Origin of the sequence: Nocardia otitidiscaviarum (assembly GCF_007362295.1) — a bacterium.
In the GTDB taxonomy this organism is placed as follows: domain Bacteria; phylum Actinomycetota; class Actinomycetes; order Mycobacteriales; family Mycobacteriaceae; genus Nocardia; species Nocardia otitidiscaviarum.
This window is the reverse complement of the sequence record NZ_CP041695.1, coordinates 3,382,653-3,497,995: the sequence shown is the minus strand read 5'-3', so window position 1 is coordinate 3,497,995 and position 115,343 is coordinate 3,382,653. Positions and strand designations below refer to the sequence as shown.

Annotated in this window: 96 protein-coding genes, 3 pseudogenes and 2 riboswitches (2 of these 101 cut by a window edge); of the genes and pseudogenes, 58 read left to right on the top strand and 41 right to left on the bottom strand. The window is 69.3% G+C overall.

What is annotated here, in order from left to right; translation table 11 throughout:
- From FOH10_RS15430 to FOH10_RS15400, 7 genes are all read left to right on the top strand, one after another.
- Nucleotides 1-736, top strand: the 3' portion of a protein-coding gene (locus FOH10_RS15430; protein ID WP_143981235.1) for an asparaginase domain-containing protein. It extends 293 nt beyond the left edge of the window; the window shows 736 of its 1,029 coding nt (coding positions 294-1,029); the start codon falls outside the window, past its left edge; it ends in the stop codon at nucleotides 734-736.
- Nucleotides 737-754: 18 nt separating this feature from the next.
- Nucleotides 755-2,176, top strand: a complete 1,422-nt coding sequence (locus FOH10_RS15425; protein WP_143981234.1) for an aspartate ammonia-lyase — start codon at nucleotides 755-757, stop codon at nucleotides 2,174-2,176.
- Nucleotides 2,177-2,360: 184 nt separating this feature from the next.
- Entirely contained in the window at nucleotides 2,361-3,512 is a 1,152-nt protein-coding gene (locus FOH10_RS15420; protein ID WP_425326145.1) for a lipase family protein, read from the top strand.
- Between the two features lie 100 nt (nucleotides 3,513-3,612).
- Nucleotides 3,613-4,974, top strand: coding sequence for a cytochrome P450 (locus FOH10_RS15415; protein WP_143981233.1), 1,362 nt, complete (start codon nucleotides 3,613-3,615; stop codon nucleotides 4,972-4,974).
- Nucleotides 4,975-5,059: 85 nt separating this feature from the next.
- On the top strand, nucleotides 5,060-6,529 hold the full coding sequence (locus tag FOH10_RS15410) for a flavin-containing monooxygenase (RefSeq protein ID WP_143981232.1): 1,470 nt from the start codon (nucleotides 5,060-5,062) through the stop codon (nucleotides 6,527-6,529).
- A gap of 5 nt (nucleotides 6,530-6,534) precedes the next feature.
- Entirely contained in the window at nucleotides 6,535-7,164 is a 630-nt protein-coding gene (locus tag FOH10_RS15405) for a TetR/AcrR family transcriptional regulator (protein ID WP_244961996.1), read from the top strand.
- Between the two features lie 58 nt (nucleotides 7,165-7,222).
- Nucleotides 7,223-8,236 carry an LLM class flavin-dependent oxidoreductase gene (locus FOH10_RS15400; protein ID WP_143981231.1) on the top strand — a complete coding sequence of 338 codons (1,014 nt, stop codon included), beginning with the start codon at nucleotides 7,223-7,225 and terminating at the stop codon, nucleotides 8,234-8,236.
- 6 nt (nucleotides 8,237-8,242) lie between these two features.
- Here FOH10_RS15400 and FOH10_RS15395 read toward each other — a convergent pair whose 3' ends face one another.
- Nucleotides 8,243-8,704: a hypothetical protein gene (locus FOH10_RS15395; protein ID WP_143981230.1), complete on the bottom strand. Its 462-nt coding sequence runs from the start codon at nucleotides 8,702-8,704 to the stop codon at nucleotides 8,243-8,245.
- 15 nt (nucleotides 8,705-8,719) lie between these two features.
- Nucleotides 8,720-10,384 carry a PucR family transcriptional regulator gene (locus FOH10_RS15390; RefSeq protein WP_143981229.1) on the bottom strand — a complete coding sequence of 555 codons (1,665 nt, stop codon included), beginning with the start codon at nucleotides 10,382-10,384 and terminating at the stop codon, nucleotides 8,720-8,722.
- Nucleotides 10,385-10,494: 110 nt separating this feature from the next.
- Between FOH10_RS15390 and pruA the strand changes: the two genes are divergently transcribed.
- From pruA to FOH10_RS15365, 5 genes are all read left to right on the top strand, one after another.
- On the top strand, nucleotides 10,495-12,150 hold the full coding sequence (gene pruA, locus FOH10_RS15385) for an L-glutamate gamma-semialdehyde dehydrogenase (RefSeq protein WP_143981228.1): 1,656 nt from the start codon (nucleotides 10,495-10,497) through the stop codon (nucleotides 12,148-12,150).
- A complete protein-coding gene (locus FOH10_RS15380; RefSeq protein WP_143981227.1) occupies nucleotides 12,147-13,115 on the top strand; it encodes a proline dehydrogenase family protein in 969 nt (322 codons plus the stop codon). Before pruA ends, FOH10_RS15380 begins: the two co-directional genes overlap by 4 nt.
- Nucleotides 13,116-13,254: 139 nt before the next feature.
- Nucleotides 13,255-13,342: riboswitch (glycine riboswitch) on the top strand.
- Nucleotides 13,343-13,436, top strand: a riboswitch (glycine riboswitch). It begins immediately after the preceding riboswitch.
- 41 nt (nucleotides 13,437-13,477) lie between these two features.
- Complete coding sequence (gene gcvT, locus FOH10_RS15375; RefSeq protein WP_143981226.1) at nucleotides 13,478-14,596, top strand: glycine cleavage system aminomethyltransferase GcvT; 1,119 nt, start codon at nucleotides 13,478-13,480, stop codon at nucleotides 14,594-14,596.
- A gap of 12 nt (nucleotides 14,597-14,608) precedes the next feature.
- Nucleotides 14,609-14,983: a glycine cleavage system protein GcvH gene (gene gcvH / locus FOH10_RS15370; RefSeq protein ID WP_085996403.1), complete on the top strand. Its 375-nt coding sequence runs from the start codon at nucleotides 14,609-14,611 to the stop codon at nucleotides 14,981-14,983.
- 48 nt (nucleotides 14,984-15,031) lie between these two features.
- Entirely contained in the window at nucleotides 15,032-16,270 is a 1,239-nt protein-coding gene (locus tag FOH10_RS15365) for a YhgE/Pip domain-containing protein (RefSeq protein ID WP_143981225.1), read from the top strand.
- A 4-nt stretch (nucleotides 16,271-16,274) separates the two neighbouring features.
- Here the strand turns inward: FOH10_RS15365 and FOH10_RS15360 are convergent, their stop codons facing one another.
- Nucleotides 16,275-17,210: a cutinase family protein gene (locus FOH10_RS15360; RefSeq protein WP_244961995.1), complete on the bottom strand. Its 936-nt coding sequence runs from the start codon at nucleotides 17,208-17,210 to the stop codon at nucleotides 16,275-16,277.
- 315 nt (nucleotides 17,211-17,525) lie between these two features.
- Complete coding sequence (locus FOH10_RS15355; protein ID WP_143981224.1) at nucleotides 17,526-18,329, bottom strand: VOC family protein; 804 nt, start codon at nucleotides 18,327-18,329, stop codon at nucleotides 17,526-17,528.
- A 362-nt stretch (nucleotides 18,330-18,691) separates the two neighbouring features.
- On the opposite strand from FOH10_RS15355, the gene FOH10_RS15350 reads away from it, so the two are divergent.
- Nucleotides 18,692-20,323: an ABC-F family ATP-binding cassette domain-containing protein gene (locus tag FOH10_RS15350; RefSeq protein ID WP_039813078.1), complete on the top strand. Its 1,632-nt coding sequence runs from the start codon at nucleotides 18,692-18,694 to the stop codon at nucleotides 20,321-20,323.
- Nucleotides 20,324-20,404: 81 nt separating this feature from the next.
- On the top strand, nucleotides 20,405-20,656 hold the full coding sequence (locus tag FOH10_RS15345; RefSeq protein WP_039813075.1) for a helix-turn-helix domain-containing protein: 252 nt from the start codon (nucleotides 20,405-20,407) through the stop codon (nucleotides 20,654-20,656).
- Between the two features lie 63 nt (nucleotides 20,657-20,719).
- Here the strand turns inward: FOH10_RS15345 and FOH10_RS15340 are convergent, their stop codons facing one another.
- The 4 genes from FOH10_RS15340 to FOH10_RS15325 all read right to left on the bottom strand — a co-directional run bounded on the left by FOH10_RS15340 (nucleotide 20,720) and on the right by FOH10_RS15325 (nucleotide 23,432).
- Nucleotides 20,720-21,682 (bottom strand): MvdC/MvdD family ATP grasp protein, encoded by a 963-nt coding sequence (locus FOH10_RS15340; RefSeq protein WP_143981223.1) that lies wholly within the window; start codon nucleotides 21,680-21,682, stop codon nucleotides 20,720-20,722.
- A gap of 23 nt (nucleotides 21,683-21,705) precedes the next feature.
- Entirely contained in the window at nucleotides 21,706-22,191 is a 486-nt protein-coding gene (locus tag FOH10_RS15335) for a hypothetical protein (RefSeq protein ID WP_039813070.1), read from the bottom strand.
- Nucleotides 22,192-22,362: 171 nt separating this feature from the next.
- On the bottom strand, nucleotides 22,363-22,779 hold the full coding sequence (locus FOH10_RS15330) for an acyl-CoA thioesterase (protein WP_029925001.1): 417 nt from the start codon (nucleotides 22,777-22,779) through the stop codon (nucleotides 22,363-22,365).
- Between the two features lie 155 nt (nucleotides 22,780-22,934).
- Nucleotides 22,935-23,432 carry a cupin domain-containing protein gene (locus tag FOH10_RS15325; RefSeq protein WP_143981222.1) on the bottom strand — a complete coding sequence of 166 codons (498 nt, stop codon included), beginning with the start codon at nucleotides 23,430-23,432 and terminating at the stop codon, nucleotides 22,935-22,937.
- A gap of 73 nt (nucleotides 23,433-23,505) precedes the next feature.
- Between FOH10_RS15325 and FOH10_RS15320 the strand changes: the two genes are divergently transcribed.
- Together FOH10_RS15320 and FOH10_RS15315 are read left to right on the top strand one after the other, a co-directional pair.
- Complete coding sequence (locus FOH10_RS15320; RefSeq protein WP_186000852.1) at nucleotides 23,506-24,018, top strand: MarR family winged helix-turn-helix transcriptional regulator; 513 nt, start codon at nucleotides 23,506-23,508, stop codon at nucleotides 24,016-24,018.
- Between the two features lie 54 nt (nucleotides 24,019-24,072).
- Nucleotides 24,073-24,432, top strand: a complete 360-nt coding sequence (locus FOH10_RS15315; RefSeq protein WP_039813063.1) for an MmcQ/YjbR family DNA-binding protein — start codon at nucleotides 24,073-24,075, stop codon at nucleotides 24,430-24,432.
- A 26-nt stretch (nucleotides 24,433-24,458) separates the two neighbouring features.
- Here FOH10_RS15315 and FOH10_RS15310 read toward each other — a convergent pair whose 3' ends face one another.
- Together FOH10_RS15310 and FOH10_RS15305 are read right to left on the bottom strand one after the other, a co-directional pair.
- Nucleotides 24,459-25,025: a TetR/AcrR family transcriptional regulator gene (locus FOH10_RS15310; RefSeq protein WP_029925007.1), complete on the bottom strand. Its 567-nt coding sequence runs from the start codon at nucleotides 25,023-25,025 to the stop codon at nucleotides 24,459-24,461.
- Between the two features lie 225 nt (nucleotides 25,026-25,250).
- A complete protein-coding gene (locus tag FOH10_RS15305) occupies nucleotides 25,251-28,049 on the bottom strand; it encodes an aconitate hydratase (protein WP_143981220.1) in 2,799 nt (932 codons plus the stop codon).
- A 214-nt stretch (nucleotides 28,050-28,263) separates the two neighbouring features.
- Here FOH10_RS15305 and FOH10_RS15300 point away from each other — a divergent pair, with 214 nt between their 5' ends.
- Together FOH10_RS15300 and FOH10_RS15295 are read left to right on the top strand one after the other, a co-directional pair.
- Nucleotides 28,264-28,815, top strand: coding sequence for an Rv1476 family membrane protein (locus tag FOH10_RS15300; protein ID WP_039814704.1), 552 nt, complete (start codon nucleotides 28,264-28,266; stop codon nucleotides 28,813-28,815).
- A 335-nt stretch (nucleotides 28,816-29,150) separates the two neighbouring features.
- Nucleotides 29,151-30,566 carry an NlpC/P60 family protein gene (locus tag FOH10_RS15295; RefSeq protein ID WP_143981219.1) on the top strand — a complete coding sequence of 472 codons (1,416 nt, stop codon included), beginning with the start codon at nucleotides 29,151-29,153 and terminating at the stop codon, nucleotides 30,564-30,566.
- Between the two features lie 48 nt (nucleotides 30,567-30,614).
- On the opposite strand, the gene FOH10_RS34830 is transcribed toward FOH10_RS15295, so the two are convergent.
- Nucleotides 30,615-30,773, bottom strand: coding sequence for a hypothetical protein (locus FOH10_RS34830; RefSeq protein ID WP_186000851.1), 159 nt, complete (start codon nucleotides 30,771-30,773; stop codon nucleotides 30,615-30,617).
- Nucleotides 30,774-30,872: 99 nt separating this feature from the next.
- Nucleotides 30,873-31,652 (bottom strand): patatin-like phospholipase family protein, encoded by a 780-nt coding sequence (locus tag FOH10_RS15290; protein WP_186000850.1) that lies wholly within the window; start codon nucleotides 31,650-31,652, stop codon nucleotides 30,873-30,875.
- Nucleotides 31,653-31,915: 263 nt separating this feature from the next.
- On the opposite strand from FOH10_RS15290, the pseudogene FOH10_RS15285 reads away from it, so the two are divergent.
- Nucleotides 31,916-34,252 (top strand): annotated as a pseudogene (locus tag FOH10_RS15285) ((Fe-S)-binding protein); the annotation flags it as partial.
- A 16-nt stretch (nucleotides 34,253-34,268) separates the two neighbouring features.
- Here FOH10_RS15285 and FOH10_RS15280 read toward each other — a convergent pair.
- The gene (locus FOH10_RS15280) at nucleotides 34,269-35,402 is read right to left on the bottom strand and encodes an alpha/beta hydrolase family protein (RefSeq protein ID WP_186000849.1); all 1,134 of its coding nucleotides are present in this window, start codon (nucleotides 35,400-35,402) and stop codon (nucleotides 34,269-34,271) included.
- 122 nt (nucleotides 35,403-35,524) lie between these two features.
- Entirely contained in the window at nucleotides 35,525-36,382 is an 858-nt protein-coding gene (locus tag FOH10_RS15275; protein ID WP_143981216.1) for an oxygenase MpaB family protein, read from the bottom strand.
- A 101-nt stretch (nucleotides 36,383-36,483) separates the two neighbouring features.
- Here FOH10_RS15275 and FOH10_RS15270 point away from each other — a divergent pair, with 101 nt between their 5' ends.
- The 3 genes from FOH10_RS15270 (at nucleotide 36,484) to FOH10_RS15260 (ending at nucleotide 39,199) form a co-directional block, all read left to right on the top strand.
- Nucleotides 36,484-37,074 carry a TetR/AcrR family transcriptional regulator gene (locus FOH10_RS15270; RefSeq protein WP_143981215.1) on the top strand — a complete coding sequence of 197 codons (591 nt, stop codon included), beginning with the start codon at nucleotides 36,484-36,486 and terminating at the stop codon, nucleotides 37,072-37,074.
- 9 nt (nucleotides 37,075-37,083) lie between these two features.
- Complete coding sequence (locus tag FOH10_RS15265; protein WP_143981214.1) at nucleotides 37,084-37,578, top strand: hypothetical protein; 495 nt, start codon at nucleotides 37,084-37,086, stop codon at nucleotides 37,576-37,578.
- 79 nt (nucleotides 37,579-37,657) lie between these two features.
- Nucleotides 37,658-39,199 carry an amidase gene (locus tag FOH10_RS15260; RefSeq protein ID WP_244961994.1) on the top strand — a complete coding sequence of 514 codons (1,542 nt, stop codon included), beginning with the start codon at nucleotides 37,658-37,660 and terminating at the stop codon, nucleotides 39,197-39,199.
- A 44-nt stretch (nucleotides 39,200-39,243) separates the two neighbouring features.
- Here the strand turns inward: FOH10_RS15260 and FOH10_RS15255 are convergent, their stop codons facing one another.
- Entirely contained in the window at nucleotides 39,244-40,305 is a 1,062-nt protein-coding gene (locus tag FOH10_RS15255; protein ID WP_143981213.1) for a protein kinase family protein, read from the bottom strand.
- Nucleotides 40,306-40,416: 111 nt separating this feature from the next.
- Between FOH10_RS15255 and FOH10_RS15250 the strand changes: the two genes are divergently transcribed.
- From FOH10_RS15250 to FOH10_RS15235, 4 genes are all read left to right on the top strand, one after another.
- Nucleotides 40,417-41,211 (top strand): hypothetical protein, encoded by a 795-nt coding sequence (locus tag FOH10_RS15250; protein ID WP_143981212.1) that lies wholly within the window; start codon nucleotides 40,417-40,419, stop codon nucleotides 41,209-41,211.
- 489 nt (nucleotides 41,212-41,700) lie between these two features.
- Nucleotides 41,701-43,167, top strand: coding sequence for an HNH endonuclease signature motif containing protein (locus FOH10_RS15245; RefSeq protein ID WP_143981211.1), 1,467 nt, complete (start codon nucleotides 41,701-41,703; stop codon nucleotides 43,165-43,167).
- 574 nt (nucleotides 43,168-43,741) lie between these two features.
- On the top strand, nucleotides 43,742-44,515 hold the full coding sequence (locus tag FOH10_RS15240) for a hypothetical protein (RefSeq protein WP_143981210.1): 774 nt from the start codon (nucleotides 43,742-43,744) through the stop codon (nucleotides 44,513-44,515).
- A gap of 126 nt (nucleotides 44,516-44,641) precedes the next feature.
- Nucleotides 44,642-44,986, top strand: coding sequence for a hypothetical protein (locus FOH10_RS15235; RefSeq protein ID WP_143981209.1), 345 nt, complete (start codon nucleotides 44,642-44,644; stop codon nucleotides 44,984-44,986).
- 93 nt (nucleotides 44,987-45,079) lie between these two features.
- Here the strand turns inward: FOH10_RS15235 and FOH10_RS36275 are convergent, their stop codons facing one another.
- Together FOH10_RS36275 and FOH10_RS15225 are read right to left on the bottom strand one after the other, a co-directional pair.
- Nucleotides 45,080-45,622, bottom strand: coding sequence for a fructosamine kinase family protein (locus FOH10_RS36275; protein WP_425326156.1), 543 nt, complete (start codon nucleotides 45,620-45,622; stop codon nucleotides 45,080-45,082).
- Between the two features lie 65 nt (nucleotides 45,623-45,687).
- Nucleotides 45,688-46,044 (bottom strand): hypothetical protein, encoded by a 357-nt coding sequence (locus tag FOH10_RS15225; RefSeq protein ID WP_143981207.1) that lies wholly within the window; start codon nucleotides 46,042-46,044, stop codon nucleotides 45,688-45,690.
- A gap of 125 nt (nucleotides 46,045-46,169) precedes the next feature.
- Here FOH10_RS15225 and FOH10_RS15220 point away from each other — a divergent pair, with 125 nt between their 5' ends.
- The 4 genes from FOH10_RS15220 (at nucleotide 46,170) to FOH10_RS15205 (ending at nucleotide 48,558) form a co-directional block, all read left to right on the top strand.
- Nucleotides 46,170-46,946: an alpha/beta fold hydrolase gene (locus FOH10_RS15220; protein WP_186000848.1), complete on the top strand. Its 777-nt coding sequence runs from the start codon at nucleotides 46,170-46,172 to the stop codon at nucleotides 46,944-46,946.
- Nucleotides 46,947-47,105: 159 nt separating this feature from the next.
- Nucleotides 47,106-47,564 (top strand): hypothetical protein, encoded by a 459-nt coding sequence (locus tag FOH10_RS15215; RefSeq protein ID WP_143981205.1) that lies wholly within the window; start codon nucleotides 47,106-47,108, stop codon nucleotides 47,562-47,564.
- A gap of 140 nt (nucleotides 47,565-47,704) precedes the next feature.
- The gene (locus FOH10_RS15210) at nucleotides 47,705-47,977 is read left to right on the top strand and encodes a hypothetical protein (protein WP_143981204.1); all 273 of its coding nucleotides are present in this window, start codon (nucleotides 47,705-47,707) and stop codon (nucleotides 47,975-47,977) included.
- A gap of 5 nt (nucleotides 47,978-47,982) precedes the next feature.
- Entirely contained in the window at nucleotides 47,983-48,558 is a 576-nt protein-coding gene (locus FOH10_RS15205) for a hypothetical protein (protein ID WP_143981203.1), read from the top strand.
- A 234-nt stretch (nucleotides 48,559-48,792) separates the two neighbouring features.
- Here the strand turns inward: FOH10_RS15205 and FOH10_RS15200 are convergent, their stop codons facing one another.
- From FOH10_RS15200 to FOH10_RS15170, 8 genes and pseudogenes are all read right to left on the bottom strand, one after another.
- Nucleotides 48,793-49,359, bottom strand: a complete 567-nt coding sequence (locus tag FOH10_RS15200) for a recombinase family protein (RefSeq protein WP_143981202.1) — start codon at nucleotides 49,357-49,359, stop codon at nucleotides 48,793-48,795.
- Between the two features lie 181 nt (nucleotides 49,360-49,540).
- The gene (locus tag FOH10_RS15195; protein WP_143981201.1) at nucleotides 49,541-49,846 is read right to left on the bottom strand and encodes a hypothetical protein; all 306 of its coding nucleotides are present in this window, start codon (nucleotides 49,844-49,846) and stop codon (nucleotides 49,541-49,543) included.
- Between the two features lie 36 nt (nucleotides 49,847-49,882).
- On the bottom strand, nucleotides 49,883-50,065 hold the full coding sequence (locus FOH10_RS35660; RefSeq protein WP_244961993.1) for a hypothetical protein: 183 nt from the start codon (nucleotides 50,063-50,065) through the stop codon (nucleotides 49,883-49,885).
- Between the two features lie 86 nt (nucleotides 50,066-50,151).
- Nucleotides 50,152-50,754 (bottom strand): annotated as a pseudogene (locus FOH10_RS36270) (amidase domain-containing protein); the annotation flags it as partial.
- Between the two features lie 482 nt (nucleotides 50,755-51,236).
- Entirely contained in the window at nucleotides 51,237-51,524 is a 288-nt protein-coding gene (locus FOH10_RS15185; RefSeq protein WP_143981199.1) for a hypothetical protein, read from the bottom strand.
- 68 nt (nucleotides 51,525-51,592) lie between these two features.
- On the bottom strand, nucleotides 51,593-52,144 hold the full coding sequence (locus FOH10_RS15180; RefSeq protein WP_244961992.1) for an MspA family porin: 552 nt from the start codon (nucleotides 52,142-52,144) through the stop codon (nucleotides 51,593-51,595).
- Between the two features lie 383 nt (nucleotides 52,145-52,527).
- A pseudogene (locus tag FOH10_RS15175) lies at nucleotides 52,528-53,250 on the bottom strand (Tn3 family transposase); the annotation flags it as partial.
- A 963-nt stretch (nucleotides 53,251-54,213) separates the two neighbouring features.
- Entirely contained in the window at nucleotides 54,214-55,929 is a 1,716-nt protein-coding gene (locus tag FOH10_RS15170; RefSeq protein ID WP_425326144.1) for a putative PEP-binding protein, read from the bottom strand.
- 102 nt (nucleotides 55,930-56,031) lie between these two features.
- Here FOH10_RS15170 and FOH10_RS15165 point away from each other — a divergent pair, with 102 nt between their 5' ends.
- Genes FOH10_RS15165 through FOH10_RS15150 form a run of 4 tightly spaced genes read left to right on the top strand, consistent with a single transcriptional unit; the run spans nucleotide 56,032 to nucleotide 60,168 of the window.
- On the top strand, nucleotides 56,032-56,799 hold the full coding sequence (locus tag FOH10_RS15165; protein ID WP_143981197.1) for a DeoR/GlpR family DNA-binding transcription regulator: 768 nt from the start codon (nucleotides 56,032-56,034) through the stop codon (nucleotides 56,797-56,799).
- Complete coding sequence (locus FOH10_RS15160) at nucleotides 56,796-57,746, top strand: 1-phosphofructokinase family hexose kinase (RefSeq protein ID WP_143981196.1); 951 nt, start codon at nucleotides 56,796-56,798, stop codon at nucleotides 57,744-57,746. Before FOH10_RS15165 ends, FOH10_RS15160 begins: the two co-directional genes overlap by 4 nt.
- 11 nt (nucleotides 57,747-57,757) lie before the next feature.
- A complete protein-coding gene (locus FOH10_RS15155) occupies nucleotides 57,758-59,884 on the top strand; it encodes a PTS fructose transporter subunit IIABC (protein ID WP_143981195.1) in 2,127 nt (708 codons plus the stop codon).
- Nucleotides 59,885-59,910: 26 nt separating this feature from the next.
- The gene (locus FOH10_RS15150; RefSeq protein WP_029928818.1) at nucleotides 59,911-60,168 is read left to right on the top strand and encodes an HPr family phosphocarrier protein; all 258 of its coding nucleotides are present in this window, start codon (nucleotides 59,911-59,913) and stop codon (nucleotides 60,166-60,168) included.
- A gap of 9 nt (nucleotides 60,169-60,177) precedes the next feature.
- On the opposite strand, the gene FOH10_RS15145 is transcribed toward FOH10_RS15150, so the two are convergent.
- Complete coding sequence (locus FOH10_RS15145; RefSeq protein ID WP_029928817.1) at nucleotides 60,178-60,549, bottom strand: hypothetical protein; 372 nt, start codon at nucleotides 60,547-60,549, stop codon at nucleotides 60,178-60,180.
- 341 nt (nucleotides 60,550-60,890) lie between these two features.
- Here FOH10_RS15145 and FOH10_RS15140 point away from each other — a divergent pair, with 341 nt between their 5' ends.
- The 5 genes from FOH10_RS15140 (at nucleotide 60,891) to FOH10_RS15120 (ending at nucleotide 65,308) form a co-directional block, all read left to right on the top strand.
- Nucleotides 60,891-61,823: a universal stress protein gene (locus FOH10_RS15140; protein WP_143981194.1), complete on the top strand. Its 933-nt coding sequence runs from the start codon at nucleotides 60,891-60,893 to the stop codon at nucleotides 61,821-61,823.
- Nucleotides 61,824-61,916: 93 nt separating this feature from the next.
- Nucleotides 61,917-62,663 (top strand): SDR family NAD(P)-dependent oxidoreductase, encoded by a 747-nt coding sequence (locus FOH10_RS15135; protein ID WP_143981193.1) that lies wholly within the window; start codon nucleotides 61,917-61,919, stop codon nucleotides 62,661-62,663.
- 13 nt (nucleotides 62,664-62,676) lie between these two features.
- Entirely contained in the window at nucleotides 62,677-63,684 is a 1,008-nt protein-coding gene (locus FOH10_RS15130) for an Acg family FMN-binding oxidoreductase (RefSeq protein WP_143981192.1), read from the top strand.
- A 45-nt stretch (nucleotides 63,685-63,729) separates the two neighbouring features.
- Entirely contained in the window at nucleotides 63,730-64,326 is a 597-nt protein-coding gene (locus tag FOH10_RS15125) for an Rv1733c family protein (RefSeq protein ID WP_143981191.1), read from the top strand.
- An 82-nt stretch (nucleotides 64,327-64,408) separates the two neighbouring features.
- Entirely contained in the window at nucleotides 64,409-65,308 is a 900-nt protein-coding gene (locus tag FOH10_RS15120; protein WP_143981190.1) for a universal stress protein, read from the top strand.
- A gap of 16 nt (nucleotides 65,309-65,324) precedes the next feature.
- On the opposite strand, the gene FOH10_RS15115 is transcribed toward FOH10_RS15120, so the two are convergent.
- From FOH10_RS15115 to FOH10_RS15090, 6 genes are all read right to left on the bottom strand, one after another.
- Entirely contained in the window at nucleotides 65,325-67,067 is a 1,743-nt protein-coding gene (locus tag FOH10_RS15115) for a sensor histidine kinase (protein ID WP_186000846.1), read from the bottom strand.
- 125 nt (nucleotides 67,068-67,192) lie between these two features.
- Complete coding sequence (ppsA, locus tag FOH10_RS15110; protein WP_143981189.1) at nucleotides 67,193-69,505, bottom strand: phosphoenolpyruvate synthase; 2,313 nt, start codon at nucleotides 69,503-69,505, stop codon at nucleotides 67,193-67,195.
- Between the two features lie 61 nt (nucleotides 69,506-69,566).
- Nucleotides 69,567-71,558, bottom strand: coding sequence for an erythromycin esterase family protein (locus FOH10_RS15105; protein WP_143981188.1), 1,992 nt, complete (start codon nucleotides 71,556-71,558; stop codon nucleotides 69,567-69,569).
- Entirely contained in the window at nucleotides 71,555-72,703 is a 1,149-nt protein-coding gene (locus FOH10_RS15100; protein WP_244961989.1) for a site-2 protease family protein, read from the bottom strand. The genes FOH10_RS15105 and FOH10_RS15100 overlap by 4 nt, the downstream gene beginning before the upstream one ends.
- Nucleotides 72,704-72,719: 16 nt before the next feature.
- Nucleotides 72,720-72,911 carry a hypothetical protein gene (locus tag FOH10_RS15095; protein ID WP_143981187.1) on the bottom strand — a complete coding sequence of 64 codons (192 nt, stop codon included), beginning with the start codon at nucleotides 72,909-72,911 and terminating at the stop codon, nucleotides 72,720-72,722.
- Between the two features lie 27 nt (nucleotides 72,912-72,938).
- The gene (locus tag FOH10_RS15090; protein WP_039818867.1) at nucleotides 72,939-73,493 is read right to left on the bottom strand and encodes a flavodoxin domain-containing protein; all 555 of its coding nucleotides are present in this window, start codon (nucleotides 73,491-73,493) and stop codon (nucleotides 72,939-72,941) included.
- Nucleotides 73,494-73,674: 181 nt separating this feature from the next.
- Here FOH10_RS15090 and acsA point away from each other — a divergent pair, with 181 nt between their 5' ends.
- Genes acsA through FOH10_RS15055 form a run of 5 tightly spaced genes read left to right on the top strand, consistent with a single transcriptional unit; the run spans nucleotide 73,675 to nucleotide 79,526 of the window.
- On the top strand, nucleotides 73,675-75,492 hold the full coding sequence (gene acsA / locus FOH10_RS15085; protein WP_186000845.1) for an acetate--CoA ligase: 1,818 nt from the start codon (nucleotides 73,675-73,677) through the stop codon (nucleotides 75,490-75,492).
- 59 nt (nucleotides 75,493-75,551) lie between these two features.
- Nucleotides 75,552-76,481, top strand: a complete 930-nt coding sequence (pdhA, locus tag FOH10_RS15080; protein WP_186000906.1) for a pyruvate dehydrogenase (acetyl-transferring) E1 component subunit alpha — start codon at nucleotides 75,552-75,554, stop codon at nucleotides 76,479-76,481.
- Complete coding sequence (locus tag FOH10_RS15075; RefSeq protein ID WP_221938037.1) at nucleotides 76,475-77,446, top strand: alpha-ketoacid dehydrogenase subunit beta; 972 nt, start codon at nucleotides 76,475-76,477, stop codon at nucleotides 77,444-77,446. The genes pdhA and FOH10_RS15075 overlap by 7 nt, the downstream gene beginning before the upstream one ends.
- Nucleotides 77,447-79,270: a 2-oxo acid dehydrogenase subunit E2 gene (locus tag FOH10_RS35225; protein ID WP_221937978.1), complete on the top strand. Its 1,824-nt coding sequence runs from the start codon at nucleotides 77,447-77,449 to the stop codon at nucleotides 79,268-79,270.
- 4 nt (nucleotides 79,271-79,274) lie between these two features.
- A complete protein-coding gene (locus FOH10_RS15055) occupies nucleotides 79,275-79,526 on the top strand; it encodes an acyl carrier protein (protein ID WP_143981185.1) in 252 nt (83 codons plus the stop codon).
- Here FOH10_RS15055 and FOH10_RS15050 read toward each other — a convergent pair.
- The 4 genes from FOH10_RS15050 to FOH10_RS15035 are packed head-to-tail and all read right to left on the bottom strand — an operon-like array spanning nucleotide 79,513 to nucleotide 85,963.
- Nucleotides 79,513-80,868 (bottom strand): salicylate synthase, encoded by a 1,356-nt coding sequence (locus tag FOH10_RS15050; RefSeq protein ID WP_143984106.1) that lies wholly within the window; start codon nucleotides 80,866-80,868, stop codon nucleotides 79,513-79,515. The two genes, FOH10_RS15055 and FOH10_RS15050, sit on opposite strands and share 14 nt — an antisense overlap.
- Nucleotides 80,868-82,454 carry an NAD(P)/FAD-dependent oxidoreductase gene (locus tag FOH10_RS15045; protein ID WP_143981184.1) on the bottom strand — a complete coding sequence of 529 codons (1,587 nt, stop codon included), beginning with the start codon at nucleotides 82,452-82,454 and terminating at the stop codon, nucleotides 80,868-80,870. The genes FOH10_RS15050 and FOH10_RS15045 overlap by 1 nt, the downstream gene beginning before the upstream one ends.
- 3 nt (nucleotides 82,455-82,457) lie before the next feature.
- The gene (locus FOH10_RS15040) at nucleotides 82,458-84,269 is read right to left on the bottom strand and encodes an ABC transporter ATP-binding protein (RefSeq protein ID WP_143981183.1); all 1,812 of its coding nucleotides are present in this window, start codon (nucleotides 84,267-84,269) and stop codon (nucleotides 82,458-82,460) included.
- Complete coding sequence (locus FOH10_RS15035; RefSeq protein ID WP_143981182.1) at nucleotides 84,266-85,963, bottom strand: ABC transporter ATP-binding protein; 1,698 nt, start codon at nucleotides 85,961-85,963, stop codon at nucleotides 84,266-84,268. The genes FOH10_RS15040 and FOH10_RS15035 overlap by 4 nt, the downstream gene beginning before the upstream one ends.
- A gap of 163 nt (nucleotides 85,964-86,126) precedes the next feature.
- On the opposite strand from FOH10_RS15035, the gene FOH10_RS15030 reads away from it, so the two are divergent.
- The 9 genes from FOH10_RS15030 (at nucleotide 86,127) to FOH10_RS14990 (ending at nucleotide 106,416) form a co-directional block, all read left to right on the top strand.
- On the top strand, nucleotides 86,127-93,932 hold the full coding sequence (locus tag FOH10_RS15030; protein WP_143981181.1) for a non-ribosomal peptide synthetase: 7,806 nt from the start codon (nucleotides 86,127-86,129) through the stop codon (nucleotides 93,930-93,932).
- Nucleotides 93,929-98,989 (top strand): non-ribosomal peptide synthetase, encoded by a 5,061-nt coding sequence (locus FOH10_RS15025; RefSeq protein ID WP_143981180.1) that lies wholly within the window; start codon nucleotides 93,929-93,931, stop codon nucleotides 98,987-98,989. Before FOH10_RS15030 ends, FOH10_RS15025 begins: the two co-directional genes overlap by 4 nt.
- A complete protein-coding gene (locus FOH10_RS35220; protein WP_221937977.1) occupies nucleotides 98,986-99,897 on the top strand; it encodes a hypothetical protein in 912 nt (303 codons plus the stop codon). The genes FOH10_RS15025 and FOH10_RS35220 overlap by 4 nt, the downstream gene beginning before the upstream one ends.
- A complete protein-coding gene (locus FOH10_RS15015) occupies nucleotides 99,894-100,961 on the top strand; it encodes a Gfo/Idh/MocA family oxidoreductase (RefSeq protein ID WP_221937976.1) in 1,068 nt (355 codons plus the stop codon). Before FOH10_RS35220 ends, FOH10_RS15015 begins: the two co-directional genes overlap by 4 nt.
- 1 nt (nucleotide 100,962) lies before the next feature.
- Nucleotides 100,963-102,060: a cytochrome P450 gene (locus FOH10_RS15010; protein ID WP_143981178.1), complete on the top strand. Its 1,098-nt coding sequence runs from the start codon at nucleotides 100,963-100,965 to the stop codon at nucleotides 102,058-102,060.
- Nucleotides 102,060-103,022, top strand: coding sequence for a methyltransferase (locus FOH10_RS15005; protein WP_143984105.1), 963 nt, complete (start codon nucleotides 102,060-102,062; stop codon nucleotides 103,020-103,022). Before FOH10_RS15010 ends, FOH10_RS15005 begins: the two co-directional genes overlap by 1 nt.
- The gene (locus FOH10_RS15000) at nucleotides 103,019-103,768 is read left to right on the top strand and encodes a class I SAM-dependent methyltransferase (protein ID WP_143981177.1); all 750 of its coding nucleotides are present in this window, start codon (nucleotides 103,019-103,021) and stop codon (nucleotides 103,766-103,768) included. The genes FOH10_RS15005 and FOH10_RS15000 overlap by 4 nt, the downstream gene beginning before the upstream one ends.
- Before the next feature lie 14 nt (nucleotides 103,769-103,782).
- Nucleotides 103,783-105,126, top strand: a complete 1,344-nt coding sequence (locus tag FOH10_RS14995; RefSeq protein WP_143981176.1) for a cation:proton antiporter — start codon at nucleotides 103,783-103,785, stop codon at nucleotides 105,124-105,126.
- 297 nt (nucleotides 105,127-105,423) lie between these two features.
- Nucleotides 105,424-106,416: an Acg family FMN-binding oxidoreductase gene (locus FOH10_RS14990; protein ID WP_143981175.1), complete on the top strand. Its 993-nt coding sequence runs from the start codon at nucleotides 105,424-105,426 to the stop codon at nucleotides 106,414-106,416.
- Nucleotides 106,417-106,800: 384 nt separating this feature from the next.
- Here FOH10_RS14990 and FOH10_RS14985 read toward each other — a convergent pair whose 3' ends face one another.
- The 3 genes from FOH10_RS14985 to FOH10_RS14975 all read right to left on the bottom strand — a co-directional run bounded on the left by FOH10_RS14985 (nucleotide 106,801) and on the right by FOH10_RS14975 (nucleotide 109,650).
- Nucleotides 106,801-107,388 (bottom strand): CBS domain-containing protein, encoded by a 588-nt coding sequence (locus tag FOH10_RS14985; protein WP_221937974.1) that lies wholly within the window; start codon nucleotides 107,386-107,388, stop codon nucleotides 106,801-106,803.
- Between the two features lies 1 nt (nucleotide 107,389).
- Nucleotides 107,390-107,944, bottom strand: coding sequence for a flavodoxin domain-containing protein (locus tag FOH10_RS14980; protein WP_029928764.1), 555 nt, complete (start codon nucleotides 107,942-107,944; stop codon nucleotides 107,390-107,392).
- 134 nt (nucleotides 107,945-108,078) lie between these two features.
- The gene (locus FOH10_RS14975; protein ID WP_186000844.1) at nucleotides 108,079-109,650 is read right to left on the bottom strand and encodes an ABC1 kinase family protein; all 1,572 of its coding nucleotides are present in this window, start codon (nucleotides 109,648-109,650) and stop codon (nucleotides 108,079-108,081) included.
- On the opposite strand from FOH10_RS14975, the gene FOH10_RS34820 reads away from it, so the two are divergent.
- Nucleotides 109,649-109,804, top strand: coding sequence for a hypothetical protein (locus FOH10_RS34820; protein ID WP_186000843.1), 156 nt, complete (start codon nucleotides 109,649-109,651; stop codon nucleotides 109,802-109,804). The genes FOH10_RS14975 and FOH10_RS34820 overlap by 2 nt on opposite strands.
- Before the next feature lie 60 nt (nucleotides 109,805-109,864).
- Entirely contained in the window at nucleotides 109,865-110,668 is an 804-nt protein-coding gene (locus FOH10_RS14970; protein ID WP_143981173.1) for a sigma 54 modulation/S30EA ribosomal C-terminal domain-containing protein, read from the top strand.
- A gap of 49 nt (nucleotides 110,669-110,717) precedes the next feature.
- Here the strand turns inward: FOH10_RS14970 and FOH10_RS14965 are convergent, their stop codons facing one another.
- Nucleotides 110,718-111,422 (bottom strand): CBS domain-containing protein, encoded by a 705-nt coding sequence (locus FOH10_RS14965; RefSeq protein ID WP_143981172.1) that lies wholly within the window; start codon nucleotides 111,420-111,422, stop codon nucleotides 110,718-110,720.
- A 179-nt stretch (nucleotides 111,423-111,601) separates the two neighbouring features.
- Here FOH10_RS14965 and FOH10_RS14960 point away from each other — a divergent pair, with 179 nt between their 5' ends.
- Nucleotides 111,602-112,099, top strand: a complete 498-nt coding sequence (locus FOH10_RS14960) for a hypothetical protein (protein WP_143981171.1) — start codon at nucleotides 111,602-111,604, stop codon at nucleotides 112,097-112,099.
- Nucleotides 112,100-112,151: 52 nt separating this feature from the next.
- On the opposite strand, the gene FOH10_RS14955 is transcribed toward FOH10_RS14960, so the two are convergent.
- Nucleotides 112,152-113,081, bottom strand: coding sequence for a universal stress protein (locus FOH10_RS14955; RefSeq protein WP_186000842.1), 930 nt, complete (start codon nucleotides 113,079-113,081; stop codon nucleotides 112,152-112,154).
- A gap of 168 nt (nucleotides 113,082-113,249) precedes the next feature.
- Here FOH10_RS14955 and FOH10_RS14950 point away from each other — a divergent pair, with 168 nt between their 5' ends.
- Nucleotides 113,250-114,842, top strand: coding sequence for an NADH-ubiquinone oxidoreductase-F iron-sulfur binding region domain-containing protein (locus FOH10_RS14950; RefSeq protein ID WP_143981169.1), 1,593 nt, complete (start codon nucleotides 113,250-113,252; stop codon nucleotides 114,840-114,842).
- A protein-coding gene (gene fdhF / locus FOH10_RS14945; protein WP_143981168.1) for a formate dehydrogenase subunit alpha crosses the window boundary here: on the top strand, nucleotides 114,842-115,343 show its 5' portion. The gene runs 2,192 nt beyond the window's last position; 502 of the gene's 2,694 nt are visible here — the first part of the coding sequence; its start codon is at nucleotides 114,842-114,844; the stop codon falls past the right edge of the window. The genes FOH10_RS14950 and fdhF overlap by 1 nt, the downstream gene beginning before the upstream one ends.

Here is a 115,343-nt window from a genome sequence, read left to right as displayed (position 1 = left end):
AGCGCGGATCGCGTTCGAACTGCGCGGCTGCGCGATCCCGATCCTGTTGACCGGTGCGCAGATCCCGCTCGGACAGCCCGGCAGCGATGCCCGCGACAATCTGCGCCTGGCGCTGAAATCGATTGTGGCGCGCACCGATCCGGGCACCTACCTGGCCTTCGGTGCGGGCCTGCACCCGGCGGTGCGGGCCTCCAAGCGCGCCGTCGAGGACTACGAGGGCTTCACCACCATCCGGGCGCTGACGCCGCCCCCGGTACCCGCCGTCCTGCCCGAGGCGTCGCGACCGCGGGAGGCGCGCGGGCCGGTCGGCCTGCTGACGGTATTCCCCGGTCTGCACGCCGCCCTGCTCGACGCCGCCGTCGATCACTATCGCGGCGGCCTGGTGCTGGAGTGCTACGGCTCCGGCACCGCGCCACTACACGGCACGGACATGATGGATTCGCTGCGCCGCGCCATCCTGCGCGGAACGCCGGTCGTGGTCATCACCCAATGCGACAGCGGGGGTGTGGATCTCGCTCGCTATCAGCCCGGACGCGCACTGCTGGACGCGGGCGTGATCAGCGGTGGCGACATGTCCCGGGAGGCCGCACTGGCCAAACTGTCCCATCTGGTGGACAGCGGGTTCTGCGGTGCGCGGCTGCGGCACGCCATGGAGACCAATCTGCTCGGCGAACTCTCGAATCCGCCTCCGGCGGCGCGCGATTCGAGCTTGCACCACGCCTATGCCGCGCACTGAGAGGATCTGGAGCGAACCATGACCGACGACACCCGTATCGACAGCGACTCCCTCGGCTCCCTGTCGGTGCCGCGGGACGCCTACTGGGGCGTGCACACCGCGCGCGCCCTGGAGAACTTCACCGTCACCGGCGACGCCATCGGCAACTATCCGGCGCTCATCGGCTCCCTCGCAGCCGTCAAACAGGCCGCCTGCCGGGCCAATCGGGAGTTGGGCGTGCTCGACGCGCGCCGCGCCGACGCCATCGACCGGGCCTGCGCGGAGATCCGCGACGGTCGGCTGCACGACCAGTTCCCCATCGACCCCATCCAGGGCGGTGCGGGCACCTCCACGAATATGAACGCCAACGAGGTCATCGCCAATCGGGCGCTGGAGATCCTCGGTTTCGAGCGCGGCCACTACGCCGAACTCGACCCGCTGGACCATGTGAACCTCGGGCAGTCCACCAACGACGTCTACCCGACCGCGGTGAATCTGGCCGTGGTGCAGCACATTCGGAAGCTCTCGGCGGCGCTGGCCGGGCTCGCCGACGCCTTCGACGCCAAATCGGTGGAGTTCGCCGACGTCATCAAGATGGGCCGCACCCAGCTCCAGGACGCGGTCCCCATGACCCTCGGCCAGGAGTTCGCCACCTTCGCGGTCATGGTGCGCGAGGACTGCCAGCGGCTCGACGAGGGCCGGGCGCTGCTGTGCGAGAGCAATCTCGGCGGCACCGCCATCGGGACCGGGATCAACGGCCATCCGCGGTACTCCGCGCTGGTCTGCGCGCACCTGAGTGAGATCACCGGGGAGACGGTGACACCCGCGGAGAACCTCATCGAGGCCACCCAGGACGCGGGGGCGTTCGTGCAGGTGTCCGGAATTCTGAAGCGGGTCGCGGTGAAACTGTCCAAGACCTGCAACGACCTGCGGTTGATGTCCTCCGGGCCGGCCACCGGTTTCGGGGAGATTCGGCTGCCCGCCCGGCAGGCCGGGTCGTCGATCATGCCGGGCAAGGTGAATCCGGTCATTCCGGAGTTGGTCAATCAGATCGCCTTCGAGGCCATCGGTAATGACCTGACCGTCACCATGGCCGCCGAGGCCGGGCAGTTGCAGCTCAACGCCTTCGAGCCGATCATCGCCTACAGCCTGCTGAAGACGACCACCCACCTCATCGCGGCGGCGGACGCGTTGGCCACCAGGTGCGTTCCCGGAATCACCGCCAATCGCGACCATCTGGAGACCGGGGTGCGCCGCTCGGTCGGCATCGTCACCGCGCTGGCACCCCGTATCGGCTACGCCGCCAGCGCCGCCATCGCCAAGCAGGCATTGATGACCGGGCGGTATGTGGGCGATATCGCGACCGAACTCGGCCTGCTGTCCCCGGAGGCCGTGGCCGAACTGCTCGCGCCGCACCGGTTGGCGGGGCTGGCGGCGCCGGTCGAACCCTCCTCGGCGTAGCGAGGATGCCGGGGACCGGATTCGCCGGTCCCCGAACGGGCCTCGGGCGCTGTGACATCCGATAGTGCTGACCTCGGTCTTTTGTATTCTCGACGAAAATTTGCCCGGTGATTTGGGCAAAACGCCCAATTGGAAGTAGTTTTCGCCCGTGATCAGAGCCGCGACCAAGCTGATGATCTTGGTGATGACTGTCCTGTCGATCGGCGCGTTGGCCTCGCCCTCCGGTGCCTCGCCGCTGTACCCGACGCCCGACCCGGACCCCTTCTACCACGCTCCCGACGACCTGGCCGACAAGCAGCCCGGTGACGTGGTGCGGATCCGGCGCATCGACTCCGGGCCCTACGTCGGTACCGACATGTGGCAGGTGGCCTTCCGTTCCACCAACTCCGGTGGCGACCCCATCATGGGCGTCACCACGGTCCTGCTGCCGCGCGGAGTGGCGAATCCGCCGCTGGTCTCCTACCAGGCCCTGATCAATTCCCTGGGCGCGCAGTGCAATCCGTCGCGGTCGCTGTTCAACGGTGAACTCCAGGACGCGGTGGGCGCGATGCTGCCGATCGGGCGCGGCTGGGCCATCTCCCTACCCGACTACCTGGGGCCGCATGTCGCCTACGGCGCGGCGAAACTCGGCGGCATGGTGACCCTCGACAGCGTCAAGGCCGTCCGGCAGGCCACCGAACTCGGCCTCGGTTCGGTGCCGGTGGTGCTGGCCGGATACTCCGGCGGCGGGATGGCCACGGCGTGGGCGGGCGCACTGCAACCCACCTACGCCCCGGATCTGCAGCTGGCCGCGGTCGTCGCGGGCGGGATTCCGGCCGATCTGCGGGAGATGGCCCTCGCCCTGGGATTCGACCCGCATCCCGGATTCGGCCTGGCCTTCGCGGCCGCCATGGGACTGGAGCGTGAATACCCGAAGCGCCTGCCGGTTTCGGATCAGCTCAATGAGAACGGCCTGTGGTTCCGGGATTTCACCAAGGACGCCTGCCGTCGTTTCCTGCTCTTCCACGGCGTCTCCCGCAATGCCGAACAGCTCGCCGCGTCCAAGGACATGATGAACAGCCCCGAGGCGCATGCGGTGCTGCGCGAGAACAGCCTGCGCTACCACGACGGGATTCCCACCGTGCCGACCTTCTTCTGGCAGGGCCGGTTCGACACCATGACGCATTTCGGTCCGGTGGCCGAGGTCGCCGAGCGCTACTGCGCGGCCGGGGTGCCGCTGGTGTTCCGCCCGTACGACATCGCCGAGCACCTGACCACCGCCGTCGCCGGATTCCCGGAGGCGTGGGATTACGTGGAGGCCCGATTCCGCGGCGATCCGGTGCCGACCACCTGCTGATCTCGCTCGCCCGCCGCTCCCCGGAGTGACCCTTGCCACAGCTGGTACGTAAGCGTACCGTGCGAGTGGTACATGGGAGTACCACGGGGAGAGGTGGCGTATGTCCACTCCGACACTGCCTTCCGGGCCGTCCACGCCCGGATTCGTCCACGGGATACAGATACTCGGCGGCCGCACGCGCGCCTGGCGGCGCTGGCATCGGCGATACGGTTCGGCTTTCACGGTCCAGATGCCACGCTTCGGATCGACGGTGGTGCTGTCGGATCCGGCGGAGGTGAAGGCGCTGTTCACCGCGAGCACGGATCAGGTGGACACCGTCGACGTCAATCTCGGCCAGGTGCTCGGGCCGGGCTCGCTCTTCTCGCTCGAGGGCGAGGAGCACCGGAAACAGCGCAAACTCCTGACGCCGCCCTTCCACGGGCGGCGTCTTGCCGTCTACGAGCAGCTCATCGAGGACGAGGCCGTCCGCGAGATGGCGAACTGGCCCGAAGGGGTCGAATTCGCCACCATGGATTCGATGATGCGGATCACGCTGAATGTGATCCTGCGTGCGGTCTTCGGTGCGGAGGGCTCCGAATTCGACGAATTGCGTTCCCTGCTACCGAAATTGGTGCTGGTCGGCTCGGCGCTGGCGGCGTTGCCGATACCGCGCGGCTTCCTGGGGAACTACGGCCCGTGGGCCCGCTTCGCCGCGCACCGGCGCGCCTACGACGATATCGTCGGCCGGCTCATCGACCGCGCCACCCGCGATCCCGAGCTGTCGGACCGCAACGACGTACTCGCCATGCTGGTGCAGACCCGCTACGACGACGGCTCGGCCATGAGCCGCGGCGATATCGCCGACGAACTGCTGACCCTGCTCACCGCGGGACATGAGACCACCGCCACCACCCTGGCGTGGACGGTCGAGCGACTGCGGCGCCATCCCGACATCCTGCGCCGGCTGGTCGAGGAGGCCGACGCGGGTGGTTCGGAACTGCGCGAGGCCACCCTGGTGGAGGTGCAGCGGGTACGGCCGGTGATCGACGCGACGCCGCGCCAGATCCGCACCGAATCGTTCCAGCTCGGGCGCTGGACACTGCCGCGCGGTCAGAAGGTACTGGTCAATATCCGCCTGGTGCACGACAACGAGGAACTGTTCCCCAACGCCCGCACCTTCGATCCGGACAGGTTCCTCGGCGTGCGGCCCAATACCTGGACCTGGATTCCCTTCGGCGGCGGAGCGCGCCGCTGCATCGGCGCGTCCTTCGCCAGCCTGGAACTGAATATCGTGCTGCGCACGCTGCTGCGCGACTTCACCCTCGAGACCACCGCCGCTCCCGACGAACGCCCGCACTTCCGCGGCGTGGCACTGGTGCCCGCGAAGAAGGGTCGCGCCGTGGTGCGCAGGCGCCTGCGACCGGAGCGTGAACGTGTGGTGGAACTGCCCGAACCGGCGCCGAACTCCGAGGTCACGGCATGAATGCGCGATCGGTGGCCGCCGCCGATGACGTCATCGCCGTGCTGGAGCGGCGGCTGCGGGCGCGGGGACACCGGGGGGACAGCGTATGAGCGAACACGTCGATGTCCTCATCGTCGGTGCCGGACTGTCGGGAATCGGTGCGGCGCATCACATTCAGCACGCGTTCCCGAACCGGAGCTACACCGTTCTGGAGGCGCGCGACGCGATCGGTGGCACCTGGGATCTGTTCCGGTACCCCGGCGTGCGCTCGGATTCGGATATGCACACCCTCGGGTATCGGTTCCGGCCGTGGACCGAGGCCGCCGCCATCGCCGACGGCCCGTCCATCCTGCGGTACGTGCGCGACACGGCGGCCGAGGCCGGGATCGACCGGCGAATCCGCTACGGGCACAGGGTGATCGGTGCCTCCTGGTGCAGCGACGAGGCGCGGTGGACGGTGCGCGCCGAACACGCCGGGACCATGGTGACCCTCACCTGCGGGTTCCTGTACGTGTGCGGCGGCTACTACCGTTACGACCGCGGCTACACCCCGGAATTCGAGGGCATGGACGAATTCCGCGGTCGCACCGTACATCCGCAGCACTGGCCCGAGGATCTGGACTGCACCGGCCGGCGGGTGGTGGTGATCGGCAGCGGCGCCACCGCCGTGACACTCGTTCCGGCGCTGGCGAAAACGGCCGCGCGGGTCACCATGCTGCAACGCTCGCCGACCTACATCATGTCCGTGCCCACCGAGGACGCCCTGGCCAACCGGTTGCGCTCGCTGCTCGGGCCGCGCCGCGCCTACACCGTCACGCGGTGGAAGAACGTGGCCGTCGGCACGCTCATCTACCAGTTGAGCCGGCGGCGGCCGGATCTGATGCGCGGATTCATCCGCAAACAGAATGTCGCGCAGCTGCCCGCGGACTACGCCGTGGACATCCACTTCAACCCGAGCTACGGGCCCTGGGACCAGCGGCTGTGCCTGGTGCCCGACGCGGACCTGTTCCGCGCCATCCGATCCGGGACCGCGCAGGTGGTCACCGACCGCATCGAACGCTTCACCGAGCGCGGATTGCGGCTGGCATCGGGTACCGAACTGGAGGCCGATATCGTGGTGACCGCCACCGGTCTGGACCTGCTCGCCCTCGGCGGGATCGACTTCGAGATCGACGGGCGACCCGCCGCGCTCGCGGACACCATGGCCTACAAGGGCATGATGCTCGCCGGATTCCCGAACTTCGCCTTCACCATCGGCTACACCAACGCGTCCTGGACGCTCAAGGCGGATCTGGTCGGCGAATTCGTCTGCCGCGTGCTCCGGCACATGGACGCCCACGGTTACGACCACTGTGTTCCGGAGCCCGATGGTGGCGTCGCGGCCCGGCCGCTGCTCGACTTCCAGGCCGGATACGTGCTGCGGGCGCTGGACCGCTTCCCGAAAGCCGGATCGCGGGCGCCCTGGCGGCTCGGCATGAACTACGCCCAGGACGTGCTCACCCTCCGGCACGGTCGCATCGAGGACGGCACCATGCGGTTCGCCCGATCGGCGATCCGCGGCAAACAACTACGCTGAGCCTCGTGACCCGTGCCGAGCCTGCCACCTCGAATGTCAGCGCGGCGACGCCGGAATCCGGATTCCGGCGTCGCCTCCTCGACGGCATGGTGGAGTCGGTGCGCGAACGGGGCTACAAGGACACCACGGTCGCCGATGTGGTGCGCTGCGCCCGCACCTCGCGACGCACCTTCTACGAGCACTTCACCGGTAAGGAGGACTGCTTCATCGCGGTCCTCGAGGAGTGGAACCAGCGCACCATCGCGCGGATCTACGCGGCCGTGGACGTCGCCGCCCCGTGGCGGGTGCAGATCCGGCAGGCCGTGCGAGCCTGGATCGACGCCACCGAGGAGGACCTGGCCATCAGCCTGGTCTGGATCCGGGAGTCGCCCGCACTCGGCGAGGGCGCGCACCGACAGCATCAGATCGAGGCCGAAGCCTTCATCACCCTCATCCAGAACCTCACCGCCTCACCGGAATTCCAGGCCGCCGACCTGCATCCGCCCACCCGGCAGATGGCCACCATCCTCTACGGCGGTTTCCGGGAGCTGATCGCCACCACCATCGAGGCAGGGGAGCCGGTCACCGGCGTCATCGACGTGGCGGTGGACACCGCCCTCGCCGTCATCGGCCCGCGCGTCCACCCGCCGGACTGATCGCCAGGTCACAGCGGGCGGCGAAATATCGCGGGTCCCTCGCGGCGTTGCCCCTCCTATGCCCTTCGCACTGTCGATCCTCGATCTCGCGACCATCGCGCGCGGCCAGTCGGCCCGCGACAGCTTCGACAACAGCGTCGCCCTGGCCAGGGCCGCCGAACGCAGCGGGTATCGCCGGGTCTGGTACGCCGAGCACCACAATATGAAGTCCATCGCCTCCAGCGCGACCAGTGTGCTCATCGGCCATGTGGCGTCCAAGACCGAGACCATTCGGGTCGGCGCGGGTGGCATCATGCTGCCGAACCATTCGCCGCTGGTGATCGCCGAACAGTTCGGCACCCTGGAAACCCTCTACCCGGGCCGGATCGATCTCGGACTGGGCCGGGCGCCCGGCAGTGACCAGACCACCATGCGCGCCCTGCGCCGCGACCACTCCTCCGCGGATTCCTTCCCCCAGGACGTGCTGGAACTCCAGGGCTACCTGAGCGGCGACTCCCGCATCCCCGGCGTCCAGGCGGTTCCCCGCGCCGAAGGCATTGTCCCCCTCTACATCCTGGGCTCCTCCCTTTTCGGCGCCCAATTGGCCGCCCACTTGGGCCTGCCCTACGCGTTCGCCTCCCATTTCGCCCCCGACGCCCTGCATCAGGCGGTCACCGTCTACCGCGACACCTTCCGCCCCTCCGAGCAGCAGCCCGAACCGTACGTCATGGCCGGGGTGAACGTCTTCGCGGCCGAGGACCACGACGCGGCGGTCGAGCAGAAGACCATCGCCTACCGCGCCCGCACCCGCGCGATGATCAAACGCGGCGCCGCCGGCCACGACTTCACCGACGCCGAGATCGACGCCTTTCTCACCTCCCCGAACGGCCGCCACCTCGCGGCCATGACCCGGTACACCGCCGTCGGCACCCCTGCCGAGGTGCAGTCGTACCTGGAGGAATTCGCCGCCGACATCCAGGCCGACGAACTCATCCTCGCCCACCACGCCACGGAGATCGAAGATCGTATCCGGTCGGTGGAGCTGACCGGACGGACGAATGCGGAATCGCCCGCTGCGGTGGCCTCCTCCTGAAACGGCTCACCGTCGGATCATGCGTTCGCGGGAGTGACCGGACGGCTGTGCGGCGATCCAGCGCCCGGTTGATCTCATGGCGGCCAGAAACACCGCGAGTAGCGACGGAACGCCGTATACCGCAAGTGCCATCAGGTAGTACTCGCCGATCGCCGTGACGCTGATATGGACGATCCCGACCACGGAGCTGACGATGAGGACCGCTCGACCCAGTCGAGTGCGGGCGAACAGCAGAATCGCGCCCGCCAGGTATGCGACGGCCAAGCCCCCGCACATGTAGGTCGCCTGCCGTAGTTCGCGGACCGTGTCGATGGAACTCGGCGACGTGTTTGCCGCGTCGTACATGGCAGCGCCTTCCGCCGCACTTCCCGCGGCGAGTGCCCAGCAGACGCCGCCCACAATTCCCAGCATCGCGGCCCCGAGCGCGGTGCCGCCGCCGGCGAACGTGGACTTCAATTTGACCAGCACTTCTTCAGACAGTCCTCATCGTGTCTCTCCGCGTTTCTCGCTGTCGGCGGCGAGTTGGAGTTCCAACAGGAGTCGGTCCGCCGGATCGTCGAGATCCATGTGGAGGATATGTGCGGCTCGGCGTAGGCGGTAGCGCAGGGTGTTCGGGTGGATTCGCAGCAGGCGTGCCGCGGTGCGTACATCACCGTGGCAGCGGAGATACTGTTCGACGCTGTCGCGTAGTTCGGCGGAATAGCGGGTGTCGTAGTCGATGACGGTGTCCAGGCGCGGGTCGCGCAGTTGCGGATTATTCGTTATGAGGGTGAGGATTTCGCCGAGGAGGACGGTGGTGCGGGAGCGGGCGAGGGTGGTCACCTGTTCGGTGTGGGGGAGGGCGGCGGTGCGGTCGAGAACGCGGTCCACCTCGGCACGGGCGCGGGCGACGTCGGCGAGTCCGGCGACGGGGGCGCTGATGGCGGCGCGCAGGGGCGAGCCCGATTGCTCCTCCAGGCGCAGGATGATCTGGCGGGTCCACGACTCGACGCTGTCGATCGAATGGTGTTCGGGGAACAGCACATAGGGGCGGCTGTCGATCACCGTGGTGATGCAGTCCTGTCGGAAGCTGCTGGCATGTAGACGCAGGGTGACGGCGGCGCGGCGGATGGCGGCGTCGTCGGGGCGGGCGCGATCGGCGCAGCCGAAGCCGACCACCGCGCCGCTGCCCTCGGCGGCGATGCCGAAAGTAGCCGCCACGGAGGGGATGTCGACATCGCCGCCGTGCTCGCCGAAGAGCCGCTGGATGAGCAGGGTGTCCGTGCTGGGCGCGTGCCGGGCCCGCCACAGCACCCGGGCCGCGATGGCGGCCGCCCCGCGCAGGACGTCGGCGCAGTCGGCGGGCAGCGCCTCGGCGGCCTCCTGCACCCAGATGGTGCCCAGCGGCTCCGGTCGATCGCCCGGACGTCCGTGGGCGCGGATACCGATGGCCAGGCGGCCCCGGGTCTCCCACTCGCCGTTGGCCGGCACCTCCACCACGTCGCCGGAACTGTGCAGCCGTTCGAAGACGTGCGTGCGCTGCAACCAGCGCAGGTAGCCCGGCGGCCCCTGCCTGCCGAGGACCGAGAGTCGCCGCACCGGGTCGGCGTCATCGGTGCTGTCGGCGGAATAGGCCAGCACCCGGGACTGCTCGTCCTCGATCGAGACCAGTCCACCCGTTGATTCCGCGACCGTCTGCGCGAGCCCGAAGAGATCGGTGTCGGGCGTCAGCGCGCCGGGCGCACCGGCCGAATGGGGCGTGCCGCCCGCGCGAATGATGCGGTTGACCAGCGCATGCACCATCTCCCAGCGCGCCTGCGGGTTGACGCTGACCAGTGCCACACCGGCCGCGCGGGCGGCGGCGCGCACATCGGGCAGGGTGTCGGCGTCCTTGATGAAGACCGCGCGCGGCCGCAGCTCGGCGGGGCAGCCGTCGGCGAGCAGCTCGAGCCAGCGGACGGCGTCCTCGATGCTCACGCTGACCTGGAGAAACAGGTGCGGCAGCGCACGGGCGGGTGGGGGTTCGGCGGTCAAATCGCCGGTATCCAGGAAGGCGACCGAACCGATGCCGACCGCGGTGCCCGCGGGGGCGTCCACGAGTTCGGCGACGGCATCGGTCAGCGCGGACAGCAGCTCGGCCAAGGGAATGGAACTACGCACGGCTGCCATCCAGCGATAGTCGCATGCTCATCCTCGTCATCGCATCGAACGAAATCCTCTGTCTCATTTCATCCGATCGGCCAATCACAGGGGGGCGGTTTTCGGGTTTATTGCTCGACATGGACGCGATCACCACGGTGCCCGCACCGACCAACGAACCGGTCAATCAGTACGCGCCGAGCAGCCCCGAACGGGCCCGCCTGCGCACGGCGCTCGACACACTGTCGGCCGAGCCCACCGATATTCGGCACGTCATCGACGGCGTGCATCGGACCGGAGGCGGAGAGCGCGTCGATGTGGTGCAACCCCATCGGCACGCCGCCGTACTCGGTACGCTGACCACGGCGAACGCGGCCGATGCGCGGGCCGCCGTCGAGGCGGCCACGACCGCCGCACCCGCGTGGCGGGAACTGCCCTTCGACGAACGCGCGGCGGTCTTCCTGCGCGCCGCCGACCTGCTGGCCGGTCCCTGGCGCGAAACCATCGCCGCCGCAACCATGTTGGGTCAATCCAAGACCGCATACCAGGCCGAGATCGACGCACCCTGCGAACTGGTGGACTTCTGGCGGTTCAATGTGCACTTCGCGCGACAGATCCTGGCGGAGCAGCCCGATTCCGCGCCGGGGGTGTGGAACCGGATGGACCACCGCCCCCTGGAAGGGTTCGTCTACGCCGTGACGCCGTTCAACTTCACGGCCATCGCGGGCAATCTGCCGACCGCCCCCGCGCTCATGGGCAACACCGTGGTGTGGAAGCCCTCCGTCACCCAGGCCGTGGCCGCCTACCACACCATGCGCCTGCTCGAGGCCGCCGGACTGCCGCCGGGCGTGATCAATCTCGTGCACGGGTACGGCCCCGAGGTCTCCGAGGTGACGCTGCACGATCCACGGCTCGCCGGCATCCACTTCACCGGCTCCACCAGCACCTTCCAGCACCTGTGGCGCGAGGTCGGCAGCCGCATCGAGCGCTACCACGGCTACCCGAGACTGGTCGGCGAGACCGGCGGCAAGGATTTCGTGCTCGCCCATCCCTCCGCCGACCCGGAGGCCCTGATCACCGCGCTGATCCGCGGCGCGTACGAATACCAGGGGCAGAAGTGCTCGGCCGCCTCGCGCGCCTTCGTCCCCCGTTCGCTGTGGGCACGCATGGGTGACGAGCTGATCGGCCGGATCGGTTCGCTGACCTACGGCGATATCACGGACTTCACGAATTTCGGTGGGGCCGTGATCGATCGCCGTGCCTTCGACCGCAATGCCGCCGCCATCGAGCGGGCCAAGGCCACCGCCGGACTGACCATCGCGGCGGGCGGCACCTACGACGACAGCGTCGGCTACTTCATCGCGCCGACCCTGCTGCTCGGTGACGATCCCACCGACGCGGCCTTCGCCACCGAGTACTTCGGACCGATTCTCGCCCTGCACGTCTACGACGACGGCCGCGCCGACGCCTTCGACGAGGTACTGCGGATGGTCGACTCCGGCAGCGGGTACGCGCTCACCGGGGCGATCCTCGCCCAGGACCGCCACGCCATCGACAAGGCCGGCGCGGCGTTGCGTTTCGCGGCCGGGAACTTCTACGTCAACGACAAGCCCACCGGTGCGGTGGTGGGGCAGCAGCCGTTCGGCGGCGCACGCGCGTCGGGCACCAACGACAAGGCCGGATCGCCGCTGAACCTGCTGCGCTGGACCTCGCCGCGCTCGATCAAAGAGACGTTCGTCCCCGCCCGATCGCACGAATATCCGCACCAGCGAACGGAATCCGAGGAGGGACGATGAGCATGTCGCGCAATCCGCTGCGACCGGCGCTGCTGACCGCCGCGCGTTCGGCGCGCCTCGAGCGGGCCGTCACCCGCATGCCGGTGACCCGTGGCCTCGTCGACCGCTTCGTCGCGGGCGACACCACCGCCGCCGTGCTGGCGGTGGTGCGGGCACTGCGGCAGCAGCACCGCTCGGTCACCGTCGACTATCTCGGCGAGGACATCACCCGCCCCGAACAGGCCCGGCAGGTGGTGCGTGAATACGAGACGCTGCTGCGCGCCCTGTCGGAACTCGGGTCCGATACGCCGGACGACCGTCCGCGGCCACTCGAGGTGTCGGTCAAGCTGTCGGCCCTCGGCCGGTCGCTGCCCGGTACCGGGCAGGACACCGCCCTCGCCCACGCCCGCACGATTGTCGAGGCCGCCGCCGCGCGGGACATCTGGGTGACCTTCGACGCCGAGGACCACACCACCACCGATTCCACCCTGGCCATCGTGCGCGAACTGCGCCGCGACCACCCGGACACGGTGGGTACGGTGCTCCAGGCGTATCTGCGCCGCACCGAGGCCGACTGCGAGGAGTTCGCCGACGCGGGCGCGCGCATCCGGCTGTGCAAGGGCGCCTACGACGAACCCGCGACCGTCGCCCACCGCGGCCGCCGCGACGTGGACGCGGCCTACCTGCGCTGCCTGCGCATCCTCATGGCGGGCAAGGGGTATCCCATGGTCGCCACCCACGATCCGGCCCTGATCGGGTCGGCCGGGCTGTTGGCCACCACCGCGCGGCGAGGCACCGACGACTTCGAATACCAGATGCTCTACGGCGTGCGCGCGGACGAACAGGCCCGGCTGACGGGACTGGGACAGCGGCTGCGGGTGTACGTGCCCTTCGGCGACCAGTGGTACGCCTACTTCGTGCGGCGCCTGGCCGAGCGGCCCGCCAACCTCATGTTCTTCCTGCGGGCGGCGGCACCGCGGAAGTGAACCGACCCGGCGCGGTGCCGCGTGACCCGACGCCAAGACCGCCGCACCCACCGGGATCGGCGACCGCGCGCGGGGCGAAGGATGCCTCGCGCGCGGTCTTCGCCTATGCTGACCGCCACAACCGCATATCGGGCCGCGACGAGTCGTAGCGGGAGAGTCCCCGGCAGCGGGGCGCCGAAGGAGCAAACTCCCCGGAATCTCTCAGGTACAGGTACCGCATCGACCAGGCCACTCTGGAAAGCAGGCGCACCGAGCGCCTCACCCACGGTGCAAACCGCCTGCGGCGGTGAAGCTCTCAGGTCCCATGACAGAGGGGGAGTTCCGGACACCGGGTTGCGTCCCGGTCGACTCGAGGACCTCCCATGACTGTCGCTCGCGACGGCGTGCCCACCCGCACGTCGTCACCCTTGGAAGCCGTCCACGCCGAGCACGGCGCCGTCTTCATCGACTTCGCCGGATGGCGCATGCCCGTGCGCTACGGCAGCGAACTCGCCGAGCACCGCGCGGTGCGGGAGGCCGCCGGGATCTTCGACCTCTCGCATATGGGCGAGATCGAGGTGTCCGGGCCGGAGGCCGCGCGCATGCTGGACTTCGCACTGGTCGGGCGGCTGTCGGCGGTGCCGGTCGGTCGCGCCCGCTACACCATGCTCTGCCACGACAACGGTGGCGTCCTCGACGATCTGGTGGTGTACCGGCTGGCCGAGCAGCGGTTCCTGGTGGTCGCCAATGCCGCCAATGCCGAGATCGTCTACATCCTGCTGCGTGATCGGGCGCACGGCTTCGCCGCCGAGGTGGCGAACCGTTCGACCGACTACGCCCTCATCGCGGTGCAGGGGCCGCGCTCGGCGGCGATCGTCGGCGCCGTGACCGATGTCGATCCGAGTCCGCTGAAGTACTACGCCGGCATGCCCGCCCGGATCGCCGGAGTCGATGTGCTGCTGGCACGCACCGGCTACACCGGTGAGGACGGTTTCGAGGTGTACTGCGCGCCCGAGCGGGCCGCCGACGTCTGGCGGGCGCTGAGCGCGGCCGGGGCAGCGCACGGCCTGCTGCCCGCGGGTCTGGCCTGCCGCGACACCCTGCGGTTGGAGGCGGGAATGCCGTTGTACGGCAATGAACTCCATGTCGGTGTGACGCCGTTCGAGGTCGGCCTCGGCCGGGTCGTGAAGTTCGACAAGCCGGGCACTTTCGTCGGGCGCACCGCCCTGGCCGCCCGCGAGCAGGCGGGCGGCGGCCGAACGCTGGTGGGGCTCATCGGATCCGGCCGCCGCGCCGGACGCCACGGCTACGAGATCTACGCCGACGACCGAGCGGTCGGCGTGGTCACCAGCGGTGCGCTTTCTCCCACCCTGGGCGTGCCCATCGCCATGGCCATGGTGGACAGCGACCACGCGGCCCCCGGCACCGCCTTGACCATCGACGTGCGCGGCCGTCGCGAACCGGTCGAGACCACCGCCCTGCCCTTCTACTCCCGCTCCTGAAAGAGGTCGTCCATCATGGGTTTTCCCGAACATCTGAGCTACACCGAAGAGCATGAGTGGCTGCATGTCGTCGACGGCACCGCCACCGTGGGCGTCACCGACTTCGCCGCCTCGTCGCTCGGTGACGTGGTCTTCGTGCAACTGCCCGCCGTCGGCGACCGCGTCGCGCAGGGGGAGGTCTGCGGTGAGATCGAGTCCACCAAATCCGTCAGCGACCTGTACTCGCCGGTGACGGGCGAGGTGGTGGAGATCAATGCCGCGGTCGTCGACGATCCGGATACGGTCAACTCCGACCCGTACGGTGCGGGCTGGCTGTTCCGGGTGCGGGTCGAATCCACCGGTGCGCTGCTGGACGCCACCGCCTACGCCGCCCTGACCGGCGACTGACCACCCACCACGAACGTTCGCTCCAGGTGTGCTGCTAGCGTCGGATGAGTGCCGACCGACGCGCCGAAACCGGTCCCACCCCGCCGAGAACACCAGCTCTGGGCGGTTCCACTGCTGGTCGCGATGGGGTTGCTGAGTCTGCTGGCGCTGTCGTATCTGGCCAGCATTCTCGATCCGCAGCGCAATCTGCACGACTTCCCGCTGCTGCTGGTGAACGAGGATCGGGGCGAGTACGGCGCCGCCGTGGCCGATACGGTGACCGCCGGGCTGCGGGGGGATCAGGTCAGCCTCCGGGCGACCGACGCCGCGACCGCGGAATCGGTGCTGTCGGCGGGAAAGGCGTACGCCGCCATCGTGATTCCCGCCGACTTCAGCACCCGGATGTCCGCCCTCGAACAGCCCACCGGCGTGGGCGCGGCGCCGGTGGTCGAGATCCGGACCAATCCGCGCACCGGTGCCACGGCGGTCTCGTTGGCGGCGCGGCTCGTGCATCCGGTGCTGGAGCGGGCCAACCGTGAACTCGGCGCGGACGTGCTGAACCGGGCGCGGGCGAACGGGGTGCCGCTGACCGATGCCGCCCGGATCACCCTCGCCGAACCGATCCGGGTGTCGGTCGTCGAATTCCATCCGCTGCCCGCGGGCAGCGCCAATGGCATCTCGGCCTTCTACTACACGCTGCTGGTGGTCTTCGCCGGATTCACCGGCAGCCTGCTCATCAATGGCGGCGTGGACGCGGCCGTAGCGCACGACACCGGGACCTCGCGCTGGCGGGTGCTGCTCTACAAGTGGGGGCTCGCGGCCGTGGTGGCGGTGGTGATGGCCGGTGTCTACCAGCTCATCGCCGCGGCCCTGGGCATGCCGATGGACCACCGCGCGGCGCTCTACCTGTTCAGCGCCTACGCCGCACTCGCCATCGGCATGACCGCCATGACCATTCTGACGATGGTCGCCACCGCCGCGACGGCACTGCGGCTGCCGGTGCTCAACACCCTCGGCATGCCCATCAATATGCTGCTGTTCCTGGCCCTGGGGCTGCCGTCGTCCGGCGGCATCGTGCCCATCGAGGCCACGCCGCCGGCATACGGGGTGCTGTCGCGATTCGAGCCGATGCACCAGGTCTATCTCGGCATCCGTTCGATCCTGTACTTCGACGCCCGCGCCGACGCGGGCCTGACGCGCGCGGTGGGGATGTGCACGCTCGGCGTCGCGATCGCGGTCGGGCTGGGCGTCGCGACCACCCTCGGCTACGACCGTCTGCGGGCGCGCACATCCGCCGCCGCGGGGTGACCGCTCAGTCGGCCACGGCCACGTCGGCCAGCCAGTTGTGCAGCCAGTGCGTGGCGGTCGCACCGCTCCCGTCCACCACATAGCGCGGATAGGACTGGTGCACACCGGAGACCAGGAATTCCTGCACCTGGCGCACCCACTGCTCACCGGCCGGATCCTCGGCCGGAGCGGCCAGAATGGCGGTGCCGCCCGGAATGAGCGCCTCGGCCAGAATCGATTGCAGCGTGTAGGCGTAATTGCCGACCTGCAGCGGATCCGGCGCGGACAGCTGGGTGGCGAAGCCCGCGAAGCGCCCGGCGAGGTCGTCATTGGGCACCGAACAGTACAGATCACCCTCCGCGCAGAAGGTGCGCACCTTGTCCGACAGCCAGCCGAAGCCGCCGACACGCGCCCCGCCCGCACCCGCGCCGGGCACCGGCGGGCCCACCAGCGCGTCGGCGGGGGAGCGGCGCGGATCCGACATCAGGCCGACCGCCGCGATCCGGTCCGGCGGCACCACACCGAATCCGGTGCCGATCTCGGCGGCCAGATCACCGGCCGCATCGGCGCCCTGGCTGTAGCCGATGAGCGCGAAACGCGTTGCGTCGCAACGGGCCGCGGTGGCGGAGAGCAGACCGCGCGCGGTGTCGACGGCCTCCTTCTTGGACCGCCCGTAGACCGCGCCCTCCCACGGCAGGGCGGTGGCCGGATAGGTCACGTAGTCGGTGCGCACATTGCCCGGCAAGCCCTGGGTGACCTGGGCCAGCATGCCCTGGCCCGGGTCCTCCCGGGATGTCTCCCAGGTGCCGGGCACGGCGATCACATTGAGGTCGGGGCAGGCGTTCGGCGCGGCGGCGGCCGGTGGCGCGTCCGCGGTGTACAGCGCCGCGGACGCGGCCAGCACGGCGGCCGCGGCCAGGCCCCACGCTGTCGAGGACGATCGGGTAGTTCGAAAAGACAAGGCGCACACTCCTTGTTCGGAACGTTCGGACTGACTCCTCCAGATCGCGCGACAGCGCCGCGATATCCACGCCCCGAGCTCCAAGCCCGGTGGACGGCGGCGCTCCGGGCAGAAGATACCAAGAACCGGGTGGTCCGGTTGTTGTTTGATCGCAAGTGTCGGCGACCGATCGGCAAACCGTCCGAAACGGGTGGATCACCACGGGCCGTCCAGCACCGCGCGGACGGTGGATCGGTCGCGCCGAGGTGCGGACGGTCGGGCCGAGGTGCCGATCGGGCACCGGGTCGTTCGCGGCCCGGTGCTCCGGGGCCGGAATCAGTTGGTCGGGGCGTCGCCGACCGTGCGCGTGGTGTCGATGAGTCCGAACACCTCACCCTGCCGCCCCTGAACGATGCCCATGCGCCCGAACGCACTGTCCTCCGGGCCCATCAGCACGTTCGCGCCCAGTTCGCGCGCCGTGGCGAGGCTGGTGTCGGCATCGGCGGTCTGGAACCAGGTCAGCCAGTAGGACGGCGTCTCGCCGGGCATGGTGGTGGAGTCCATGAGGCCGCCCACCTCGGCGGCGGAACCCGGGGTGGAGAAGGTGGCGTAGCGGAACCGGTCGGTATCGCTCACGGTGTGGTACGACCATCCGAAGACGCTCAGGTAGAACTGCTTCGCCTGCGCGAACCGGTTGGTGTGCAGCTCGTTCCAGCAGTACGCGCCCGGTTCGTTGCAGATCTCGGCCCCAGTGTGCGCCTTGGCCTGCCAGACCCCGAAGACGGCGCCGTCGGTGTCCGCGGCCACGCACATGCGCCCCACATCCATCACGTCGAACGGCGGCGCGTACACGGTGCCGCCCGCCGCGCTGACCGCCGCCGCGACGGCGTCCACGTCGTCGGCGGCGAAGTAGGTGGTCCACACAGACGGCATGGGCCCGTCGCCCATCTTCGGACCGATTCCGGCCGCGGCGCGTCCGTTCAGCGTCGCCATCAGGTATCCGCCCGCCTCGGGCGGGCTGTCGAGCACCTCCCACCCCAGCAGGCGCGAATAGAACTCGCGGGCGGCGGCCGGGTCGTCCACCGAGCAGTCGACCCAGCACGGTGTGCCCTGCGGCCACGCGGAATCACGGGTGGGCATGATCGGACCTCCTGAGTTCATGCGGGCGGGTTATTTGTCCGACTTACAGCACATGATCAGCTAACCACACCGTGCCCGTAGCGACCGGGCGAAAGTGCGGCGAATTCGACGCCGGTCGGGCCGGGCGCGGCAGCACCGGAACGCGATCATGGCGGTGAGATGTGTCACTGTCGGACGCCGGGGGCCGTGGGCGGCGGTCCTCGCGCGCGGATCGCGCAGGTGAGCGGCCCGGGCGTCCGGTTGCGGGCGATACGCTCGATTCGGCCCAACCGGGGTGTCGGCGGTAAAATCGGTGGTTCTTGTGTGTCGAGGGGACGCACAATCGACACGTTTGCCATCCGCCGCGTACCGAGGAGACCTGTGTGATCACCGCGACCGATCTGGAGGTCCGGGCCGGAGTCCGCACCCTGCTGACCGCACCCGGGTCGGCGCTGCGGGTGCAGGCCGGTGACCGGATCGGTCTCGTCGGGCGCAACGGCGCGGGCAAGACCACCACCCTGCGGATTCTCGCGGGCGAGGGGGAACCCTACGCGGGCAAGGTGATTCGCTCCGGCGATATCGGCTATCTGCCGCAGGATCCGCGCGAGGGCGATCTCGACGTGCTGGCCAAGGACCGGGTGCTGTCGGCGCGCGGTCTGGACAAGCTGCTGCGCGATATGGAGAAGCAGCAGGCGCTCATGGCCGAGGTGGTCGACGACGGCGAGCGGGAGAAGGCCATCCGCAAGTACGGTCGCCTGGAGGAGCGCTTCTCGGCCCTGGGTGGCTATGTCGCCGAGAGCGAGGCGGCGCGCATCTGTCACAGCCTGGGCCTGCCCGACCGGGTGCTGGCCCAGGCGCTGCGCACCCTCTCCGGCGGTCAGCGCCGGCGAATCGAGTTGGCGCGCATCCTGTTCGCCGCCTCGGACGGCTCCGGCGGCAAATCCGACACCACGCTGCTGCTCGACGAGCCCACCAACCACCTCGACGCCGACTCCATCACCTGGCTGCGCGGCTTCCTGCAGAATCACGACGGCGGCCTCATCGTCATCTCCCACGATGTGGAGCTGCTGGCCGATGTGGTGAACAAGGTGTGGTTCCTCGATGCCGTGCGCGGTGAGGCCGATATCTACAACATGGGCTGGAAGAAGTACCTCGACGCCCGCGCCACCGATGAGCAGCGCCGCCGCCGCGAACGCGCCAATGCCGAGAAGAAGGCGTCCGCGCTCAAGCAGCAGGCCGCGAAGATGGGCGCGAAGGCCACCAAAGCCGTTGCCGCGCAGAACATGCTGAAGCGCGCCGAGCGCATGCTGGCGGAGGCGGACGAGGTGCGCGTGGCCGACAAGGTGGCGCGGATCAAGTTCCCCGAACCCGCGGCCTGCGGCAAGACGCCGCTCATGGCCAAGAACCTCACCAAACTGTATGGCTCACTGGAGATCTTCACCGGCGTGGACCTGGCCATCGACCGCGGCAGCCGGGTGGTGATCCTCGGCCTCAACGGTGCGGGTAAGACCACGCTGCTGCGGCTGCTCGCGGGCGTGGAGACCCCCACCGCGGGTGAGCTCGAACCCGGGCACGGTTTGAAGGTCGGCTATTTCGCCCAGGAGCACGACACCCTGGACGATCGGGCCAGCGTCTGGGAGAACATCCGGCACGCCGCCCCCGACGCGGGCGAACAGGACCTGCGCGGCCTGCTGGGCGCGTTCATGTTCTCCGGCCCGCAGCTGGAGCAGCCCGCGGGCACGCTGTCCGGCGGTGAGAAGACCCGACTGGCGCTCGCGGGTCTGGTGTCCTCGGCGGCCAACGTGCTGCTGCTCGACGAGCCGACCAACAACCTCGACCCGGTGTCGCGCGAACAGGTGCTCGACGCGCTGCGCAGTTATGCGGGCGCGGTGGTGCTGGTGACCCACGACCCGGGCGCCGCCGAGGCGCTGAATCCCGAGCGTGTGATCATGCTTCCGGACGGCACCGAGGACCACTGGTCGCAGGATTATCTGGAACTCATTCAGCTGGCGTGATTCTCATCACAGGAATCCGTTGATCACAGCTCTCCGAGTGTCTAGCCTGGAAAGAGGCTGCAGGGCGACTCGGAGGAAGCCATGAGTGACAGGCCCGCACAGGGTAAAGCCGGATTGGGTAAAGGCACGCGCGTCACCGGAAAGTCGCGAGATCGCCTGCAAACCCAGCTCAAGAAGCAGTACGAGGCTGGGGCGAGCATCCGCTCGCTGGCGCGGGAGACCGGGCGGTCGTACGGTTTCATCCACAATGTGCTCGTGGAGTCGCATGTGCAACTCCGCAGCCGGGGTGGGGCGAACCGGCGCAAGTCCAGCGCCAAATCCGCCAGCAAGTAGGCGATTTCGGCGACGTGCGGCGCCACGGCGAGTGGTGCCGCACGACGGTGTCGCGTGTGCCGCTCAGTGGTTGGGCACGGTGCCGTCGCCGAACACCAGGAGATTGGCCAGGCTCCGGAAGATCGGGAGCCCGGTCTTGATCTCCAGGTACGCGAACTGGCCCTGCGGGTTGACCTCGAGGAAGTAGAACTCGCCGTCGAGGCCCACCCGCAGGTCGAGCACGCCGAAACTGAGCCCCAGCGCGCCCATCAGGGTGGTCAGCGATTTGCTCACCGCGGCGGGCAGGCGTTCCGGGGTGAAGGCGACCGAGGTGTCCAGGCGCGAATCGACCTGGCCCACACCGGATTGCGAGTCGATGCGCACCGCCCACTCCAGCCCGTCGACCCACACCACCCGCAGGTCGTAGGCGGCGACGATGTAGTCCTGGAACGTGGTGGGGGAGTGGCGGATCGAGGGCAGCCGCGTCAGCTCGCCCGGTGTGACGACGCGGGTCTCGGTGAACGGGCCGCGTCCGGTGCCGGTGCGCTTGTACACCACCGGGCCGGGGCGGGACTCGACGAAGGCGCGCGCCTCCTCGGCGTCATTGGTGATCAGGGTTTCCGGAATGGCGAATCCGGCGCGATAGGCCGTCTCCAACTGCACGATCTTGCGGGTGGCGGTGCGGTCGGCCCCCGGATCGTTCACCCACAGCGCCGGTATGGACCAGAGCATGCCCTGCAGGAAGCCGTCGCATTCGGCCTGCCGGTACGCGTCGTCGCCGTGCTGTGCGCTGCCGGGCACCAGGCAGGGGTGCGGGCGACGCCACCACACCGAGACCACGTCATCGAGTCCGAGCACATGGGACAGACTGCGGGCGGTGCCGTCACGGGCCAGGCGGAAAGTCCCGTTCTCGCGCGGAAAGTCGCGCATATCGAGCCGAATCGGGGTGAGCCCGTGATGCTTTCGCAGGGTCACGGCGAGGGCGTCGCCATGGAGATCGTCGGACTCGGTCACTATGAGCACCGAACCCGTTGTGCGGGCTGTCATATCGGTGAGCCTCGATCGGCTCGTCAGTCGAGACTGTCGCAGGCCGCGCCGTCGTCGCTACCGGAATGCGAACGGGTCTGGCAGCAGGTCATGGTCGCGCCGCCGATGCCGGGGCCGGTGGTGAGTTCCAGGCGGCGAGCCCAGCTTTCGGTGAGCCGCGCCAGTTCGTCGTCCCCGCGGGTGGGCGTGTGGTCCTGCGGCAGGGTCAGCGGGCGCTCGGTGAGCTCGATCCGCCGCCGCTGGGTGAAGTCGGCGGTCGCGCCCGCGCGCACGCGCACCAGTACGGGGCGGGCGTCGCCGAGGCGCGGACCCTGGGCCCCGAACTCACAGTCGGTCAGCGCCAGGACGTCGGCCCAGCGGAAGGTCCAGGTGCCGTCGGTGACCCGCACGCGGATATGGCGTTCGGTGGCATCGACGAGGTAGCCCGGTAGCGGTGGCGAGGCGGTAGCGGTGGGTGGGGCTGCGGTGCCCGGTGGCGCGGAAACACGTGGACGAAGGGCGCCAGTCATACTGAACTCCGATCTGCTCGGGATTTGCTGTAGAGCCGAGCGTGATCCAGATCATATCCCGCGACATGGCCTGTTCGGTTCGCAACGAAAGATTTCAGGCGTACCGGCAAACCGGCGTCGACGCTGCGGAAACCGCTACCGCCGAAAGATTTTCGGTGTTCGCAATCGGGCTCAGAGGCCCAGCGTCTCCGGGAACTCCGCGACCTCCCGCAGCGCGGCCGCGGGATCGGCGACGAGCTTGCGCAGCCGCAGATCCATGATGCCGCACACCACGTCGATGGTGGCCGATACGGTGTCGTCCAGTTTGCGGATCTCCTGGTGCATGCGGAACGCCTTACCGCCGCTCCAGCGGAATTCGCAGCTCACGGTCACTTCATCGCCGAGATGCAGTTCGCGCTGGTATTTCAGGGTCTGTTCCAGCACCACGGGGCCGATCCCCGATCCGACCATCTTCTCGCCCGGGATGCCGGCCGCCTTCATGAGCTCCCAGCGAGCGTGCTCGGCGTACTGCAGGTACACGGCCTGATTCAGATGACCGTTGATATCGAGTTCGTAACCGCGCACGGTGACGGGCACAGAGAAAGCCATAACCGGACAAACCCTCCCACGATGGGCCGCATTCCCGGCGGCGCGGTGGTCTTCGGCACATCGGCGACCGCCCGGCTACCACCGCGATCGCCAGCGGGCGAACGCATTGCGCGGGGTTGGCGCGCCCGCCCGGCTCGCGTCGCGGCCACGGCGTGTCAGCGTCGACCGGCCGTGCGCTCGGCCCACCACTCGGGGGCGTCGACGAACCAGTTGTCGAACTCCTCCTGGGATGCCGCGAGGTCTTCGACGGTGGCGGTGCCGTGTGCCAGTCGTTCCAGCAGCCGGAAGTACTCGAAACGCTCGATCCCCGGCATGAGGGCGATCAGAATGCGAGCGCCGCTGGTCGGGGCGGCGCCGAAGGCGTGCGGCATCAGCCGGGGGACGATCAGCGAGCCGCCCGCGCCGACGGTCGTGATGTGGTCACCGGCCAGGACCTGGAGTTCACCGTCGGCCACGTAGAACAGCTCGTCGGACCGGGTGTGGTAGTGCGGTGCCGCGCCGTCCGCGCCCGGCGCCATGGTGACCTCGACGGTGCTGGCGGCCTGGTTCGCCTCGGGCGCGTCGATGAGCAGGCGCACGGTGACATCGGTGGTACGGAGGGTCTCCGCATCGCCAGGGTAGCGGATGGCGGGCCGCGGGTCGGTGGTGTTCATGACGGACTCCAAAGGTAGTTCGGCAATAAATAGTTCGGTACCGAACTATAAACCGTCGAATAGAATCGTGTCCATGGGTGAGAAGACATCGGACCCGGTGGATGCCATCGCCGAGCAGTGGCGGCGGGAACGGCCCGATCTAGACCTGACCGCCATGGCGATCCTGGGGCGCCTCGGTCGGCTCATGGTGGTGGGCGAAGGGCTGATCAACGCCGTATTCGCAGGTTACGGCCTACAGCGCGGCGAATTCGATGTGCTTGCGGCGCTGCGGCGTTCGGGCGAACCCTTCGAGCTGAACCCCTCGGTGCTCGCGGATACGCTCATGCTGTCGCGGGCGGGCATGACCGGTCGGCTGGACCGCCTGGAATCGGCCGGCCTGGTGCGCCGCGGCGCCGATGCCGGGGACCGGCGCGCGATCCGGGTGGCGCTCACCGAGGCTGGGCGCGTACTGGTCGACGAGGTGGTGACCGCGCATCTCGAGAACGAGACGCGCATGCTGGCGCCGCTGACCGATGCGGAGCGCGCGGAACTCGACCGGATCGGCCGTATCCTGCTGCGCGCCTGGGAGTCCGGCACGGTGCCCTGAGCCGCTTCCCATTCGTCCAAGCCGCCGCCGAATCCGGGCCGCTATTCTCCGCTCATGAGCGACCCACTGGAATCCCTGCGGGCGCTGTGCCTGGCGCTGCCGGAGGTGAGCGAGCGCGTCAGCCACGGCGAGCCGTGCTGGTTCGTGCGCGGCAAGAAGTTGTTCGTGATGTTCGCCGACCACCATCACGATGATCGGCTCGGATTCTGGTGCGCGGCCCCGCCCGGCGTCCAGGAGGAGCTGATCGCGGCCGCGCCCACCCGCTTCTTCCGTCCGCCCTACGTGGGGCATCGGGGCTGGCTCGGGATGTACCTGGATGTGCCCGTCGACTGGGCCGAAGTGGCCGAGATCGTCGAGGACGCGTATCGGGCCGTCGCGCCGAAGCGGCTGGTCGCGGAGCTGGACTCGCGGTAGTCGGTGTCCGCTTCCCGACGTGGCGGTCAGTTCTTGCGGCGGACCGAGGCCTCCACCAGATCCAGGACGGCCGAGAGATTGTCTCCGGCGTGTCCGGAGGCGATGCGGGCGATGAGTCCGTCCAGCACCAGGTCGAGGTAGCCGAGCAGCACCTCGGTGGGAACGTCGTCGCGCAGCGCCCCTTCGGATTTGCGGCGTTCCAGGCGGGCCACGGTGGCGGCGGTGAGTTCCTCGGAGCGCTGCTCCCAGTGGCCGCGGAATTCGGGATCGTTGCGCAGCCGCCGCGCGATCTCCAAACGTGTTCCGAGCCAGTCGAAGTCCTCGGGGTGGGCGAGCATATCGCGCATCACCTGCACCAGGCCCTGGGTGGCGGCGACCTCGGCCATACGGGCGGTGTCCTCCTGCGCCAGGGCGAGGAAGAGCGCGTCCTTGTCACGGAAGTGATGGAAGATCGCGCCGCGCGACAGACCGGTCGCCTCTTCCAGGCGGCGCACGGTGGCACCCTCGTAGCCGTACTCGGCGAAGCATCGACGGGCCCCGTCGAGAATCTGGCCGCGCCGGGCGGCGAGGTGGTCGTCACTGACCTTGGGCATGGACTCCTCCGAAACCATCTGTGCGGGGCGCGTGCGCCGGAAGTGGCGCACACACCCCGCACGAGCGACGAGCGAAGCGACCCGGACAGGTCGCGCGGTAGGTGACGGCGTGACCCGTCACCTACCACCGATACCGGACGCGAGTCCCCGGCACGAATGCCGGGGAGTTCGCTATTCGGTTGTGCCGCAACACGGCTCGTCCCCGCGGGCGGGGACGGCGGCGAATCAGCCGCGGATCATGTTCCGCAGCACGAACTGCAGGATGCCGCCGTTGCGGTAGTAGTCCGCCTCACCGGGGGTGTCGATGCGGACGACCGCGTCGAAGACGATCTTCTCGCCGTTCTCCTTGGTGGCGGTCACCTTCAAGGTCTTCGGAGTCACACCCTCGTTCAGCTTGGTGATGCCCTCGATATCGAAGGTCTCCGTGCCGTCCAGACCCAGCGACTTGGCGCTCTCACCGGCCGGGAACTGCAGCGGAACGACGCCCATACCGATGAGGTTGGAGCGGTGGATGCGCTCGAACGACTCGGTGATGACGGCCTTCACGCCCAGCAGGCGGGTGCCCTTCGCGGCCCAGTCGCGCGAGGAACCGGAGCCGTACTCCTTGCCGCCCAGCACGACCAGCGGGATACTGGCCTTCTGGTAGTTCTGCGAGGCGTCGTAGATGAACGCCTGCGGGCCGCCCTCCTGGGTGAAGTCGCGGGTGTAACCACCCGAGACATCGTCGAGCAGCTGGTTGCGCAGCCGGATGTTGGCGAAGGTGCCGCGGATCATGACCTCGTGGTTACCGCGACGCGAGCCCAGGGAGTTGTAGTCCTTGCGCTCCACGCCGTGCGAGTCGAGGTACTGCGCGGCCGGGGTGCCCGGCTTGATCGGACCGGCCGGGGAGATGTGGTCGGTGGTGACCGAATCGCCCAGCAGCGCCAGCACGCGCGCGCCCTTGATGTCCTCGACCGGGGCGGGCTCGAGCTCCATACCGTCGAAGTACGGCGCCTTGCGCACGTAGGTCGAGTTCTCGTCCCACGCGAAGGTGTCGCCCTCCGGGGTGCTCAGGTTCTGCCAGCGCTCGTCGCCCTTGAAGACGTCGGCGTAGGACTTGGTGAACATGTCGCGGTTGATCGCCGACTTGATGGTGTCGTCGATCTCCTGCGGGGACGGCCAGATGTCCTTCAGGAAGACGTCGTTGCCGTCCTTGTCCTTGCCCAGCGAGTCGTGCTCGAAGTCGAAGTCCATGGTGCCCGCGAGCGCGTACGCGATGACCAGCGGCGGCGAGGCCAGGTAGTTCATCTTCACGTCGGGGGAGATGCGACCCTCGAAGTTGCGGTTGCCGGACAGCACCGCGGTGACCGACAGGTCGTTGTCGTTGATCGCCTTGGAGATCTCATCCGGCAGCGGGCCGGTGTTGCCGATGCAGGTGGTGCAGCCGAAGCCGCCCACGTAGAAGCCGAGCTTCTCGAGGTACGGCCACAGCCCGGCCTTCTCGTAGTAGTCGGCGACGACCTGCGAGCCCGGGGCCATATTGGTCTTGACCCACGGCTTGGAGCTCAGGCCCTTCTCCACCGCGTTGCGGGCGAGCAGGGCGGCGCCCAGCATGACCGACGGGTTGGAGGTGTTGGTGCAGGAGGTGATGCCCGCGACCACGACCGCGCCGTGGTCGAGCACGAAGTCACCGCGCTCCGGATCGGAGACCTTGACCGGCTTGGTGGGGCGACCCTCGGAGCCGTTGGCGGCGGTCGGCAGCACCGCGTCGTCCTCGGCGAAGGACAGCACGGCCGGATCGCTGGCCGGGAAGGACTCCTCGACGGCCTCGTCCAGCTGGGTGTGCGGGGTGGAGTCGCCCTCGGTGACGTAGTTGTAGATGTCCTTGCGGAAGGCGATCTTGCTCTCCGACAGCAGGATACGGTCCTGCGGACGCTTCGGACCGGCGATGGACGGCACCACGGTGCTCAGGTCCAGCTCCAGGTACTCCGAGTAGGCGGGCTCGTGGTCCGGGTCGTGCCACATGCCCTGCTCCTTGGCGTACGCCTCGACGAGCGCGAGCTGCTCGTCGGTGCGGCCGGTGAGACGCAGGTAGCTGATGGTCTCCGCGTCGATCGGGAAGATCGCCGCGGTGGAACCGAACTCGGGGCTCATATTGCCCAGGGTGGCGCGGTTGGCGAGGGGCACCTCGGCGACGCCCTTGCCGTAGAACTCGACGAACTTGCCGACCACACCGTGCTTGCGCAGCATGTCGGTGACGGTGAGCACGACGTCGGTGGCGGTCACGCCGGGCTGGATCTCACCGGTCAGCTTGAAGCCGACGACGCGCGGGATCAGCATGGAGACCGGCTGGCCGAGCATGGCGGCCTCGGCCTCGATACCGCCGACGCCCCAGCCCAGCACGCCCAGGCCGTTGACCATGGTGGTGTGCGAGTCGGTGCCGACGCAGGTGTCGGGGTAGGCCTGACCGTTGCGGACCATGACGGTCGGGGCCAGGTACTCGATGTTGACCTGGTGCACGATGCCCATGCCCGGCGGGACGACGCGGAAGTCGTCGAAAGCGCCCTGGCCCCAGCGCAGGAACTGGTAGCGCTCGGAGTTGCGCTGGTACTCCAGGTCGACATTGCGCTCGAGGGCGTCGGCGCGGCCGAAGACGTCGAGGATGACCGAGTGGTCGATGACCATGTCGGCGGGGGAGAGCGGGTTCACCTTGTTCGGGTCGCCGCCCAGGGCGGTGACGGCCTCACGCATGGTGGCGAGGTCGACGACACAGGGCACGCCGGTGAAGTCCTGCATGATCACGCGGGCCGGGGTGAACTGGATCTCGGTGTCGGGGTCCGCGCTCGGATCCCAGTTGGCGATGGCGCGGATGTGGTCGGCGGTGATGTTGGCGCCGTCCTCGGTACGGAGCAGGTTCTCCGCGAGGACCTTCAGTGCGTAGGGCAGCTTCTCGGTGCCGGGCACGGCCGAGAGGCGGAAGATCTCGTAGGAGTTGCTTCCGACCTCTAGGGTGCCCTTGGCGCCGAAAGTATCGATACTCGTCACGTTTCAGCTCCACTCGTCTGTGAATGGGGGCCACCGGCGGGGCTGTGCCGATGGCTCGTCGAGGCGCGCGGCCTCGTCCGGGTGCAACCCTAACAGTACGCTTGTCCTGTGAACGCGCGGGGGAGGGGTCCCGGGCGCATCCGGACCGGTGTGACCGACCGTTCGGCGCGCCGTGGTGAGGTGCTGTGACAACCGGTCCCGTACTCTGCACCCCGTGACCGTCTCGCACACCCAGGCTTTCACCCCCGCGCTCGCCGAGCTACCACCGGACACCGATCTGGATGCCATTCTCCGCGATCTCGCCGACAACCATGTCGCCGCACCCGAGGGGCGCAAGCAGGACGGCCTCGCCGATATCGCCGCCGATGCGCGTGAACACGGCATCGACCTGAACATCATCGTCATACCCGGCAATCCGGGCATCGAAGCCAAGCTCCGCGATTTGGCCACGGAAGTGGGCGAGCAGGAGCAGGGCACCGTGGTCGTCTTCAGTGACGACTGGGTGGGCACCTGGAGTGACACCTACAGCCGCGCGCGGCTGGAATGGGCCGAGGACAAGGCCAAATACCGCGGACCGGCGCACACCGAGGAAGCGGCTCGCATCTTCGTGGACCGCATGAAGTCCGAAGAGGGTCTGTCATGGACCCTGATCACGGCCGTGCTGGTCGCCGGTCTGGTGGCGATCATCGCGGGGCTGTACGTGGTGAAGTCGCGACGCGCGGCGGGGGCGTCGGATACCGCGAAGGACCGCGAACCGGTCGCCTGATTTCTCCGAATCCGGTGCGTTCCGACGCTCGGGTCTCGTTCACTCGTTGGTTGCTCGCGGTCGGGTGTTGACCGGCCGCGAGTTCGCCGTCCTCGATGCCTGATGCGTCATGTAGATCGGGCTAATGACCGGCAACGAGTGAATTGAATGGTGGTCATTGTGGCGTGCCTCCCCGATCCCGGGACTCGGGTGTCGTACCGTGGCGCCACGCCACTCTTGGGGAAGAAGTGTCGTGCGGGCCTCGGGAGTCCGGTGTTTCGGATGGTGTTGATGAGGCTCATGGGGCAGTTGTTCGCTCCCTTTCCCCGGGGCCGAGCGGGATCCAGGGAGGTGCGATGCGATTACCGGCGAGGTGGCGGGGACGCCCGGTGCGGGTCGCTGCGGGATTGCTCGTTGTGGCAACGGTTTTCGCGGTGGGCGTGAGTACCGGCCATGCGGTGCCGCCGCCCCCGCCCAATCCGAGTGACAGCGAGATCGCCGACGCGGGCGCGCAGGTCGATGCCGGGGTCGGTGAGGTGGGCGCGCTGATCAATCAGGTCGCCTCGATCGAACAGCAGCTGCGCCATCTCGACGACGCGGTGGCCGCGCGCCGCGAGGCCGTCAACAAGGCGCTGGTGGATCTGCAGCAGGCCCGCGCCGTCGCCGATGCCGCCGCTGCCGCGGTCGCGACGAGCAAGCAGGAACTCACCGAGGCGGGCACTCGCGTCGACGCCGCACACCGGGAGTTCAACAAGTTCGTCGCCCAGATCTACATGCGGCCCGGCTCCACCTCGCTGGTGACTTATCTGTCCGCTCCCGATCCGGAGACCGCGCTGGCCCGCGCCCAGGTGCTGACCATCGCCTCGAAGAATCAGCGGCAGGTGGTGGACGGCCTGCGCCGCGCCCAGGTGGATCAGGCCAACAAGAACGCCGAGGCCCGCCGCGCCCAGCAGATCGCCGACGCCGCCGCGGCCGACGCCGAACGCAAGAAGGTCGAGGCCGAGAACGCGGTAGCCGCCGCCCAGGCCGAGCTGAACCAGCAGACGGCCGTCCGCAACGGCCTGGTGGCGCAACGGGACTCGGCGCAGCAGCGCCTCGACGATGCCCGCGCCCGGGTCGAGGGCCTACAGAGCCAGCGCGACGCCTTCCTCGCCTGGGATCAGCAGCGCCGAGCCGAGGAGGCCGCCGTCCGCGCCGCCGCCGCGGCCGCCGCCGCCCGGGTCGCGGCCGATCGCGCCGCCGCCGAACGCGCCGCCGGGGCCGCCACCACTCACCGTCCGCACACCCAGCTCGGCGACTCCCCACCGCCGCAGCGCTCCGGCACGCTCCCCGGCATCCCCTCCGGCAGCCGGGCCGAACTCATCGAAACGGTGGTCGACCGCGCCATGTCCCAGATCGGCGTCGACTACGCCTGGGGCGGCGGCAATGAGAACGGCCCCACCCTCGGCATCCGCGACGGCGGCGTGGCTGACAGCTACGGCGACTACAACAAGGTCGGTTTCGACTGCTCCGGCCTCATGATCTACGCCTTCGCCGGAGTGGGCGTCTCCCTCCCGCACTACAGCGGCTACCAATACACCATGGGCACCCGCGTGAACGTCTCCGACCGAGAACGCGGCGACATGCTGTTCTGGGGCCCCGGCGGCAGCCAACACGTGGCTCTCTACCTCGGCGGCGGAAAAATGGTCGAAGCCCCCCAATCCGGCGACGTCGTCCGCGTCTCCCCGGTCCGCGAGGAGGGCATCATGCCCTACGCGGTCCGCATCGTCTGAACGCGGTTCGCGCGCCGCGTCGTGCGAAGCCGCCACACCCATCGAGCGTCACGGCTGCGGCAGCGGTCGCGAGTTCACCGGTCGTTTCAACGCCGTGAGCAGTTTCGCGCGGTCCGCGGGCGAACCGTTCCACTGCTCGTCGTCCTCGATCATGTCGACGAGGCCGCGGAACACCACGTCCAGCAGCCCGGGGAAGCGGGCCTGCAAATCCTCGTAGCGTCATGGCGGTACCGCACGGCATCGGCACGGTGGAAGCGCTCATGCTGTACTCGGGTTCCGAACGTGGCTAGCTACCAGACAGCCGAATCATCGCTTCGGCGTCGCCCAGCCCGCGTCGTCCAGCTGCCGCGCCAATGAGTCCGCCTGACGTACTCCTTGGCGGAAGGCTTCGGGCCAGCTCGCGAGCGGGTTGGTGGCGTAGGTTCGGAACACGTCGATCATGGCGGCGTCGGGACCGAACCGCACCACCGTGCCGGATGTGTGGGCGAGTTCGCTATGCAGCCGATCGCGCGAAACCATGTGTGCCAGTGGCTCGATGATCACGACAACGTCGGCGTCCGCGGCGACGTCGGCGTTGGTCGCCGACCCCACCCCGCCGTCGATGTAGTAGCGGCCGTCGACGACGACCGGCGGAAAAGCGCCGGGAAGGGCGTGGCTGGCGGATACCGCCGTCGCCAGTGGCACCCCACTTCCGCTGGTCCAGATCTGGCGCTCACCGCTCTCGGCCTCGACGACGACAACCCGCAGCCGGTCCGGCCAGACGCTTCCACCGACGAGCCGTTCCATTGGTTCGAGGTGCCTCGACTGCGCGGGGTCCTCGGCCATCGCCAGCTGACCCACCTTGCGCCGCACCACATTCCGATCCAGGCTCGGGTCGAACAGCAGGGAGAACACCGATGCGAGCAGCTCAGGCTTCGGCGCGGGTCGCGCGTCCGCGCCGGGACCCTGATGGTCGGCGAACGATTCGAGATCACGGCCGGTCGCCAGCGCCGCACCGACAACCGCGCCCGCGGAGGTGCCGACTATCGAATCGGCCGAGCTGAGATCGATTCCGCGGCGACGCAACTCGGCGGCCAATCCGGTCATCCACGCGGTCCCGGGGATTCCGCCGCCGCCCAACACCACCGCGCGTCGAACAGTCCCCCCGGGCTTTCGATCACGACCACTGTCCATGCGGGCCATCGTAGGCACACCGGTCGTCCGGCGCGGGTGAAGGCGAACCGTGGTGGGGGACCGGCACTTCCGCTATCGCCGATTCGATGATAGCTCGGCACCCGAATCGTAAGTTACTGGCCAGTAACATAACTGTCGTTGCTGCTCAGTGGAATTCGTACCGGGGGGTCAGCGCTGTGAGTACCGCGACGATCGCATTGGGCAGCATCGGTGCCGTCATCACCGTGATCTGCTGGGGAACCTTGTTCGCCGGGTTGGCGCGCATGGTGCGCGTCCTCCGTGCGGGGCAGCCGGATCGGACGCGGTTGCGTCCGGTCCTGCCGCGCCTGCGCACCGTTGTCATCGAGGTGGTCGCGCACACGCGGATGAACAAGTTCCGGACCGTGGGCTGGGCGCACTGGCTGGTGATGGTGGGCTTTCTGCTCGGCATGGTGTTCTACTTCGAGTCCTATGGCCAGACCTACGATCCCGAGTTCGGCTGGCCGCTCATCGGTGATACCGCCGGCTACCACCTGATGGAGGAAATCCTCGCCGTCGGAACCATTCTCGGCATCGTGGCGCTGATCGGCATTCGCCAGCTGAACCACCCGCGCCACCCCGAGCGGCTGTCACGATTCAGCGGGTCCAACCTCGGTGCCGCGTACACCATCGAGGCGATCGTGCTCACCCACGGTCTGGGGGATGTGCTGGTCAAGGCCGGAAAGATCGCCACCTACGGCGGCGGCCACCTGTCCACGGATCCGATCACCATGCAGGTCGCCCGGTTGCTTCCGGCCAGTCCGCTGATGATCTCGGCGTTCGCATTCGTCAAGATGCTCGCCGGCGCGGCGTTTCTGTACCTGATCGGCCGCTACCTCACGTGGGGCGTTGCGTGGCATCGGATTTCGGCCTTCTTCAACATCTATTTCAAGCGTGAGGGTGATGGTGGTGTCGCGCTGGGTGCGGCCAAACCCATGATGTCCGCAGGCAAGGTCCTGGATATGGAGACCGCCGATCCCGATGTCGATTCTTTCGGCGCGGGGCGGGTCGAGGACTTCACCTGGAAGGCCCTGCTCGATTTCACCACCTGCACCGAATGCGGTCGCTGCCAGTCCCAGTGCCCGGCCTGGAATACCGGAAAACCGTTGTCTCCCAAGCTGCTGATCATGTCGCTGCGTGATCACACCTATGCCAAGGCTCCCTATCTGCTGGCCGGTGGCGACGACTCCGCGCTGGGCAGGCTATCCGAATCGGATCGCGCCGAAGGTGAGCGCCCGCTGGTCGCGCCGTTGGAGGGCGGTGACTCCGGCGGCGTCATCGATCCGGAGGTGTTGTGGTCGTGCACGACCTGTGGTGCGTGTGTGGAGCAGTGCCCGGTCGATATCGAGCATGTGGACCACATCATCGATATGCGCCGCTACCAGGTGCTCATCGAGTCGGAGTTCCCGTCGGAGCTGGCCGGGTTGTTCAAGAATCTGGAGAACAAGGGCAATCCGTGGGGTCAGAACGCCAAGGACCGTCTCAACTGGATCAATGAGATGGACTTCGACATCCCGGTCTTCGGGCAGGACGCGGACTCCTTCGACGGCTATGAGTACCTGTTCTGGGTCGGGTGTGCGGGTGCGTACGAGGATCGGGCGAAGAAGACGACCAAGGCCGTCGCCGAGTTGCTGGCCACTGCCGGGGTGAAGTTCATGGTGTTGGGGCAGGAGGAGACCTGCACCGGTGACTCGGCGCGGCGTGCGGGTAACGAGTTCCTGTTCCAGCAGTTGGCCATGCAGAACATCGAGGTGTTGAACTCGGTGTTCGAGGGTGTGGAGCAGGCCCGCAAGAAGATCGTGGTCACGTGTGCGCACTGTTTCAACGCGCTCAACAACGAGTATCCGCAGGTGGGTGGCACCTATGAGGTGGTGCACCATACGCAGTTGCTGAACCGGTTGGTGCGGGGCAAGCAGTTGATTCCGGTGTCGCCGGTGGCGCAGAACGTGACCTATCACGATCCGTGTTATCTGGGGCGGCACAACAAGATCTACAACGCGCCGCGGGAGTTGATGGAGGCGTCGGGGTCGTCGTTGGTGGAGATGCCGCGTCATGGTGAGCGGTCGATGTGCTGTGGTGCCGGTGGTGCGCGGATGTGGATGGAGGAGCAGCTCGGTAAGCGGATCAATATCGATCGCGTCGACGAGGCCCTGGACACGCTGTCCGGCGGTAATGAGCCGTCGATGATCGCGACCGGGTGTCCGTTCTGTCGGGTGATGCTGACCGATGGGGTGACCGCGCGTAAGGATGGTGGCGAGGTCGGTCAGGGTGTCGAGGTGGTGGATGTGGCGCAGTTGATGCTGCAGGCCATCGACCGGGTCGAGCCCGCGACGTTGTCGGAGAATCTGAAGGTGGTGCAGGAGCCCAAGTCCGCGCCCGCGCCCGAGCCGGTCGCCGAGCCCGAGCCCGAGCCGGTTACGGCCGAGGCGGCGGCCCCGGCTGCGCCTGCGGTGAAGCCTGCCGGTGGCGGGTTGGGGATGAAGGGTGGTGCGAAGGCGTGGTAGCGGTTGATCAGCGCTCGAGCATGAGCTCGGGGTCGGTGACAGGTCGATCGAGGGCGGTGTCGTCGAGATGTCGGAGGAATTTGTCGAACACCGCGGCGACGTAAGTGTGTACCAGCGCAGCCGCACGATCGGCGCCGATCGGACCAACGAAGTTCACCGATGGGCGTGCCTGCACCGGGACGAGGGCACTCAGGTCGGTGAAATCGTAATGAGCCGAGTCCTTCACGATCAGGCGGCGCTTCCAACCGGATGAATTGCGCCAGAATGCCTCCAGGGACGGTTCAGCGTCTCCGACCTGTTCGATCTGCTGGCTTGTCATGATCAGCACCGGCCGATCGACCCCTTCGCTGGCCGCTCGCCCGAGGTCGTCGTCGACGCCTAGTTGGCCGTCGAGGTCGACCGCGGCGTCGATGCGGCGGTCCCCGTGCATCGCCTCGACCGCGACGAAGCCACCCGAGGAATGCCCGACCATGCCGATACGCCCGAGATCGAGAACCTGATTCAGCCCCACGGGCAAGGGCCGTTGTTCGGCATCGGGATTGGCACCATGATTCAGCGCGGTCAGCGAATCCACGACGAAGCTCGTGTCGGCGAGCCTGGCGTTGATGTACCGGGTTCGGAGTTCAGGAGTGAACCCGTCGGCCTTCTGGTGGAAAACGATGCGAGGACCGGGAAATTCGACAGCGGATGCTTCATAGGGATGATCGATCGTCACCACCACGTAGCCGCGACTGGCCAAATCCTCTGCCAGCCCCGTGCCGTACAGTCTGGAATCGCCAGCTCCTGGGGAGTAGAGCAGTACCGGGTATCGTGCCCCCTCCATTGCGGGCGCATCAGTGAAAGAGCTGGTCAGCATGCCTGGTAGCTGGATCCCGAACTGCTTCTCCAGACTGGGGATCAGTTCTTTGGACAGGTAGTGAGCCTGTGGATACCCGGCGACCTCCGCGGCAGGGTAGAACACCGACACCATGAGTTCTCGACGCCGTTCGGGCTGGAACGGGTCAGCTCTGGCTTCATCGACCAAGTGCAGGGCCGTCTGCCCGATCTCGAAATCTCCGCCGGGTCGTGACAGCACCGTCGCGACCCGCGGCTCGGCGTGGGTGACCGCACAGCCGCTCACGACTATGGCGACCGCCGCCATGATCACACTCGAGAACCGGACGACCATCGTTTCCCCCAAAGATGATGTAACTCGGCAACCGCGATGTGCGGCCGTCGGGCCCCCGACCCTCTGCCGATCATGCCTGCCTGCGCATGTTCAGGCTAGCGGTGTGCTGCCTCGCGGGTGATACCGTCGTAGGCGCGGCGGTAGTAGCGCACCCGTGCGGGCAGTAGGGGCCAGGTGTGGCGGATGGTGGCGGCGACGGCGCGGAACATCCGTTCGTCGGTGCTGCTCCACCTCAATCCCAGCGTGCGGCGGGCGCGTTCGGGCATCAGCGCGTTGAGCAGCCACAGGTTCGCCCCCATGACCGGGCGCTGGAGCACCGACCATGCGATAGTCGGAAGCCCCGGTGGCGGCGGGATTTTCACTGCGAGAACATCCAGCGCCCAGGCGGTGGTGGCGTTGTGCTCGAGTTCCTCGTCGAGCATGCGGTTCCAGTACGCCTGGAAAGACGCGTAGTCGTCGACGACCGGGCGCGTCGACAGCCCGTAGCTCTGCCACCAACTCACGCCCTCCCGCACGACCTGATCCTTCTGCCGCGTGGTCAGCGGTGTGCCGAAGAAGTCGTTCATCGCGATGACCGTCTCGACGAAGGTGACGTGGGTCCACCAGTACACGTCCGGGTTCAGTGCGTGGTAGCGGCGGCCCTGTGAGTCGGTGCCCTTGAGATCCCTGTGATAGTCGCGTACGTGCGCGGCGGTGGTGCGGGCATCGGTGTCGTAGACCGTGCCGAGGATCTGCGGGATCGAGCGGAAGATGCGGTCCCAGGGGTTGGCGAAGAAGGTCGAATGCTGTTGCAAGGCGGCCCCCACCGCGGGATGCATGTTCTGCAGGGTTCCCGTGCGTCCCGCGAACAGGATCAGGCGTCGATCACCGAGAGATGTCCAGATCAGTGACCCGGGGCCCAGAGGGGCGGACCGCGGGAGCGAGGCGACGCTCGCTGTCTGCGGTGATGTCATGGCCGACCTCCTTGTCGAATACGCATCGAGATAATGCGACTTAATCAGTCGAATAGTCGCACAGGTGTGGGTTCGGTGCAACGGTCCACTAGGTTCGAACCATGCCCGCCGACGCACCGGCCCCCACCGCGCCGGATACCGACGCCCGGATTCTCGATGCCGCACTCGACCTGTTCGCCGACCTCGGCATCAAACGCGTCACCATCGACGACATCGCCCGGGCCGCGAAGGTCAACCGCGCGACCCTGTTCCGTCGCCTGGGGTCCAAGGACGGCATCGTGCGCGCCGCCATCCTGCGTGAGACCACTCGGGTCCTGGACGGCATCAGCGCGCGGGTCGACCCGATCGACGATCCCGCCGAACGTGTCGTGACCGGCTTCGCGATCACCGTGATCGCCCTGCGCACCAACAAGATTCTCGTCAAAACGCTGACGGTCGATGCCGTGGACACACTGCCCGCACTCACCCTGGCCGCCGGTGGCGTACTGGACCTCGCCACCGATTTCGTGGCCGAACGCATCCTCACCGCCGCCCCCGCACACGCCGCCCCCGCCGACCTCGCAGGCATGATCGTCCGCTTGGTCCACTCCCTGGTCCTCACCCCCGACGCGGCACCCCGCCTGGACACCGAGCAGCAACTCCGCGAGTTCGCCATCCGCCTCCTGGTCCCGCTCGTCCTCAATCGCTACTAGCCTTGTCAGGTGTCATCGCTCGCCGATGAGTTCGGTCCCGAGGTTCTGTTCACCGCCCTGAAGGATGCGGGGGTGCAGTTCGTCTTCGTCGGGTTCATCACCCACTATGCGGCTCAACGCTACGAACGGCGGCATCTCACCGGCGGACCGGCGCGGTCACCGACGCTCTCACACGGCGATAGCCTCGATCGCCTCGCTGGTGCGTTGCGATCGGTCGATGCGTCGATCCGAGGCCGGACCGGCGAGCCGATCCCATTCATCGGTTGTGGTGCCGACCTCGCCGGTGTCAACGAGATATTCGAAACGCCGTATGGAACCGTCCACGTCGTCACGGAGCCGAGCGGATTCGACCTCGAGCCGCACGGATCGCCGGAGAGTGGCCGCATCCGAATCGCCATCGGCTGCCCTACCGACCACATACGCGCCTGCGCCGCGAGTCGACGATTCGATGCCGAACTGAATCAGCTTCTGGAGATCATCGAGCTGTTCGAGCAGTTCGAGTGACAATTGGACGTTTGTCGGCCCGGCGCGGTACGCAGGTAGGGCAGCTTTCTTCTGATCTCCTCGGAAACGTTCAGTCGCGATGCAGGAACACGACCAGTATGGAGATATCCATCTTATTGTGCGAAGCGGAATTTTATGTCCTCTCCGGCAGGTCGATAACGTCGAATTCATGGAATGGAGTTTTCTTTCGGCGGAAGAACTTTCGGCTGCCCTGCGTGCCGGCGCGGTGACTTCGGTGGAGCTCGCCGAGGAGGCGATCGCCCGTATCGAGCGCGAGGACAAGGGGATCAATGCGATCTGTGTGCCGGACTTCGATCGTGCGCGGGCTGCCGCAGAGCGTGCCGACGAGGCGCTCGCCCGCGGCGAGGACCGGTCGCTGCTCGGTATTCCGGTGACGGTCAAGGAGTCCTACGACATGGCCGGTCTGCCCACGACCTGGGGCATGCCGATGTACCGCGACCATGTGCCGACCGAAGACGCGCTGCAGGTGTCGCGGTTGAAGGCCGCGGGTGCCGTGCTGCTGGGCAAGACCAATGTGCCGTTGGTGCTGCGAGATATCCAGAGCTTCAACGAGATCTACGGCACCACCAACAATCCGTGGGATCACACCCGCACCTCCGGCGGGTCGTCCGGCGGGTCGGCGGCGGCCCTGGCGGCCGGGTTCGGTGCGCTGTCCATCGGCTCCGATCTCGCCGGTTCGTTGCGTACCCCCGCGCATTTCTGCGGTGTCTACGCGCACAAGCCGACGCTCGGGTTGGCGCCCACCCGCGGCATGGTCGCGCCGCCCGCACCGGCGCTGCCGGTCGACCTCGATCTCGCCGTGGTCGGTCCGATGGCGCGCACCGCCCGCGATCTCACGCTGTTGCTCGACGTGATGGTCGGACCCGACCCGCTGACCCACGGCATCGCCTACGACATCGCACTGCCGCCCGCGCGCCACGAACGGCTGTCGGACTTCCGCGTCCTGATCCTCGAGGAGCATCCGCTCATCCCGACCGGTTCGGCGGTGCGGGCGGCCGTCAACCGAGTCGCCGAGGCGCTCGCCGACGAAGGCGCTCACGTCGAACGGCACAGTCCGCTGCTGCCCGATCCGGTCGAAGCCGCGACGACTTACATGCAGCTGATGCTGTCGAACGCCGCCGCGAACCTCCCGATAGGCGTCTACGACCGGCTGCGGACCCACGCCGCCACCCTGCGCGCCGACGACCGCGGCCTCGATGCGGCGCGGCTGCGCGGCATGGTGCTCAGTCACCGCGACTGGGTCGAGGCGAACCACCGCCGCGAACTCCACCGCCACGGCTGGCGTCAGCTCTTCGCCGAATTCGATGCCGTGGTCTGCCCCATCACACCCACGCCCGCCTTCCCGCACAACCACAAGGGAGGTCTGGAGGACCGGCACATCGACATCGACGGCGTCGAATACCCCTACTTCGATCAGTTGGTCTGGGCAGGCGTGGCCACCATGCCCGGCCTGCCCGCCACGGCCATACCCGCCGGTCGGTCCGCCGAGGGATTGCCGGTAGGTGTGCAGCTCATCGGCCCTATGTTCGAGGACAGCACCCCACTACGGCTGGCCGAGCTGTTGGATCGCAAGATCGGTGGCTTCCGGGCGCCGGAGTAGCACACCGTCGGATGTCCCTCCGGCTAGGACAGCTACCACGGCATTCAGGGACTGGCCGGTCCGTCCAGTAGGCGCCGGATTGTGTGGTCGGGATACGGGGTACCGCGGTTCTCCTGCTGGAACGCTCGCATGAATTCGGACATCGTCGCGGCGACGGGAGCGTGCCGAGTGAGGACTGCGGCCGCCTCCTCGGTGACGCCCTCCGGCGGTTTGCCCTCGGCGAGGGCGCGGACTATCGCGGCGCGTTCCTCCCCTCGGAGCCGGTACACGGCGGTGACCAGCCAGTTGACCAAGTAGGCGGAGGTGTATCCGCGGTCGTAGCTCTGGTTCCGGTGGAAGAACGCGACCTCCTGCGGCGAGAGGTCGAACCCGGAGGAGAGCGCGAGGCCGTAGTCGCCGAAGTAGAGGCGGTGACCATCGGTCAGGATGTTTCCGAAGTGCGCGTCGAGGTGCAGCAGCCCGCGGCTGTTCATGAATCCGGTGCCGACGGCCAGCTCCCGCTCCACCATGGCGTAGGCCCGACCGGCATGCTGCGCGCCCGCGTCGATCTGGGTGCTGAGCCACTGGTGCAGGTTGTGCGGGATGTACTCCAGGAACAACGCGATGCTCGCGGTGGAGTCCCGGAGCGCCTCGATCCGGTGGCGTACCTGCGGCCGTCCCTCCCAGTACGCGACGGCGCGATCGATGTCGGAGAGTTCCTCCGGCAGCGGCGTCGTATCCGGCAGCACCCGCCAGTGGTACATCAGCGGGAACGCCTCGTACTCGGCCGCGAGTACCCAGTTCGCCGTCATGGTGTGCACGGCGAGCTCACGCCATGCCCCGAAACCCGGCCCACCGATGAGGCCGACGCCGTACTGGCAGCAGAGCGGCATATCGAACAGGTTGGCCGTGGACCGGAGGTGCTCCGGCCGCCGTTCCAGGTCGGTGAGGGGAATCCGCTTCACGAAGACCGGGTTTCCGGCGACCTCCAGTAGTGCCGACTTCCCGCCGATACCGGCGCCGATCGGCGCGGCCGTGTCCAGGAGTTCGAGCAACCCGTGATCGCTGTACAGCGCCAGGGCCGTGGCTACGGCACTGTGGGCGAGCAGCCGCGCCGGGCGCGACATATCAGGGGTGGGAGCAGTGTGAGGCGGATCGGACGTCACCGCATGGAACGTAGTCCAACCCAGCCCTGGTCCACCGCCCGCGCCACCTCGTTGATCTTGTAGGTTCGGTTGATGTCCGACAGCGTGTGGGATATCAAAGCACTGTTCGGTTCCCTGCTGGCATGCCCTAACGGATGGGGAGCCAGCGAGTTCGCGCCGTGGTTCGAGCAGCGACCACAGCTGCGCGCCGCACTGCACGAATGTGGCGCTCCGGACGCCCACCGCTCGCAGATTTCCCCGGAACGACGGTGGCAGCTGTACGGCGTGAGTCGACTCGTGGACATCCTGCTCGTGCCGCATCAGCCGCACTACATGGAAAGCGCCTATCTGGGCGCGGCACCCACCGCATGGTCGGAGTTCACCGCGATGATCGGTGCAGTCCCCATCTCCGAGAACGAATTCCATCCGTTCTTCCACGAGATCGTCGACGTTATCGTTGCCGACGATCCCCGAGAACCGGTCACGATCGCCGAGCAGCACTGGCCTGGAGCGCTCCTAGGCAATCTGTTACTGGTCCGCTCGGGAGTCACCGTCCGCGCCGGTTCGTCGATCCTCGACCCGCACGCCGCCGCACGGTCCAGCATGTACTGGACATTCTGGCGCTGCTATCGCAAAGTGCAGGACCTGTCCAACGGCTGGGGTTCGAATTCGCAGTGGCGCACGAGCTTTCGCCGCGACTACTGCATCGACGGTGAACTGCACTACAACATCGACGCCCAGTGGGAGGACGATTCTTCACCTCCCGACGAAGATCTCACCGACCGAGAACGGCTGGACCTGTTGCGCTTTCGTCATGGCGTCCTTCGAGACCTCGGAACCGAACGCTGGCCCTACGACGATCATCACGTCGAGCGCTGGCGACCGTGACGGCCATACGCACTGATTCGATGGTCACGACGGTTTCGGGTGACACCCCGGATTCCCCGCCCGCTTCGCCAGCGTCCACCCGTTCTTCTGCTCCAGGTCAGTGGCCGGCCCCGATACATTCTCACGTGCCCTGGCGCGCGGGTCGGGCCGACAAAATCTGGTCGCGGCCCGTGTCACCAACGAATCCAGTTCGGCCACCAGCCGATCCAACATCACCGGACAGGTCTACCAGCACTGATTCCAGTGCGTGCCGTTGCAGGATCAGCCCAGATCAGGGCGACGAGTACAAGGGCTTCTTCAGGAAGCCGATACGGGTCACGAGATCCTCATCCATTTGAAGGCAGCCAGCAGATCAGCAATGCCCGAATAATTCGGCTGCACACGCCGGGGTCATGCCAGGAAACGGAACGCGCGGATCGGCTTGCTGGAAGGGGTGCGTGAATTGGTTTTCTCATTCTGCCGCAACCCTTTCCGCGATAGAATTACGGCATGAATACGAGCCGGGCAGGTGAGGTATTCGCGGTCGTGGAGGAATTGACGACCGCGACCACCGCCCTGCTCGACGAAGACCTCACCCGCTACACCGACACCGACTTCGTGGAACTGATGCGACGCGTCGAAGCCGTCCGCGCCCGGTTGGGCGCGGTGTCGCATCGCCTGGTCATCGAGACCAGCGACCGGCACCTGCCCGAACGCGCCGGATCCAAGAGCCTCGCCAAGTATTTGAGCGAAACCCTGCGGATATCGATGGCCGAGGCCGGAGCACGACGCCGCGCAGCGGAGAAACTCGGCGTGTTCCATTTCGTGCACGGAGAAGACCGGGAACCGGAATTACCGCACACCGCCGCCCACCAAGCCGCCGGACGGCTGTCGGTCGAACACGCGCGGCGCATCATGACGGTCATGGACCGCATCCCCGCCGCCGTACCGACCGAATTACGGGTAGAGGCCGAACAATTGCTGGCCGAACACGCCTGCACGCTGACCCCCGAAGCAGTGGTCACGGTCGGGGAATCGATCCTGGCCCACCTCGACCCCGACGGCACCCTGACCGACGACCGCGACCGCGCCCGCGTCCGCGGAATCACCCTCGGACGCCAACGCATCGACGGCATGACCGAAATCAGCGGACTGCTCACCCCGCACCTGCGCGCCCTGCTGGACGCGGTGCTGGCCAAAGGCGCCCGGCCGGGCATGTGTAACCCCACCGACCCCGACAGTCCCTCGCTGGCCACCCGCGCCATCGACCCGAAACACCTCGAGGCCGCCGCCGGACGCGACACCCGCACCATCGCGCAACGCAACCATGATGCTGTGGCGGCGTTCCTGACCGCCACCGGCGGATCGAAAACCCTCGGCAGCCACCGCGGCATGCCCGTCTCGGTCGTACTCACCATGCGTGTCGAGGACCTCGAACGCGGTACCGGGCACGCGGTCACCGCCGCGGGCACGACCATGTCGATCCCGGCCGCGCTGCGGCTGGCCGAGGGCCGCTACCCGTGGCTGCTGCTCTTCGGCCGCGACGGAGTCCCGCTCTACCTCGGGCGCGGGCAGCGGTTGGCGTCGCGGTGGCAGCGGTTGGCGTGTGTGGCCCGCGACCGTGGCTGTACCTTCCCCGGCTGTGACGCGCCCGCGACGATGTGCGCGGTGCACCACCTGATCCCGTGGGCACACCACGGCGGCACCGATATCGACAACCTGACCCTGGTGTGCGACCGGCACCACGCCCAGGTCGCCGAGGACACCGACGACCCCACCGGATGGGCCACCGAACGCCTCGACGCGCACACTGGGTATCCGGGTCGTACCGGATGGCGTCCCCCGACCCACCACGACCCGGCACGGGGTCGGCGGGTCAACCACCGCCACCACGGCGACGAACTCCTCGGCCCCGCCATCCACCGACTGCGCGTCAGGCAGGACGCCGGGCTACCACCACCACCCCTGCGGCAATAAGCCCCCGGCACGGCGACGAACTCCTCGGCGCTGCCGTCCACCGGCTCCGCGTCAGGCAGGACGCCCGGGCTACCACCGCCGCCCCTACGGCGATAAGGCCCCGGCACGGCGACAAGCCCCATTTTTACGGCGGTAAGCCCCAGTCGCTTCACGCCGACACAGCGGCCGCCGCAGCCGGTATCACGACCAGAGCGAGGGGTCGGCCGACCTCACGGTTAGGGCGAGAGAGCACCGCTGACGTCGCGGGATCAGAGCAGGCCGACAATGTGATAGGGGCCCGCGCGGAAACCCATTCCGTGCGGGGTATATCCACGCCTACAGGATCAAAGCCCGCTGCGAGACGGAGGCATCACGGCTGACGGTCGGCTTCGGTGTGTCGTCGCAACCTCGGAACCGAACGCTGGCCCTACGGCGACCAACACGTCGAGCGGTGACCGAGATCGCCCCACGGATAGTGCCCGCGTGGGCTAAACATTGGCCCGGACGCCGAACATCCGCTCCTGCCGATTTCAGGCGGTCGCACTGACGCGGCCAGCCAGTCGCGGCAGCCCGGCCGTTGGGCAGAATCCGCATCATGCGCGTTACCCGATTCGACTCCCACGGACCTGCCACCCGAGACCGATACAGCACCAACACGATTGCTCGTCTCGACGGCGTGGAGACCTTCGCCGAAGTGCTGGGAGCTCTCGCCGAGTTCCGTCCCGCACATCCAACGGCGAGACTTCTGTGCACTCTCGATGACTTGAGCCAATGCCTCTACACGAGCATGCACGCCTCCATGGACGACAGGCTCGGCGACGAGGAGGGCTACGACGAGAACGACCCCGTGGCAACTCATGACGCCGACAACGCACGGGTCGCCCGTACGGCCGCGGCGCTCGAGAATCGGACACTTCGTGTGGAGTGGGACAGCCTCGCTCCCAAGACATTCGCAGATGACACGAAGGTCGCGGCGATTGTCGGCGCCAACCGGAATCTCGACGGTATTCTCGACAACTCCGTACTGATTGAGCGCGTGCCGGTCTCTCGCGACGATCTGGCCATCGCCGGGATCCCCAACGGCTACTTCTCCGACGACTGGGACATCTTCCACAATCACGCGATCATCGAACGCATGGCGGGCCACGGCTACCGGCACATCGGTGTCGGTGCGTCATTTCTCGCGTTCGACCGACCGGAACCCTTGCCTACCGCGCAGGTAGAAGGGGTAATCGTAGACCTGACCCATCTCTACGGATCCGCAGACTCATCGCTGTGGAAGGAGCTGGCCAGTCTGCTGATCGAGCAGAACCTGCTGGTAATCGGGTACACCGAGGACTTCGAGGCCCGGATAGTCCAGGCGCGGTAGACGCCCGAAGCTCCGCTGAGTGCTCCATCGTGTCTCGAACCGGCCGCCGCAGCGGGTGTACCCCGGTGCCAGGTATCGCGCATCCTCCGATCCGCCAACGGGTTCTCGGGTCGATAAGGTATTGCCGTGGAACCGATCTTGGGTAAAGGCGATGGGTGTGAACTGCCCGCCAGCGCCGTTTGTTGGCTTACCGACCATCCGCAACCGGGTATCGTTCTGGTCGAATTCGTGGACACGCACGGCCGACCTCACCAATTGGTCGGCAAGAGTGCATACTTCGGCGGGGAACTGGTACCGACATCGACTTATCCTCGCCCGACCACCATCCAGTGCACGATCGAGGACATCAACGACGACATAGCGACCGTCAGCACCTGGTGGTTGACTGGCGGCCCCGACCGCACGCCTTTCATCTTCGAAGTACGACGGGACATCCTCGGTTCGACCGATCGTCACCCACCGAGCATCTGATACTGGTCCGCCGGGAACGCGTACAGGTGCCTGACGAGAATCACCACATTGCCGCTACCGACAGTTTGGGATTGCGCCGGCGCATGCGTCGCTCTAGGTGCAGCCATCGCTCAGGTGCGGCGGCGAAATGGTGCGATCAATGCGCGGATGAGGTCCGCGGCACCCCAGGTGTCGATACCGTGCGCGACCACGCTGAACAAGTCCGAAATGCGCAGTAACTGTGCCTGATCGCGCCAGCCGGGAAAAGGGCGGGCGATTTCTTCGTAGACCGCGAAGAACCGCTTCGAAGCCGCAGGGTGGGGCGGACACCTGCCGCAGTCGGCCATGTCGGCCGTCGCGATGCCAGCTGAAACGGTCGGTGCTGGTTGAGCTGTGCAGCCCGGCGACCATGTGGGCGAACCGCTTCCAGAACAACACTCCCGCCCCGCACGGTCGGAGTGCCTTGAGCACGAGTAGCTGCGGTGACGCGTAAACTACGCTCGGGACGCGCACGCCGCCGAGTTCGCGCAACGCTGACAGCCCCTCGACCTCGACCGAGAACATATCCGACTCAGGCTCCGCCAGCGTCTTCGCGAGTACCTGACTGCCGTCGCGCAAAGCCGCCACTCCGGACACACAGATGCACCCGCCCGTCATCGCCTCGAGCGAGGCGATTTCGAAACCTGCCTGTGCAAGCCGATGGGCGAGCAGCTCTACTCCTGTCACAGGAAGTGAAGATCAACCAGGCGGAGCTCGGCCGGCCGACCGTCACTGCTCAATGTGACTACCTCATACGTGCCGATTCGACAACCGATCCTGAATTCGGACCGCGATCCGAGAGTGTTTATTGCATAACCGGGTTGGCCTGCAAGCGGTCCGTCGAGATGGATCGCCTGGCAGAAGGCGATCTTGTCCGCACGTATGAGTCGGTCCAGGCGGAAGCGTGCGGCCAGTTCTTCGTCGGTCGGTCCTGGTCGGATCAGTTCGATGGTCGTATGCGGGCCCTCGGAGATGAGAATCCTTACCCGTCCCTGGTCGTCGACCGGATGGTTCGTCACGACGCCTACCCGATCAGTCATGCGTCGATTCTCTCATCGCGCCCACCTGTGCGGGCGAGGAGGTCGCCGCGGTCTCCGTGTCGACGGCGGCGAACGATTGAACCGCCTTTGGGGTGTGGCAAGTGACGTGAATGCAAGAATGTTTCATGTGGACCACAACCGACAGTGTTATCTCGGCCGACGGCACTCGTATCGTCTTCCACACTCTCGGTGACGGGCCGCCGCTGGTAGTCATGCACGGTGCGCTGGTCACGGTGGAGACCTACTATCCGATGGCCGAGCTGCTGGCCACCGACTATCGAGTCGTAGTCGTCTGTCGACGGGGCTACAGACCGAGCGGAAGCGGTACACAACCACGCATCTTCGCCCGGCAGGTCGAGGATCTCGCCGCTGTGCTCGAATGTCAGCACGGTCCGAGTTTCGTTTTCGGACACTCTGCCGGTGGCCTGGTCACTCTGGAGGCGCTCGCTGCGGGCGTTTCGAGCATTCGGCGATTCGCGCTGTACGAAGCGCCGCTTACATTGGCGGGTGGTCCGCTCCGGCCGATACTGGAGCGAGCCCGCGAGCTCGTCGCCGACAGTCCCGCCGCCTCGGTGATCGAATTTTTCCGAGCCATACTCGATTTGCCAGTTCCCGAGGGCGTCCTTCGTTCGATGGGAGCTGCCATGGCCGATCGCGCGCCCGGCCTGATCGCTGACCTGGAATGCCTTACCGCGATGGATCCAGACGTGAATCGCTGGTCCGCCGTGGACATTCCCGCATTATTGTTGGCAGGTGCCGCGAGTGATCGGTATGGGGCGGAAGGCATGAGGAAGCTCGATGCGGTATTGCCGGATTCACGATTGACGGTGCTGGCCGGGCTGACCCACAATCCCGACGATTTCACGTCGGTTGCGGCTGGCCTGCGTGAATTCTTCCACTGAGCGCGGCCGCTCACCCGCTTCACGGGGGGTTAGCCGGCTGTGTCATGCAACGTGCAGGTGGATCTGCGCTGTTGGTTCGGCCGTCGACGGGCGGGAGCGGTAGGGTGCGTATTGGTTTGGGAGAGTGCATTTTTGAGTAAGTGTCCAGAAGTCTCGGGAGTGATCGAGCAAGCCCGGCAGGGGCTTTCGCAGTGGAGTTCGGACTGTCTGGCCAATGCGGCGGAGATGAGTGACATCTTGGGTGCGGACGCTGATGATTATGTTCGTGATCCCGTGACGGCGTTTGGCGCGTGGCAAACGTACGTAGACGATTTGCCGTTCGAAGAGTTCGAGCGCAGTGATTGGGTCACACTGCGCACGGATCTGGTTTCCTATCTCGCCGACATCCTTGTCCGGAGGTTCGGTGCCGAATGGGACGTCATCGCGGATGACCTTGCGCCGCGCGGCTTCCGGTACGTGATCGTTGTGCGGGACGAGCACAGTCGGATCAGGTCCGTCGATCTCTTTGTTCTCGTCAACCAGATGGTCGCAAGTGCGGGTAGTGAACTGCTGAGCGTTCTGTCCGCAGCGCTCCGGCAGCTCGGTATCGCGGCAATCCTGCGTCTGAATACCAGGTAGCCGGGTTCCTCATCGGAGCCGCGCGGGCAGCGGTACCTGTCGGATCGATGACATCACGGTTGGGATCGATCACTGCCCGCGAACCGGTACATGCAGGCCCGGGGTGTTGCTGAGGATTTGCCGTGAGATAGTCGGTGCGTATGAATGAACCCACGGACTACTCCTCGGCCACTGTGCGCGGACGAGTGTTCTCCCTGCTGACCAGGGCGGCTCGGCTGCGCGGGTTCACGCTGTATCTCCTGCTGGTCACCGTAGGCAGCGCGATCTCGCTGACCGTCGAGCTGGTCTCCGGCCGGTACTCGTGGTCGATGCTGGGTGGTGTCGCGTTTGTGGCGACCATGCGGTTTCTCGCCTGGCCTGGTGTGGTGCGGGCATGGGGGCGCACCGACACTGTGGCTCGGGAGCCGCGGTGATGGGAGTGAAGACGGTGCGAGGCGGCCGTGAGCGGCTGTGGGAGCTGCGATTCGCCCCGCTGTGGGTGGTCGTTCCGGTGGTGTGTGCGGTGCTGTTGGGATTCGCGGCACTGACCGGATTCGACGAATTCGGCGCTGCTCTGGCGGTGGGTTGTCTACCGGGTACCGTGTTGGCCATCGTGTTGGAGCGCGGACGCTATGGGGGTCGCGCGCGGATGCGGCAGTTCTACGGCGCCCTGCGCGCTCGGCAATTGCCCACTCTGGCCACGGCGGATGAGGCCGTCCGCTGGCACCGTTTGATCGTCGACGAACGCACCCGTCGGCGCGCCGGACTCGCGATGTCCTGGCTGCTCCCTGCCATCAGCGCTTTCTGCGTGATCTACTACATCATCATTGCCGCCGAGGGGCCGTACAGCGGTGGCCTCACCTTGCCCGTCCTGGCAGTGCTTCTGCTCGCCGTTTTCGCCTGGACCAGGTACTTCACTCCCCGCATCCTCGTCGCCCTCGACGTGCTGGCCCAGCAGGGGACCGAACGCGGTTACGGCTACTGGCTCACCACCACCTGGCCCGCCGCGCATTGACGGGTTCCGGTAGTAATCGCCGAAAAGACAACACATATGGCTGGACCAGCGGTGATGCCGACGTTCCTCGGGTTCGGAGCGTGTGTGGTCGTTGTCACTATCCACACCGGCAGGGTGGAACGGAGCTCTGGTGTGCTGCCAAAGTGGTTCGATTGCGCAACGCCTGAATTATGGTGCTGCGCAATGTGTTACGACAGGACGTTGCCGAGGGCTCAGTCCCGAATCTCGGTGTCGTCACGCGACTCGTGCAGTGGCCCCTGCGCGCAGGTAGGTGTAGACGGTCTCTCGGCTGATCCCGTATTCCTTCGCCAGGAAGGACTTTCGTTCCCCGGCCGCGGCACGCTCGCACAGCCGGCGGGCCTGCTCGGGAGCGAGGGCAGGTTTGCGGCCTTTGTAGACGCCGCGGGCGCGGGCGGCGGCGATGCCTTCGCGTTGGCGTTCGAGGATCAGGGCGCGTTCGAACTCGGCGAACGCGCCCATCACCGACAACAGCAGGGTTGCCATCGGGGTGTCCTCCCCGGTGAAGATCAGCTGTTCCTTCGCGAACTCCACCCGCACTCCTTTGCCGGTGAACTCGCGGACCAGCCGCCGCAGGTCGTCGAGGTTGCGGGCGAGGCGATCCATGGAGTGCACGAGCACGGTGTCGCCGTCGCCGACGAAGGCGATCAGTTCGTCGAGTTGGGGGCGGGTAGTGTCCTTGCCGGAGGCGGTGTCGGTGAAGGTGCGTTCGACGGTGATGCCGTCGAGTTGGCGGACGGTGTTCTGGTCGCCGGTGCTGACTCGGATGTAGCCGACACGCATGTGGATGCCCTTCCCGTACGCGGAGTGTCAGGCTGAGATCGCTGAAGTTGTCGGACAGCTGTCAGGAAATGCCGTATCGAATTTTATTCTGACGCCTTCTCGGCCGGTCGCGGGTGTGATGTTGGGGTCTACCCCAACTGAGTTGGGCAAGGCCGGCCGAGATTACGGCGACTCGGAACGGTCAAAAGTCACCGACGGGGTCTTGGATGTTGAGGGTGTAGACCTGGCCGTCGTACCAGGTCAGCATCACCATCGCAGTCTCGGGCGGGTCGACCCTGCAGTAGTGCAGTCCGGTCAGCGGTACTTCCGAGTCGGAGATGCATCGCCAGTCCGGTTTGTCGGTACGAGAGAACGGACCTTTCATCTCGTATCGGTTTCCGTGGAGGTAGAGCGTGTCGGGGCCGTTGCTGAACCAGGTTGGGGTACCGAACAGCCACCAGTAGTAGCCGAAGGCGGCTCCACCTGCGAGTACCACAAAGACTGACAAAACCGTAGCGAACCTCTTCCAACTTCTGCTCATGCTCTAGACCTCACCTGGATAGACGACGTGCATGAACCGGTAGTCGAGCGGAAAGCTTGAATCGGTGTACGCGGGCAGCCACCATGCCTCGTGCTGGCGGTTGGTGGTGTGCATGTCGACGACATCACCCCATACCCGGCTGCCGTCCGGCATGGTGATCCAGTCCTTCCCGACGTAGACGGCCACGCGTGGTCGGCACGTCCGTCCGGGTTGGCGCCGTCTCCATGGTCGTAGAAGATCAGATCGCCTGGCTTCAGGCCCATCTTGGAGGGCAGGTTCGGATCGACTGGCGTGTTGATGCTGTCGCGCCGGAACTCACCGGACAGCCGTCCGGTGGGTCCTCCTGCACTGCCATCGTGGGTGATCAGGTACTTCAAGAGGGCCGGAGCGTACGTCCAAGTCCGCGAATCCTCCCACTGACGGCCGAACAGATTCTCGTCCGGAGCCGAGAACCACGCATTGGGATCGTTGTCGTTGGGGTCGTTGAAGGTATCCCGCGACATGAGTTGCGAGAAGCCTCCCGCCAACAGCACCTGAGAAGCGTAGTTCGCACAGTCGCTCTGGGTATCGGATTCGTAGAACGGAAAGTCCGGGTTCGGGTTCAGGGCGAACTGTTCGGCATAGTCGACCGCGGCCTGCCTCGAGTCGGACAGTTCCCCTCTGACCGGCGTCACGGGGAGGCCAGCATGTCCGAGCGACGCAGCCGAAGGTACCCGGCTGAAACGTGCGCCTGCGACGAATGCTGCCGCTCCAGCGAGCGCGAGAACCGCGAGCCGAGGATCCTGCCCGTTACCTCCGTCTGGACCAGATGCCGACGGATGAGGCTCGGCGCCAGGGGCCTGTGCGGGCGAAACTGTGGTGGCCGGCGGGACCATCGAGGGCGGCGGCAGTTCCGTAACTGGTGATGGCAGTTGCTGTTCTTGGGTAGCCGGTGGCGGCAATTCTCCCGGTGGCATAGGTGAGTCGGGGACCGGGTGCGGCTGAGCAGGCGCGGCTGGCTGATTGCCGGGAAGGACCGGCGTTTCAGCTCCAGGTACTGGCACTATCGGTGTCCCGTTACCAGGGGCGATGGGCGGTGGGGTGAGCGCGCCCGCGCCGATGCCGCCGCCGTTGCCTTGTTGGGAGGGCAGGCCGGGGGTTTGCGAGGGCAGCGGCGGTGGGGTGGAGACCGTCGGCGGGCCGCCCGGCGGTGGTTGCGGTGTGTCGATGCAAGGCCAGCCCGGGTGCATGGCTTGCCATTCCGCACACGGGATATACCCCTGCGCGGTCGCGACCGGTGCGCCGGACAGGGCCATGGCCCCGACACCGAGCGCGCCTGCGGCCAGGATGAGCGCGGCATGGCGGGCGAGGCGGGCTCTCATCGGCGCTCCCGGCGGCTGGTGGACTGCTCGCGCAGGGTATCGATGGCCCACCAGGTGAGCCGCCCGGCGATGGACATGTAGAGGAAGAACGCCAGGTAGACCAGGATCGCGCTGTAGTCGTCGGCCCAGCCGGGCATCTCGTTCAGGTTCGCGAATGCCACGATCAGCAGCAGCAACCCGAGCGCGAGCCCGCCGACCGCGACGAGGGTGGGGTTCACCGGTTGCGGTGCGGTGTCTACATGCGGTGAGGTGAGGGGTTCGGCAGCGGAGGTGGTGTCGGTCATCGGTGTCTACCTTCCTGAGCTCGCACCGCGCTAGGATCGGCGGCAAAGACATTGGGGTACAGGGTGTTTCACAGCCAGATAGGGTCGCCGTACACCGAGATGTTGTTGTCGGCGGCCGGGGTGGAGATCGCAGCAGTCGCGAAACTCCTGATCGTCACCGGCCCGGCGCACGCATCGACCTTGATCTCGACCTGTTCGGCGGTGATCGACGCCCGCGGCCCCGCGAGGGGTTTCGACCCGAAGGCGATGGTGGCGATGGCGCCGGGCTTGAGCGTGGTGGAGATGTTCGGATTGACCGACGCCTGGCCGCCGATGTTCACGCCCGGGAACTGGGAGATGGTGACCGAGGCGTTCGGGCCGATCGACAACCCCAATCCCAAAGTGACGCCGTTGGAGACGTCCACCGCGCACCCGATCTGGTAACCGAGGGTTACGGTGCCGGCAGTGATCGGCGCACCGCCGGTGCCGGTGACCTCGGCGACGGCCTTGAGACTGACGAACCCTTCGCGGCTGACCGGGGAGGCGGCCAGGTTGGGCCAGCGGTCGAGGTTCTCGCTGGTCTTGGTCACGGCCAGGGTCCATCCGTCGTCGGTGACGGTTTGCCGGTACTTGTCGGCCACCGGGTCGGCACCGGCCGATCCTGCCGCCTACACACTCGCCAGCAACACGGTAGCCAGCAGCCCGGTACCGGCCGTGAGCGTTGGTCGCATCGTTCCCACGCAATCCCCTCCATGTTCAGTCAACTTTCAGCAAACTTGCGTTAGGTTGACACGCTCGCCATGCCTGACACCAGGTGAATGAGACGGCCGACACCGGAGTGCGCGCGGCGGGCGTGGGTCACAGTCGACGGAGAGGCCGCGCGAAACATGTTCCGGGGCAGCATGATTCGCCACAAGCGAACTGCCGGGAATCGGTAATGGGTATGGTCGCGTGTCCAGATCGTTATAGGTGCGGAGGGGCCGGTCACAGGCCCCTCAGCTGCCTCGTCCCCGTGGTGGGAGTGTCAGAAGAGGGTGTCGCGCATCCGCAAGGGCCGGTATCCGGTCGGGCCGAGCTGCGCCAGTTCGGTGTCGATGTCGACCTCGATGGCGCCGAAGAAGTTGATGTTCTCGCTGTGCGCCGGGGACACGTGAGCGAGTACCTCGTCGTCCACTCGGCGGCCCTGCCGTCGCATCTGCTCGACTGCGAGACCGAAGTACTCCGTCGTCCAGGCGATGACCGCGTTCGTGGCGAGGGTCAGGCACCACATTTGTCCGGCCTGGTCCTCGAGATGCCGGGCCCGGATCGTGCCCTCGTGGGCGTAGAGCAGGTCGCGTTTGAGCGCGTGCACGGACTCGCCCCGGTTCAGCTGGCGAGCGATCTTGCGTCGATAGTCCGGGTCGGACAAATAGCGGGCCGAGAAGATCGTACGGCGAAGCACCCCATACTCTTTCAACGCCGCCGCCAGGGAGTTCTGCCGACCTGATGCCGACAGCTTGCCGACCAGCAGCGACGCGGTCGCGTGCCCTAACTTCAGCGACCCGCTCAACCGAAGCAGATCGTCGTAGTGCTCGGCGATCAGGTCGAGGTTCAGTTTGCGGGTCAGTAGCGGCCCGGCGTGCGGGAACCGGGCCTCGATGTCGGCCCGCGACCCCGGCCGATACAGGGTGATCTTGCCCAGGTCCCGGATACGGGGTGAGAGCTGCATGCCGAGTAGGTCGAACAGTGCGAAGTTGACCAGGGTCACGCGCGCGTTCGGCGAAGACGCTCAGGGCGGTGCGCTCGGCGGGGGTGCGGAGGCCCGCATGCGTGCGCGCCCACGTCAAGGCGAGTGGGGTGTGTAACGTGCGCAGGGATCTGCGCAGGGTGACGTGATCGGCGGCGGGGGTATCCGTGCTGTCGAGTAGATCCGCTGCCAGGGTCAGAAGGGTTGGCTCCCAACCCTCCTCGGTGAGAGCGCGGGCTGCGGTCGGGTCGATGAGTCTCCGGTCGACGGCCGCCGCGAGCAGGCGTTGCCGGTCTCGCGCTGCGCGGGCGGTGCGGTCGGGTGCGGGGGTTCGGTGTGCTGTCCGCGTGCGTTCGGCCAGCGCAATCGCCTCCGCTACACGGGTATTCGTACGACACCAGTCCGGCCAAGGCGGTGCGGACAGGTCGCCGAATGGCCCGAACGGAGAGAGGGCGGCGGCGAGTTGCTCGTCGTCGGCGACCGCCAGGACGTCATCGAGCAGCCCGTCGGCCTCGGGGTGCTCGGCGAATGGGAGCAACGCCGCCAGCGCCCGATCGAGATCGCGGCCGGTACGTAGGTAGTGGCGCAACTCGGTGACGGCTCCCTCGACGCCACGCCGGGCGAGCAGCGCCAGGACGGCGGTGGCGAGCCAGGCATCGGAGTCGCCGTGCGGCTCCGGTGGACGGGTACAGGCCGCGCGGCATCGGGTGAGATCGATTCCGAGGTCCGCGATGAGGGCCGCGTAGAGCCACGCACGCTCCTCCACCTGGTGATCCCAGCGAGGGTCGCGAACGATGCAGGCGATTACGTACTCGCTGGCCCGTGCACGGTTCGCGAGTGCTTCGGGGTAGCACGCACCGCGGCCCCGTTGGATCATGCCGAGCAGGGTGTCGGGCTCGGCCCAAGGGGGTTCGGTGGACGGTGGTCTGCTCGGATCGTCTGGCGGCGGCACGGCGCGACTGTAGAGGCGCCCCGTCGTGGCGGCTACTCGATTTCGGCCGGTTGCGACGAATCCAATCCCAATGCGGTGCGCGCCACGGCGCGGGCTTCTGTCGGGTTGCTGGTGGCCAGGACGGATTGGGCTGCGCGGCGGCAGGTTTCGAGGGGGATGGTGGCGAGGGTGGCGCCGACGGGGGAGATGGCGGGGGCGGCGGCGGAGAGGGAGGTGATGCCCAGGCCGGTGAGGATGCAGGCGAGGAGGGGGTCGGCGGCGGCTTCGCCGCAGACGCCGATGGGTTTGGCGAGGGCGTGGCCGGCGGCGGCGGTGCGGGCGACCAGGTGGAGAACGGCGGGCTGCCAGGGATCGGTCAGGGTGGCGAGGTGGGGGGACATGCGATCGGCGGCCATGGTGTACTGGGCCAGGTCGTTGGTTCCGATGGAGGCGAAATCGACGTGGGACAGCAGGGTTTCGGCGAGCAGGGCGGCGGCGGGGACCTCGATCATGATGCCGGGGGTCAGGGCGCGGGCGCGGGCCTTGGCGGCGAAGGATTCGGCTTCGGCGGCGGTGGAGATCATGGGGGCCATCACCCAGGGGGCGGTATCGCGGTCGGCGGCGGCCAGTGCGATGGCGTCGAGTTGGCGGTCGAGCAGGCCGTCGTCCAGGAGAGCGGTGCGGATGCCGCGCACGCCGAGGGCGGGGTTGGCCTCGTCCGGATGCGGGGCGAAGCGCAATGGCTTGTCGGAACCGGCGTCGAGGGTGCGGATCACCACCTTCGCGTCCGGATAGGCGTCGAGGACTTCGCGGTAGGCGGCGGCCTGTTCCTCGATGCTCGGCTCGGATTCGCGGTCCAGGAAACACAATTCGGTGCGGAAGAGGCCGATGCCCGCGGCGGGGGCGCGGCGGGCGGCGCGGGCGCTCGCGCCGTCCTGCACATTGGCGAGGATGTCGACGCGGTGGCCGTCGGCGGTGGCGCCGGGGCCGGACCAGGCGGCGGCACGGGCCGCTGCGGCGCGGTGGTCGGCGGCCGCGGTGGCGGCGGCGTCCGGGTCCGGGTCCACGGTGACCCGGCCCGTGGTGGCGTCGAGCAGCACCTGCGCGCCGACCGGCACCTCGTCGAGTCCGGTGACCGCGACCAGGCACGGGATGCCGAGTTGGCGGGCGATGATCGCGGTGTGACTGGTCGGGCCGCCGAGTGAAGTCGCCAGGCCGACAATGAGATTCGGGTCGAGTCCGGCGGTGTCGGCGGGTGCGAGATCGGTGGCGAGCAGGATCGACGGCCGGTCGGGGAGTGTGATGCCCGGTTCCGGCGCGCCGGTCAGTTCGGCCACCACCCGATCGCGGATGTCGTAGAGGTCGGTCACGCGTTCGGCCATGCGGCCGCCGAGCCGGGTGAACAGGGCGGCGAACTGCTCGATGGCGGCCGTCGTCGCCGCGGGCGCGGGCGTACCGGTGGCGATGGACCCTTCGGCCACGCCGAGCCAGCCGCGATCGACGGCCATGGCCGCATTCGCGGAAAGGACCTCCGCCGCCGCACCGTCGGCCCGCGTCGCGCGGTCGCGCAAACGCTGCGCGACGGTCGCCGCCGCGACACGGAGCCGCTCCGCCTCCGGTGCCCGATCGGACTCGCAGATACTGTCGGATGCGGTCTCGATCCGAACTCGTTCTACAGGCCGAACCACCGGCGCCGCGACCACGCCGGCCACCGCCGGTATGCCCGTGAGCACCATAGATCCGGCTCGTTCCGGCAGTGATACAGACATGAGTTCCTCCTCCACGCTGTGATCCAGACTACGGCATACGCTTGACAAAACAACACATACAGGCATAAAACAACAGAAAGCAACATCGAGTCTGGAGGTCGGATGTACGCCGAGGAGCGGCAGCAGGCCATTGCCGCGCTGGTCGGGGAACGCGGGCGCGTCTCGGTCACGGAGCTGGCCGAGCGGTACGGCGTCACCACCGAAACCGTGCGCCGCGACCTCGCGGTACTCGACCGCATGGGACTGCTGCGCCGGGTGCACGGCGGCGCGGTCCCGGCGGCGGCGCTCACCGCCATCGAACTGGGCACTGGCGAGCGCGAGCACAGCCGCGCGGCCGAGAAGGACCGAATCGCCAAGGCGGCCTTGGACTTCCTGCCCCGCTCCGGTGGCAGCGTGCTCTTCGACGCGGGCACCACCACCGCGCGGGTGGCGGCGTTGCTGCCCGCCGACCGCGACCTCGTCGCGGTGACCAACTCGGTGCCGATCGCCGCCCGCCTGTCCGGCTACACCGCGGTGCGCCTGCAACTGCTGGGCGGCCGGGTCCGCGGCCTCACCCAGGCGGCGGTCGGCCCGGAGACCCTGCGCATGCTCGGCGATCTGCGCGTCGATGTGGCGTTCATCGGCACCAACGCGCTCACCGGCGGGCACGGCCTGTCCACCCCGGATCCGGATGAGGCCGCCGTCAAGCGCGCCATGGTCGCCGCCGCGCACCGCGTGGTGGTCGTGGCCGATTCCAGCAAGATCGGGCGGGAGGACTTCGTGCGCTTCGCGGCGATCGAGGAGATCGACGCCCTGGTGACCGATGACGAACTGCTGCCCTCGGTGCGCAACGAGTTGTCCGAGTACGGCATCGAGGTGGTGACGGCATGATCGTGACACTCACCGCCAATCCGAGTGTGGACCGCACCGTCACCCTGGCCGAACCGCTGCGGCGCGGGGGAGTGCAGCGGGCGCTGGGCGCGACCGTGCAGGCGGGCGGCAAGGGCGTCAACGTCTCCCGGGTGATCGCCACGGCGGGGGCGGCGACCGTCGCCGTGCTGCCCGGCAGCGAAGGCGATCCCGTATCGCGCGATTTGGCCGCGGCGGGTATCGACCATCGCGTGGTGCCCGGCGGCGGGCCGATCCGCACCAATGTCGCCATCACCGAAATCGACGGCACCACAACGAAGATCAACGAACCGGGCGCACCCCTGGACGAGGAGCGCCGCCGCGCGCTGACCGAACTGCTGGTCGAACTGTCCGCCGCCGCGAGCTGGATCGTCCTGTCGGGTTCGCTGCCGCCCGGCGTTCCCGCGGACTGGTACGTGGAACTGGTGCGGCGGCTGCGCGGTCCCAGGATCGCGGTCGACACCTCGGACGCGCCACTGATCGCCCTGGCGCGTCGCTTCGATGCGGCCGCACCGGCCTTGATCAAACCCAACAGCGAGGAACTGGCCCAGCTCACCGGAGCCGATCCGGAGCGGTTGCACGACCCGGTCGAGGCGGTCCGCGCGGCCGCGCGGCTGGTCGACCGCGGCGTCGGCGCGGTGCTGGCCACCCTCGGCGCGGCGGGTGCCGTGCTGGTGACCGGCGACGGCGCCTGGCACGCCACCGCGCCGGATGTCACCCCGTGCAGCACCGTCGGCGCGGGTGATTCCGCCCTCGCCGGATACCTGCTGGCCGATCTGGACGGTGCCGCCCCCGCCGACCGGCTGCGCCGCGCGGTCGCCTACGGGACCGCCGCCGTCACCCTCCCCGGCACCGGTCTGCCCGGCCCGGACCATGTCCAGATCGATGCCGTCACCGTGACGGCCCTGGACTCCCTGCCCCATCCCTGAAGGACACCGCGATGGCCGAACCGATCATCACCGCCGAGCTGATCACCCTGGACGCCGACCTGGGCGCGACCAAGGACGACGTGATCGCCGCCCTGGCGCAGCGCCTCGCCGACGCGGGCCGCACACCCGACGCCGCCGCCCTGCGGGACGCGGCCCTGGAGCGCGAAAGTCAGTCCGCCACCGGACTTCCCGGCGGCATCGCGATCCCGCACTGCAAGTCCGCGTCCGTGCGGCGCGCCTCGCTCGGATTCGCCCGAGTGCGCCCCGCGGTCGACTTCGGCGCCCCGGACGGCCCCGCGGACCTGGTCTTCCTCATCGCCGCCCCGGCGGACGGGGGAGCCGAGCACATGAAGGTGCTGTCCACCCTCGCGCGTGCACTGGTGCGGCCCGAGTTCGTTGCCGCGTTGCGTGCCGCCCCCACCGCCGCCGACGTGCTCGAACTCGTCGACGGTGTGCTCGCGCCGGTTGATGCGTCTGCGAAGCCCGGCGCGTCTGCGAAGTCCGGTGTCCCGGCGAAAACCGATGCCCCTGCACCGGACGCAACGGTGTCGCAGAACGCGACTGCTCCGGAGGCCGCGACAGCGACGGTCGCCGGGACGATGCCCGAACACGAGCCAGACTCGGTTCCGGCATCCGCCGAGCGGTCGGACGATGCGGCGGTGCGCACCATCGTGGCCGTCACCGCCTGCCCGACGGGTATCGCCCACACCTACATGGCCGCTGACTCGCTGGTGGCCGCCGGGGAACGCGCCGGGATCACCGTGCACGTGGAGACCCAGGGCTCGTCCGGCAGCACGCCCCTGGATGCCGCGACCATCGCCGCCGCGGACGCCGTCATCTTCGCCACCGATGTCGGCGTGCGTGGTCGGGAGCGTTTCGCGGGTAAGCCGCTCGTCGCCTCCGGCGTGAAACGCGCCATCAACGAACCCGACGCCATGGTGACCGAGGCCCAGCGGGCCGCGCTCGACCCCGCCGCGCCCCGGGTGTCCGGGTCGGACGCCGAATCCGAGCCCGCCACAGCGGATTCCGCTGGGCTCGGCTGGGGCACCCGGTTGCGGCAGATCCTGCTCACCGGGGTCAGCTACATGATCCCGTTCGTCGCGGCGGGCGGTCTGCTCATCGCGCTCGGATTCCTGTTCGGCGGGTACGAGATCTCCGACAACGCCCAGACGATCGTGCTGGACAATTCGCTGACCGCGCTGCCCGAGGGCGGTCTGGCGACCTATATCGGCGCGGTGCTGTTCCAGTTGGGCGCGTTGGCATTCGGATTCCTGGTGCCCGCGCTCGCGGGCTACATCGCTTTCGCCATCGCCGACCGACCCGGCCTCGCGCCGGGTTTCACCGCGGGCGCGGTGGCGGTCTTCGTCGGGGCCGGTTTCCTCGGCGGCCTGGTCGGCGGTCTGATCGCCGGATTCGCGGCGCTGTGGATCTCGAAGCTCGCGGTGCCGCAGTGGGCTCGGGGCCTCATGCCGGTGGTGGTCATCCCGCTGTTCGCCTCGCTCATCGTGGGCGCGCTCATGTTCGTGGTGCTGGGCAAACCCCTCGCCGCGGTCACCAGCGGGCTCACCGACTGGCTCAACGGGCTGTCCGGAACCTCGGTCATCGTGCTCGGCGTGATCCTGGGCCTGATGATGTGCTTCGACCTCGGTGGCCCGGTGAACAAGGCGGCCTACGCCTTCGCCGTCGCGGGCCTGAGTGTCGACGATCCGGCGTCGCTGCGCATCATGGCCGCGGTCATGGCGGCCGGTATGGTGCCGCCGCTGGCCATGGCGCTGGCCACCGTGCTGCGGCCTCGGCTTTTCACCCCCGCCGAACGCGAGAACGGCCGGGCGGCCTGGCTGCTCGGCGCGTCGTTCATCTCCGAGGGCGCGATTCCCTTCGCCGCCGCCGATCCGCTGCGCGTCATCCCGTCCATGATGGTGGGCGGTGCGGTGACCGGGGCGCTCATCATGGCGTCGGGCGCGACCCTCAGCGCACCGCACGGCGGCGTCTTCGTCTTCTTCGCCATCGGCCATCTCGCGTGGTTCCTGATCGCGCTGGCCGCGGGCGTGCTCGCCGCCGCGCTGTGCGTCCTCGCGGCCAAAACCTTCGGTCGCACCACCGCGCCCGTCGGCCCGTCCGTCCCCGCCACCGTGTAACCACCTCACCACCAGGGAGATTCACCATGCCTCAGGTCACCGTCACCGTCGGTTCCGCCGAGGGTCTGCACGCCCGCCCGGCCGCGCTCATCGTGGAGGCCGTCCAGGCCGCGGGCGTCCCCGTCACCATCTCCGTGCCCGGCGGCGCGCCCGTCGACGCCGGATCCGCGCTCATGCTCATGACCCTCGGTGCCGCCGCGGGCACCGAGGTCATCGTCGCCTGTGAGGACGAGGCCACGCTCGACAAGATCGCCGGAATGGTCGCCGCCGACCTCGACGCCTGAGCGCTCGCCTCAGACCTCGAGCTCCTCCTCGATGTCCTTGAGGCGGTGCCGGGCCAGGGCCAGATTGCCGCGGTTGCGGTCCAGGGCGAGGTAGAGGAACAGCCCCTTGGATCGGCGGCCGCGGGTCGGGCGAATGAGGTGGTACTGGGCACCGAGGGTGATGAGCACATCCTCGATATCCTCTTTGAGACCGAGCTGTTCGATCGTGCGCATCTTGGCGCGGACGAGTTCGGTATTGCCCGCGGCGGCGACCTCGAGATCCAGGTTCTTCGAACCGCCCAGCACTCCGAGCGCCATGCCGCTGCCGTAGTCGACGACGGCAGCGCCGATCGCGCCGTCCAACATCATCATGTCCTTCAATGCGACATCCATGTCCGCCATGGTTTTTCGTTCCTCTCTGCCACGTGTCCGGAAGGAGCTCCGCGCGCCGAGACGCTACTCACGCCGTTGCTGCCGCGGTCGAGATTCACTGAAAATTCCGCAAGGTAGGCAATTTACAAACTCTGCAATCAGTAACCTTTCACGCAGGTCACGGTCCCGCGTCGGCGTTACCGCGTCGAGATCCGGACCTGTGAAGACCCCTGGACGTTCGGCGGCCGACAGCCCTGTCGATTCGGCATCGCATCCGGTGACATTGCGCAAGTCCGGTCGGTGACCTTGGTCCCTGTCTGTGGGAGTGGTCAGGCGAGATGCTCTGAGCACAAACACACTCAGGAGGCGTCATGGCCGACAACAGCGTCCCCGCGACCGATCGGGGCGCCGCCCCGATCATCGTCGCGGTGGACGGATCGGAGATCTCGTACCAGGCGGTCAAGTGGGCGGCCGTGGAAGCCGATCTGCGCCGGGCCCCGCTGCACATCATCACCTCGTACGCCGTCCCCACGGGGCGCGGTTCCCGCACCGGGTTGGGCGCGGCGGAGACCGCGTGGCTGCGCAGCGACGGCGCTCGCGTGCTCGGCGAGGCGAGCACGGTCGCGGATGCCACCGTGCCGGGCGAATCCATCACCGTCAGCACGGAATTCACCCTCGAACCGATCATCCCCACCCTGATGCGGATGTCGGCCGACGCCGCCATGATCGTGGTGGGCAACCGTGGCCGGGGTGCGGTACGGCGCGCCCTGCTGGGGTCGGTCAGCACCGCCATCAGCCGGCGGGCGCAGTGCCCGGTGGCGGTCGTGCACGGCGTATCGGAGACCGACGCGGACGCCGCACGGCTCCCGGTGGTGGTGGGTGTGGACGGCACCGAGAACAGCCAACCCGCCATCGAGATCGCCTGCGAGGAGGCATCGCGCCGCAAGGTGGGCCTGCTCGCCGTGCACGCCTGGGGCGAGACCAACGGCTACGACCTGCCGGTGGTCGGCTGGACCGCCATTCACGAGACCGAAGCGGTGCTGCTGGGACAGGGGATGGCCGGTTTCGCGGAGCGGTACCCCGAGGTGCCCATGGAACGCGTGGTCGTCTGCGACACCCCGGTGCGCGCACTGCTGAACCATGCCGACAAGGCCCAGTTGCTGGTCGTCGGCACCCATGGCCGCGGCGGCTTCCCGGGCATGCTCATCGGATCGACCAGCACCGCGCTGCTCCAGCACGCGCAATGTCCGGTGCTCGTGGTGCGGCACGACACGAAAATGCCCGACGACCCGGGCGTTCGGTGACCTTCGGCCCGTCAGCGCGGGGGGTGCGACGCGAGATGCTGAAGCGGAACGCTGCCGCGGCAGTCTCCCGAACCAGAACGAAAGGCTTTCGCCATGAACGACTTCCAGGGTAGAAGCGCCATCGTCACCGGCGGCGCACGCGGTATCGGAGCCGCCGTGGTGACGACGCTCGCCAAGGAGGGTATCGGCGTCGTCGCCGCCGACCTGCTCGATCGCGAGGGCGAGGCCCTGGCGGACGCGCTGGGATCGCGGGTGGTCTTCCGGCACCTCGACGTCACCGACGCCCAGGGCTGGGAACGGGTGATCGCGGATGCCGAAGCGACCTTCGGCCCGCTGGCCATCCTGATCAACAATGCGGGCATTCTCGATTTCGGCACCGTCGACACCGAGTCGCCCTCGATGTTCCGCCATGTCGTCGACGTCAACCTGTACGGCTCCTGGTTGGGCATGCATCTGGCGGCTCCGCGACTGCGGGCGGCCGAGGGCGGCGTGATCGTGAATGTCTCCTCCACCGCGGGACTCATCGGCTACGCCGGGATCAGCGGCTACGTGGCCAGCAAGTGGGGCCTGCGCGGCGTCACCAAGGCCGCCGCCCTGGAACTCGGACACGACGATATCCGGGTCTGCTCGGTGCATCCGGGCCCCATCCGCACTCCGATGACCGAACCGCTGCCCGAATCCGTCGCCGCCGCACAGCCGTTGCCCCGATTCGGCGAGCCGGAGGAGGTCGCCGCCATGGTGCGCTTCCTGGTCACCGAGGCCACCTTCTCGACCGGTTCGGAGTTCGTACTCGACGGCGGCGCCACCGCCGGACAGAACCTGGCGCTGGGCGAATCCTGAAGGAGCAGAAGCTATGTCGAGCAACCACCCCGATCACGCCACCATGCGGGCGGCGCTGACCCTGGCGCTGCGGGCCCCCTCGGTGCACAACAGCCAACCCTGGCTCTGGCGCATCGGCGACCGCACTCTGCACCTGTACGCCGACCACAGCAGGCAGTTGCCCTACACCGACCCGGACGGGCGCGATCTGCTGGTGAGTTGTGGTGCGGCACTGCATCATCTACGCGTCGCCATGCGGGTGTTCGGGTGGGAGTCGACGGTGCACCGCTTCCCGAATCCGGCCGACACCCGGCATCTGGCCGCGGTCGAATTCCATGCCGCCACCCCGACTCCCGAGGATGTCCGGCTGTCGCGGGCGATTTCGCGGCGGCACAGCGACCGACGGCAGTTCACCTCCTGGGAGGTGCCCGCCACGCAGGTCGCGACGGTGACCGCGGCGGGCACCAGCAGCGGTGTGCAGGTCCGCGCCATCGACGCCCCCGATGAACTCGCGGCACTGCGACGCGGTTTCGAGGGCGCGGCGACCGAGCATTCCCGCGATCCCGCCTACCGCGCCGAACTGGCGGTGTGGAGCGGGCATCACGCCATGCCGCACGGTGTTCCGGGCCGCAATGCCGTCACCGCGCGGGATGCGACGACCCGACCGTTCGGCGATCCCGGATTGGCCGAGACGGCGGTGCACGATACCGATGAGTCGGCGCGCATGCTGTTGCTGTGCACCGGAACCGACGACGCACAAGCGCGGCTGCGGGCGGGTGAGGCGGCCAGTGCGGTCCTGCTCACCGCCACCGCGCTCGGGCTGGCTACCTGTCCGCTCAGCGAACCGCTGGAGCTGCCGGAGTTCCGAGACCGCATCCGCCACGACATCCTGGGCGACTTCGGTTATCCGCAGTTGATCATTCGCATGGGCTGGGCGGCAACCAGCGGCGCGGCGGTGCCGACCACGCCCCGGCTACCGCTGGACGAGGTCCTGCATCCCCTGGACGAGCCACTGGGATCGGTGGACTCGACCACCCGGTGACCGCTGCACGCGGTAGCACCCGAGTTCCGAGAGAGGTGATCGGCAATGTCCACCAATCCGGCACTGCCGCTTCGCATATGGCGGCTGCGGCCGTGGGCGACCAACCCGCTCATGCGGTTCTCCGACCGCTGTGAGAGTTCGGTCCGGATCGTGGCCGTCGCCATCGCCCTGGCCGCCGTCCCGCTGGCGGGTGCCGCGGGCACCGTGAGCTATACCGAGACGGCCGAACGGCTCGCCGTGGAGAACGCGGGCAAGATCGAGGTCCCGGCGACCCTCGTGGGCGACCCGCACCCGGCGGCGGCCGCCAGTCGCGCCGATACCGGCCGCTTCGAGGCGACGGTGCGCTGGGAGTACGACGGCCGGTCCGGAACCACGACGGTCCCGGTGACGGGCGGTCTGCGGGCCGGGGAGCGCACCAGCGCCTGGCTCACCGCGGACGGCAGGCCCACCGACTCGCCGCAGCGGGCCGGCACCGCCGCCGAGGCGGGGATCGGCACCGGGGCGGCGGTGCTGCTGATCACCTGGAGTGCGGCCGCCGCCCTGGCCGCCGGAACCGGCTATGCCCTGGATGCCCGCCGCCGGGCCGCCTGGGAGGCCGAATGGCGCGGCATGACCCGCCCCATCGGACGAGACCTGGAATAACACCCCGGTTCGGATCGACACTGGAATCGGACGACCTGGCACACGGCGAACTGCCGCCGGACGACCCCTCGAGGAGAAGCTCATGACCGACAACTCCGAAACCCCGGGCGGGGAACTGAACCCGCCTGTCATCGCGGCCGTGGACGGTTCGGCGGTGTCGTATCACGCCGCCGCGTGGGCGGCGGTGGACGCCGCCCTGCACGGCTGCCCGCTGCATCTGGTCACGTCCGTGTCGGTGCCGACCGCGTTCGGTCCCGGCGCGCAGTTGACCGAATCCGATACCCGCTGGCTGCACGAGGACGGCGAGCGTGTGGTGGCCGAAGCCAAGCGCATCGCCCGCAATGCCGCACCCGGGGAAGCACTCGAGATCACCACCGAGGTGACGCTGCACCCCGTCATCCCCGATCTCATCGACCGCTCGCAGCGGGCGCGCACCCTGGTGGTCGGCACTCGCGGCCTGGGCGCCTTCCGACGCGGCCTGCTCGGTTCGGTGAGCACCGCGGTCACCCGGCACGCGCACTGCCCCGTCGCGGTGATCCCCGGCCCGGCCGTGGATCCGATCTCGGCGGAGAAGCCCGTGCTGGTCGGCGTGGACGGGACGCCGGTCGGCGATCCCGCGCTGGCCTTCGCCTTCGAGGAGGCGTCACGGCGCAAGGTCGGCCTCACCGCACTGCACGCCTGGAGCGACTACACGGGCCCGTACCTCCCGGCCCCGGGCTGGGATATGGTGCGCGATCAGGAGGAGGCGCTGCTCGCCGAACGCCTGGCCGGATACGGTGAGCGCTACCCGGACGTGCCAGTGCGCCGCATTCTGGTGATGGACCGCCCGGTGCGCGCACTGCTCGACGAATCGGAGAACGCGCAACTGGTGGTGGTCGGCAGCCACGGGCGCGGCGGATTTACCGGCATGCTCTTGGGCTCCACCAGTTCCGCGCTGCTGCACAGCGTGGACTGCCCGGCCGTGGTGGTGCGGTCGCGCTGATCGCCGTTGTCGCGGCTCAGTCGAGCGGCACCGACCAGCGCAGCCGCGTGCCGGTGCCGTTCTCGCCCGCGCCGATCTCGAAGGCGCCGCCCGCCTGTTCGGCACGGTGTGCCATATTGCGCAGACCGCTCGGGGTGATGTTCTCGGGTATGCCGCGGCCGTCGTCGGTCACGGTGATGGTGAGGTCGTCGTCGACCTCGACGGCGACGGTGAGCGTATCGGCCGCGGCATGGCGCACCGCATTGCTGACCGCCTCGCGCACCACGGCCTCGGCATGATCGGCGAGTGCGGCGTCCACCACCGACAGCGGGCCGGATATTCGCACCGAGGTGCGGATATCGATATCGGTGGTGTGCTTGGCGACGACCTGTTCGATGCGCTGGCGCAGTCGATGCGCCGGACCCGTGCCGCCGCTGTGCAGATCGAAGATGGAGGTGCGGATCTCCTGGACGACGTCCTGGAGGTCGTCGATGACGTCGGTGAGCCGTTTTCGCACCTCCGGCGTGCGGGCGCGGGCCACGGTGCCCTGCAGGCTCAGCCCGGCCGCGAACAGCCGCTGAATGACGTGGTCGTGCAGATCTCGGGCAATACGGTCGCGATCGGTGAGCACATCCAGGGCCCGCATCCGCTGCTGCGCCTCCGCCAGCTGAATGGCCAGTGCGGCCTGATCGGTGAACGCCGCCGCCAGGGAGAGCTGTTCCTCCGTGAACGGGGCCGCGCCGCGCGGACGCACCACGACGAGCACGCCGAAGGACGAATCGTGCGCGCGCAGCGGCAGAATCATGGCGGGACCGCGATTCGCGATCGTTTTGCCGAACTCAGCGGGTGCCTGCGCGTCCGGGGCGTCGTCGGGGCCCTCGAAACGCCGAGGGGCGCGCTCGACGAACACATCGCCGATGGTGGTGCCGCCGATGCGGACATACGGGTCGGCGGGGCTGTCGCCGTTGCCGGACCAGTGCGCGATTCGCAGCTCGGTGATCTCCTCCGGCGGCGTCTCCGGATCCTCCGACAGGGCGAGGAAACCGCAGTCGGACAGGGTCAGCGCACGCGCCTGATCGACCACCTGGGGGAGTACCTCGCTGGCGTCGGTGCCCGCCAGGAACTCGGTGGCGATATCGCGGGTGGCCTCGATCCACGCCTGCCGGGTCCGCGCGGACTCGTAGAGGCGGGCATTGTCGATGGCGGTGCCCGCCGCGGCGGCCAGGGCGCGGACGATGACCTCGTCGTCCTCGGTGAACAGCTGCCCACCCGCCTTCTCGGTCAGGTAGAGGTTGCCGTAGATCTCGTCGCGAATGCGTACCGGCACACCGAGGAAGGTGCGCATGGGCGGATGGTTGGGCGGGAAACCGACCGATGACGGATGGTGGGCCAGATTCTCCAGCCGAATCGGCTTGGGCTGGCTGAACAGCATGCCCAGGACGCCGCGGCCCTCGGGCAGGTCACCGATGAGGGCGCGGGTCTCCTCGTCGATGCCCTCGTAGATGAACTGTTCCAGGTGGTGGTCGTGCCCGCGCACGCCGAGCGCGCCGTAGCGCGCGTCGACGAGACTGATGGCGGTGTGCACGATGGTGCGCAGGGTCTGGTCCAGGTCCAGGCCCGAGGTGACCACGAGCATGGCCTCGACCAGGCCGTCCATGCGGTCGCGGGCATCGAGGATCTGTTCGACGCGGTCTTTGACCTCGGTGAGCAGCTCTCGTAGCCGCAGCTGCGACAGGGTCTCGCGAACCGAGTAGGAGCCGCTCTGCGGATCGACGGTCATATATCGGCTGTCCTGTGTCTCGTTCGACCGCGCGTGGTTACGCGATTTCAGGGACACATTCTATTACCGGACCACCGGGCGGCCGTGTGAAAGACGGGCGAACCAGACCTGTCGACCGCTCGAACTCAGTCGCGCCGGGCGCGTTCGAGCAGTACCCGCCGTTCCGCGGCTCCGATCGAGCGCCGGGCGCGCGTCACCGCGTCCGGCGTCACCGACACCGAGGTGATGCCCATGCGCACCAGATGCTCGGCGAATTCGGGCCGGGTGGAGGGCGCTTGCCCGCACAGCGACGAGGTGATGCCCAACCGGCGCGCCGTGCCGACGATTCGGTCGATGGCATCGAGCACCGCGGCATCGGCCTCGTCGAACAGCTCGGCGCATTCCTCGGAATCGCGGTCCACCCCGAGCATGAGCTGGGTGAGGTCGTTGCTGCCGATGGACACGCCGTCGATGCCCGCGCCCACGTACTCGGGCAGCCTGTACACCACCGACGGCACCTCCGCCATCACCCAGCGGTGCAGGCCGCGCTGGCGTCCGAGCGGACTCGCGTCCACCAGTTCCAGGCACGCCTCCAACTCCCAGCGGGTGCGCACGAACGGGATCATCAGGTGCAGATTGGGATACTGCTCGCGGACCCGTGCCAGCGCCCGCAGTTCCAAGCCGAACATCTCCGGCTCACGCACGTAGCGGTAGCAGCCGCGGAAGCCGATCATCGGATTGCGTTCCTCGGGTTCGTAGGCGGTGCCGCCCTCGAGGGCGCGAAACTCGTTGCTGCGCATATCGGTAGCGCGATAGATCACCGGTCTGGGCGCGAACGCCGCCGCGATGCGCTGCAACGGGTCGGCCAGATCGGTCACGAACCGTTCGCCTTCACCGCGGGCGATGAGGTCGTGCGGATGCCGCCCCGCGAGCGCGCGGGTCAGCAGTGTCTCGGCGCGCAGCAGACCGATTCCGTCGATATCGTCGCGGGCGGCGACGCGTTCGGCCACCTCGGGCAGGGCGAGATTGACGTATACGCGGGTGGCCAGCGGTTCGACGACCGGTGCCGCGATCGGCTCGGATGCGCTGCCGACCACCGTGGCCGTCATGCGCCCGGCGCGCACCAGCCCGGCGCCGCCGTCGACGGTGACCTCGGTGCCGGTGCGCAGCTCCCGGGTCGCGGTGCGCGCGCCGACCACGCACGGCACCCCGAGTTCCCGGGCCACGATGGCGGCATGGCAGGTCATACCGCCGCTGTCGGTGACCACCGCCGCGGCCCGCGAGATGGTGGGCAGCCAGTCCGGATTGGTCATGGGGGCCACCAGGATCTCACCGTCGCGCAGTTGCTCGCCCTCACTGGGGGCGTGCAGTACGCGCACCGCGCCCGCCGCGCGTCCGGGGGAGGCGGCCAGCCCGCGCACCAGCACCTCGTGCGGATCCGACTCCGTCCGCCGGTCCGCTGGCGGCCGGGTCGCCGCGGTGGGATGGTCGGGCAGCATGGTGATCGGTCGGGCCTGCACCAGCCACAGCGTGTCGGCGTCGTAGGCCCATTCGACATCCTGCGGTCGGCCGCCGTGATGTGCCTGCACCCGCAGTGCCAACGCGGCCACCTCGATCGCCTGCTCCTCGGTGAGCGTCGGCGCGTCCTGGTCCGCCGCCGACAGTTCCACCCGCTGGTCGGCGTCGGTCCCGGCCACGATGGCGAAGCTCTGGTGTCCGGTACGGGTGGCGAGCAGGGTGGGACCGGCGGCGTCGAGCAGATACGTGTCGGGTTCGGTGGCCCCCGAGACCACCACCTCGCCCTGGCCGCGGGCGGCGTCGATGACGACGCGGTCGCGACGCCCGTCGGAGGGGTCGGCGGTGAATGCCACGCCCGCGCTGCTCGCGCTCACCATGCACTGCACGACGACCGCCATGACCGGGCGATCGCGCATGTCGCGGTGGGCGCGGTAGGTGAGCACGCGCGGGGTGAACAGCGACGCCCAGCATTCGACCACGGCGGTCAGCAGTCGGTCGTCACCGCGAATATTGGTGAGCGAGAGGTTCATTCCGGCGAACGAGGTCTTGGCGCCGTCCTCGCCGATGGCCGAGGAGCGCACCGCCACCCGGGGTGTGTCGCCGAGCCGGTGGTAGGCCGTGATCACCGCCTCGCGCACCGCGGCCGGGATCGGGGTGTCGAGCACCCGCTCCCGCATGGTCCGGCACAGTTCGTCCAACCGCTGCCCGTCGGCGGCGGTAGCGCCCAGGGCGGCGTCGAGTGCCTGCTTGTGCAGCGCGTCGAGTTCGGCACCGTGCGGGCCGCCGGTGACGACCTCCTCGTAACAGGATTTCAGGATCACGAATCCCGGTGGCACCGGCAGCCGGGCGGCCACCAGCTCACCGAGGTTCGCCCCCTTGCCACCGGCCCGGTCGGCATCGCTCAGGCGCAGTTCCGCCAGACCCGCCACATAGTCACCCATTACGGCTCCGATCCCTCGAATGTCGTGTGCTGTCAGCGTCTCCCGTGCCGACGACGGTCGGCTACGGCCGAAGGTCCCGCGTCGCGTGGCGAATGGTCTCCGGGCGCAGCGGTTCCAGGGCCGTGGTGTGGTCGATGTGGATCACGGCGTCGTAGCGGTCGGCCGGACGCGCGTGGAAGTAGTGGCTCTGGCGTTCGGTGCGCGGCTGGTAGATGACGCCGATGGCGCGTTCGAGCCGGGTGTCGGCCAGGACCTCGGCGGCCTCGGGGTGGTCGGTGCGCAGGAACAGGGCCGGCATGCCGGTGTCGTGCAACAGTTCTTCGATACTGCTGGCCAGGGCCGGACGCACGATCTTGTGCTCGCTCGGGCCGTCCCAGTGGCTGGCGGCCGTCACCGTACCCCGCGAGGTGGTGAAACCGATGGTGCGACAGGCGCTTCCGTGCCGCTCCCGGATCAGCTGGCCGAGGGTGAGCTGACCGTCGGCGGCCATCTCGGTGGCGCGGGCATCACCGATATGGGAGTTGTGCGCCCACACCACGATCCGCGCGGGCACGCCGGGGCGGTCGAGATGGCGGGCCAGGGCGTCCAGGGTGTCTGCCATATGCTCGTCGCGCAGGTTCCACGAACTCACCCGGTCGCCGAACATGGCGCGGTAGTACGCCTCGGCGTTACGCACGGTCCACGCGTTGCGCAGTGCGTCGAAGTAGGCGTCGCCGTCGTAGACGTCCATGAGCGCGGCGGCATTGCGTTGCAGGTCCACCAGTTCGCGCACCACTTCGGCCTGGCAGGACTCGCCGGAACCGAAGGCCGCCGCGAAGCCGTAGGACTGGCCGTCCTCGCCGGAGCCGCGGTCGAAGCAGCCGTAGCGGCGTTTGGCGCGTTCGGCGGCGACCGGGTCGGCCTGTTCGAGGTAGTCGATCACCCGCCGCATGGAGCGGTGCATGCTGTAGAGGTCGAGCCCGTAGAACCCGGCCTCGGCTCCCTGCGCCGAGAGGTCGTTGTAGCGGCGCAGCCAGTCGACGAAGTCGCGGACCACCACATTGCGCCACATCCACGAGGGGAATCGCTCGAAGCCGCCGAGCGCCTCGGTGGCGGAGCCGTCGGTGCCGTGTCCGCGCACGTAGCGGTCGACGCGGTAGGCGTCGGGCCAATCCGCTTCGGCCGCGACGGCGCGGAAGCCGTGGTCCACGATCAGGCGGCGGGTGATCTCGGCGCGCGCGGAGTAGAACTCGTGGGTGCCGTGCGAACTCTCGCCGATCAGCACGAACCGGGCGTCGCCGATGAGATCGCGCAAATCGTCGTCGGGCGGAACGCCGGCGGGCGCGGCCACGGCGGCGGCGCGCAGCAGCGCGACCGGATCGGTCACCCGCGGTGGGACGTCGGTGGTCGGGGTGGCGAGCAGCAGCCGTACCTCGTCATCGGTGACCTGGGTGAAGTTCCAGAACGAATCGCCGACCGCGAGGAAGGGGGACGGCATGGTCGCGCAGACCAGATCGTCGACCATGCCGCGCATTTCGTGACAGGTCGACTCCGGCGCGGCCGGAACCGCCACCACCACCTGCTTGGGTTCACCGGCCCGCACGGCCTCGATGGCGGCGAACATGCTCGCGCCCGTGGCCAGGCCGTCGTCGACGAGGATGACGGTGCGCCCGGCCACGTCCAGCGGTGGGCGTTCGCCGCGGTAGGCGGATTCCCGGCGACGCAGCTCGCGGGCCTCCTCGCGGGCGATGGTGCGCACCTGCTCGGCGGTGAGCCGCAGACCGCGCACGATGTCGTCGTTGAGCACCAGCCGGCCGCCGCCCGCGAGCGCGCCGATGGCGAATTCGGGATTTCCGGGTGCGCCGAGTTTGCGCACGATGAGGGTGTCCAGCGGCGCGCCGAGCGCGGCCGCCACCTCCCAGGCGACCGGAACGCCGCCCCGCGCCAGCCCGAGCACGATCACGTCGGGATCGTGGCGGTAGTGCTCGAGCAGCCGCGCGAGTACCCGCCCCGCTTCACGGCGGTCGTGGAAGATCTGCTGCGGTTCGTCGCGCAGCACCGGTACCGAGGTCATGGGAGCCTCCTGCGATGGGTGGGGACGGGCAGACCGAGTGCGGAACGCTGGCAGGCGAGCACCATGTCGGTGGCGGTGACCAGGCCGGTCAGTCTGCCATCGGCGTCGACCACCGCGACCGCGTCGAGGTTGGGCCGCAGGACCGTATGCGACGCCACGTCGGCGAGCCGTGCGTCCGGACGAACGATCGCCGTGGACGGCAGTTCACGGGCGAGATCGCGCAGGTGCGTGCCGTCGCGCGTCCGCTCGGGCGCGGCGACCAGATCGGCCCAGGCCAGCACGCCTACCGGCCGACCACCGGGTTCGACCACCGGGAACACCCGGTGCCCGGTGTGTGGTGCGTCGGAACGCAGCAGTTCGGCGACGGTCCACTCGGCGGGTACGGCCATCGGTGCGGAGGTCATGACATCGCCGACCAGGCTGTCGCCCAGACGATGTCGCAGACCCGCGATGGCGAGTTCGGCGTTGGCGGCGGAATTGAGGAACCAGCCCAGCAGGATGAGCCAGAGGCCGCCGAGATGGCCGAACAGCAGTAGTTCGGCGACACCGACCAGCATCAGGACGGTGCCGAGCGTCTGACCGCTGCGCGCCGCGGCGGTCGCGGCCCGCAGCCGGTCACCGCTTCGCCACCACAGGACGGCGCGCAGCACCCGGCCGCCGTCGAGCGGTGCGCCGGGCAACAGATTGAAGACGCCGAGCACGGCGTTGACCGAGGCGAGCCAGACGAGGGCGGCGGTCACCGGTCCGTCCGGGGCGATGAGGGCGCTGACGGTGGCTCCGGCGAAGGCCACCACGGCCAGCCCCAGACTGGTGAGCGGCCCGGCGAGGGCGACGCGCAGATCGGTGCGCGCGTCGCCGGGTTCGTCACCGAGTTCGGAGACCCCGCCGAGCAGCCACAGCACGATGCCCTCGACCCGGATTCCGCTGCGGCGGGCGACGATCGAATGGGCGAGTTCGTGCGCGAGCAGGCAGGCGATGAGGGCGAGCGCGCCGAGCACGGCCACGGTCCAGACCACGGCCGTGCTCGCGGTGTCGGTGAGGAAGCCGCCGAGTACCCAGGTGAACAGGGCGATAGTGACGAGAACCGACCAGTTCGCGCCGATCCGGATACCCGCGACCTGGCCCAGGGGAATGGTGGAACGCACTGTGCACCAACAACCTTCAGTTCGGCCCGGATTCACCCGGCACCGGCCGGCGGCGGATATCGGCGGGCATGAGCAGCAGCATCAGCACCGGCGCGGCGAGCAGCAGCAGTGCGAGCCAGAGAATCGAGGCGGGCATGCCCGCCAGTTGCAGCCCCGCCACCACGACGGGCAGGGCGATGACGAACAGCGGTGCGTGGCGGATGGTCATGGCGGTCCTTCCGGGCCGGTCGCCCCGTCAGGGGTGCATGGAGGTGGACTGTGCCGCCGGGAGGCCGAGCGTGCGCGCGATGGAGTCGGTCCACACCCGGATCGCGGTCCAGTCGCGCAGATCGCCGTAGCGTCCGCCGCCCAGGACCCGGTACAGGATGCGCGCCCACAGCGAGACCCCGACGCGTTCGTAATGCCCCGCGAACGCCCGGTAATCACGCGGCGCGATGGAATCGCGGACAGCGGCGATCCGCTGGGGCACCAGACGGCCGTACCGCCGCCCGATCGGACCGCTCAGCGCCGGTCCCAGCCCCACGCTGAACAGCCAGACGTCACGGACGTTCAGCTCGTCCCGATGCGACCGCACGTACTCCTCGAGCGCGGGCAGCAGCGCCATATTGTGCACGGCACTGCCCAGCACCACCGCGTCGAAGCGCGACAGCTCGGGTGCGTGCTCGACCTCGGCGATCTCCACGACCGCCCCGCGGCTCTCCAGTTCGGTACCGATGAATTCGGCGATATCGCGGGTCGACCCCTGCGCGGTGGCGAAGACGACCGAAATGCGAGGTGAGTTCGTAGTCATACCTCGAGCCTGCCCAGTGGCGGCCGATTCGATGAGGGGCCTGATACCCCGTTCCGGCGGGACCATGGTCACCGATCGACCGCGCCGGGGTGAGAGGCGACCGAGGTCCCCGCGGCGATGGTCTTTGCGCCCTGCCGGAGGTGGCGGCGGCAGTCGTTCACTGACTGCGGGAGGTTCGACAATGACCGAGAACCGGAATGGCGTCCCGGAGGCCGCGTCCGTGCGGTGGGAGCCCATCGAGAAGTCGGCGCGGGAGCGGGCCGACGCCACTATGACCGACTACGACCTGTCGCGCCGGGAATTCTCCTGGGAGGCTGCTCGATTCGATCTCGATACGATGGCGCAGGGGTGGGTCAACATCGCCCATGAGGCCGTGGACCGGCATCTGGGCACGCCGCTCGCCGACGCCGTCGCACTGCGCTGCCGGGATGTGGCCGGGAATGTCAGTGTGCTGAGCTATCGCGACCTGGCCGGGTTGAGCAACAGGTTCGCGAATGTGCTGCGCAGTCAAGGGGTGCGGCGCGGTGACCGGGTGTGCGTGCTGTTGAACCGCACGCCCGAGCTGTATATCGCGATTCTGGGCGCGTGGAAGGCGGGGTGCGTGGTGTCGCCGCTGTTCTCGGCCTTCGGGCCGGAGCCGGTGCGGCAGCGGCTGGCGATCTCGGGGGCGAGCACGCTGGTCACCACGGTGGAGCTCTATCACCGCAAGGTCGCTCCCATTCGCGCCGAGGTGCCCGCGCTGCGCCACGTGCTGGTCACCGACGCCGCCGATATCGAGGCGCCGCAGGAGGACGACACCCTCGATCTGTCGCTGGCCATGTTCGCGGCCTCCGACGAATTCGAGGTGGTGCGAACCGATTCCGAGGATCCGGCGCTGCTGCACTTCACCAGCGGCACCACCGGAAAACCCAAGGGCGCGGTGCATGTGCACGGGGCGGTGCTCGCCCACCGCGTCACCGCGCGCTACGCGCTGGACCTGCGGGCGGGCGACATCTTCTGGTGCACCGCCGATCCGGGCTGGGTGACCGGCATGTCCTACGGGGTGATCGCGCCGCTCAGCCTGGGCGTCACCCTGGTCTGCGATGAGGCCGAGTTCGATCCGCAGCGTTGGTTCGGCGTTCTCACCGACGAGCGGGTGACGGTGTGGTACACCGCGCCCACCGCTTTGCGCATGCTCATGCGCCGCGGCGACGATCTGCCGCCCGGCACCGATCTGTCGCGCCTGCGGTTCATCGCCAGTGTCGGGGAGCCGCTCAATCCCGAGGTCGTGGTGTGGAGCGCTCGCGTGTTCGGCCGGCCCGCGCACGACAACTGGTGGCAGACCGAGACCGGCGCGATCATAATCGCGAATCTGGCCGCCGCGCAGGTGCGGCCCGGCTCGATGGGACGTCCACTGCCCGGAATCGAGGTCACCGTGCTGCGCCGGGGCGGCGACGGCCGGGCCGCGGTCACCGACGGCGCCGTCACCCTCGCCGACACCGAGGAGGTGGGAGAGCTGGCGCTACGGGCCGGGTGGCCCTCGATGTTCCGCGGGTACTGGAACGATCCCGAGCGCTACGCCAAGGCGTTCGCGGACGGCTGGTACCTCACCGGCGATCTCGCGCGCCGCGATGCCGACGGCTACTACTGGTTCGTGGGCCGCGCCGACGACGTGATCAAGTCGGCCGGACATCTGGTGGGGCCGTTCGAGGTGGAGAGCGCGCTCATGTCGCATCCGGCGGTGGCCGAGGTCGGCGTGATCGGCACCCCCGACCCGGTCGCCGGTGAGCTGGTGAAGGCATTCGTGCTGCTGCGCCCGGGCTTCCGTCCCGACGACGACCTGCGGGCCGAGATCACCGCCTTCGGGCGGCGCGCACTCGGAGCGGTCGCGCCCAAACGCATCGAATTCACCGAGAGCCTGCCGCACACCCGCAGCGGCAAGGTCATGCGACGGCTGCTCAAGGCTCGCGAACTGGGCCTGCCCGAGGGTGACGTGTCGACCCTGGAGGGCGTGTCGTGACCGCGCTCGACGCCACCGGGAGCCTCTCCGTCCAAGAACGGATCGACTTGCTGCGCAACATGATTCGCATCCGCCGCTTCGAGGAACGCTGTGTGCGGCTCTACAGCGCCGAGGAGATCCGCGGCTTCCTGCACCTCTACATCGGCGAGGAGGCGGTGGCCGCCGGACTGCTGCGCGAGATCGGCCCCGACGACGCGGTGGTGTCCACCTACCGCGAACACGGGCACGCCATCGCCCGCGGCATTCCGATGCCGACGCTCATGGCCGAGATGTTCGGCCGTTCCACCGGATGCAGCCGGGGCCGGGGCGGCTCCATGCATTTGTTCGACGCCGAGCGGCGCTTCTACGGCGGCAATGCCATTGTCGGCGGCGGACTTCCGGTCGCGGTGGGGTTGGGGCTCGCCGACGCGATGCGCGAGCGGCCACGGGTGACCGTATGCCTGTTCGGTGAGGGCGCGATGGCCGAGGGCGAATTCCACGAGTCGCTGAATCTGGCCGCGCTGTGGCGGCTTCCGGTGCTGTTCGCGTGCGAGAACAACCGCTACGCCATGGGCACCGCGCTGGCCCGGGAGCACGCCGCGACCGATCTGGCGCTGCGAGCCGCTTCCTACGGACTGATGTCGTGGCCGGTCGACGGAATGGACGCGGAGGCCGTGGCCGCGGCGACCCGGCGCGCGGTGACCTCGATACGCGGCGGAGCGGGGCCGTGCTTCCTGGAACTGCGCACCTACCGGTTTCGGGCGCACTCGCTGTACGACGCCGACCGCTATCGGGACAAGGCCGAGATCGAGGAATGGAAAGCGCGCGACCCGATTCCGCGACTGCGGACACGTCTGCTCGCCGAAGGCGTGGTGGACGAGGCGGCGCTGCGAGAGCTCGAGGCGACCGTGGCGGCCGAACTCGAGGACGCCGTCACCACCGGCCGCTCCGGACCACTGGAACCGGTCGCCGACCTGACCCGCTACGTCTACGGGGAGCCGACATCATGATCACCTATCGGGAGGCGATGCGACAGGCGTTGCGGGAGGCCCTCGATCACGACGACCGCGTCTTCCTCATGGGGGAGGACGTCGGCGCGTACGGTGGCTGCTTCGGCGTCAGCCGCGGCCTGCTGGAGGAATACGGGCCGGAACGGATTCGGGACACGCCGCTGAGCGAATCCGGATTCGTGGGCGCGGGAATCGGTGCGGCGCTGGGCGGTATGCGGCCCATCGTCGAGATCATGACCGGCAATTTCAGCCTGCTCGCCCTCGACCAGATCCTCAACAACGCCGCCACCCTGCGGCACATGTCGGGCGGGCAGCTGGGGGTGCCGCTGGTGATCCGCCTGGCCACCGGTGCGGGACGGCAACTGGCGGCGCAGCATTCGCACAGCCTGGAGGCGTTCTACGCGCATATCCCGGGGCTGCGGGTGGTGTCACCGGCGACCGTCGCCGACGCTCGCGGCATGCTCTGGACGGCGCTGCGGGATCCCGATCCGGTGCTCATCTTCGAACCCATCGCGCTCTACAACATCGAGGACGAGCTGCCCGCCGACGCCGGAGCGGTGAATATCGACCGGGCGGCCATCCGCCGCCCCGGCACCGACGCCACCGTCGTCGCCTACGGCGGCACCCTGCGCACCGCGCTGGCCGCCGCCGAGGAACTGGCGGCCGAGGGCATCGCGGCGGAGGTGCTCGATCTGCGCACCCTGCGCCCGCTGGACGAGACCACCCTGCTGGAGTCGGTGTCACGCACCCACCGTCTGATCGTGGTCGACGAGGGCTGGCGCAGCGTCGGCATCGCCGCCGAGATCGTCGCCCGCGCCGCCGAACACGCCTACTGGGATCTCGACAGCCCCGCCGCACGGGTGTGCACCGCCGAGGTGCCCATCCCGTACGCCCGGCACCTGGAGGAGGCGGCGCTGCCCCGGGTGGACGCGGTGGTCGACGCCGTCCGGAAAGCGGTGAGATGAATGCCCGAATTCCGCATGCCCTCCCTCGGAGCCGACATGACCGAGGGCACCCTGCTGCACTGGATGGTGCACCCCGGCGAGACGGTGCACGCAGGCGATGTCATCGCCGAGGTGGACACCACCAAGGCCGCCATCGAGATCGAATGCTTCGACGACGGTGTCATCGGGACGATCCTGGTCCCCGAAGGGGAAACCGTCCCGGTCGGCGCGGTCCTGGCCACCATCGAACCGGCGACCGGTTCCACGCCGCCCCCGCCCGACGCGGCGGGCGCTGTGAACTCACCGCCGGGCGCTGTGGACTCACCGGCGAGCGCGGTGAACCCATCGGCGAGCACCGGGGAACCCGAACCCCGGCGGGGCGCGACCGCTGCGGCCGAAACCGGGTTGCAGTCCCGCGCTCGTGGGGCGGTGGCATCCGCCCCCGGGTCGCGGCCGCCCGCCGACGACACCGGAAACGGTATGGTGCTCCACGAGATTCGCGTGACGCCGCTGGTGCGCAGATTGGCTGCGGAGGCCGGAATCGATCTCGCGACCGTCGCCGGGTCGGGCCCCGACGGTCGTATCGTGCGCGCCGATATCGAGCGGGTCGCGGCGGAACGCACCGGTACGTCGCCAGCCGCTGGACTCGACAACGCCGTGGATCGCGCGGGCGATGCGGGAGCCTCGCCGCAGGCGGAGACAGGGCAGTCGTATCCCGCGCGATCGGCCACATCTCGACCGGAGCACGTCGCGGGGCGGGGCGAGAGCGACCTGATCCGCCGCGACGCGGGACCGGCCGCTCCTTCCGAGCCAGGCGTGGACGTCGTAGCGGCGGAGCGTGGCAGTGGGCAGGCGGAGGCCGCCGAAACGGGTCGCGCGGTCTACCGACTTCATGTGCGGGCATCGGGCTATGCCCGGCGTGTCGCACGTGAACTGGCCGTCGATCTCGCCGAGGTGACCGGCACCGGTCCCGGCGGGGCCCGGCGTGCCGCCGATATCCGTGCGGCACATCGGGAGTCGAGACGCCATGTCGGTATTCCGGGCGACGCCGCAGGGTTCGCCAGTATTCCGGGTGGTTCCGTGGGAATCACGAGTACGTCGGATGGCGCTGGTGTGGGGGTTCGGGGCGGCGGTGTGGGCGACGCGGCTGCGGGGCCGGGGGCTGCCGGGCATACGCGTGACGTGGGGGCGGTGCGGGCGATGATCGCGGCGGCTATGACGCGGTCGAAACAGACTGTGCCGCACTATTATCTGTCGAGCACCATCGATATGGCGGCCGCCGTGGGGTGGTTGCGGGAGACGAATCGGCGGCTGGCCGTGAGCGAGCGGGTGCTGCCCGCGGCGCTGCTGTTGCGCGCTACCGCGCTGGCGGCGCGGAAGGTGCCGGATGTCAACGGGATCTGGGTCGACGGCCGGTTCGAACCCGCCGAGCGGGTGGATCTGGGGGTGGTGGTGTCGCTGCGGGGCGGGGGCATCATCGTGCCCACCGTGCCGCGTGCCGACACCCTCTCGGTGCCCGCGACCATGGCGGCGGTGCGCGGCATCGTCGCCCGGTCCCGTGACGGTCAGCTGCGTGCGGCCGATGCCACCCCCGCCACCCTCACCGTCACGAATCTCGGTGATCTGGGCGTGGATTCGGTCTTCGGCGTCATCCCGCCGCCCCAGGTCGCCATTGTCGGCTTCGGCGCGGTCACCGAGCGCCCGTGCGCCGTGGACGGCCTGCTCGGCGTCCGACCCCAGGTGACCGCCACCCTCTCCGCCGACCACCGCGCCTCCGACGGCGCGGTCGGCGCTCGCTTCCTGCACACCCTGTCCGAACTTCTCCAGCATCCCGAGGAGCTGTGATCCCATGACCACCGCCATGTCCCGCGACACCGCCGAGACCACGGTCCGCACCGCACTGCGCGGCTTCGCCCCCGAGTCCTACCTGCGGGCCGTGTCCGAGGACGACTCCCTGCGCGCCACCCTCGAACTCGACTCCATCGACTACCTGACCTTCATCGAACGCCTGTCCGCCGCACGCGGCGCCCGCATCGAGGAGGACGACTACCCGCGGCTGGCCACCGTCCGCTCCTGCGTGGACTTCCTCACCGAACGGTAGGCGCGGCGACCGCGGGCCGACCGCCGCCCTCCTCGGGTGATCGCGGCGCGGAGTGCGCCGGAACGACATACGGTGCGACGCTGGCCAGCTTCTCGCGGGTCTCCTCGTGTTCACGCTCGGGTGTGGACGCCGCGACGATCCCCGCGCCGGCGCGCAACCAGGCCCGTCCCGCGCGCTGATAGACCGCGCGCAGGACGAGGGCGGCGTCGAGCGCGCCGGTGCTGTCGGCGAGCAGCACCGCACCGCTGTAGAGCCCGCGCGGCTCGGGTTCGAGCGCGTCGATCACCGCGCACGCCGCCGCCTTCGGGATGCCGGAGGCGGTGATGGCCGGAAAGACCGTGGTGAGCGCGTCCCAGGCCGTCCGCGAGTGTGCCAGTGAGGTTTCCACGCGCGAGCCCAGATGTTGCACGCTGCCACGATCCTTGACGCTGAGGAATTCGCTCACCCGGGTCGAGCCGGGCCGCCCGACTCCCGCCATCTCCTCGAAGGCCAGTTTCACCGAGATGGCATGTTCGAACACCTCTTTCGGATCGCCCAGCAGTTCCGTGCGCAGCAGCTCATCGGACCGGTGCGCGCCGGTGCGGGCCCGGGTGCCCGCGAGCGGTTGGGTGGCCGCGCGTCCGGAGGCATCCGCCTCCAGCACGGTTTCCGGACTGAATCCGGCGGCCTGCCACCCGCCGAGGTCCAGCAGGAAGGAGCGGGCAGGCGTGTTGGCCCGGCGACCCGCGGCGTAGGTCGCGGGCATATCCACCGGGAAGGGCACATCCACGGTCCGCGACAGGATCACCTTCTCCAGCTCACCGCCGCGGATGCGCGCCACCGCCCGCTCGACCCGGTGCAGATAGTCCGGGTCGAGCGCGTCGACGGCGATCGGGGTCGTCGCAGCGTCGGGCAGGCCCGCGACCAGATCCGCGAGCATCGGTTCCGGTGACCCGTCCCGGGTGTGGACGCGTACCGCGTCCGCGGTCACCTCGATCTCGATGCCGGGCACCATCACATGGGCCAGCACCTCGGCGGTATCGGCCGTGGTCGGATGCGCCAGTTCGAAACTGGCCCAGCCGAGCGCGCGCCACCGTGGATGCGGGCAGCGGCGCAGGGCGGCGTGGACCCGCGGCCACGGAGATCCGGTCCAACTCTCGGTGAACTCGCCGCCCACCGTCGAGTACAGCCAGCCGGGGCCGAGCGTGACCGCTCCGACGGGATTGCCGCCGATGAGCCAGCGTCCCGCGCGCTCGTAGACCACATAGTCGCGCAGCAGCCCGGATCCGGCGACGGCCGCCGCGACCGCCACCGGATCGAAGCGTCCCCGGATATGGCCGTGTGCACTGCCGGTGCGCGTCATCACGCGAACGACTCTCTGATCCGGTGCGGCGCTTCGGTGCGTGACCAGTGCATCACCCGCATCGCCAGCTCCTGGTTCATATCGAAGAACTTGATCTCGGGTTTGCCGTGTGGCATGTAGTCGGGCCAGAAGCGTTCCGCGTTGAGGTGATCGATGAGTTTGCCCGCGGCGACGCCGGCGTCGAGTTCACCGCGCTCGACCGCGCCGCAGATCGTCCGCGCCGTCACCAGCAGCTCCCGCAGCCCCCGCGCGAGCGCGGAGTCGCCGCCCTCGCGACCACGGAACAGGCTGTCGTCCCGGCTGCTCACGTACTTGCCGAGGATGTGCTCCAGGCTGGCGGCCGCGTAGAAGCTGTAGGTGTCCCACACCCGGATCATGGCGTTCCACAGCTCGTAGTCGCGGAAGGCCACGTACGAGGCGTAGACGAGATCGTCGTGGGCATCGAACAGGCGCTGCTGCATGCTGTCGATGTCGGCGAATCGTGCCGTGGCCCAGTCGTTCTCGGTGGCGGCGTCGATGATCCGACGAGCGAGTGCGTTCACGATCTCGAACGAGTTGGCGATACCGCGGGAGAACAGGGCGTCGACGGTGCCGGCGGCGGTCGCGGTCAGGCAGTAGCGGTCGCCCACCGTGCGTGACACCGAATTCTGCAGGCGCCCGGTGCTCACCCACGGCCGAACGGTCCGGGCGTCGCGGAACTGCCGCGCCACGGCGGGGAAGCGGTGCAGGAAGTCCTCGAACTCCCGCTCGGGCGCCGGGCGTTGTTCGGGGTCGGTGCGGTCGAGCAGCGTCAGCCCCACACTGCACAGCGGATTCCGGGACCGATCGTGGTTGTCGAACGGGATGACCCACAGCCAGCCGCCCTCGAAGACGTGGTGCAGGGTGCCGTTGTGCCACGGATTGGGTTGTCCGTAGCGGATGTCGGAGACCTCGTCGAACGGGGCGACGCCGACCATATGGGTGAACAGGGTGCGGGAATGGGTGCGCGCCCGCGTCGGCTGCTCGCGCAGTCCGAAGCGCTCGGCGACCAGCGAATTGAACCCGCTGGCGTCTACCAGGTATCGCGCCCGGAACCGCTGTCCGGTGGTGGATTCGAGGGTGACGCCGTCGGCGGCGTCGATCTGGATGTCGGCGACGCGGGTGTTCAACCGGTGGGTGGCACCGTAGCGGACGGCGGTGGTGAACAGGTAGGCGTCGATATCCTGCCGGAACCAGTGGGATTCGTTGCGGAACCAGGTCGGCAGCACGATCTGGTTGGCCAGTGCCGGATCCGGTCGCCGGTCGTGGCGGTGGTAGACGAATCCGAAGTTCTGCTTCTGTCCGCACATGGTGCTGACCCGGTCGGTGGTGTCGCGGAAGTTCGACAGCGCCGCCAGTTCGGGCACGTCGTAGCGTTCCGCCAGCACCTTCATCATGACCGAGGCGTAGGGGATGACCGATTCGCCGAGGACGAAGCGGGGGTGCGTGCCCGCGTCGAGGATCAGCACCGCCAGACCGTGGCGGGCCAGGATCGCACCGAGCGTGCTGCCCGCGACCCCCGCGCCCACAATGGCGACGTCGTAGCGTGAATCGTCGTGTGGTGACATGGTTTACGACTCCTGTTCCACCAGTGCGGCACCGGTGTCCGACGGGGTGGGGGGTTCCGGGGCCAGACGCCATCCCTGGGCGCGGTCGCGGTCTCGCCAGAACCGCGCGTACCGCCCGCCCGCCGCGAGTAGTTCCCGGTGGCCGCCGGATTCGGTGACGGTGCCGCCGTACAGGAACAGCACCTGGTCGGCGCGGGCGAGGGTGGCGGGCCGATGGGCGATGACCAGCACGGTGCGGTGTTCGGCGAGTGCGAGCAGACCGTCGCGGATAGCGGCCTCGTTCTCCGGGTCGAGCGCGGAGGCCGGCTCGTCGGCGAGCACGATCGGTGCGTCCTTGAGCACCGCGCGGGCGATCGAAACCCGCTGCCGCTCACCGCCGGAGAGGATCGCGCCGCCCTCACCGACGCGGGTGTCCCAGCCCTGCGGCAGCCGGGCGACGATCTCGTCCACGCGCGCCACCGCGGCGGCCGCCCGCACCTGCTCGTCGGTGGCGTCGGGGCGGGCGAGTCGGATGTTGTCGGCGATGGTGCCGTCGAAGAGATACACGTCCTGGAACACCAGCGACAGCATGGACATCAGGGTGTCGGTGGGGATGTCGCGCACATCGTGCCCGCCGATCCGCACCGCGCCCGCGTCGGTGTCGAAGAAGCGGGCGATGAGCCGGGTGACGGTGGTTTTACCGGCACCGGAGGGACCGGCCAACGCGGTGAGCTTCCCGGCCGGGATGGTGAACGAGACATCGTCGAGCACCGGCGGATTCGTGCCCGCGTCGCCGTATCCGAAACTGACGCCGTCGAAGTCGATATCGGTGCGCTCCGGACGCAGCGGTTCGACCGGTTCGGGCAGCGGTCGGGTGTCGAGTACCTCGCGAATGCGCAGCAGGTGGTTGCGGGCCACCTTCAACGCGCTGCCGAGTTCGGCGGCGGCGATCATCGGTTCCACGAAGCGGACCGCGAGCACCAGCAGGGCCAGCAGTGTCGGCGTGTCCAGGGTTCCGCCCACGGCCAGGTAGGTGCCGTACCAGAGCACCACCGTGAACACCGCCTGCACTACGAGGGTGAAGCTCACCAGTCCGGGGACGGCGGCGGTGACCAGGCGGCGGCCCGCATCGCGTTGGGCGGTGAGCGCGTCGTCGAGCGCCGAGAACCCGCGGACGGTCTGACCGCACGACCGCAGCACCCGTTGTGCCTGCGCGTATTCCACCACGCGTGTGCCCGCGGCGGCGGTGGCGGCGTGCGCGCCGTTCTCGGCACGCTCCACCAGTCGGCCGGTGAGCCGGTACGCCAGCACGATCAGCGGGGTCATGGCGAGGACCGCGAGCGCGATCCGCCAGTCGAAGACGAACATGAGCAGGACCACCGTGGCGGGGGTGACGACCGCGGCCACGAGCGGCCGGACCAGGTTGGCGGTGGCGTTGGCCACCTGGAGTACGCCCTCGCTGGCCAGGGTGCCGAGTTCACCGACACGCTGTGCACCGAACCAACCCAGCGGCAGCGTGGCGAGGTGGTCGCCGAGTCGGTGGTGCAGGGTCCGCAGCACCGATCCGCCCAGTTCGTAACCGGATCGCGCGCCGTACAGGAACAGCACGCCGTACCCGACGGCCGTGATCGCGAAGGCCACCAACCAGGGGCGGGCGTCGCCGGGCTCCGGTCCGAGCAGTGCGCGCAGCACCGGCACCAGCAGGGCGAAGGCGATGCCCTGGGCGACCGCGGTGAGCACGGTGGTGATCAGGGTGCGGCGCAGCAGCGTCAGGCTCACCGCCGGTGTGCTGTCGGTGCCCCGCTCGGACATGGTCTTCACCAGTAGGCCGATCATGCGTCGGCTCCCTTCCACGTCGCCCACATGGCCGCGTACCGACCATCTCGTTGCAGCAGTTCGGCATGGGTGCCGCGCTCGGCGACCCGGCCGCGGTCGAGCACGACGATCTGATCGGCCTCGGTGATGGTGCCCAGCCGGTGGGCCACGACCAGGACGGTGTGCCCGGCGGCGAGCCGGGACAGGCCCTGCTGGATGGCGGTCTCCGATTCGGGGTCGACCGCCGCCGTGGCCTCGTCGAGCACCAGGATCGGGGCATCGGCCAGTAGTGCGCGGGCGATGGAAACACGCTGCGCCTCACCGCCGGAGAACGCCGCGTCCCGGGTGTCGTAACCGTCGGGCAGGGCGCGGATGCGTTCGTCGATGGCCGCCGCTTGCGCCGCGTCGGCGACTTCGGCGAGCGTGGCCGTCGGCCGGGGCAGGGCGATATTGTCGCGCACGCTCATGCGCAGCAATCGCACCTCCTGGAAGACGAAACCCACGCTGCGGTAGAGCGTTTCCTCGGAGAGCTCACGGATATCCGTGCCGTCGAGCGTTATTCGCCCCGTATCCGGATCGTGGAATCGCGGAATCAGCCCGGCCAGTGTGCTCTTGCCCGACCCCGAGGCCCCCACGACGGCGGTGACGGTGCCGGGCCGCAGTTCGAGGTCGATATCCGACAGTGCCGCGGTCTCGCCGTCGTAGCTGAAGCCGACGTTCTCGAACCGGAGAACGCCACCGGTGCCGTTGCGGTGCGCGGACGGGGCGGCGGTGCCGTAGGGCAGCGTGGGCGTCGCCAGCAGCGCCCGGATATCGGTGGCCGCCCGCATGCCCGTCTGCACGGCTTGTCCACTCTGGCTGAGGGTTTGCAGCGGAGCCGACAACGCCAGCCCGAGCAGTGCGAACGGCAGCAGATCCACCGCGTCCAGGTGTCCGGTCGTCACCAGGACCGTGCCGCCGACGAGGATGACCGCGAGCATGCTCACCGGTGACAGGGCCAGATTGGCCGTCGCCGATACCGAGCTGACCCGGCGCATCCAGGCGATGAAGAAGTCGCAGAACTCGTCGGCGGCCTGCCGGTAGCGCCGATGCGCGCGCCCGGTCTGGCCGAATGCCTTCACCACCGCGATGCCCTGGACGAATTCGACCGCGCTCGTGCTGATGGCCGCCATGGCGTCGTTGTAGGCGCGCATGCCCGCCCCGAATCCCGCCATGGTGCGCCGGTACAGCTCGATGCCGACGACGAGCGGGATGAGTGTGATCAAAGCCATGCGCCAGTCGACCCAGAACAGGTAGACCAGGCAGACCAGCGGCACCACCAGGGCATTGACGATCTCCAGGGCGGTGTGCGCGACCAGGTGGTGCAGGGCGGTCACGTCGTCGCCCACGGCCTTGCGCACATCACCCGCGCCGCGGTCGTCGAACCAGCCGAGCGGCACCCGGCCCAGATGCCGGGCGATCGAGCGCCGGATCGAGAGCTGAATGTCATTGTCCGCGTAGTGCGTGAGCGATGCGGCGAGCAGGGACAGGCCGAGCCGCGCGGCCAGGGCGATCGCGGCCGCGATCACCGGTGGCCAGGGCGATTCCGCGGCCAACAGCCTGCGCCCCAGTTCCGCGACCGCCACGAAGGGCACCACGCCCGCGACCGCGGCGAGTAGCTGGCAGCCGATCGCCGCCAGCAGCCGGGCCCGGCCGGGCTGTATCAGTTCACGCATCGTCGGTCTCCCACCCGCTGGGCCTCCTGGTTCATCGCGCCGATTCGACGGTCGTCCGAGCGCATTGGTTCGGTCCGTCGAACTCTGATACTACTGTTAATGAAAATCATTGCCGTTTAGGCTAGCCTGTGCGCGCACCACTTTCCAGTGAGGAGGGCCGCCGATGTCGTTATCGGCCTCCGATGTAATCGCTGCCGTCGCAACGGTTCTCGATGTACCACCGACAACACTCGATCCCGAGGAGGATCTGCTGCAACGTGGCCTCGACTCGATCAGCGCCATGGCGCTGGCCGGGCGCTGGCGGCGCGCCGGATCGGGGGTGCGCTTCGTCGACCTGCTCGAGCGGCCGCGGCTCTCGGCCTGGGTGGAGATGGTCGCCGAGCGTGCGGCGGGCCAGCGCGATGCGGCTGCCGAGGCCGCCGACGCACCGGAATCGGGTCGCGCGCTCGGGCCGGATCCCGGCGCGGGTGTACTGCCCGCGTCGAACCATGAGTCGGCCGTCGACGAACCGTTCGACTTGGCGACCATGCAGCACGCCTACTGGGTCGGTCGGCAGCCCGGCCAGCGCCTCGGCGGGGTCGCGGCCCACTTCTACAACGAATTCGACGGTCGGGACGTGGATCCGGACCGATTGGAGGCCGCGGTGACGGCGCTGCTGGCGCGCCACGATATGCTGCGCGCCAGCTTCGATGCCGACGGACGCCAGCGCGTGCTGGCGCGCAGTCCGTGGAACGGCTTGCGAGTGAACGACTTCCGGTCCGATCCGGCCGGGCTCGAACGACTGCGAGCGGAGCTGTCGCATCGGCAGCTGGACGTCGCGCGCGGCGAGGTGTTCGACATCCAGCTCTCGCTGACTCCCGATGGCACGCGCGTGCACGTCAACCTGGATATGCTCGCCGCCGACGCCCAGAGCCTGCGCATCCTGTTCACCGACCTGGCCGCCCTGTACCGCGACCCGCGAGCGCTGCTGCCCGAACTGCGCTACAGCTATCGCCGCTACCTCGCCGAGCATCGCGAGCGGGTGCGCAGTCGGCCGGAATACCGCGCGGCGCAGGAATACTGGCGCGGGCGGCTACCCGAACTGCCGGGCGCGCCCAGCCTTCCGCCCCCGATCGTTTCCGCACCGGTCGCATCAGCACCGGTCGCATCAGCACCGCCCGCATCAGCACCGCCCGCATCAGCGCCGAGCGCTCCAGTGTCGATCTCGTCGATCTCGGCTCGTGCGGCCTCGGCTGCCTCGGTATCGAGTGCTCCAGCACCGACCGTTTCGGGATCGGCTGGCGCGGCCTCGGCAACTCCGGTGTCGGGAGTTTCAGACTCGGCTGGCGCGGAAACGGTCGGTCCGGTGTCGGCCGCTTCGATATCGGACGTTCGGGTGTCGGGCGCTTCGACGTCGACCGATCGGGTGCGGACGGCCTCGACGTCGACCGTTTCGGGATCGGCGGCTGCGGCGTTCGCGAAGCAGGCGTCGGTGGCTTCGGCCGATGCGGGGGCTGCGACGTCGTCTGCGGCCGTTGCGGTTTCGGGTCGGGACGAGACTCGGGTGGTTCGCAAGCATCATCGGTTGTCGCCCGATGCGCGGCGGCGGCTCGAACTGGGGGCTCGACAGCGGGGGATCACGCCGGCCGTCGCCATTGCCGCGGTGTTCGCCGAGGTCGTCGGCGCGTGGAGTGCGCAGCCGTCCTCTCTGCTGAATGTGCCGCTGTTCGACCGTGAGCCCCTGCACCTGGATGTCGCCGGGTTGGTCGGCGACTTCACCTCGTCGGTGTTGGTGGCGGTGGACACGGCGGTGCCGGGTACCTTCGCCGAGCGCGCGTCGGCCCTGCAACGGCGGTTCCGCGCCGACGCCGCGCACGCCGACTATCCCGGCGTGGACGTGCTCCGCGATCTGAGCCGCCACCACGGGGACGCCCAGCTCGCGCCGGTCGTCTACACCAGCGCCCTCGGCTTGGGCGAACTGTTCGCGCCGCAGGTGCGCGCGTGCTTCGGCGATCCGGTCTGGATCATCTCGCAGGGACCGCAGGTCACCCTCGACGCTCAGGTCACCGAGTTCGACGGCGGCCTGCTCGTCAACTGGGACGCCCGCCGCGACGCCTTCGCCCCCGGCGTCCTGGACGCCATGTTCACCGCCTACACCGACCTGCTCGACCTGCTCGTCACCGACGCCACCGCCTGGGACTGCCCGGTGCCGAGCCTGCTGCCCACCGGGCAGCGCGCCGTCCGCGACGCGGTGAACGCCACCACGTCGGGTGCTGGCTCGAATGGTGCTGGCGGGCTGCCGGTTTCGGTCGGCGCGACGCTGCACGAGCCGTTCTTCGCGCTGGCCGACAGCAGGCCCGGCGCACCCGCCGTGCTGTGGGGTGCGGACGGCTGTCTCACCTACGGTGAGCTGGCGCGGCGGGCGCGGGCGATCGCCGCGGAGCTCCCGGCCGGGCAGCTGCTGCCGGTGCGGTTGCCGAAGGGGCCGGATCAGATCGCCACGGTGCTGGGGATTCTCGCGGCCGGGTCGGCCTATGTGCCGGTCGGCGTCGATCAGCCCGCGCATCGGCGCGAGCGGATACTCCGGCACGCCGGACCGCTGCCCGCGGATGAGGCGGAGGGGTTGGCCTATGTCATCTTCACCTCCGGGTCCACCGGAGATCCCAAGGGCGTGCGGATTCCGCACAGCGCCGCCGTCAACACCATCGACGATCTCACCGAGCGCTTCGCCCTGACGAGCCGGGACCGCACGCTGGCGGTGTCGGCGCTGGACTTCGATCTGTCGGTCTTCGATATCTTCGCCCCGCTGCGCACGGGTGGCGCGGTGGTGCTGGTGGGGGAGGAGCAGCGGCGTGATCCGGCGGCCTGGGCCGAGCTGGTCACGCGGCACGGCGTGACGGTCCTCAACTGCGTTCCGGCCGTACTGGACATGCTGGTGTCGACCGCCCGGGAACTGCCGCTGCGGACGGTGCTGGTCGGCGGTGACCGGGTGAGTGTCGACCTGCCCGCCCGCCTGCACGCGGCCGCCCCCGACTGTGTCTTCGCCGCCCTCGGAGGCACCACCGAAACGGCCATTCACTCCACCATCCAGCTCGTGACACCCGAAGCGGCGCACGACTTCTCCGATCCCGCCGCCGGATGGGGCTCGATTCCCTACGGCACGCCGCTGCGCGAGGTGGCCTGCCGGGTGGTCGACCCGCTCGGCCGCGACCGGCCGGACTGGGTGGCCGGTGAACTGCTGATCGGCGGTGCCGGGGTGGCGCGCGGCTATCTCGGTGATCCGGACCGCACCCGGGAACGTTTCGTCGACGGCTGGTATCGCACCGGCGATCTCGCCCGCTACCGACCGGACGGCACCCTGGAATTCCTCGGCCGCATGGACCATCAGGTCAAGGTGCGCGGCCACCGCATCGAGCCCGGGGAGATCGACGCCGCACTGCTCGCGCACCCCGCGGTCGGCCGCGCGGTCACGGTGCTCGCCGGTTCCCGGCTGGCCGCGGCCGTCACACCGGTGACCGAACCGGTCGATGGAACCGCCTTCGACCCACCCTGCGCGGCGGCCACGAATCAGGTACCGGTCGTGCACGCCACGCTCACGCGGCTGCTCGACGACGCGAACCCCATTGCCGGGCGCTTCGAACCGCTGGTGGAACGGTGGCGGGAGTGGCTGCGCGACAACCAGGCACGGGTCTCGGCCGTCGCCGCGCACACCGGGCGGGCGCTGCTGGACCGGGCGGACGGGTCTGTCGAGCCGCTTTCGGCGGATCCGCTGCCAGTCGACGTGCTTCGGGTGGATTCGGTTCCGGTGAATGTGCTTCCGGTGGATTCGGTTCCGGTGAATGTGCTTCCGGTGGATTCGGTTCCGGTGAATGTGCTTCCGGTGGATTCGGTTCCGGCGAGTGTGCTTCCGGTGGATTCGGTTCCGGCGAGTGTGCTTCCGGCGGGTTCGGTTCCGACGAGTGTGCTTCCGGTGGATTCGCTTCCGGCGGAACCGCTTCCGGTCGACCCGCTTCCGGTCGAACCGTTGGCGCGCGTGCTGTCGGGGGAATGTGACCCGCTCACGCTGCTCGATCACCCCGTGCTAGCGCCCACGACGCTGCTGTGGTCGCTGCCGGAGACCACGGAAGCCCTGGACGCGGTGCTGGATGCGGTGCGCGACCTGTCGGGCCGGACCGCGCGGCCGGTGCGTGTCGCCGAACTGGGCGACAACCTCGGTGACCGCCTGCTGGCCGCGATCGACCAGGACCCCGCGCTGGCGGCCGACGCCATCGAGTACACGCGCGTCCCGCGCACCGGGGAGATCCCCGACACCCTGCACGGGCAGTGCGATCTGGTGCTCGCCTTCGCCACCCTGCACACCTATCCCGATCCGGCCGCCGGGCTGTCGGCCGCGGCGTATCTGCTGCGCCCCAAGGGCGTGCTGGTGCTGGTCGAACAGCCCGAACTGCCCCCGCTGGGACTGCTCTCGGCGGCGCTCCTCGAGGGCGGCTTCCCGGGCGGCGATCCGATGCTCGCACCCCGGCGCTGGCAGGAACTGCTGGCCGCGAGTGGATTCGCCGTCGAGCAGGCCGCCGCGCACGGCAGCCTGTTCAGTCTGACGGCCGCCTGGACCGGAGTCCCGGTGGATACCGCCGATCTGGCGGCCTTCCTGGCCGAGCGGCTGCCCGAACCGATGCGGCCCGACACCATCCGGGTGCTGCCTCGGCTGCCGCTGTCCGCCAACGGCAAGATCGACCGGACCGCGCTCACCGCGCTGCTCGCCGCCGCAGAACCGGCCGTCGCGGTGACGCCCCCGGCCACGGCCGCGGAACAGCGGGTCGCGGCGGTGTGGTCGGAAGTGCTGGGCGTCAACGGCATCGGCCGCGAACACGACTTCTTCGCCCTCGGTGGCGACTCCCTGCTCGCCACCCGGATGGTGGGCCGCTTCACCGGAATGAAACTCGCCGACCTCTACGCGCACCGCACCGTAGCGAGTTTCGCCGCCCGGCTGCGTGCCGACGACGCGACTGGACTTCGCACCGTCACCGCGGATCTCGCGGCGCGGTACGAACCGTTCCCCGCCTCCGATATCCAGCGCGCGTACTGGATCGGGCGCGGCAGCGGAGCGGCCCTCGGCGGTGTCGGCACCCACTACTACAGCGAATTCGACTGCCCCGACCTGGATCCGGAGCGGTTCGAACGGGCGTGGCGGACGCTGATCGTCCGCCACGAAATGCTGCGGGCGGTCTTCGACGCCGACGGCAATCAGCGCATCCTGCGGGTCGCCGACCTGCCGGAGTGGCGAATGCGGCGGGTGGACGGCGACGTTCGCGCACTCATGTCCCATCAGGTGCTCGATCCGCACACCTGGCCGCTGTTCGACGTGCGACTGGGCTCCGACGGCCGCGTCGGCATCAGCCTGGACAATATCGTGCTGGACGGGCTGAGCATGATGATCCTGTTCTCCGAACTGGATCTGCTCTACCGGAATCCGGACGTCGAACTCGCGCCGGTCGAGGTCTCCTTCCGCGACTACATCATTCAGATCCAGCCCGCGGCGGGAGAGGAGTCCCGCCGGTACTGGCTGGATCGGATTCCCCAACTGCCGCCCGCACCGAGCCCGCCGCTGCGGGTGGATCCGGCCACCGTGGGCCTGCCGCGCTTCGTGCGCCGCTCCGGGCGGCTGTCGGCCGACGCGTGGGACAGGCTGCGACGCACGGCCCGCGCGGAGGGCCTCACCCCGACGACACTGCTGCTCGCCTGCTACGGCGAGGTGCTGGCCCGATGGTCGGGCCGTCCCGACATCACCGTCAATGTCACCCTGTTCGACCGCGTCGCGGCGCACCCGCACATCAATCGGGTGCTGGGCGATTTCACCTCCCTGCTGTTCACCGAATTCCGCAGCGCGGCCACGATTCTCGACTCCGCCCGGCGGCTGCACGAGCGCATGTGGTCCGATCTCGACCACCGCGACGTCTCACCCATGTGGGTGCTGCGTGAACTCGCCCGCCATCACGGTGAACAGGTCGGTTTCCCGGTCGTGTTCACCAGTGCGCTCGGGGTGGCCGAGGAAGGGCTGTCACTGGACCCCTCGGGCTTCGGCGAGAAGGTGTGGGCGATCTCGCAGACGCCGCAGGTCTGGATGGACCTCCAGGTCCACGAGGCGGACGGCGGCCTGGCCTACGCCCTCGACACGGTGGACGAACTGTTCTGCGAGGGAACGGTTCCCGCGCTGTTCCAGGCGTTCGAAGAGCTGGTGCGGGAGCTGGGCGACCGGGCCGCGACCACGGTCTCGGCGCCGCGCGTCGCGCCCGACCGCGGCATCGGCCCCGGACGAGCACGGCACGGCCTGCTGCACGAAGCCTGCTTCGGGCAGCGGCCGGACGCGGTGGCGCTCGTCCACGAGGGCGGCGAGGTCACCTACGGCGAGCTGACCGACCGCGCCCTGCGCATCGCCGCGACGCTGCCGCCGCATCAGGTGATCGCCATATCGCTGCCGAAGGGCCCCGACCAGATCGCCGCGGTACTCGGTGTTCTCGCGGCCGGTTCGGCCTACCTGCCGATCGGCGTCGACCAGCCCGCGGCGCGACGGGAGCGGGTGCTCGCCGCCGCCGGTGCCGATATCGTGATCGACGATATCGAACGGTTCCTCGCCCCCGCGCCCGCGGCGGCACCGGTGCCGACCGCGCCCGACGCGCTGGCCTATGTCATCTACACCTCCGGTTCGACGGGGGAGCCGAAGGGCGTGGAGATCACCCACGCCGCCGCGTACAACACCGTCACCGATGTCAACGAACGCTACGGCGTGGACTCCCGCGACCGCGTACTCGCCGTCTCCGCACTCGATTTCGACCTGTCGGTGTACGACATCTTCGGTCTGCTGTCTGTCGGCGGCACACTGGTGCTGATCGACGAGGACGCGCGCCGCGACGCACGGACCTGGTCGCGGCTGGTGAGCGAGCACCGCGTCACCGTGTGGAACACCGTCCCGACCCTGCTGGACATGCTGCTGGCCGCCACCGACACGGCGACGCTGCCACTGCGGCTGGTCCTGGTGTCCGGCGACTGGGTGAACCTGGACTCACCCGCCCGGCTGCACGCCGTCGCACCAGACTGCCGATTCGTCGCCCTCGGTGGCGCGACCGAGGCCGCCATCTGGTCGAATGCCTGTGAGGTGCACGAGGTTCCGGAGCGCTGGACCTCGATCCCCTACGGTCATGCGCTGCGCGGCCAGCGTTATCGCGTCGTGGACGACTTCGGTCGCGACTGCCCGGACTGGGTCGCGGGCGAACTGTGGATCGGCGGGGCGGGCGTGGCGCACGGCTACCGGGGCGACCCGGAACTGACCGCCGCGAAGTTCGTCCCGCACGACGGCGTGCGCTGGTACCGGACGGGGGACCGGGGCCGGTTCTGGGCCGACGGCACCCTCGAATTCCTCGGCCGCACCGACCACCAGGTCAAGATCCGTGGTCACCGCATCGAACTCGGCGAGATCGAATCGGCCTTGGCGTCGTACCCCGGCGTCGCCGACGGTGTCGCCGTGGCGACGGGTGCGCGGACGCGGCGGCGATTGGCCGGATTCGTCGTACCGCAGCCCGACGGCCCGGCGCCGGACACCGATGCGCTGCGCGAACATCTGCGCGGCCTGCTGCCGGCGTACGCGGTGCCGCACGCGCTCGTGGTGCTGGACGCGCTGCCGCTGACCGCCAACGGCAAGGTCGACCGGCGCGCGCTCGCGGACGTCGATCACGAGATCACCGTGGACCCGCCGACCGGCCCCACCGAGACACTGCTCGCCGCACTGCTCGGCGAACTGCTGCGGGTGACACCGGGCCGCGACGACAACTTCTTCGCACTCGGCTGCGACAGCCTCATCGTCACCCGCCTCACCGAACGCCTGCGCCGAGAGCACGGCATTCGACTGACCCTGCGCGAAGTGTTCTCCGCGCCGACCATTGCCGACCTCGCGGGGTTCATCGACACCCGGCGAATCGAGGAAGGGGAGCTGTGAACAGCCCAACCGACACCCGTCCCGCCGATACCGTCGCGGCCGACGCCGATCCGGCCCAGCTGATCGCGCGCCTGCGCCGCCTCGGCATCGAATTGTGGACCGAGGAGGGCGCACTGCGTTACCGCGCCCCGGCCGGAGTCTTCACCGACGCGGACAAGCAGACATTGAAACGGCACCGCGACGAGGTCATCGCCCTGCTGTCCGCGCAGCGCACCCTGACACCCGCGCCGGAGCAGCGCTTCGAACCGTTCCCGCTCACCGACGTGCAGTCGGCCTACCTGCTCGGCCAGACGGACGCGTTCGAATACGGCGGCGTCTCCTGCCACGGCTACCTTGAGGTCTGGCTCGGCGACGTGGATCCGGAGGCGGTGCAGGCGGCCTGGGCCGAACTCGTAGGCCGCCACGACATGCTGCGCGCGGTCGTCGACCCGACCACCGGAACCCAGCGGGTCCTGCCCGAGGTGCCGCCGGTGCGGGTGCGCCGCGACGACTCGGCGGAACGGGTGCGCGCCGAACTGAGCCACGCCCGCTACGACGCCGCGCACTGGCCGCTGCACACACTGTGCCTGACCCCGGGCTGGCTGCTGCACATCTCGGTGGATCTGCTCATCGCCGATTTCGCCAGTGTGCAACTGCTGGTGGGCGAACTGCTGGCCCTGCTGCGCGGTGAGACGCTGCCGCCGATCGACATCTCGTTCCGCGACTACGTACTCGCCCAGCGCGCCCTGCGGGACGGTCCCGACTACGCCGAGCACCGCGACTACTGGCTGGACCGGCTCGCCGACCTGCCGCCCGCCCCGGAACTGCCGCTGGCCGCCGATGGTGGAGGATCCGAGACCTCCGTCCGCTTCCACCGGCTCCAGCGGCGCATCCCCACGGTCCGCGACAGCGCGGCCGCGCACGGCGTCACCACCTCGGCCCTGGTGCTCGCCGCGTACGCCGAAGCCATCGGACGGTGGAGCCGCAACCAGCGGTTCACCATCAATATGCCGTTGCAGAACCGGCTCGCTCTGCACGAGCAGGTCTGCGCCCTGGTCGGCGACTTCACGTCGGTCAACCTGCTGGAGGTCGATCTCACCGAGCCGGTGCCGCTGGTCGAACGGGCGCGCCGACTGGGCGCCCGGCTGCTGTCCGATATCGACCACCGGCTCTACTCCGGGGTGGAGGTGCTGCGCGAACTCGGCCGCCGGGCGGCCAGCGACGCCACCGACAGTGGGCGGGCACTCATGCCGGTGGTCTTCACCGGTGTGCTGGGCGGCGGTACCGAGGTGCGGTACGGCATCAGCCAGACCCCGCAGGTGTGGATCGACTGCCAGGCCGTGGAGCAGGACGACACCATGCTCGTCAGCTGGGATGTCCGCGAGGGGGTGTTCCCGGACGGACTCGCCGAGGCCGCGTTCGACATGTTCGCGGCACTGCTGACCGGACCCGCCGACATCGGCCCGCCATATCCGCTGCCCGCCGATCAGGAGCGAATCCGGCAGGCGGTCAACGACACTCGCGTCGACCTGCCCACCGGGCTGCTGCACGAACCCTGGCTCGCGGCGGCGCGCCGCCACGGCGACCGCCCGGCCGTCATCGCCGGGGGCCGGGTGCTCAGCCACGCCGAACTGCTCACGCGCGCCCGGCAAGTCGCCGCGTCGCTGCGCGCCGAGGTGCGGCCGGGCGATCTGGTGGCCGTCACCATGGACAAGGGCCTCGACCAGATCGCCGCGGTGCTGGGCGTCGTGCTCGCCGGGGCCGCGTACGTTCCGGTCGACACCAATCAGCCCGCCCCGCGCCGCGCCGCCATGCTCGACGGAATCGACCACGTGCTCACCGAGATCCCGGAGACCGGCGCGGATGTCGCCGAACCGCCGTCGCCCGGAATCGACCCGGACGCGCTCGCGTACGTGATCTACACCTCCGGCTCCACCGGCACCCCGAAGGGTGTGATGATCTCGCACGCGGCCGCGCGCAACACCATCGAGGACATCAACTCCCGATTCGAGGTCACCGAGCACGACCGGGTGCTGGGGCTGGCCCAGCTCGGATTCGACCTGTCCGTGTACGACATCTTCGGCGTACTGGGCGCGGGCGGCTGCCTCGTCCTGCCCGATCCGGACCGGCGCGCCGATCCGTCACACTGGGCCGAACTCATCACCGGCCACGGCGTGACCATCTGGAATTCCGTTCCGGCCCAGGCACAGATGCTCGCCGACTACCTGCCCGGCGACGCGCCCTCGGTGCGGGTGGCGCTGCTGTCCGGCGACTGGATTCCGGTGGCGCTGCCCGGGCAGCTGCGGGAGCGGCTGCCGAAGGCGCGGCTGTTCAGCCTGGGCGGCGCGACGGAGGCGTCGATCTGGTCCATCGGCCACGAGATCGAAGACCTGGCCCCGGGGGCGACCAGTGTGCCCTATGGAAAACCCTTGGCCAATCAGCGCTTCCGCATTGTCGACGCGCTCGGCCGGGACTGTCCGGACTGGGTGCCGGGTGAGTTGTGGATCGGCGGCGCGGGAGTGGCACGCGGGTACCGCGACGATGAGGCGCTGACCGAGCGGAAGTTCGGTGACGGCTGGTACCGCACCGGCGATCTCGGGCGCTATCTGCCCGACGGGACCATCGAATTCCTCGGCCGCGCCGACAATCAGGTGAAGGTGCGCGGCCACCGCATCGAGCTGGCTGAGGTGGAGGCGGCGCTGGCGGCGCACCCGGAGGTCGCGGCGGCGGCAGTGGTGGTCCAGGGTGAGGGCACCGCGCGGCGGCTGGTGGCCTTCACCGAGTCCGCGCTGCACCAGGCCGGTGCCGAGGTCCTGCGACAGCGCACCGCCGGTGCGCCATCGGGAGACGTCGAGGCCGAGCGGATCGCCGACTTCGCGCACGCGCTGGACGCGGCCGTCCTGGCCGACGCCCGCGCCGCCGTCGACGCGGTGGCCGATCACGAGGTCGCCCCCCGCCATCGTGAGCTGCTGCGCCGCTGGCGAAACGTGCTGCGGGACAACCCGTCCTCTGAACCTACCGACGCTCGCACCGCCGCCGCTGCCTCGGCCGATCGCGGCGCGACCGATGTCTGGGAGCGGGTGCGGGAACTGGCCGTGCCGGACCTGTGTGACGAGCGGCTGATCGACTATCTGCACACCTGCGCGCAGTCCATGCCCGAGGTGCTGCGCGGTGAGCTGGATCCCATGACGCTCATGTTCCCCGACGGGGGGATGGCGGTGGCCGAGGCCGCCTACCGGACCAACATCATGACCCGGTACCTCAATGCCGTCGCGGCCGAGGCGGTGCGGCGGCGTGCGCCGCGCCGGGTGCTCGAGGTCGGTGCGGGAGTGGGCGCGACAACGGCGGAGGTGCTCGCCGCCGGATACGCGCCGACCCGCGACTACGTCTACACCGATGTGTCGCCGTACCTGCTCGAGCACGGACGCGCCCGCTTTCCCGGATTGACCTTCGCCCGCTTCGACATCGACGTCCCGCCCCGCGAACAGGGCTTCGCACCGGAGTCCTTCGACCTCATCCTGTGCGCGGGCGTGCTCAACAACGCCCGCCACACCGGCCGCACCCTGGGCTGGCTGCGCGAACTCCTCGCACCCGGCGGCACCCTGGTGATCACCGAGCCCACCCGGGAACACCACGAGGTGCTGGCCTCGCAGGCATTCATGATGACCGCGCCGGAGGACCAGCGCGCCGACACCGGGCGCACCTTCCTGACCCGCGAGGAATGGCTGTCCGAACTCGAGCCGTTCGGACAGGTGACCTGCCTTCCGGAACCGGGACACCCCCTGGAACCGCTGGGGCAGCACGTTTTCGTCGCCGGACCCTCGATCACCGACCGGCTGCGCGCCACCCTGCCCGACTACATGGTTCCCGCCGTGATCGAAACCCTGCCCGCACTGCCGCTCACCGACAACGGCAAGGTGGACCGGCGCGCCCTGGCGGCGCTGGCCGATACCCGCACCGCCGCGGCGGATCGGGCGACCGGAACGGACGACGAACCCCGCGACGAGCTCGAGCGCCAACTCGCGGGCATCATCGCGGATGTGGTGCGTCGCCGCCATATTCCACGCACCGCCAACCTGTTCGGGCTCGGCGCGGATTCGGTCATGCTGAGCCAGATCGCGGGCCGGGTACAGCAGGAGGTGACCCTCGCGCACCCGCTCTACTTCGACAGCATCCTGCGCCAGCTGCTCCATCAGCCCACCCTCGCCGACCTGGCCGGTCACCTGCGCGCGGCCGGTGACCCCGAATCCGCCGCTCCCGCAACGCCGCTGGTGGACCTGGGCGGCCCGCCCAGCGATCCGCACCCGGTCATCGTCCTGGTGCACGAGGGGCTGGGGACCATGGCCCCCTATCAGCGACTGGCCGCGCGCCTGTCGGCGACCCGGCGGGTGCTCGGCCTGGCCGTGCCCGACCCCCGCGCCTTCGCCGAGATCGCCCCGGAGGTCCTCATCGACCGCCTCGCCGCGGACTACGCCGACGCGCTGCTCGCGGCCGGGCACACCACCATCCGCCTGGTCGGCTACTGCCTGGGCGGCCTGCTCGCCACCGAGGTGGCCCGGACCTTCACCGAACGTGGCGGCAGCGTGGACCGGCTCACCGTGATCAGCAGCTACCCACCGGAATTCGAGGTGGAGGAGCCCATGGTGCTGGAGGGCACCTTCGCGCAGGCGCTCGGAGCCGACCCCGCGACACTGGGATATCCGGGCGACACCGAGGAACTGGGTCGCGCCCTGGCCGACATCCTGGCCGCCACCCCGGGCCGGATACCCGCCGGATCACTCGACTTCGGCGGCCTCGCGGAATTGTCACCGGAGGAGCGGATCGCGCGGATCACCACCGACCCGCACCAGTTCGCGGTGTTCCGCAACAGCTTCCAGGCGGCCAGTCGGCACGCGCCGCCGCTGTACGCCGGTGACATCACCCTGCTGCGACCGCGCGAGGGAATGCGGTTGGTCTCCGGCATGTCCGGCGACCTCACCGACTACTGGTCGACGGTGTGCCTGGGTCGGTTCGATGTCGTCGAGATTCCCGGCAACCACTTCACCTGCCTGGCCCACGACCTCACCGCGCGGCTGTGACGGCCGGTCCCGTCATCGGAGTGCTCGGCGCGACCGGAGCCGTCGGGTCGGCCCTGCTCAGCATGCTCTCCGGTCACCCCGTGCGGCCGGGCACCCGCGTGGACTTCGCCGACCTGCGGCACTGGGCCACCGGTTGCGCGGTGGTCGTGAACTGCACCGGCGTGCCCGTCGCGGACCGGATACACAGTGCCGGAGCCGATTACGTCGACCCGGCCGCGCGGCCCGGCGACTTGGCGGCACGGCCCGGCGACTTGGCGGCACGGCCCAGCCATCCGGCCACACGACCCGGCGATCCGGTTGCACGACTCGTTGGTCCGGCCGCACGGCCCGGGGGTCCAGCAGGCCCGGGCCGGGACGAGCGGATCGCCGTCTACGACGCCGGTGCCATGCCCGGGGCGGCCGGACTGCTGCCGCGCTACCTGGCCGCCGACCGCGGGGTGCGGCCCGCGCGGCTGTCGGTGACCGCGGGCGGGCTCTACCGGTTCACCCCCGCGGCGGCACGGGAGTTCCTCGCGACCACCGACGGATGGCGGGAGCAGGCGGCCCGGGTCGACCGGGCACTGGGGCTCACCGGCTCCGACTGGAGCACCCGCTTCGACGGCGACTGCGTGCGTCGGCTGCTGCGCGACAGTGTGCCGCCGACGGTCGAACAGCTCTTGGCGGCCGCCGCCGCGGATACCGCGGGCAGAACCGAATATCTGGTCATCACAGCGGAATTGACCGATCTGGACGGCACGGTCCACCGCGCGCGGCTACGTGCCGGACCCGACCTCACCGCCACCATCGCGGCCACCACCGCCCTCGCCGTCCTGCACGGCGAGATCCCGCCCGGCAGCCACAGCGCCGACGATGTGCTCGACCCGCTCCGGGTGATTCCGCCATTGCTCGGCGAGGAAGGAACACTGTGAAAGTCCTCGTGTGCGGTACCGGCTTCGGTCGGGTGTACCTGCGCGCCCTGGAACGAGAACCGTTCCAGCTCACCGGCATTCTCGCCCGGGGCGGCGAACGCTCCCGCGCCTGCGCGCGGGAGTACGGGGTGCCGCTCCACACCGCGCCCGACCAGGTCCCCGACGGTGTGGATCTGGCCTGTGTGGTGGTGCCCAGCGGCGTCGGCGGCGGCCCCGGAGCCGAACTCGCCCAGGCGTTCCTGGCCCGCGACATCCCGGTACTGCTCGAACATCCGGTGCGCGCCGACGAACTCGCCGACTGCCTGCGGGTCGCCGCGCGGCGACGAGTCATGTTCGGCGTCAACACCTTCTACGTGCATCTGGAGCCGGTGCGCCGGTTCCTGGACGCGGCGCACCGGCTGCTGCGCACCCACCCGGCGACCTTCGTGGACGCCAGCTGCGCGGTCCAGGTGTCCTACGATCTGCTCGACATCATCGGGCAGACCCTGGGCGGACTGAGCCCGTGGGCGCTGGAACCGTCGGAGATCTCGCAACGACTGCACGGCCTGGCCCGGTCGGCGTTCACCGACCGCTGCGTCAACGCGGTCATCGCGGGGGTGCCGGTCACCCTGCGGGTGAACAACCAGGTCGTACCCGATGATCTCGACCATCCCACCCATCTGCGGCACCAGATCACCCTCGGCACCGAGGCGGGCACCCTGGTGCTGGCCAGCACCCACGGGCCGGTGCTGTGGTGTCCCGCCGTCCACGTGCCCAAGGACGACGGCACCTTCGCCCTCGACGGAGTGGACGCCAGCCCGACGGTGGCGTGCCTGGGGCCGTCCACCGCGCCCGGCGTGCGGGACGTCTTCGACCAGGTGTGGCCGGACGGTGTGCGACATTCGCTGCTGACCATGCGGCAGGCCATCGCCGACGGCGTCGATCCACTCGCGGCCGGGCAGTACCACCTGACGCTGTCGCGGCTGTGGTCGGAGCTCACCCGCGGACTCGGCTACCCGGTGCCGGTGCGGCGGGAGCCCGCGCCCGCCGTGCGGATCGACGAACTGCTGCCGGGGAGGAGCTGAGATGTCCACGGGTATCACCGACACGTCCACCGGCGACACCGTCTTCAATCCGCTCGACTCCCGGCACATCCGCGATCCGTATCCGCTGCTGCGCGACCACCCGCCGGTGGCCTGCCCGTTCTCCGGATTCCGGGTCGTGGTGTCCGACGCGGTGTCGCGCACCGTGCTGCGGGACGCGACGAGCTTCTCGAGCCGGGCGAACAACACCGTCGCCGCACAGGCGACCGCGCCGGAGAAGGTGCCGGCGCTGTCCCAACTCGACGCACCCGAGCACACCCGGCTGCGCGCGCTGATACGCGGACAGTTCACCGCCAAGGCACTGGCCGACCTGGAACCCGTCCTGGCGGCACACGCTCGCACGCACGCCGCGACCGCCGAGGATCTGGTGACCGACTTCGCCGAACCGCTGCCCGCCCTCGCCCTCGCCGAATTCCTGGAACTGCCAAGCGATCTGGTGCGACGGTGGGTGTCGGAGTTCACCACCCTGGTCGGCTACGAGACCGCGCCCGGCTGGTCCGAGTTCCGCGACCACGTCGGCGGCCTGCGGCTGCGGCGCTTCCCCGACCTCACCGCGCCGGAGCGGCGGATGCTCGTGCACTTCCTCGTCGTCGCCGGTGTCCGCAATGTCACCCACCTGATCGGCAATCTGCTGCACCGCCTGCTGATCTCGCGGATGTGGCCGCTGCCCGCCGAGCACCTCGGCGCGGCCGTCGAGGAGTCGCTGCGGCACGAGCCGCCCGCGCTGTGGAGTATGCGCACGGCGACGCGCCCCTGCCCGGTCGGCGATACACCGGTCGCGGCGGGGGAGCGGATCTTCGTCGTCACCGCCGGAGCCAACCGCGATCCCCGACGCTGGCCGGACCCCGACGAGTTCCGCTTGCATCGACCGGGCGCGGCGGGCCACCTCAGCTTCGGCGCCGGGCCGCACGCCTGCCTCGGCGCGACATTCACCCGCCTGCAAGCCCAGATCTATCTGCGCGTGCTTGCCGAGACCGCACCGCGCCTGCGGCTGGCGGACGGATTCAGCTATCGATCGACCGGCGACCTGATGAGTCGCGGTCCCGCCACGCTACCGGTACGGAGGTTGCCGTGTCCCTGATGGATCAATCGGATCTGGTGACGCCCTGGGCGATTCGGGTCGCGGCGACCCTGCGCATCGCCGATCTGATCGCCGACGGTGTCGACGACGCGCACGAGTTGGCCCGCAAGGCCGGGGCGAATGCCGATGCGCTGCACCGTCTGCTGCGCTACCTCGCCTGCCGTGGCGTGTTCACCGAAACCGTGCCCGGCCGCTTCGGACTCACCGACTCCGCGCGGCTGCTGTGCTCGGACCACCCACTCGCCATGCGGGATTGGTTCGATCTGGACGGGGCGGGCGGTCGCATGGACCGCGCGTTCGGCGCACTGCTCGAGGTGGTGCGCACCGGGGAGCCCGGCTATCCGGTGGTGCACGGTCGATCGCTGTGGGACGACACCGACGCCTCCTACAACGAACTCATGAGCAAGCACACCCGCTTCACCGTCCCCACCCTCACCGACGCCTACGCCTGGGACCGGGTGCGCTCGGTGGTCGATGTCGGCGGCGGCTCCGGTGCGGTGCTCAGCGCACTCGCGTCGGCGCATCCCCGGTTGACCGGCACCCTGGTGGATCTGCCCGATGCCGCCGAGGCTGCCGCCCGCGCCTTCGAGCGGGCCGGGCTGGGCGAGCGGTGCACCGCCCGGGCGGGCGACTTCTTCGAACCGCTGCCCGCGGACGCGGACGCCTACCTGCTGACCTGGGTGCTGCACGATTGGCCCGACGCCGACGCCGCACGCATTCTGCGGCGGTGCGCCGAGGCCGCGGGCCCGCACGGTCGCGTCCTCGTGGTGGAGAACCTGGACAGCGGTGTGCGGCCGGAGATCACCACCGCCATGGATCTGCGCCTGCTGGTCCTGTTCGGCGGGCGCGAACGCACCAGCGAACAGCTCGACGAGCTGGCGTCGGCGGCCGGGCTGCGGCGGCTGTCCGCCCGCACCCTGCCGGGACCGACCCCGGTCTCGCTGATGGAGTACGCGCGGTGATCGACCCCTATGCCGCCACCGCCGAGTTCTACGACCTGGTCGCGGTGCCGCTGTGGGCGCGCAAGGGGCCGGTGCTGGCGGCCGCGCTGCGGCGGGCCCGACCCGACCTGGGCCCGATCCTGGACATCGGCGCGGGCACCGGGCTGTCCACCGCGGCGGTCGCCGACGCGGTTCCGGACGCGAAAGTCATCGCGGTGGAACCCTCGGCGGCCATGCGGATCGCGCTGGCCACCCGGATCGCGGTGCGCGGACTGACCGATCGCGTCACCATCGTGGCCGATCCGGTGGGCGCGCTGGCCTTTCCGGACCGGCTGGGCGGGGCCGTCGTCTACGGCGTACTCGGCCACCTGCCCGCCGCCGATCGGACCCGGCTGCTGACCACGCTCGGTGAGCGGCTGGCACCCGGAGCTCCCGCCGTCGTCGAACTGCTCGACGAGACCGCGCCGCCCACGCCCGCCCCGACGCGGATCGCGCGAGTTCCGGTGGGGGAGCACCACATCGAAGTCTGGAGCCGCGGTAGCGAGGACGAACCGGCGCGGCAGCCGGGCGGTCCGGTGCGGTGGACGCTGACCTACCGGCTGCTGCACCGGAACACGGTGCTGCGGACGGTGGAGACCCCCATCCCGTGGGCGGACTACGATCTGGCCGCCCTGCGTGCCGAGGCCCGGCGGGCGGGACTGCGCTGTACGCGCGTCGCCCCCGATACCGCGCTGCTCATCCACGGCGACGCCGCCGAATTCGAGTGAAGGACAGCCCGGTCATGCCCTCCCTGCTGGAGCTGTCCATGCACTTCTTCGTGCAGATGGCCGTCATTCTGGTGGCGTACCGGCTGGTGTGGCTGGTGTGCCGACCGCTGGGGCAGGTGCAGGTGGTCGCCATCATGGCCGCCGGATTTCTGCTCGGCCCCTCGGTGCTCGGCGCGGTGTGGCCCGCCGCGCAGCGGTGGCTGTTCCCCAGCACCATCGCGATCGGCGGCGAGACCGTGACCCATCCGTCGCTCGGCGTCATCTACGTCGTCGGGCAGCTCGGGCTGGTGCTGTACATGTTCCTGGTCGGCTCGGCCTTCCAGACCGACATTCTCGGCGCGCACGTCCGGGTGGCGGGAGCCACCGCCACCGCCGGGGTGGCGGTGCCGATGCTGCTGGGCGGGGCGACGGGACTCGTGCTGGCCGCCCGTGGCGGCTACTTCACCGACGAGATCGCGTCCTGGCAGGCGGCGCTGTTCCTGGCCGCCGCGGTCGCCATCACCGCGTTTCCGATGCTGGCGTGGATCATTCACGATTCCGGGCTGCATCGCACGCGCATCGGCACCATGGCGCTGGCCTGCGCCGCCTCCGACGACGCCTGCGCGTGGGTGCTGCTGGCCGCGGTCGTGGCCAGTACCCGGGGCGACGCGGCGGGTGCGCTGATCGCGGTGGGTGGTGGCGTGGGGTTCGTGGTGTTCATGCTGACCGTCGGCAGGCGTGCGCTGGCACCGCTCAACGGCTGGGCGGACCGCGACCCGCACGGCGACGCCGTGGCGACCGCACCGCTGATCGTCATGCTCACGGTGGTGCTGCTGTGCGCCTGGTTCACCGACCTGGTCGGCGTGTACTCGGTATTCGGGGCGTTCGTCGCCGGTATCGCCATGCCGCGCGGCCGCCTGCTCGACCAGGTGTGCGCCCGCACCGAACCGCTGGTGTCGTATCTGCTGCTACCCGCGTTCTTCATCTTCTCCGGTCTCAATACCGAACTGAGCCTGATTCTCGAGCCATCGGTCCTGCTGACGGCCGTCGCCGTGCTGGTGGTCTCGTTCGGCGGGAAATTCGGCGCGGTCACCGTGGCCGCCCGCTACCAGGGCATGAGCTGGCGCGAAGCCGGTTCGATGGGCGCGCTCGCCAACGCCCGCGGCCTGATGGAACTCATCCTGCTGAATATCGGCCTCACCGCGGGCCTCATCACCCCCGCCCTCTACACCATCCTCGCCCTCATGGCCCTCGTCACCACCTTCGCCACCACCCCCCTCTTCCGGCTCTTCGAACGCAACGCCCACAAGCACGGCCGCACCTTCGGGGCCGACGGCGAGGTGCCCATCCGATCGGAGGAGATGCCCACAGCCCGCTGAAGTCACTCGCGGCGGTGCCGTTCGGCCCTGCTGTCGACCGGGGGCGGTGGCGCATGGTGAACGGTAGGCGGCCAACGGGTTTCGCCGGATCCGACTACCGCCCTCGAAAGGAGTGAGACAATGGACTGGCCCACCGCGGCGGTGCTCATCGCACTGCTCATCGCCATCACCGCGATCGTGACCACCATGATCGCGGCGCGCAATGGCAAGTCGTGATCTCGGGAAGTGACCATGGACCCACCGCTGGGGGCGGAAGGGCGGTACCGACCGCTCCCGGAGGCGACCAGACTCACCACTATGAGCAGCAGCGATTTCCCCACGACGGCAACCGTTCCCGATCGGTCGACGGTGACAGCGGCGCTGGAGCTCGCCGCTCGCGCTCCGTCCGTCCACAACACCCAGCCCTGGCGCTGGATCTTCGACGGGCACAATCTGCACCTGTACGGCGATGTCGACCGCCGACTGCCCGCCACCGATCCGCACCATCGCCAGTGGGCGATGAGCTGCGGCGCCGAGTTGCATCACGCCCGGCTCGCCTTCGCCGCCCGCGGCTGGCATACCGATGTGGTCCGGCTCCCGGAGACCGAACGTCCGGAGCGGCTGGCCACGCTGCGCTTCCACGCCTGGCCGGATCCGCCCGCGGCGGTGACGGCGCGGGCGGAGGCCATGGCCCGCCGCTACACCGATCGGCTACCGCTGGCCGAGCCGCAGGGGTGGGTCGCCTTGTCGCCGACCCTGCGCGGCCTGGCCTCCCCGCACGATCTCGCGCTGGACGTGCTGGACGAGAACGCCCGCTCCCAGCTGATCGAACTGTCCCGGCACGCCACCGCCGCCCGCCGCTACGACATGCAGTACCGGTCGGAACTGGATTGGTGGGCCGGGCATTCCGGCATGTCGTCGGGCGTTCCGCCGGAGGCGTTGCCCTCCGTGGGTGAAGAGGCCCGCGTCGGCGTCGCGCGGTCGTTCCGGCATCCCGAGCACGCGCCGCGCCGCACCGCCACCGACCACGCGCGACTGGTGGTGCTGAGCTCCCACGACGACACCCTGCTGCGCTGGCTGCACACCGGGGAGGCGCTCTCGGCCGTGCTGCTGGAGTGCACCGCGCACGACCTGGCGACCTGTGCCCTCACACATGTGACCGAACTGCCCGCCGCGCGCCGGGCCATCGCCGACCTGCTGCCGCATTCGGCCCTGCCGCAGGTGGTGATTCGGGTGGGCAGCGTCGCCGAAGGGGAGCGCCCGCCGCTGACCGCGCGGCGCCCGCTGACCGAAACCCTGACTTTCCACTGACAGTCCGCACGCTGACAGACCGCACGCTGACGGGCTCACGCTGGCTGACGGACCTCACACACAGACCTCACGAGGGCTTGGGAGTTGCCCGGACCTCATGATGGCACCTCACGATGGCTCGGAGGCTCCCCGGACTTCACGATGGCTCGGGGGACCGTCCGGATCGAGGTTCGTCGGCCGAACAGTCTTTCGCTGCCTGGTCCTTCGGTACCGAGTGGTGCCGACGACTTTTCTGGGACTATTGGGCCGACGACTATTGGTGCCGACGACCGGCACCGATCGGCGGGTGTGTACCGCGGGCTGCGGCGGCGACTCGGACGGCGTCGAACGGTCGGTGGGCCGCGGCGGCGACTCGAACGGTCGGTGCGGTCGGCGGCGTCCGGTTCAGCGGTCGGTGACCACGGCCGCGTCGTCGATCAACTCCACCCGGTCCACCCCTGCGACGGTGCGCGCCAGGGCCGCCACCACACTCTGCTCGCTGGCGTCGGCGAACAGTCCGCGGATGACCACCTGACCGTCGGTGACCTCGATGGACCAGGCGCGGCGGCTGCCCGCGTAGTCGTCGAGCAGGGCGCGCACGCGCGCCTCGACGGTGGTCTCGTCACGAATGAGCGCGCGCAGCAGATCGCTGCGGGCGACGATGCCCACCAGCAGGCCGTGCTCGACCACCGGCATGGACCGCAACTGTCCGCTGAGCATGCGCGACGCGATGGCGGAGATATCGGTGCCGGGCGTGACGACCTCGGCGGGTACCGCCATGACGGCCTCGACGACGGCGGTGTCCAGATGCGAGGTGACGCCCAGTGCGTCGGATTCGGAGAACATGCCCACCACTCGGCCCTCGTCGTCGACGACGGGAAGTGCGGCGAAGCCGTGGCCGGTGAGCAGGGCGACCGCCGCGCGGACGGTGACCTGCGGTCCGACGGTGACGACCGGGCGGGTGAGGATATCGCGTGCGTACATGGTGATCATCTCACTGGTGTGTCGGGTTGACGGAAATCGACGGCAGCCGAAGGGAATCGGCGATGGTGTCGGCCCAGCGGCGGATATCGTCCCAGTCGCGCAGATCGCCGTAGCGGCCGCCGCCCATCGCCAGATAGATGAGGTGGACCCACAGCGGCACGCCGTCGCGGTCCATCCGCCCGGCGAAGGTGCGGCTGCCCTCGACACCCATCGAGGTGCCGATCGAGGCCAGTTTGCCCGCCCACTGTCCGGCGAACCAGCGTCCGACGGGACCGCGCAGCGCCGGGGCGAGACCCACGGCGAACAGCCACGTCGGGCGGCTGTCCAGTGCGTCCCGATGGGTGCGCGCGTACTCGTGCATCGTCGGCAGCAGATCCGTATTGTGCACGGCGCTGCCCAGCACGACGGCGTCGAAATGCGCCAGCTCGGGCGCCTGCGTCACGGAGGTGACTTCGACCGCGGCTCCGCGCGCGGACAGGTGCGCGCCGAGGAATTCGGCGACCCCACGGGTGGAACCCGCTGCGGTTGCGTACAGAATCGCGATACGCGGTGTTCGACTTGCCATGGGAACAGCGTCGCGTGTGGGCGGCGCACTCGGGAGAGGCGTCCTGCCCGCGCCGACCGGGACCAATGTCCCCGAACGGCGTCCCCGAACGCGCGGATCCCGTTCGCGTACGGGCGTTCTCGGTGCGGCTGCGCTCATCGCGGCCGCAGCCCTCGTAGCAGCCACCCGCCGCCCGCCACGGTCGCTACCGCGGGCAGCCAGCTACGTGGTGGTGGAGGTGCGACCGCGGCGGTGAGCTGATCCAGCACTCCCCGGTGCCGCAGCGTATCGGCGAGATCGACGAGCAGATCGGGCATATCGAGGGCGAGGGCGAGATAGTCGATGCGCTGTTCGCGCAGCGTGGCCCAGAGATTGGCCGGGGTGGGCAGCAGCGCCAGCAGCAGTTGCGGCAGCAGGGGCCGCAGCAGCGTCGACAGGTCGAGATCGGGGCGGATCACCCGCGCCGTCGACTCCAGGGTGACCAGTGATCGGCACAGCAGCATGAGTTCGCGTGGGAAGACGATGCCGAAACTGCTGCCGAGTCCCAGATCTCGCAGCAGCAGTTGGGCCGCGGTCATGCCGGTCTCCGCCTCGTACCAGTCCTCCACCAGATCGGCCACGGCATCGCGGAAGCCACGCGGATCCGCGCCGGGGCGCAGGGTGGACATGCGCAGTAGTTGGGTGCCGACCGAGGCGTAGTCGCCACCGATGAGGGCCAGCAGCATGAGTCCCATGCGGCGGCGCTGAACACGGTCGAGGCGGCCGAACATGCCGAAATCGAGCAGGCACACGCGGTTGTCGGGCAGCAGCAGGATATTGCCGGGGTGCGGATCGGCGTGGAACAGCCCGTCGGTGAACAGCTGCCGCACCATCCAGCTGGCACCGGCGGCCAACACCTTCTCCGGATCGATGCCCGCCACCGTCAGTTCCGCGGCGGGTGCGGGTTCCAGACCGTCGATGAGGTCGGTGGTCAGCACCCGCGAGGTACTGAGCTGCCGGTGCACCGCGGGCACCACGAACCGGTGGTCGGCGGCGCTGTTGCGGCGGATCTGCTCGGAAACCATTGCCTCACGGCGGAAGTCGAGCTCCCGGGTAGTGTAGGCGGCCAGCTCGTCGACCGCGTCGGTGGGGCGGAAAGCCAGTGCGCCGGGGCGATGGCGTTCGATGGATCCGGCCATCCACCGCAGCAGGGCCAGGTCGCGGGCGACCAGTTCGCTCACCCCGGGCCGCTGCACCTTCACCGCCACCCGCCTGCCGTCGGGCAGCATGGCGCGGTGGACCTGGGAGAGGGAGGCCGCGGCGAACGGTTCGGGTTCGAAGTCGCGGAAGAGCCGACGCAGCGGGGCGCGCAGTTCGAGTTCGACCGTCTGGCGGGCCGCAGCGGCGTCGAAGGGCACCGCGTGCGTGTGCAGGCGTTGCAGGGCCTGGGCGTAGGGGAGCGGGAGGTAGTCGGGGCGCAGCGCCAGCATCTGCCCGAGCTTGACGAAGGTGGGGCCGAGTTGTTCGAGCACTTCGCGAATGCGGTCCGGCAGCGGGTGTTCCAGGGCCAGATGATGTGGGCACTGGTCGAGTCCGGCCGCGCAGTGCAGTCGGCAGCGCAGCGATCCGCATTCGCGGACCGTCAAAGCGTCTCCGAGCCAGCTGGTTTCGCTGCTCCACAGCACCCGGCCGATCTGCGACGCGCGGGCGACCCGCGCCCGGATGCCCACATGTGACGATCGCGCCATGACTCCGCCTTCCGTCGTCGGCACCTCCACGCTCGCCCGCCGCCACGTCATCGCGATAGGGGATATCGGAATCGCCCGGCAGGTCCTCGGTCAGCAGTCGCGCCGGGGTGCGCGCCGTATGGCGGGGATGGTCGAACGGGTCGTCGCCTGGTGACCAAAGGCCCTCCGCACGCGCCGATCGCGATGGCACAGTGCCTGACAAGGAGGTTCTGCGATGTTGCTGCAGCGTTCAACGGAGCCGGAGTCGATGCTGACGGTGTCGGTCGGTCACCACGTCTCGGCCGCGGGTGCGGCCTATGCCCGGGAGAAGGTCGGGCACGCCCTGACGTTCGCGCCCGAACCGGTACTCGCCGCGCGGGTGCGGCTCACCGGTCACCGGGATCCGGCGGTGTCGGAATCGGTGGTGGCACAGGCGAATGTGAATATGCAGGGCCGCCCGGTCCGGGTCCAGGTGCGGGCGGCGTCGACCCGGGAGGCGGTCGATCTGCTGGCGGATCGGCTGCGCGCCCGGCTGCTGCGCCTGACCCGGAACTGGGAGGCGGTGCGCCACCGTCGGACGCCCGCCCGCCCGCACGAGTGGCGACACGGCGCGTCCGCTCGGACCTCGCTGCCCTATTTCCCGCGTCCCGTGGAGGAGCGAGAGGTGCTGCGCCGTAAGTCCTATGCTCTCGGTACCGAGACCTGCGACGGGGCCGCCGCCGAGATGGACCTGCTGGACTACGATTTCCACCTTTTCGTCGAATCCGGAACCGGCCAGGACAGTGTGCTCTACCACGCCGACGACGCCGGTTTCCGCCTGGCCCAGCTGGATCCCCGCCCCGACGACGTCGCCCGCGGCAGCACCCCGGTCATGATCAGCCTGGCCCCCGCGATCGTCACCGACCTCCCCGGCGCCATCGACCGCCTGGAGGTCACCGGCTGGCCGTTCGTCTTCTACCGCGACCCCGACCTCGGCCGCGGCTGCGTCGTCTACCACCGCTACGACGGCCACTACGGCGTGATCGTGCCGGCGCGCTGACGGCACCCGGTGGCGGGCGGGGCCGTGCCGATGCCCGTCACCGCGGTGGTCAGGGGTTACGGGTGAGGGTGCCGTCGGGGCCGGTGTTCTCCATCGTGGTTTCCGGTCGGGTTTCGTCGACCTCCGCGGTGAGGTCGGTGACGACGTCCACCACGCCGTCGACGGCGGCGGTGAGCACCCTGATGATCTCGATCATGCTGCCGCGCTCCACCGTTCCGCTCAGGGTGACCACACCCTGGTCGACTGCGACGGAAACCGCTGAGTGGGGTACGGACATGGCGCGGCGCAGCACCTCGTCACGGACTTCCGCGGCGAGCTCCGGGTCGGGGCGGCGGTACACGCTGAGCAGGTCCTTGCGGCTGACGATGCCGCGCAGCACCCGGTCGGGGCCGAGTACGGGTAGGCGCTTCACGTGCTGGCGGGCCATGAGGGCGGCGGCTGTGGTGAGCCGGGCCCCGGCGTCCACCGTCACCACGGGTGCGCTCATCAGATCCGCGGCCGTGCGGCCGGTGCCGCGCTGGCTGAACAGTCTGCGGCGCAGGGCCTGCCAGGCGGATACGGGTGCCACGCCTGCTTGGCGGCCGATCAGGTCGGCCTCGGTGACGATGCCGACCACCCGGCGGTGTGCGTCGATGACCGGGACGCCGCTGACCGCGTGTTCGGCCATGGTGCGAACGATGCCGTGGAAGGGCATGTCCACCGGCACCGTGATCACGTCCTGGGTCATGACGTCCGCGACTCGTTTATGCCTCATAGCGTGAGTGTCCGCCGCCGCATCGGCGGTGGGACAGGGCCGAAACGGGGGTGCGGGCGGGACTTTCGGCCCTGCGCGGCGTTGGTGCGCCGGAATCGAGTGCCGAACTACTCTGTCGGATTCGCTCTATCTGCCGAATCCTCGTTTACAGGAGTGTTTTTCGATATCAGGGGTGTGCCATGAACAGCGCCGCTACGGAGGAACAGTACGCGCCCGCGGGGGAGGAGCGGCCGATGAGGGCCTATGTCGCGGACGTCTCGGTCGACGACGGTCCGGCCACCCCCATGCTGTGCCTGCTGACGAGGACGGGCGAGGTGGTCATTCCCACCGTGCCCGACGATCCCCCGGTACCCGACGGCATGACGCATGTGGTGCGCGTCGAGCCACGCCGACCGTGGGCGAACCTCGCTCCTGGACAGTCTGTCTCGGCTCCCGACGACTACCGGTTGTGGCATCTGGGGGTCGGGAGCTCGGGTTCGAGCCCGATGGCGGGCGCGGCCCCGCTCGCTCTCACCGTCGGCACCGCGGCGGTGCCCCGTTCGCTGACTCGGACGCGCCCCGCTCCGGGACCCGCCGCGCACGATGGCGTCCGGCTGGCTCTCGCGGCCGTTGCGGCGTTGTCCGGTGCGGTGGGCGTGGTGCTGATCGTCCGCGCGTTGCGCGCCCGCACCGAATGACTCTCGGGCAGTTGACCTTCGGAGGGCGCGGCAGCAGGTGCTGCCGCGCCCGTCACGGCGTGCGGGGCTGTGCCGCAGCCGACGTGTCGGGCAGTGCGGCGGGCGCGTCGGGAATGAGCAGTACCGGGCAGGGCGCATGGTGGACGAGGTCGCGGGCGATGCGCCGGAGGCGGGACGGGTAGTCGGCGGTGCCGTCGTTGCCGATGACGACGAGGCGGGCCGCGGTGCTGAAACGTTCGACGGCGCTCACCGCGTCACCGACGACGGTGATCGGCCGCACCGAGACGGTGGGGAAGTCGCGCTGGCAGTGCCGGATCCGGGCGTCGGACACCACCGCGCCGACCGGGGCGGGGTAGCCCGGGGCGGCCCAGGAACGACCCTGCCAGAGTCGGGCGACCACGACATCGGTGCGCAGGGCCGCGGCGGCCCGGAAGGCGTGCCGCAGGGCGGGCCGGGCCGTATGCCATGCCGAGACCACCACCAGCACCGGTCCGGACCCGGCGGGGGTGCGGCGGATCAGGGCTACCGGGCAGCGTGCCGCCCGACTCACCGCCAGCGCGGTCGAACCCAGCACCATATGCGCGAAGAGTCCGATATCGGCGGCGCCGAGCGCGATCAGGTCGGCGGACCGGGACAGTTCCAGCAGCTCCCGATCGGCGTGGCCGTGCCGGATGTCGACAACTATGTCGAGGGGAGCGGTCGACTCCAGCTCCGCCGTGGACCGGAGCGCGGTGCGCCGGGCGCTGTCGAGCGCGGCGACCGCTTGCCGATGACGGCTGCCCCCGGGCCGGTACTGCGGACGGTCCAGGGGTGGGAGCACGTAGACCAGGCGCAACGGCGCGGAACGGGACAGCGCCGCCGCGGCCGCCCATTCGACCGCGCGCAACGCGGCGGCGGAGCCGTCGACTCCGACGACGACGGGTGGCTGTCGGTCGGCACCGTGGGGCGGGCCGGGGCGTCGTTGCGGTGTCTGCGGGTCCATGGTCTCAGCGTCTGTGCTCGGCGACCGCGCGAGTAGAGGCGGCGCGCCCGTCACGGCCGGGACCAAAGACCTTGCGGGAGTGGGCTGGGCGGCCCTCCCGACACCGAGGTGTCCGAGCGCACAGTAGTCGGTGCCGGCCACCGATGAGCCGGGGCAGAGGGAGTGGCTATGGCGAGTCGACCCCGCGATTGGACGGCGGTTCGGGCGCACCGCGTCACCGCCTCCGTGACCGGCTGGTTGCGGGACGCGGCCGATGCGCACGGTGAAATCCGGCGCGGCGATATCGACGCCGTCGCCACGGCGGCACATCTGCCCCTGGCCACGGTGGCCGGCTCCGCGTCGTTCTATGCCGATCTGACCGAGCCGCGACCGATCAGCGTGTGTGACGGCACCGGATGCTTCGTAGCGCGCGGTGGCCGCCCGGCGGAGCCGGGCGCGGACGAGCGATCGGTGTACTGCCTCGGAAGCTGTTATGCCGCACCGGCGGAACTGCACGGCGATACCCTGCTGAGCGGTCCGCAGCGCACACCCGCACCGCCGATTCCCTACACCTGCCGCGCCGCGGAACCGGTGGTGCTCGCCGGACTGGTCGGTGACGCGCAGCCCTGGCAGGTGTGGACCGAGGTGCTCGAGACCCGCCGCCCGCACGAGATCTGGCACGAGGTGGTGCGGTCGGGGCTGCGCGGCCGGGGCGGCGCCGAATACGTGGTGAGCGCCAAATGGCGTGCGGCCGTCCGGAATCCGGGCCCCCGCTATGTGATCGCCAATGGCGACGAGGGCGATCCGGGTTCGTACTGCGACCGGCTGCTCATGGAATACGACCCGCACCGGGTGCTGGAGGGGATGGCGCTGTGCGGCGCGGCGGTGGGGGCCGACCGGGGCATCGTCCTGGTCCGTTCGGAGTATCCGGCGGCGGCGCGGACGATGCGTGCCGCCATCGACCAGGCACGCGCATCGGGGCAGCTGGGCCGCGACATCCACGGGTCCGGACTCGACTTCGACGTGACCGTGAAGATCGGCGCGGGCGCGTATGTGGCCGGTGAGGAGACCGCGCTGCTGCGTTCCCTGGAGGGATTGCGCGGCACGGTGCAGACCCGACCGCCCTACCCGACCGAATGCGGCTACGGTGGCCGTCCGACCGTGCTGCAGAATGTCGAGACCCTCGCGGCGGTGCCGTGGATCGTGCGCAACTGCGGTGAGTCGTACGCGAAGTTGGGGCGGCCCGAGGAGACGGGCACCAAACTCGTCTGCCTGAACTCCGAATTCACTCGGCCCGGCGTGTACGAGGTGGAGTTCGGCGCTTCACTGCGCTGGATCGTCGAGGACCTCGGCGGTGGGCTGCGCGACGGACATCGGTTGCGGGCCCTCCAAGTCGGCGGCCCCCTGGGTGGATTCCTCGCCCCCGACGAACTCGATATCGGACTGGCCACCGCGGACCTGGCGGAGCGGGGCGTGAGCCTCGGACACGGCAGCCTGGTCGCGGTGCCGGACACTGTCGGCGCGGTGGATCTGCTGCGGCAGCTGTGGACCTTCGCCGCCCGGGAGAGCTGCGGAGCCTGCGCCCCGTGCCGGGTGGGCACCCGGCGCGGACAGGAGCTGGCCGAGCGCATGGACGCCGCCGCACCCGACGCCGACGCGACGATGCGGCGTCTGCTCGACATCATGCGCACCGGCAGCATGTGCGCGTTCGGTACCGGGGTGGCGGCGGCGGTCCGAAGCCTGTTGCGCGTCTACGGAATCCACGACCGGGGGTGGCTGTGATGGTCCGTGTGTACGTGGCCGGTACGCCGGTCGAGACCGCCGACGCGGCGACGGTGCTGGATGCCATCCGGGCGTCCAGTCGTGACCTGCCCACCCTGTGCCACGACGATCGGCTGATGCCGCGCGGTTCCTGTCGTATCTGCCTGGTCGCCGCGGACCGACGCGCGGTCGCGGCCTGCACCACACCGGTCCATGACGGCATGATGATCGACCCCGGCGATCCGGTGGCCCGTGCCGCCGCCCGCGGCACCCTCGAGTTGATCGTCTCCGAATTGCCCGCCCGTGCGCTCGGCATACCGCCTGAGCGCAGTGAACTGGTGCGCGTCTGTGCGAGCGTCGGCGTCGAGCGGGGTGCGTTCACCGGCGCTGTGCACACCCGCGGCACCGACGATTCGCATCCCTATATCGGCGTCGACCGGGACCTCTGCATCGCCTGTGGCCGCTGCGTCGCCATGTGCGCCGATGTCCAGGGCACCTTCGCACTGGAATTGGCCGGTCGCG

Excerpts from the sequence above, each read along its gene's own strand:
- FOH10_RS15050 (WP_143984106.1), bottom strand. The coding sequence starts at position 80,868 with ATGACGCGCACCGGCAGTGCACACGGCCATATCCGGGGACGCTTCGAT.
- FOH10_RS15095 (WP_143981187.1), bottom strand. The coding sequence starts at position 72,911 with ATGACCATCCGCCACGCACCGCTGTTCGTCATCGCCCTGCCCGTCGTG.
- FOH10_RS15160 (WP_143981196.1), top strand. The coding sequence starts at position 56,796 with ATGATCGTGACACTCACCGCCAATCCGAGTGTGGACCGCACCGTCACC.
- FOH10_RS15055 (WP_143981185.1), top strand. The coding sequence starts at position 79,275 with ATGACCACCGCCATGTCCCGCGACACCGCCGAGACCACGGTCCGCACC.
- FOH10_RS15415 (WP_143981233.1), top strand. The coding sequence starts at position 3,613 with ATGTCCACTCCGACACTGCCTTCCGGGCCGTCCACGCCCGGATTCGTC.
- FOH10_RS14985 (WP_221937974.1), bottom strand. The coding sequence starts at position 107,388 with ATGATCACCATGTACGCACGCGATATCCTCACCCGCCCGGTCGTCACC.
- FOH10_RS35225 (WP_221937978.1), top strand. The coding sequence starts at position 77,447 with ATGCCCGAATTCCGCATGCCCTCCCTCGGAGCCGACATGACCGAGGGC.
- acsA (WP_186000845.1), top strand. The coding sequence starts at position 73,675 with ATGACCGAGAACCGGAATGGCGTCCCGGAGGCCGCGTCCGTGCGGTGG.
- FOH10_RS15260 (WP_244961994.1), top strand. The coding sequence starts at position 37,658 with ATGCAGGAACACGACCAGTATGGAGATATCCATCTTATTGTGCGAAGC.
- FOH10_RS15295 (WP_143981219.1), top strand. The coding sequence starts at position 29,151 with ATGCGATTACCGGCGAGGTGGCGGGGACGCCCGGTGCGGGTCGCTGCG.
- FOH10_RS15090 (WP_039818867.1), bottom strand. The coding sequence starts at position 73,493 with ATGACTACGAACTCACCTCGCATTTCGGTCGTCTTCGCCACCGCGCAG.
- FOH10_RS15255 (WP_143981213.1), bottom strand. The coding sequence starts at position 40,305 with ATGTCGCGCCCGGCGCGGCTGCTCGCCCACAGTGCCGTAGCCACGGCC.
- FOH10_RS14970 (WP_143981173.1), top strand. The coding sequence starts at position 109,865 with ATGTTGCTGCAGCGTTCAACGGAGCCGGAGTCGATGCTGACGGTGTCG.
- FOH10_RS15345 (WP_039813075.1), top strand. The coding sequence starts at position 20,405 with ATGAGTGACAGGCCCGCACAGGGTAAAGCCGGATTGGGTAAAGGCACG.
- FOH10_RS15045 (WP_143981184.1), bottom strand. The coding sequence starts at position 82,454 with ATGTCACCACACGACGATTCACGCTACGACGTCGCCATTGTGGGCGCG.
- FOH10_RS14955 (WP_186000842.1), bottom strand. The coding sequence starts at position 113,081 with ATGGACCCGCAGACACCGCAACGACGCCCCGGCCCGCCCCACGGTGCC.
- FOH10_RS15200 (WP_143981202.1), bottom strand. The coding sequence starts at position 49,359 with ATGCGTGTCGGCTACATCCGAGTCAGCACCGGCGACCAGAACACCGTC.
- FOH10_RS15420 (WP_425326145.1), top strand. The coding sequence starts at position 2,361 with ATGACTGTCCTGTCGATCGGCGCGTTGGCCTCGCCCTCCGGTGCCTCG.
- FOH10_RS15155 (WP_143981195.1), top strand. The coding sequence starts at position 57,758 with ATGGCCGAACCGATCATCACCGCCGAGCTGATCACCCTGGACGCCGAC.
- FOH10_RS15240 (WP_143981210.1), top strand. The coding sequence starts at position 43,742 with ATGCGCGTTACCCGATTCGACTCCCACGGACCTGCCACCCGAGACCGA.
- FOH10_RS15425 (WP_143981234.1), top strand. The coding sequence starts at position 755 with ATGACCGACGACACCCGTATCGACAGCGACTCCCTCGGCTCCCTGTCG.
- FOH10_RS15030 (WP_143981181.1), top strand. The coding sequence starts at position 86,127 with ATGTCGTTATCGGCCTCCGATGTAATCGCTGCCGTCGCAACGGTTCTC.
- FOH10_RS15275 (WP_143981216.1), bottom strand. The coding sequence starts at position 36,382 with ATGACATCACCGCAGACAGCGAGCGTCGCCTCGCTCCCGCGGTCCGCC.
- FOH10_RS14995 (WP_143981176.1), top strand. The coding sequence starts at position 103,783 with ATGCCCTCCCTGCTGGAGCTGTCCATGCACTTCTTCGTGCAGATGGCC.
- FOH10_RS15130 (WP_143981192.1), top strand. The coding sequence starts at position 62,677 with ATGTCGAGCAACCACCCCGATCACGCCACCATGCGGGCGGCGCTGACC.
- FOH10_RS15150 (WP_029928818.1), top strand. The coding sequence starts at position 59,911 with ATGCCTCAGGTCACCGTCACCGTCGGTTCCGCCGAGGGTCTGCACGCC.
- FOH10_RS15340 (WP_143981223.1), bottom strand. The coding sequence starts at position 21,682 with ATGACAGCCCGCACAACGGGTTCGGTGCTCATAGTGACCGAGTCCGAC.
- FOH10_RS15325 (WP_143981222.1), bottom strand. The coding sequence starts at position 23,432 with ATGAACACCACCGACCCGCGGCCCGCCATCCGCTACCCTGGCGATGCG.
- FOH10_RS15010 (WP_143981178.1), top strand. The coding sequence starts at position 100,963 with ATGTCCACGGGTATCACCGACACGTCCACCGGCGACACCGTCTTCAAT.
- FOH10_RS15330 (WP_029925001.1), bottom strand. The coding sequence starts at position 22,779 with ATGGCTTTCTCTGTGCCCGTCACCGTGCGCGGTTACGAACTCGATATC.
- FOH10_RS15135 (WP_143981193.1), top strand. The coding sequence starts at position 61,917 with ATGAACGACTTCCAGGGTAGAAGCGCCATCGTCACCGGCGGCGCACGC.
- FOH10_RS15245 (WP_143981211.1), top strand. The coding sequence starts at position 41,701 with ATGAATACGAGCCGGGCAGGTGAGGTATTCGCGGTCGTGGAGGAATTG.
- FOH10_RS15320 (WP_186000852.1), top strand. The coding sequence starts at position 23,506 with ATGGGTGAGAAGACATCGGACCCGGTGGATGCCATCGCCGAGCAGTGG.
- FOH10_RS14975 (WP_186000844.1), bottom strand. The coding sequence starts at position 109,650 with ATGGCGCGATCGTCACATGTGGGCATCCGGGCGCGGGTCGCCCGCGCG.
- FOH10_RS15280 (WP_186000849.1), bottom strand. The coding sequence starts at position 35,402 with ATGGCGGCGGTCGCCATAGTCGTGAGCGGCTGTGCGGTCACCCACGCC.
- FOH10_RS15040 (WP_143981183.1), bottom strand. The coding sequence starts at position 84,269 with ATGATCGGCCTACTGGTGAAGACCATGTCCGAGCGGGGCACCGACAGC.
- FOH10_RS15270 (WP_143981215.1), top strand. The coding sequence starts at position 36,484 with ATGCCCGCCGACGCACCGGCCCCCACCGCGCCGGATACCGACGCCCGG.
- FOH10_RS15005 (WP_143984105.1), top strand. The coding sequence starts at position 102,060 with ATGGATCAATCGGATCTGGTGACGCCCTGGGCGATTCGGGTCGCGGCG.
- pruA (WP_143981228.1), top strand. The coding sequence starts at position 10,495 with ATGGACGCGATCACCACGGTGCCCGCACCGACCAACGAACCGGTCAAT.
- FOH10_RS15250 (WP_143981212.1), top strand. The coding sequence starts at position 40,417 with ATGTCCGACAGCGTGTGGGATATCAAAGCACTGTTCGGTTCCCTGCTG.
- FOH10_RS15125 (WP_143981191.1), top strand. The coding sequence starts at position 63,730 with ATGTCCACCAATCCGGCACTGCCGCTTCGCATATGGCGGCTGCGGCCG.
- FOH10_RS15170 (WP_425326144.1), bottom strand. The coding sequence starts at position 55,929 with ATGTCTGTATCACTGCCGGAACGAGCCGGATCTATGGTGCTCACGGGC.
- FOH10_RS14990 (WP_143981175.1), top strand. The coding sequence starts at position 105,424 with ATGAGCAGCAGCGATTTCCCCACGACGGCAACCGTTCCCGATCGGTCG.
- FOH10_RS14950 (WP_143981169.1), top strand. The coding sequence starts at position 113,250 with ATGGCGAGTCGACCCCGCGATTGGACGGCGGTTCGGGCGCACCGCGTC.
- ppsA (WP_143981189.1), bottom strand. The coding sequence starts at position 69,505 with ATGGGTGACTATGTGGCGGGTCTGGCGGAACTGCGCCTGAGCGATGCC.
- FOH10_RS15410 (WP_143981232.1), top strand. The coding sequence starts at position 5,060 with ATGAGCGAACACGTCGATGTCCTCATCGTCGGTGCCGGACTGTCGGGA.
- FOH10_RS15225 (WP_143981207.1), bottom strand. The coding sequence starts at position 46,044 with ATGACTGATCGGGTAGGCGTCGTGACGAACCATCCGGTCGACGACCAG.
- pdhA (WP_186000906.1), top strand. The coding sequence starts at position 75,552 with ATGATTCGCATCCGCCGCTTCGAGGAACGCTGTGTGCGGCTCTACAGC.
- FOH10_RS36275 (WP_425326156.1), bottom strand. The coding sequence starts at position 45,622 with ATGACGGGCGGGTGCATCTGTGTGTCCGGAGTGGCGGCTTTGCGCGAC.
- FOH10_RS34820 (WP_186000843.1), top strand. The coding sequence starts at position 109,649 with ATGACTCCGCCTTCCGTCGTCGGCACCTCCACGCTCGCCCGCCGCCAC.
- FOH10_RS15355 (WP_143981224.1), bottom strand. The coding sequence starts at position 18,329 with ATGCCCACCCGTGATTCCGCGTGGCCGCAGGGCACACCGTGCTGGGTC.
- FOH10_RS15380 (WP_143981227.1), top strand. The coding sequence starts at position 12,147 with ATGAGCATGTCGCGCAATCCGCTGCGACCGGCGCTGCTGACCGCCGCG.
- FOH10_RS15145 (WP_029928817.1), bottom strand. The coding sequence starts at position 60,549 with ATGGCGGACATGGATGTCGCATTGAAGGACATGATGATGTTGGACGGC.
- FOH10_RS15290 (WP_186000850.1), bottom strand. The coding sequence starts at position 31,652 with ATGACCGGATTGGCCGCCGAGTTGCGTCGCCGCGGAATCGATCTCAGC.
- FOH10_RS15390 (WP_143981229.1), bottom strand. The coding sequence starts at position 10,384 with ATGGCAGCCGTGCGTAGTTCCATTCCCTTGGCCGAGCTGCTGTCCGCG.
- FOH10_RS15310 (WP_029925007.1), bottom strand. The coding sequence starts at position 25,025 with ATGCCCAAGGTCAGTGACGACCACCTCGCCGCCCGGCGCGGCCAGATT.
- FOH10_RS14980 (WP_029928764.1), bottom strand. The coding sequence starts at position 107,944 with ATGGCAAGTCGAACACCGCGTATCGCGATTCTGTACGCAACCGCAGCG.
- FOH10_RS15210 (WP_143981204.1), top strand. The coding sequence starts at position 47,705 with ATGAATGAACCCACGGACTACTCCTCGGCCACTGTGCGCGGACGAGTG.
- FOH10_RS14965 (WP_143981172.1), bottom strand. The coding sequence starts at position 111,422 with ATGAGGCATAAACGAGTCGCGGACGTCATGACCCAGGACGTGATCACG.
- FOH10_RS15220 (WP_186000848.1), top strand. The coding sequence starts at position 46,170 with ATGTGGACCACAACCGACAGTGTTATCTCGGCCGACGGCACTCGTATC.
- FOH10_RS15120 (WP_143981190.1), top strand. The coding sequence starts at position 64,409 with ATGACCGACAACTCCGAAACCCCGGGCGGGGAACTGAACCCGCCTGTC.
- FOH10_RS15115 (WP_186000846.1), bottom strand. The coding sequence starts at position 67,067 with ATGACCGTCGATCCGCAGAGCGGCTCCTACTCGGTTCGCGAGACCCTG.
- FOH10_RS14960 (WP_143981171.1), top strand. The coding sequence starts at position 111,602 with ATGAACAGCGCCGCTACGGAGGAACAGTACGCGCCCGCGGGGGAGGAG.
- FOH10_RS15140 (WP_143981194.1), top strand. The coding sequence starts at position 60,891 with ATGGCCGACAACAGCGTCCCCGCGACCGATCGGGGCGCCGCCCCGATC.
- gcvT (WP_143981226.1), top strand. The coding sequence starts at position 13,478 with ATGACTGTCGCTCGCGACGGCGTGCCCACCCGCACGTCGTCACCCTTG.
- FOH10_RS15105 (WP_143981188.1), bottom strand. The coding sequence starts at position 71,558 with ATGACCTCGGTACCGGTGCTGCGCGACGAACCGCAGCAGATCTTCCAC.
- FOH10_RS15400 (WP_143981231.1), top strand. The coding sequence starts at position 7,223 with ATGCCCTTCGCACTGTCGATCCTCGATCTCGCGACCATCGCGCGCGGC.
- FOH10_RS15035 (WP_143981182.1), bottom strand. The coding sequence starts at position 85,963 with ATGCGTGAACTGATACAGCCCGGCCGGGCCCGGCTGCTGGCGGCGATC.
- FOH10_RS15185 (WP_143981199.1), bottom strand. The coding sequence starts at position 51,524 with ATGACCGACACCACCTCCGCTGCCGAACCCCTCACCTCACCGCATGTA.
- FOH10_RS15165 (WP_143981197.1), top strand. The coding sequence starts at position 56,032 with ATGTACGCCGAGGAGCGGCAGCAGGCCATTGCCGCGCTGGTCGGGGAA.
- FOH10_RS15335 (WP_039813070.1), bottom strand. The coding sequence starts at position 22,191 with ATGACTGGCGCCCTTCGTCCACGTGTTTCCGCGCCACCGGGCACCGCA.
- FOH10_RS15315 (WP_039813063.1), top strand. The coding sequence starts at position 24,073 with ATGAGCGACCCACTGGAATCCCTGCGGGCGCTGTGCCTGGCGCTGCCG.